Genomic DNA, 115,343 nt, shown 5'->3' with positions numbered 1-115,343 from the left:
GTGAGTGGTGCCGCGCGCCACCAGGTGCCTGAGCAGCCGGGCGCTCTGCACCTCGGCCGACAGTCCGAGCCCGCTCAGCACCCGACGCTCGTTGGTGATCTTGTCGATCAGGCTCGGTCCGGCCTGGTGCGGATGCCAGGGCGTGCCCCACAGGGTCTTGTCGATGTGGGCGTGGGCGTCGACCAGCCCGGGGATCATCAGGCAACCGGTGCCGTCGAACACCTCGGCGCCGTCGGCTGGGAGGCTCGGTCCTATTGCCGCAATGCGACTGCCTTGCACGGCGACGTCGCACGGCGCATCGCCCGCTCCCCAGACACGGGCATTAGTCAGCAACAAATCGGACATCGGACTCCCCGAGATGGACTTTGATCGGCGAACTGCGTGATGCACGTACCGAGGTGATCGGCATGCTCGATGGTCGAGAGTAAACGTTAGTTCAGTGGGGGCGATTGGGCCAACGCGATCGACAGTGCCCGATCGAAAGTGCCCGATCGAAAGTGCGCGGTCGCAGACGTGCGGCGTGCTCGTGATTCGGTCGTCGCCTCGCCGGTACTAGGCAACCGTGGCCGACCCTGGCGCGTTGTTGTCTCCAGGAGCGGGCGTCAGGCCGTCTGGGCTCATCACGCACGGACCGGGAGACGCATCATGAAACGGCTCATGCCACTGACACTTCTTGGATGCATCGGGGTCGCAACTCCAGGCAACGCGCTGGTCGTGCTGCCAGCGGTGCCGACGACCGTCATGGCGACGTCGGGGATCGTCACCGTAGCCTATGACGAGCGGGTGGAACGCGCGCAGGGCTGGCTGAACCGGCTCGGTTTCGATGCCGGCCCGGTCGACGGATACATGGGAAACCGAACCCGGTCGGCGATCAGCGCCTACCAGCGGTCCCGAGGGCAGGTTGTCACGGGCACGCCCGATCGCTCCACCATGCGCAGCCTGCGCGAAGAGTATCTGGCGGCGACCGGGTCGGAGCCTCGCGACAGAAGCTCGCAGACGGCGTCGGCCGAGACGAATACAGCGGTTGCGAACCAATCGTCGCTTCCAACCCCGGGAGCGACCCAACTGGTCGTGGATACCCAGGTCGAACTGCGGCGCCGCGGGTATGACGTGCCGGTGGTAAACGGGGTGATCGACAGCAAGACCCAGGAAGCGATCCGCACCTTCGAACGCGACCAGCGGCTGCTGGTCACTGGCCAGCCGTCCGTCCTCCTGCTCGAGCGGATCCGCTCGACCGATGCCACGCTGTCACGCCGCGAAATGATTCGCTCGATTCAGGCGACGCTGACCGAGCGCGGGTACCAGCCCGGACCGTCCGACGGTGTGATGGGCCAGGCCACAATCAATGCCATCCGGACCTATCAGACCGATGCCGGACTGCCGGTCGATGGTGTGGCCGACGCCGCCTTGCTGGCATCGTTCGACAAGCCGGAGCCGGTCGTGAGCGACGATCGGACCAAGCCGGCCCAGCCGAGTGGCGAGGTCATGTTGATGGACGATCGATTCGCCGACGGCGACTACACCCGAGAAGTGCGCTGGCAGGTTCTGCAAGGCAATTTCGCGGTACGCGACGGGGTGCTGAACAGTCAGGTCCTGACGGCCGAGAGCGCCCAGAAGACATCGCCGGAGGATGTCGTGCTCCGGGTCCTGAAAGGCGTGCTGGGCGAGGGTGTTGAAGCCCCTTCGCAGGCCCAGTCCTCAGCCGCGGTGATCACCACGGCCGTCGCGATGCCGAACGAGTTCCGGATCCGCGTACGCCTGTCGACCAAGGGTGAGACCGGTGCCCGGTTCGCCTTCGGCCCCTATGAGTCTGAGCCAAATACTGGCTATGAACTGGTGCTGGATGACTTTCCGCGGGCGGTGCCGAGCATTCTGGCCATGCGGCAGGGATCCGAGATCCGTGTCGTTCGCCGAGGGACGGTCGGTACCGATTTCGCGGACGGCCGGATGCACGAAATCGACTGGGTTCGTGATGCGAGCGGTAGCATGACGGTGTCGGTCGACGGGAAGGTCGTGCTCCAGACCCAGGACTACGGCTTTTCGCAGCCGTTCGATGGTTTGGTGATGGTCAATGCCCACGGGTCGTGGTCGGTCGATCAGGTCCGGGTCGACGCGCCGGTTCACTGAACTGGTGCAGCGGTGGCGGAGGGTCGGGTCCGCTTCGTCGAGCGCGCTCAGACCTCGGCCGCCGTCACGATGCCGCCGGGTTCCTTGAAGCGGGAGTACCGCAGGGCCGACAGGTCGACGAGGGTCGTCTCGCCCCGCACCATCTGGGCCATGGCGTAGCCGAGGCCCGGGCCGATCCCGAAGCCGTGGCCTGACAGGCCGGTGGCCAGGAACAGTCCGGGCACGGCATCAATCGGCCCGAGCGCCGGGACTTCGTCGGGAGTGACATCGATCATGCCGGCCCAGCTTTCCGCCGGTGCGGTGTCGGCGAGCATCGGATACAGCTTCCGCGCGGTGCGCATGACATCGTCGAGGAGGGCGCCGTCGGGAGCCGGGTCGAGTACCCGCACCGCCTCGAACGGGCTCATCTGGTCCTCGCGCCACCGACGCTGACCCCACGCGTCAAAGAACGGTCGCCCGAAGCGGATTTTCATGATCCGCCACTGCGCGCGCAGGGTCGGCGCGAACGCCCAGAAATGCGTGAAGGCGGCCGGGATGAGGTCGAATTGCGCCGCTCCGCTGCGGGCGACCGTGTATCCGCCGTCCTGACGCGGCCGGATCGAGGCGCCGACCCCGCCGAACGTGCTCTCCGACAGCCTGGGTGCCGGCGTGGTGCGCTGCACCGAGGACCTGACCGCCAGTTGCGGCAGGCCGAGGCCGATATTCTCCAGGAACGGCCGCGACCATACGCCGCCCGCCAGCACGACGGACCGGCAGGCGATCCGGCCGTGCTCGGTGACGACGCCCGACACCCTGCCGGCCTGCCGGTCGATGGTGCGGACCGCGGTGTCGGTCAGAACCGTCGCGCCAAGGCGCTCGGCGGCGCGGGCGATCGCCGGTACGGCCTTCGACGGCTCGGCACGGGCGTCGCTGGCAGTGTGCAGGGCGCCCAGGAAACGCCGGTCGGTGCGGCCGAGCATGGCGTCGGCCTCCGCCGGGCTCAGCATGCGGCTGTCGAGTTGAAAGGACCCGACACTCTCCAGCCAGGCCTCGTGCCGCCGCAGATCCTTCTCGGTTTCGGCAAGATAGGTGACGCCGCCGACCTTGAAGCCGATATCCTCGTCCAACTCCGGCACCAGGGCGTGCCAACAGCGCAGGCTCTCGATCATCAGCGGCAGTTCCCGCGGGTCGCGGCCTTGCTGGCGGATCCAGCCCCAGTTGCGCGACGACTGCTCGCCGGCAATACGGCCCTTCTCGCACAGAGCCACCGTCACCCCGGCACGGGCGAGGTAGTACGCCGTGCAGACTCCGGCGATGCCGCCGCCGATCACCACGACGTCGACGGAAGCGGGGACGGATCGGCTCAACATGGTCATCGGTGCAAGGTCCGTGGAGGTTGCCGGGTAGGGCGGTCGACCGCGCAAGCTACCCAGCGATCCGGGCTTCGGCTATGGCTGTGTACGACTGCCGCCACGTCAAGCATGCAGGGGCACCCGAGCCGGATGCCGGCAGACTGGCGGCGGGCAGCCGATGCCGGCCTCCCGCCGCCCCGGCCTCTAGCCGGCCAGCTTGTCCTGGGTCTTGGTGTCGAAGTCGCTCGCGTCGTGGCGTTCGTGAAGCTGCTCCTCCAACTCTCCGGTCCGCCGGTTGACGATGCGCCCGCGTTTGACGGGATCGCGTGTCGCAATCTGCTTCTGCCAGCGGACGACGTTGGTGTAGGTGTGCGCTTCCAGGAACGTGGCTGAATCGTTGTAGATCGCACCGGGCAGCGTGAGATTGCCGTACCAGGGCCAGATCGCCATGTCGGCGATCGAGTATTCCTCGCCCGCCATGTACTCGTTGTCCGCCAGATGCCGGTCCAGAACGTCCAGCTGGCGCTTCACCTCCATGGCGAAACGGTCGATGGCGTATTCGATCTTGAACGGTGCGTAGGCATAGAAATGGCCGAATCCGCCGCCGAGATAAGGCGCACTGCCCATCTGCCAGAACAGCCAGTTCAGGGCTTCGGTCCGCTTGGCCGGATCCTTGGGCAGGAAGGCGCCGAACTTCTCGGCGAGATAGAGCAGGATGGCGCCGGACTCGAACACCCTGGTCGGCTTCGGTGTGCTGTGGTCCATCAGTGCCGGGATCTTGGAATTCGGGTTGACCCCGACGAAGCCGCTGCCGAACTGATCCCCGTCCCCGATCTTGATCAGCCAGGCATCATATTCCGCCCCACTGTGCCCGGCGGCGAGCAGTTCTTCGAGCATGATCGTGACCTTGACTCCATTCGGCGTCGCCAGGGAATAGAGCTGCAGGGGGTGCTTGCCGACCGGCAGTTCTTTGTCGTGCGTCGGCCCGGCGATCGGACGGTTGATGTTGGCGAACCGTCCGCCGTTCTCCTTGTTCCACTTCCAGACGCTCGGCGGCGTGTAGTCGGATGCGTTGCTCATGTAATCGTTTCCGTTCCTGATAGTGCATGATCGCAAGAGGAGCCTGGGGGCCCGGTTGCGGATGGTCCGACGCGATAGATGGGACGCAGGTTGCCACGCAAACACCCGCTGGAACCAGAATGCAGCAATTCGCCCGGGACGATGATACGGATCTTGGTATCCGGCCTGCGAATGGGTGGACGTCAGGCGCGGACGCCACCGGCGCCGGTTCACCTCACCAGGCCGAGGGCCGCTCAGGGACCGATCGGCACTGCAACGCCTAACGACAGTTCGGGAGCCGCGGTCGCGCCGGCTCCCGAACCTCGTGGCTTATCGATTGGCGCGCCTCAGTAGAGGGCGACGGGATTTCCGGGCGAACCGGTCGCACCCTTCATCTTCAGCGGCGACCAGACGAACAGGAACTCGTAGGCCTTGTCGGCGACCAACTGGGTCAGGTCCATGTTCTCCAGATTCCAGATGCCGCGCCGGGTCTGCATCTGCAGGTGGCATTCGAACGGCTTGTCGGCGTTCTCGCCCGGAACCGCCTCGACCGCCCAGGTATCCGCGCCGGTCAGTATGATCTTGCGCTCGGCAAGGTACTCGCACGCCGAGATCCCGAAGCCCGGCTCGCCGGCGTTGAAACTGGCAACCCGCTTGGACTTCTCGGCGGCGTCAAACTTGTCCCAGTCCTTGGGGTGCCAGATATTGCCGTGCCCGGTATGAAGGAACACGCAGTCGCCTTCACCGATCGGTGCAATTCCCTGGTTCTTCACCATCGCCTCCACATCGGCGTCGGTGATGATCCCTGGATCGCCCTTGCCGGCCGGGATCGGCAACTGACCGCCGCGCAGCGCGACCGCATCCAGCAGCACGCCGCGGCAGACATAGCCCTTCTCGGCGACGTGCTCCACACCCAGCGGTCCCATGCCGTAGGCGTCGGCACCGCTCTGGTTCAGAATGCGGCCGTTGTAGAAGAACATGCCTTCGGACGTGATCGTTCCGATGTGGCCGGGACCGTCGAACTGGGTCCCGATCTGCCCGATCTCGGTTGCCAGATACTCATCGTTGTAGACCAACTGGTGATCGCCGAACGGTCCGCCGGTCGGAAGGCCGGGGATGGTCATCCGCCAGCCGCGGGACCCGAAGGCCGGAGCGTCGCCGGCATAGACTTTTCCAAGGGTTGCAGTCTTGCCTTGTTTGACCAGGCCGACGGCCTTCAAGACCATTTCAGGGGTTGTTCGATTGACCGCGCCCGCCTTGTCGTCCGGGCCCCAAGGACCGGGCGCCCATTTCTCTTTCAACGGATCGTCATTCACGCCCGTCGCACCAACCGGTGCCGACAGCAACAGAGCAGCCGCAACAGCCGTAGCCACACCAATAAACTTGCTTGATCGCATCTCTACCTCCCGTTTCTGATTGATTGAGCGTGGAGTGCTTCGATCGACAGCAAATGCTAGCAACACCCTATGGCCGGAGTCACCCTTTACGCGACTGGGGGTAACCGGGTGTCGGCGGATACGGTCATGCCAAGGGCTGTCCGGCAGCCAGACTCGACGTGATATTTGAACTTCCCTTGGCAGGCGGAAGGTACTGTCGTTCCGGGGTGGGTAGCCCGCCGGAAGCGGACATCGCGGACCCTGAAGTTCAGAGAGCCATCCGGTCCGCCAACTGACCGGCGCGCGTCGTCCCGGTCGAGCGTCCAGGCATGGGCAACTGGCTTGGGCAGGTGCTGATAGACCGGCCGGCATCGTCCCAGACCTTGCCGACACCGATCAGGACCGGCTGTTCCGGGTCGAGGGTGGAGACGCCATCCGGCAGACACCCGACCGTCCCGATCCATCGGCGCTCATCCGGCCGGGAAACCGAGCCCACGACCACTGCCGGGGTGCCGGCTGGCATGCCGGCGTCCAGCAGTTTGTCGCGGATCGCGCCTGCGGTCTGCCCGCCCATGTAGAACACTGTGGTGGTCGCCGGTTCGGCGATCCGGTCCCAGTCGAGGTCGTCGGGCAGCCCGCCCTGACTGGAATGGCCGGTGACGAACCGCACGGCCCTGGCGGAGTCGCGGTGGGTCAGCGAGACGCCGAGCGATGCGGCCATGGCGCTGGCCGCGGTGATGCCGGGAATGACGGTTGCCGGGATGCCGGCGGAGGCAAGCTGCGCCAGCTCCTCGCCGGCCCGGCCGAACACCATCGGGTCGCCGGCCTTCAGGCGAACCACATGCTTGCCCTGGCGAGCCAGCTTGACCATCAGGTCGTTGATCTCCTCCTGACGGCAGGACTGGCGTCCGCCGCGCTTGCCGACCAGCATACGCCGCGCCTCGCGGCGGGCCAGTTCCAGTACCTCGTCGGACACCAGCGCGTCGAACAGGATGACGTCGGCCGACTGCAACGCGCGCACCGCGTTCAGGGTCAGCAGGCCGGAATCACCCGGCCCGGCCCCGACCAGGGTGACCCGTCCGCCGCGGGGGGCACCGTGGGCCAGCAGGGCGTCGAAGCGCTCCTCGTCCTGGTCGGTTGGGGCGGGCCCGAAGGCACGCTCGGCCAGGGCCTCCCAAAACGCCCGGCGCGCCGGGCCGGCCGGGAGACGGACCTGGACCCGGTCGCGCAACCGGGCGGCCAGCGCCGCCCAGTCGGAGAGGGCTGGAGGCAGAAGAGTCTCGATCCGCCGCCGGATCGCCTGGGCCAGGATTGGCGCCGCACCGCTGGTGGCGATGCCGACCACCACGGGGGAGCGATTGACGATCGAGCCGAACTGCACGGTGCCGAAGGCCGGACGGTCGATGACGTTGCAGGGCACGCCGACGGCGCGGGCGGCGTCGGAGAAGGATTGGGCCGAGGTTTCGTCAGCGGCGTCGGCAATCGCGATGGCCATGCCGTTCAGGTCGGCCGGTGTCCAGGCACGGGGCCGGTGGACCAGCCGGCCCGAGGCGGCGCCGTCGGCCAGCAGGATGGCTAGTTCCGGACCGGGATCGGGTGCGGTGACCAGCACGGTCGCACCGGCGGCGGCGAGCAACTCCGCCTTCCAAGCGGCAGCGGCGGAGTTGCCGGCGACCAGCACCGGCTTGCCGTTGAGGTCAACGAACAGCGGCAGCAGAGCGAGGCGCCCGAGCCGCGCGCTGCAGGCGTCAGCTGGCTTTCTCGATCCGCGCATGGTCGATGATCCTCTGGATCTCGGAGCGGCAGGAGCCGCAGTTGGTGCCGGCGGTGGTGGCGGCGCCGACCGCGGTGACCGACGCACAGCCCTGGCCGATGACCGACTCGGTGATCCGATTGACGCCGATCTCGAAGCACGAGCACACGATAGCGCCTGGATCCGGCCGGCCGCCGCCGGCCCGGCCGGCCAGGATGGCGTAGCGTAGCCTCGGTTCGGCGAGGTCCAGACCCAGGCTTTCCGCCGCCCACTGCCTCGAAACGGCCACCGGTTCGCGTGCCGCGAACAGGGCGCCCAGCATCCGCTCGCCGCGGAACGCCGCGAACCGATGGATGCCCGCCTGGGCGTCGCGGTAGGAAAGCACTTCGATGGTCGGGTCGCCTTCCGCCACGCCGATCAGGGTCCGTGCCCACGCTGCCCAGTTCGACACCGGTGCGTGGTCGGCGATCTCCAGTTTCCAGCCGGTCTTGGCCCGGGCCAGCGCCCAGTACGAGGCGTCGACCGCCTTCGGCCTGTCTGCCAGCACCGCGAATCCGTACCAGGCAGCGGCGTAGGGATCGACCCGCACCCGCGCCGACTTCGATGCCGGCTGTCCGGATACCGGATCGATGGCGCCGGGGACCAGCGTGTCGACCCGGGCGGCGGCGGCGAACCGATCGGTCCAGTGCATCGGCACGAACACCGAGCCGGGCTGTTGCCGGTCGGTCACCAGCGCGCGCACCAGGATCGACCGGTGGTCGCTCGCAATCCGCACCAGGCCGGCGTCGCTGACGCCGAGGCGACGGGCATCGGCCGGATTGATCTCGGCGAACGGTTCCGCCAGATGTGCCGACAGGCGGGGCGACAGGCCGGTGCGGGTCAGGGTGTGCCAGTGGTCGCGGATCCGTCCGGTGTTCAGGACGAACATGCCGTCGGCGACCGGCTGCCGGATCGGAGCGGCGACGGCAATGAAGCGGGCGCGGCCGGAGGGGGTGTAGAACCGGCCGTCGGCGAAGAACCGGCGATCAGTTGGTTCCCCTTGGGCGGCATCACGCACCGGCCACTGGATCGGGGCGAGGGTGTCGTAGTCGGCGTCGGACAGGCCGGCGAGACCGCCGATGTCGAAGTCGCGGGCGCCGTCGTTGCCGAGCGCCGACAGGGCGGCGTGCTCGCGGAAGATCTCGGCGGCGTTGCGGTAAGTGAAGGCGTCGCCGAAGCCCATCCGGCGTGCGACCTCGCACAACGCCCACCAGTCCGGCCGGGTCTCACCCGGCGCCGCTCGGAACGCCCGCTGGCGCGAGATCCGGCGCTCGGAATTGGTGACGGTGCCGTCCTTCTCGCCCCAGGCGGTGGCCGGCAGCAGCACGTCGGCAAGACGGGTGGTGTCGGTATCGGCGACCACGTCGGACACCACCACGAACGGGCAGGCCTTCAGCGCGGCGGCGACCTGGTCGGCGTCCGGCAGACTGTCGACCGGGTTGGTGCACAGGATCCAGATTGCCTTGACCCGGCCGTCGGCGACCGCCTGGAACAGCTCGACCGCCTTCAGCCCGCCGGCCGTGGCCATCCGCGGGGCGTTCCAGAATCGCTGGACCCGCTCGCGGTCCGCTTCGCTCTCGATGTCCATGTGGCCGGCAAGTTGGTTGGCGAGCCCGCCGACCTCGCGCCCGCCCATGGCGTTCGGCTGCCCGGTGACCGAGAACGGCCCCATGCCCGGCCTGCCGATCCGGCCGGTCGCCAAGTGGCAGTTCAGGATGGCGTTGACCTTGTCGGTGCCGCCGGCCGACTGGTTCACGCCCTGGCTGAACACGGTAACAACCCGCGGGGTGTTCCGGAACATGCCGTAGAACGCCGCGACCTGCGCCGGGTCGAGGCCGGTGGCGTCGGCGATGGCACCTGGATCGAGCGCTCGGGCGGCGGCCAGCGCCGCGTCGAAATTCTCGGTGCGGGCTTCGACGAACGCCCGGTCGATGGCGTCGGTGTCGGCCAGATGGGCGAGCAGGCCGTTGAACAGCGCGGTATCGCCGTCCGCCTGGATCGCCAGGTGCAGGTCGGCAGCGTCGGCAGTGGCGGTGCGCCGGGGGTCGATCACCACCAGCCGCATCTCCGGACGGGCCGCCCGGGCTGACGCCAGACGCTGGAACAGCACCGGATGGCACCAGGCAAGGTTGGAGCCGACCAGCACCACCAGATCGGCCTGCTCCAGATCGGTGTAGCAGCCGGGAACGGTGTCGCTGCCGAAGGCGCGGCGGTGGCCGGCAACGGTCGACGCCATGCACAGCCGCGAATTGGTGTCGATGTTGGCCGAGCCGATGAACCCCTTCATCAGCTTGTTGGCAACATAGTAGTCCTCGGTCAGAAACTGGCCGGAGACGTAGAACGCCACGGAATCCGGTCCGTGCTCGGCGATGGTCCGGGCAAACCGGCCGGCCACCAAGTCGAGGGCGGTGTCCCAGTCGGCGGCGCGTCCGCCGATCCAGGGCCGCAGCAGCCGGCCGTCGAGGTCCAGCGTCTCTGCCAGGGCGGCTCCCTTGGAACAGAGGCGCCCGAAGTTCGACGGATGGTCCGCGTCTCCGGCGATGACGACCGACCCGGAGGCATCGGTCGTTGCCGTCACGCCGCACCCGACGCCGCAATACGGGCAGGTGGTGCGTACCCGGCACTCGCTCTTGTTTGGACCATCCGTCCCGGTGTCGGCGTTCCTCCCCACCCGGGCCTCCCTACGCGGCCTGTTCGGCGGCAACCGCCAGGCCGAGCAGCACGCGATCCTCCTCAGTCCGGACCGGGCGGGTCCGGGCGCAGCCTTCGTCGGCGCCCTGGGCGGCGCCGGTCTGCAAGTCGATCACCCAGTTGTGCAGGGGACAGGTCACGGCCGATCCGTGGACGATGCCCTGGCTGAGCGGGCCGCCCTTGTGCGGGCAGCGGTCATCGATCGCGAACACCATGTCGTCATGAGTCCGGAACACTGCGATTGGTCCGTTCGGGGTGACGATCTGCCGGGCACCGCGGCGCGGGATGTCGGCAATGGACCCCACGTCGACCCAGCGGAGCTGCAGTGGTGCTGTCATTCGGCGGCCTCCTGAAAGCTGATGGCTGCGATCGGTGCGAATTCGTGAGCGTCCTTGCCGGCCACCCGTTCCGCCCAGGGGTCGGACTGGGCGAAGCGCTGGGAATGGAGGAAGCGTTCGTGCAGGGCGTGCCGGCGCTGCGCATCGCCGACGATCTGCTGGCGCACGGTGTCGAGCCCGACCCGGTCGGCCCATTTGTAGACACGTTCCAGGTAGCGGCCCTGCTCGCGGTACAGCTGGATCAGGGCCATGCAGTACTCGATCGCCTCGTCCTCGGTAGCGACCGTGCACAGCACCTCGGTGCCCTTGACGTGCATCCCGGCGGCCCCGGCGAAATGCAGCTCGTAGCCTGAGTCGACGCACACCACGCCGAAGTCCTTGCAGGTCGCCTCGGCGCAGTTCCTGGGGCAGCCGGACACCGCCATCTTGACCTTGTGCGGGGTCCACGACCCCCACATCAGCTTCTCCAGCTTCACGCCGAGGCCGGTGGAGTCCTGGGTCCCGAACCGGCACCAGTCGGTGCCGACACAGGTCTTCACGGTGCGCAGGCCCTTGGCGTAGGCGTGACCGGACACCAGCCCTGCGGCGTTGAGGTCCGCCCAGACCGGCACCAGGTCTTCCTTCTTCACGCCCAGCAGGTCGATGCGCTGGCCGCCGGTCACCTTGACGGTCGGGATCGCGAACTTGTTAGCGACGTCGGCGATGGCGCGCAGCTCCTGGGGCGTGGTCACCCCGCCCCACATGCGGGGCACGACCGAATACGTGCCGTCGCGCTGGATGTTGGCGTGGACCCGCTCGTTGATGAAGCGCGACTGGCTGTCGTCCTCGTACTCGCCAGGCCAGGTGGCGATCAGGTAATAGTTCAGCGCCGGCCGGCACTTCGCGCAGCCGCACGAGGTCTTCCATTCCAGCTCCTGCATGAGCTGGGGGATCGACTTCAGCGCCTTGGCGACGATCAGCCGCCGCACATCGTCGTGACCGAGGTCGGTGCATCCGCACATTGGCTGGACGGCGTTCGGGTTGTAGGTGTCGCCCAGCGTCAACGTCAGCAACTTTTCGACCAGCCCGGTGCAGGAGCCGCAGGACGACGACGCCTTGGTGTGCGCCCGGACGCCGTCGAGCGAGCTCAGGCCCTTGGCGGTGATGGTGCCGACGATCTTGGATTTGCATACGCCGTTGCAGCCGCAGATCTCTGCGTCATCCGACAAGGCTGCAACGGCCGCCGTAGGGTCCAGGGGGGCGCCCCCGGCATAGCCCTGACCGAAGATCAGGGTGTCGCGCATCTCGGAGATGTCGGTGGCGTCCTTGAGAAGCTGGAAGAACCACGAGCCGTCGCCGGTGTCGCCGTACAGCACCACCCCGATGATCCGGTCGTTCTTCAGGACCAGCCGCTTGTAGACCCCGCGGGCGGCGTCGCGCAGCACGATTTCCTGGCGGTCCTTGGCGTCGGCGAAATCGCCGGCGGAGAACAGGTCGAAACCGGTGACCTTCAGCTTGGTCGAGGTCACCGAGCCGCGGTACTCGGCGTCGCCGCCGAGCAGATTTCGGCCGATGGTGCGGGCCATCTCGTAAAGCGGTGCCACCAGGCCGTAGCACACCCCGCGATGCTCGACGCACTCGCCGACCGCCAGCACGTCCGGATCGGAGGTGCGCATGGCGTCGTCGACCAGGATGCCGCGGTTGGTCTCGATGCCGGCGGTCTTGGCGAGGTCGATGCTGGGCCGGATGCCGACCGCCATCACCACGATGTCGGCCGGGATCTCGGTGCCGTCGTCCAGGCGCACCCCGGTCACCCGGTCCTCGCCGGTGATGGCGTGGGTGTTGGCGCGGGTGACGACCTGGATGCCGCGGGCCTCAATGGCGTTCTGCAGCAGGTAGCCGGCCGCCGGGTCGAGTTGGCGCTCCATCAGGGTCGGCATCAAGTGCAGGACGGTGACGGTCATGCCCTGGCGTTGCAGTCCGGCCGCCGCCTCCAGGCCAAGCAGCCCGCCGCCGATCACCACCGCCCGGTTGCCGGTCTTTGCCGCCGCCAGCATGGCCTCGACGTCGTCCAGATCGCGGTAGGTCAGCACGCCTGGCAGGGTGTGGCCCGGGATCGGGATGACGATCGGACCCGAGCCAGTGGCCAGCAGGAGCGTGTCGTACTCGGCGGTGGTGCCGTCGTCGGCGACCACGCGCTTGGCCTTGCGGTCGATGTGCACGACCTTGCGGCCCTTGTGCAGGGTGACGCCATGCTCGCGATACCAGGCATCGTCGTGGATGACGATGTCCTCGTAGGTCTTCTCGCCGGACAGCACCGGCGACAGCATGATCCGGTCGTAGTTGACCCGCGGTTCGGCGTTGAAGATCGTCACATCGACGTCCGACCCGCCGGCCTCGAACAGCGTTTCCAGCACTCGGCCGGGCGCCATACCGTTCCCGACGACGACAAGTCTTCTGGTCATTTCAGCCTCCGGGATCAGGCGGCTTGCGCCGGCTTGGGCTTGGCTCCGCCTTCGTACTCCTCGAGGAAATCGAGAAGTTCCTGGCGGTAGCGGTAGTAGTCGGGGTGATCGAGCAGGGCGCGCCGGGTGCGGGGCCGCGGCAGGTCGACCGGCATGACGTGGCCGATCCGGGCATTCGGCCCGTTGGTCATCATCACCACCTTGTCGGCCAGCAGGATGGCCTCGTCGACATCGTGCGTGACGCAGATCGCGGTGACCTGGGTGCGCTTCCAGACGTCCATCAGGACTTCCTGGAGTTCCCAGCGGGTCAGGCTGTCGAGCATGCCGAACGGCTCGTCCAGCAGCAGAAGCTTGGGCGACAGGGCGAAGGCGCGGGCGATGCCGACCCGCTGCTTCATACCGTTCGACAGGTCGCTTGCCCGCCGGTCCATGGCGTCGGCCAATCCGACCCGGGCCAGGTAGTAGGAAACGATGTCCCGGCGTTCGGCGGCGCTGGCGTGTGGGAACACCCGGTCAACGCCCAGGGCGACGTTCTCGCGCGCGGTCAGCCACGGCATCAGCGACGGCGCCTGGAACACGACGGCCCGGTCCGGTCCGGCCGACGCGACTTCCTTGCCGTCCAGCACGATGACGCCGGTCGATACTTCGGTCAGCCCGGCGATCATCGACAGCACGATCGACTTGCCGCAACCGGAATGGCCAATCAGCGAGATGAACTCGCCCTTCTCTATCTTCAGGTCGAAGCCGTCGACCACGGTAAGCGGTCCTTTCGGCGTCGGAAACACCTTGCGCACGGCCGAGAACTCGACATAGCCCTTGGTGATGCCGGAGCGAGCGGCATCGCGGTAGGCGGCCGGCAGCTTTGGGTCGGGGCGTTGGGTGATCGGGGTGACGTCGGGCAGGGCCAGCGTGCCGTCATCCTCGCCGCTGCGCTCGATGCCGAGGTCCAGCAGGTACTGGGTAATCCGGGCCCGCAGACGCTTGAAGGCGGGACTGGAGTTCATCGCCGAGCGGTCCCGCGGACGCGGCATCTCGACCTTGAAGGCCGGGCCGAGGGTGGCGTTCGGGCCGGGAGTCAATGGGATGATCCGGTCGGCGAGCAGGATCGCCTCGTCGACGTCGTTGGTGATCAGGATCACCGTCTTCCTGTCCTGCTCCCAGATCTGCTCGATCTCGTCCTGCAGCTTGGCCCGGGTCAGCGCGTCGAGTGCCGACAGCGGCTCGTCCAGCAACAGGATCTGCGGGTTCATGGCGAGCGCGCGGGCGACCGCGACGCGCTGGCGCATGCCGCCCGACAGTTCCGACGGACGGCGGTCGGCGGCGTGACCGAGCCCGACCATGGCAATGTACTTGTCGGTGCGGGCCAGACGTTCCTTGCGGCTTTCCTTGGCGAATACCGTGTCGACTGCCAGCGCCACGTTGCCGCGCACCGTCAGCCACGGCATCAGCGAATAGGACTGGAACACCAGGCCGCGATCCGGGCCGGGTCCGTCGATGGGTTTGCCGTTCAGCAGCGCTTCGCCGGAGTCGGCGGCGATCAGGCCGGCGATGATCGACATCAACGTGGTCTTGCCGGAGCCGGAGAACCCCACGATGGCGACGAATTCGCCGGTTTCCACCGACAGGTCGATATCCTTCAGGACCTCGGTGCGCGCAGCGCCGTCACCGTAGGACTTGGACACCTTGCGCAGTTCCAGGATCGCCATGCTCCGGCCCTCGCTCAGCGGTTGGTCGAGAAGGTGAAGGCGGCCTGCAGCGCGTACATGACACGATCCAGCACAAAGCCGATCAGGCCGATGGTCAGCACCGCGACGATGATCCGGGCCAGCGACGAGGACGAGCCGTTCTGGAACTCGTCCCAGACGAACTTTCCGAGACCGGGGTTCTGCGCCAGCATCTCGGCGGCGATCAGCACCATCCAGCCCACGCCCAGCGACAGCCGCAGGCCGGTGAAGATCAGCGGCATCGCCGATGGCAGCACCAGCTTGGTGACGGTCTTCCAGGTCGGCAGCTTCAGCACCCGTCCGACATTGACCAGGTCCCTGTCGATCGACGCCACCCCGTGGGCGGTGTTGATCAGGGTCGGCCACAGCGAGCACAGGGTGACGGTGATCGCCGAGATCACCAGCGACTTGGGGAACAGATCGGAGGAGTCCACGTACAGCGCGGAGACCACCATGGTGACGATCGGCAACCAGGCCAGCGGCGACACCGGCTTGAAAATCTGGATCAGCGGGTTGAGGGCGCCGCTGACGGTGCGCGACAGGCCCGAGGCGATTCCGATCGGTACCGCCACGATCGTCGCCACCGCGAAGCCGAGGGCGACGGTCTTCAGGCTGGTGAGGATCTGGTCGAGATAGGTCGGCTTGCCGGTGTAGCCGCGAAACTTCACCTGGTCGGCCTTGCCGTCGGCGACCAGCTTGGCGTTCCGGACATCCTGGCGTTCCATGAACGCCGCTTCCTTGGCGCGCTCGCGGCGGTGGTCCTGCCACAGCGACTCGGCCTGCTCCCATACTGCCGCCGGGCCGGGAATGGCGCCGAGCGATGTCTCGACCGTCGGCGCCAGGGCGGCCCAGGCCGCGACGAACGCGGCGATGCCGATCAGCGGGATGATCAGTTGCTGCCACAACTCGCGCATCTGGTGGCGGGGGCTGTCGCCGGCGGCGATCCGCAGAAGCGGTACCAGCCAGCCGAGGCCGAGGACCCGAAGGTAGGCGGCCACCTGGGTGATCCGCATCAGCCACCGTTCCCGGCGTGCCCTGCCTTCCTGGGCCCGGTCGTCGATGGCGGCAAAGTCGGTGGTGGTGGTCATGCCTCGGTCCTCGGCGTGATCGTCGGTATCGGGTGGGTGCGGCTGCCGATCAGCCGCCGACGACGCTGCCGCCGTCCACGACCTGCTGGTTCTTCAGGCCGATCGGAAAGCGCTGCAGGTAGTCGTTGGGCGCGCGGCCGTCGAAGGTGATGCCGTCGATGAATTCACTCTGCGGCGCGCGGTACCCGTCGGTGGTCCAGGGGAAGTCGGCTTTGTCGACTTTGCCTTCGTCGACCAGCAGCTTGGCGGCCTGCAGGTAGAGGTCCGGCCGGTAGACCTTGCGGGCGACCGCGTCGTACCAGGCGTCATCCTTGGTCTCGGGGATCTGCCCCCAGCGGCGCATCTGGGTCAGGTACCAGATCGCGTCGGAGTAGTAGGGATAGGTCGCGAAGTAGCGGTAGAACACGTTGAAGTCGGGGATCGGCCGCTTGTCGCCCTTCTCGTACTCGAAGGTGCCGGTCATCGAGTTGGCAATGACCTCGGCGTCGGCGCCGACGTATTCGGAGCGCGCCAGGATCTTGACGGCTTCGGCGCGGTTGGCGTTGTCGTTCTCGTCCAGCCACTGGGCGGCCCGGATCAGCGCCTTGGTCAGTGCCAGCGTGGTGTTCGGGTACTGCTCGGCGAAGGTGTTGGTGATCCCGAACACCTTCTCGGGGTTGTTCTTCCAGATCTCGTAGTCGGTGATCACCGGGACGCCGATGCCCTTGAACACCGCCTGCTGGTTCCACGGCTCGCCGACGCAGTAGCCATGAATGGTGCCGGCCTCCAGGGTCGACGGCATCTGCGGCGGCGGCGTTACGCTCAACAGCGCATCGGCCTTGATCTGCCCGGAGATGTCGGTGGTCGAATAGAAGCCGGGGTGGATGCCTCCGGCCGCCAGCCAGTAGCGCAGCTCGTAATTGTGGGTCGAGACCGGGAACACCATGCCCATCTTGAAGGGCTTGCCCTCGGACTTGAACTTGTCGACGACCTTTTTCAGCGCGTCGGCCTTGATGGGGTGCTGGATCTTGCCGTCGGCGCCGACCGGCAGATGCGGCTTCATCAGCTCCCACACCTCGTTCGACACGGTGATGCCGTTGCCGTTCAGGTCCATCGAGAACGGCGTGATGATGTGCGCCTCGGTGCCGAAGCCGATGGTGGCGGCCAGCGGCTGGCCGGCCAGCATATGGGCGCCGTCCAGCTCGCCGGTGATCACCCGGTCCAGCAGGACCTTCCAGTTGGCCTGCGGCTCCAGGGTAACGAACAGGCCCTCGTCCTCGAAGTAGCCCTTCTCGTAGGCGATCGCCAACGGGGCCATGTCGGTCAGCTTGATGAAGCCGAACTTCAGCTCGTCCTTCTCAAGTTTCAGGGGCGCGGCGGCTGACGGAGCGGCGGCGAATGCCGCCATGCCGAGGGCCGTGATCGCGCCGGTCAGAAGGGTCTTGATCCGCATTGTCGCCTCGCCATCGTCGCACCCGCCGTCCAGCGCCGGGGCCTGCTGGGGTCGCGCCGATCGCCTTGGCGATCGGGCAAACAAAAAGCCGCTGATCGGACGCTCCGCGTGAAACGCGGAGAACCAGATCGAGCGGCTTTGCTCAGAAGAGATCCCGTCGTCGGGACCCGACCAGGGTTCTCGGCCGCCATTGGCCGGGAACCACTCTGTTGCAACGCAGCGTAACGAACCTCTGGAAGGAATCAAGCAGAAAAGATGAAAAAATGTGCACAAATAATGGAGCCTATAAAATAGGCATGATCGCGGTATCACATAACCGCGTCTGGGTCGAAAACCGCTCCATCGCAGAATCGATCGGGTCCGAGGAACAGGCGTCCGCGCAGCGATGCCGCCGGCATCGGGCTGTCGAGCGCGCCTTCGAGCTTGGAGTTCGCGCCAGGCAGATCGGTCGCCGTGGCGGCGAGCGCTTCGCGGTACAGGCCCGGATCGAAAGTCCGGCAGGCGACGGCTGCAGCCTCCGGGCTGGCCGGGAGGTGCCCCCAACGCACCATCTGCTGGTAGAACCACAGGGCCTGGGACCGCCACGGGAAGGTGGCCGACGCGGTGTGAAACACCATGAAGCGGTCGACGCGCGCCTGCGCGCCCTTGGGGGTCAGGGTCAGGCTGCCGGACAGCGCCCGTTCGATGACCTCGGCCGGGGCATTCAGGTAGCGCTCGGCCGCCAGCAACTCACCCAGGATCGGGCGGTTGCCCGGTTCCGCGACCCAGACCGACGCGCGGTACAGCGCGCGCAGCAGGCGCTTCAGGTCGTCGGCGCGCGCGTCGACCCAGTCGCGGCGCAGCCCCAGTACCTTCTCGGGTGCCGCCGCCCATACCGTGCGGCCGGGCAGCGTGATGGCCGCAAGGTCGGCGTCAACCGCTACCGATCCCCAGGGCTCTCCGACGCAGAAGCCGTCGATCACGCCGGAGCGCACGGCGTCGGCCATCAGCGGTGGCGGGATAACCTCGATCCGCACCTGACGGTCCGGATCGATCCCCGCCGAGGCCAGCCAGTACCGGACCAGATAGTGGTGGGTGGAGAAGAAGAACGGCACGCCGAGCACGACTGGGCGTTCCAGGACGTTGCGCCGGATGGCCTCCAGCATCGCCTCCGCTCCTGTCAGCCCCGGCTCGGTCACCAGATCCAGCAGCCGGTTTGAGGCGCAGATCACGTCGCCGTTCAGGTTCAGGACGTAGGGAGCCACCAGTTCGGCGCGCGGCCCGCCGAGCCCGAGGTTGGTCGCGAGCGCCATCGGGGCCAGCAGGTGGGCGGCGTCGTACAGTCGGACCGCCAGCTTGTCGCGCACGTTCGACCACGAGGTCTCGCGCGACAGGACGATCTCCAGGCCTTCCTCGCGTGCGAAGCCGATCTCGTGGAGGGCGACCAGCGGCGCGCAGTCGACCAGCGGGATGAACCCGATGCGGATCTGGGTGGTCAATTCAGGATCTCCGCCGCGGTGACGACACTGCGGGCAATGTCGCCGATCGTGCGGTTCTGGTTCATCGCGGTGCGCCGCAGGATCTTGTAGGCCTCCTCCTCGTCGATTCCCTTCATCTTCATCAGGATACCCTTGGCGCGATCCACCACCTTGCGCTCGGCCAGTGCCGCCTTGGTGGTCTCCAACTCGGTGTTCAGCCGGGAGAATGCGTTGAACCGGCTGATCGCGAGGTCCAGCACCGGTTTGATGCGCTCCTTGTGCAGGCCGTTGACCACATAGGCGCCGACCCCGGCCTCGACCGCCGCGGTGATCGAGGCGCTGTCGCTCTCGTCGACGAACATGGCGACCGGCCGCTTGATCCGCCGCGACAGCTCGAACATCTGCTCCAGCATGTCACGGCTCGGCGCTTCGAGGTCGATCAGGACCGCGTCAGGGTCGATCCGGGCCAGCCGGTCGATCAGGTTGTCGGTTTCGGCAAGGGCGACGACATCCGGGAACCCGGCTTCGTTCAGGGCGGCGGAGATCATCCGCGCACGCTCGATCCGGAGGTCGATGACGACGATCTTCATCTGCACACGCACCCATCACTTCCCGGCCGCACGGCAGCCGAGCCAGCCCAATCGAGTGCGTTCCATTCCCAGATGACTTTTTTTCAAGGATACACAGGTGACGGAGCGCTGAGTCAACTCGTTGAGGTTTGCAGTTCGACGTTGACCTGGTTCCGGACAGTGCGCAGGGAGTTGGCCGAGGCTAGGCGCGCTCGCGCAGGCGGCCAACGATGCCCGTCGGGAAGAAGTAGACGCTGAGGACGAACAGCACGCCGAGCCAGAGCAGCCAGCGTTCCGGGCTGATCAGGTCGACCAGTAGCGGAACGTCGGCGACCGACGCTGCGGCCGAGGCCATCAGGACCTGCAGGTAGTTCTTGGCCAGCACGAACAAGGTGGCACCGATTACCGCGCCGTAGATCGTGCCCATCCCGCCGATCACCACCATCAGCAGGATGTCGATCATGATCGATAGGCTGAGCGTGGTGTCCGGACCGGTGTACTTCAGCCACAGTGCCATCAGCACGCCGGCCAGGGCGGCCGCACCGGCGGCAAGGCAGGTGGCGGCGGTGCGGTATACGGCCGTACGGTAGCCCAGCGCCTCGGCGCGGAACTCGTTCTCCCGGATCGCCTGCAGGACGCGGCCGAACGGCGAGTTCACGATCCGCAGCATCGCCAGTACCAGGACGAGCGCCGAGGCGAAGATCAGGTAGTAGCTGACAATCCGGCCGTCCAGGCGGACCCCCAGGACCTGCCCGTCGACCATCCTGAACGCCGGGGACAGCAGCCGCGGGACCCGGTAGGTCAACCCGTCCTCGCCGCCGGTCAGGGTGGACAGCTGGGAGGCCAGGATCAGGAATGCGCTGGCGACCGCCAGCGTGACCATCGCGAAGAAGATCGCCTGGACCCGCAGCGCGAACAGCCCAATCAGCAGGGCCAGTCCCATCGCCAGCGCCAGGCCGCAAACCGTGCCGAGCGCCACCGCTCCCCAGGATCCGGGCATGGCGTGCAGCGCGATCGCCACGCCATAGGCACCGATGCCGTAGAACATGGTGTGGGCGAACGACACGATGCCGGTGTAGCCGAGCAGCAGGTCGTAGCTCGCCACCAGCACGATGAAGACGCAGATCGTCGCCGCGGTGTTCAGCGATCGGATTCCCGGAAACACGAACGGTGCCAGGGCCAGGCCGAGCACGACCAGGATCAGCAGACCGGCCAGGACGCGGCTGCGCGGACGATCGTCGGACAGCAGGGTTCTCAGCATCGCCGTCACCCCTTACCGGCCGGGAGCAGGCCACGCGGCCGCCACATCAGGATCACCACCATCAGCAGGATGTTGGAGCCGAGTGCCACCTTCGGTGCCAGGAAGCCGGTGTAGTTGGCCATCAGTCCAACCAGCAGGGCGCCGAGGAAGCAGCCCTCGACCGAGCCGAGGCCGCCGATGATCACCACGATGAAAACCAGCACCAGGATGTTCAGCCCCATCTGGGCGGTGATGATCTCGTCGTACAGCCCCCACATCACCCCGCCGAGTCCGGCCAGCGCCGAGCCAGCCACGAACACCAGGACGAACAGCCGTCGGACCCGGTAGCCAAGCGCCTCTACCATCTCGCCGTTCTCGACCCCGGCGCGGATCAGCAATCCAAGCTTGGTGCGAACCAGGGCGAACCGCAGCCCGACGAAGATCACCGCACCGAGTGCCACCGCCAGCACCCGGTACCGTTCGACCACGACGTCGCCGAACACCCAGGAGCCCTTCAGCATTTCCGGGCGAGGCAGGGGGATCTGGTTGGGTCCCCAGAACAGGTGGATCAGTTCCTCGGCGACGATCAGGCCGCCCATGGTGACAAGGATCTGCTTCAGGTGGGCGCCGTACACCGGCTTGATGATCACCCGTTCGAAGAACCAGCCGATCCCACCGGTCGCCACCATTGCGGCCGTGATCGCCAGACCGACCGCCGCGAGATTGAGTGCCAGGGATTCCGATGCGGTCCAGCCGCCGAGCGCCAGGAGGACGGTAGCGCCGACGAATGCGCCGATCGAGATGAAGGCGCCGTGTCCGAAATTCAGCACGTCCATCAGGCCGAACACCAGGGTCAGCCCGGACGCCATGATGAAGATCAGCATTCCCATCGCCAGGCCGGCCAGGGTCAGGGTGCTCCACGTCGAGACGTCGGCGATCAGCAGCAGGCCGACGACGGCAAGCGCCGGGACCGTCCAGTACGGCATCTGGGCGCGCAGGCGTTCGGCCAGAGGAGCTGCCGGGATCGCTGCGGTCTCGGAGATCTGGTCGGTCATTGGTGGACTCCGAGGCTGAGGCCGAGCAGGCGGGCCTGCAGGGCCGGGTCGGCGGCAAGGTCCGACATCCGGCCGCTGTGGATGACCCGGCCGTCGTCCATCACCGCCACGCTGTCACCGAGCGCCTGGGCCATCCGGAAGTTCTGCTCGACCATCACGATGGTGGTGGCGGTCCGCTTGAGTTCGCGCATCGCCTCGATCAGCGCATCGACGATCGCGGGGGCCAGGCCCTTGGACGGCTCGTCGATCAGGATCAGCCGGCGCGGCTCGATCATCGCGCGGGCGATCGACAACATCTGCTTCTGACCACCGGACAGGTTGCCGGCCGGCAGCGTCCAGAACCGCGTGAGTGCGGGGAAAAGCGAGAAGATCCAGTCCAGCCGGGCCTGGTCGATTGCGCCGTCGCGTGCCGCCAGCACCATGTTCTCCCGCACCGTCAGCCCGGCGAACACCCCCATGTTCTCCGGCACGTAGCCGATGCCGAGACGGGCGATGTCCGGCGTTGCCAGGGCGTTGAGCCCGGTGTCGGCGAAGTGCAGCGTACCGGTGGAAGCCCGCCACAGTCCCATGATCGTGCGCAGCGTGGTCGTCTTGCCGGCGCCGTTGCGGCCCAGCAGCATGGTCAACTCGCCCTGCGGCACGGTCAGATCGACGCCCTGCAGGATGTGGTACTGGCCGATGTGGGTGTGTACGCCGTCCAGGCGCAGCAGCGGTTCAGCCATGCCCGGCTCCCGCCCCTGACGTCCCCAGATAGGCCTGCTGCACGACGTCGGACGCGATGACCGTCTCGGGCGCACCGTCGGCGACCAGGGCGCCGTTGTGCAGCACGTTGATCCGGTCGGCGAGGGAACGCACCACGTCCATCTTGTGCTCCACCAGCAGGACGGTCTTGGCGGTGTCCGCCTTGATCTGGTGGATCAGCTCCAGAACCACCGGCACCTCGTCGACGCTCATACCGGCGGTCGGCTCGTCGAACATCAGTACCTCGCTCTCGAGCGCCAGCAGGACGGCAACCTCCAGTTTTCGCTGGTCGCCGTGCGGCAGCGAGGCGGCAGTCGCGGCCGCCTTGTCGAGCAGGCCGGTGCGCTCAAGGTGGTGTTCGGCCAACTCGATCAACTCGCGCCGTCTGGTCGCCAGAGACCAGATGTCCAGGCCGAGGTCGTGGCTGGCCTGCACGGCGATCCGCACATTCTCCAGAACCGTCAGGTTGGGGAACAGGTTGGTCAGTTGGAATGCCCGGCCGATGCCGGCACGGGTGCGGCGCGGCGCGCTCAGGCCGGTGATGTCGCGGCCGGACAGGACCACCCGTCCGGCGGTGCTGCGCAGCTGTCCCGAGATCAGGTTGAAATAGGTGGTCTTGCCGGCGCCGTTGGGACCGACGATCGCTGTCAGAGTACCGCGATCGAACGCGCAGCTGACGCGATCAACGGCGACATGGCCGCCGAACCGGATGGTCAGCTCGTCGGTACGCAACACGGGCGGTTCGGTTGTGCTCATGGAGTATGCGGTCCCGTTGGAAGGGAGAGCCGGTCCGGCGTGTCGGTGCCGGACCGGCCCGTTGGGTCAGTTGCGGATCGGGATGTCCATGTCGTCGATCTTCAGCTCGCGGACCAGCTCAGGGATACCCCAGGCGACGGCCGGATCGACCTTGATCTTGAAGTGGAACATCGACTGCAGCGCCTGGTGGTCCTCCTTGCGGAACCGCATGGTGCCCTTCGGGGTCATGAACTCCATGCCCTCCATCGCCGCGATCAGCTTCTCTGTCTCGCCCGACGGCGCCTTCTTCAGGGCCTCGACCACGGCGATGCCAGCTGACATCCCGCCGGCGGTGAAGAAGTCCGGCGGCGAGTCGAAGCGCTTGGTGTGCTCGGCAACCAGCCAGTCGTTGACGGGATTCTTGGGGATGTCGTGGTAGTAGTAGGTCGCTCCCTCCATGCCGGGAAGCTCCTTGTAGGCCGCCATCGCCGCCAGGATGTTGCCGCCGGACGCAAGCTCGACGCCGCGGCTCTCCGGGCTCAGGGCCTTCAGCTTGCCCAGCGGGTTGCCCTTGCCGGCCCACACCACCCAGATGATCTTGCGCGGACAATCGGCCTTGCCGAGCGCGTCGAACAGTCGCTGTGCCGGAGCGGTGAAGTCGGCGGTGTCCTGCGGGGCGTATTCCTCGAACACCAGCTTGGCCTTGGTCTTGCCCAGCGCTTCCTTGAAGGCGGCCACGCCGTCACGGCCGAACGCGTAATCCTGGGCCAGGGTAGCGACGCAGTTGCCAGCCTGCCCGAGGGCGACGGCATTCGAGATCGCGTCCTGCGAGGAGTTTCGACCGGTGCGGAACACGTAGCGATTCCATGCCGAGCCGGTGATCGAGTCGGCGACCGCAGGCTCAACCAGCAACACCTTCTCGTACTCCTGGGCCACCGGCAGCATGGCGAGCGCCACGCCGGACGAAACCGGCCCGACCGCCAGGGTCACGTTGTCGTCGCCATAGGCTTCGGCCAGCAGGGTCTTGCCAAGGTCGGGCTTCAGCTGGGTGTCTTTCTCGATCACCTCGATTTTGCGGCCGTTGACCTCCATCGAGCCGCCGGTCGCGTACTCCAGGCCCATCATCAGGCCGACATGGCTCTGCTTGGCATAGGCCTCGAACGGCCCGGTCTTGCCGTAGACATGGGCGATCTTGTAGGGCTCGGCCGCCAGGGCGGTACCGCCCAGGAGGCCGAGCACGGCTGCCGTGGCGGCCGCAAATCCGATGTGGCGTCTCATGTCGCGTCTCTCCCCTGCTGCTTGTTTGAGGCTGGATGTCCGACGTCCTTGACCAGAACCAAGGCACGTCCGTCGCACAGCACCGTGCCGTCGGCGGCGGTGCAGGTGGTTTTCAGATCGACCAGATGCTTGTCGGGTCGGATCCGGGTGATCTCGACTGCGGCGGTGATCGGCTCGCCGAGTCGTGCCGGTTGCCGGAACCGCAGTTCCTGCTTGAGATAGTTGGTGCCGAACCCCGGCAGCTCGCGGCCCAGAAGGTAGGAGAACAACGCCCCGATCAGCGGTTCCGGGACGGTTCCGTCGGGCGCGTCGTCGACACCGGCCAGCGCGGCCAGAGCGGCGACATGCCCGGGCTGGTAAACCCGGGTGACCCGCGCGCGGTCGCCGATCCTCATACGGTGCCTCCCTGAGGCAGGCGGATCCGGGTGCGGCCGTCGAGGGTTACCGCGCCGTCGCGCTCGGCGACCACCCGGACGGCAAGGTCGAGCACACCGTCGGCCGGGCGGTCCAGCACGTCGATCTCCAGCCGCATGGGGTCGCCGGCGTAGGTCGGTGACGGGAACATCAGATCCTGACTGTCCTGCACCGCGCCGGGAAAGCTGCGCCGAATGAGACCCCACAGCGCGCTGTACAGCAGCATGCCGTGGGCCACTGTGCGGCCGAACCGGGTCGCCGCGGAGAAGGCCGGGTCGACGTGGATCGGATTGTCGTCGCCGCTCAGTTCGGCAAAGCGATCGAACTCGGCCTGGGTGAAGGTCCGGCGGACGCGGATCGGGGGGCCGCTCATACCGGCTCCTCCTGACGGGCCGTCGCTTGGGCGAGCCGGCCGCGCAGCACGTGCTTGCGAACCTTGCCGGCCGGGGTGCGCGGCAGATCGCCGACGATCTCGATCGACTTGGGAACTTTGTAGGCGGCCAACCGCTCCCGGCAGTACGCACGCAGTCCGGCGTCATCGATGACCCGGCCGGAGCGGGCAACGAGGTAGGCACGGCCGACTTCGCCCCAACGTTCGTCAGGAACGCCGACCACTGCCGCTTCCAGCACGTCCGGATGGCCAAGGAGGACGCTTTCCACCTCGGCCGGGTACACGTTCTCGCCGCCGGAGATGTACATGTCCTTGATCCGGTCGACGATGAAGACGCAACCATCCGCATCCGCCCGCGCCACGTCTCCGGTGCGCAGCCAGCCGTCATTGTCCAGGGCCTCGGCCGTGGCGTCCGGCCGGTTCCAGTAGCCGGGCGTCACGTTGGCGCCGCGGATCAGCAGTTCGCCTGCTTCGCCCGGAGACATATCGGTTCCGTCAGGTCCGACGATCCGGCTTTGGGTCATCAGCAGCGGCTTGCCGACCCCGCCACGCTTGCGTACTGCTTCCTCGGGCCGCATCAGGAAGGTGGTCGGTCCGGTCTCGGTCATGCCGTAACCTTGGCACAGCGTCACGCCTCGGCCGGCGTACAACTCGATCAAGGCGTTCGGCAGCGGTGCGCCGCCGCTGGTCCAGGATCGCACCTTTGACAGGTCGGCGGCGGCAAAACGCGGATGCAGGCTCAGTGCCTGATAGATCGCCGGTACACCCAGCAGGGCGGTCAGCCCGCCGGTCTCGATGAGTTGAAGTAATCGATCGGCGTCAAAGCCGGGCAGCACCTTGACCGACCCGCCGGCGATCAGCGTCGGCAGGCTGTGCAGGTTGATGCCGGCGGTGTGGAACAGCGGCAGGTAGTTGGGGGTGACGTCATTCGCGGTCAGGTCGATGGCGCTCGACAGGTTGACGAAGTTGGCATGCGCCATGCCGAAGGTCTGCATCACCGCCTTCGGTCGACCTGTGGTCCCGGAGGTGTACAGCATGTACCAGAGCCCGTCCTCCGGCCACACCGGGTCCCAGTCACGGCGCAGTTCCGTGGAATCGCGGAGCGCCTGATAGCTGCCGTTCGAGACGACCTCGCCCTGGCGGTGGACACGGACCAGAGCAATGTCGGGACGGTCGGTCAGGAGGGCAGTTGCGAGGCCTTCGTTTGCGGCGTCATGCAACAGCAGGCGGGGTTCACAGTCGCTCAGCAGGGGCGCCAGTTCCGCCGCGGTCTGCCGCCAGTTCAGCGGTACCAACACCACCCGAGCCTTGCCGCAGGCGAACAGAACTTCGAAGAACGAGGCGGCGTTGTGGGTCAGGATCGCAATGCGGTCGCCCGGTGCAATGCCACGGTCGCGCAGGGCAGCGGCGAACCGGCAGGCACGGTTGTCGAGCTCCCGGTAGGTGAGGGCGGCGCCACCGACGATTTCCTCAAGCGCGACTTTGTCGGGCGACAGCTCGGCTCGTTTGGCAGCGATGTCGACGATGCTGAACATCCGCGCCCCTCAGCGTGCCAAGCGGGGTTTGGACGCAACGCGGATGCCCCCTGCCGCCAACACCAGTCCGCGCTTCGAGATGCCGTCCATCGCCGGTCACTCCGCCGCCGGGGACGGGCGCAGCCCGCGGTCGATCATGTCGGTAATGCTGTCGACCAGTGGATTGATGTCGCGCTCCGGCTCCCAGATGCCGTAGCGCAGACCGGCGAACAGCGAGATGCCCATCAATGCCCAGGACCGACCCTCGGTCTCGCCCGGGCGAACCTCGCCGCTGGCCACGGCACGGTCGAGCCCGGCCTGATAGGCTGTGCCGAACTCCATGAAGTAGAGCCTGAATGCCTCCGGATCGACGAACTGGCTTTCCATTACAATGCGGTACAGGTTGCCGTGCTCGCGCACGAACCCGATGAAGGCCAGCAGCCCCTGACGTTCGGCTTCGGTTCGGTTCGGTGAGTCGGACACCGCCTCATGGAGGTAGGATCGCAGGCGCAGACCGAGGTCGGCGACGAGTTCGCGGAACAGCAATTCCTTGCTGTCGAAGTAGATGTAGAACGTGCCCTGGGCGACGCCGGCATTGGCGGTGATGCTGGCGACCGACGCCTCGTGGAACCCGCGCGCTCCGAACTCAAGCTCGGCCGCATCCAGAATCTTCCGGAGCGTTCTCCTGCCGCGCGCCGTCTTTGGCGTCTTCTCCCCGAGCACGTTCATTTTTTTCTTTTATGAGATGTGAGTCAGGTGTCATGTTTGAATGAAACCAGACGAGTGTCAACGTCAAATCGAGCGAGATGGACGCGGGAATGCCGAGCTTCGAGGCAGGAGACGGTCGAACGCTGTACTACAGGGACACCGATCCGTTGGCCGGGGCCGAGCGGCACTCGGTCGTCCTGCTGCACGGATGGGCCTGCCACGGCGGATACTTCGACCGGCAGGTCGACGGCCTGTCGGATCGACGGCGCCTGATCATCCCGGACCTCCGCGGTCATCGACACTCGCATCGCGCCAGCGACCGGCCGACCTTGGAGGTCCTCGCGGCAGACCTGCAGGCGTTGCTCGATCATCTCCGTCTTCGGCATCCCGTTCTGCTGGGGTGGTCGATGGGCGCTCTGGTCGGGTTCGAGTTCATTCGCCGCTACACGGACGACGCCCTTGCCGGGTTGATCGTAGTCGACATGACGCCGCGCGTGGTGAACGGAGCTGGATGGGATCTCGGCTTGCTGGGCGGCTTCGGCGCGGCGCAGGCCGAGAGGGCGTTCGACCTGATTGGCCAGGACTGGCCAGGCTGGGTCGATGCGTTCCTGCCATCGGTGTTCGCCGGGAGCCGGTCACCGGATGCCGACCTGGCTCAATGGATGGCCACCGAGATGCGGGCAAGCGACCCGGCGGCGATGGCGGCACTTTGGCAAGCCATGACCAATGCAGACCATCGCGCCGTCCTTCCGACAGTTGCGGTTCCGACGCTGGTCGTTCGCGGTGCGGAGAGCCAACTCTACGGACCGGCGACAGCAGACCGGCTTGCTGGCTCCATACCGAACGCGACGCTTGCGACCGTACCGCAAGCCGGGCACGCGCCGCATCTTGAGCAGCCGGAACATACCAACGGACTGTTTGCCGGCTTCGTTGATGGGCTCGAATGAATTCCATCAAACAGCAGTCACCGACCTGTCGCCGGATCCACGGCGAGTCCTCCTGGTACTCGTTGCGAATCGGGCACCGTACCGCCCTGCAGGAGCAGGTATCCGAAGCGCAACGCCAAGCCCGCTTGAACGTCGTCACCGGCGCCGATACCTTCGTCCGACGTTGTGTTGATCGAGGGCTTCGGGACATGAAAGACGGTGGGATCCGGTCGGTTGGCCGGCCGGGGAAGGCGTAGAGATGGCGATCCAGGTCGTTTCGGTCGCCGCCCTGAGCTGCAGCTTCGGCACGGCGCCGGCCATGCTCAACGTGATTCCGACCGCGATGGTCAATGCCGGCGCTCTGCCGGCCGCGACCATCATGGACTACGCACCGCTGGTGAACGTGCCGACCTTTGCGATGTGCTCCAGCCTGGCGAACCCGACCGTCGCTTCGGCCACGGCCGCTGCGCTGGGCGCGCTGACTCCGATGCCATGCATCCCGGCCACCACGGCGCCTTGGACGCCGGGCAGCGCCACCGTGATGATCGGCGGCAAGCCGGCCCTGAACGACGGCTGCAAGCTGATGTGCATGTACGGTGGATCGATCTCGCTGACCACCCCTGGACAGTTCACGGTCAACGTGGCCTGAGGACGTGTCCAACCGGTCGGGAGGCGCGCCGCGCCGATCCCCGAACCCATCCTCGATCGACGAGGCCTCCAGCCATCCGGCGCGCTCCGGGGCCCGTTGAATCGTCTACGCGCGCCGTTCCGAGACTGCTAGGTTCCGCATCATGGATCAGGCCACCCAGAATCAGGCGGACGGCGCGGCGCCCTCGGACAATGGCGATAGTGACGGCCGGCTGCACGGGATCGTGACGCGCGCGAACGATGCCGGCGTGGTTGTCGAGACCGCGACCTTTGCCAACGGTGTGCTGCACGGCCCGTTCTGCCAGTACGACGACGCGGGCCGGTTGATGCGCGAGGCCGAGTACCAGAACGGCGTCCTCCACGGGGTGGCGGTCAACTACGATACGGAGGGCCGGGTTACCGCGAAGGCGCGCTACGCCGACGGCGCGCGCAATGGACCTTGCGTGATCTACGCCAAGGGGCGCCGGGTCCTGCACGCCAGCTACGCGGCCGATCATCTGGACGGCAATGTGTACAACTACAGCGAAGCCGGCGCGATCGCGATGGTTACATCGTATGTCGACGGTCTCAGGCAGGGCGTCACCTCGGTCTTCCGACCCGACGGCTCATACCTGCGCACCGTCGCCTTCCAGGACGACCTGCCGCACGGGCCAACGGAGGATTTCGACGACGAAGGTCACCTGATCCGCCGCACGATGTACGAGTTCGGGATGAAGAACGGTCCGGAGATGGAGTTCAACGACAAAGGCGAAGTCGTGTCGGTCATCCAGTATGTCGACGACAAGCAGGCCGGCCGCGCTGCCCGATAGTCTGCTGCCCGGGTATCAGCATCCTCGAAAGCGCAGCGGGTCATTTCATTTTTAGCGAAGTTGAAACCATCTCGGGCGGATCGTGCAAACGGATGTCCGAGGTCGAGCAAGGGTCTTTTCGGTGATGGCGAACAGTTACATTCAGAAGCTGGAGTTCACCGTCGACGATGAGCCGGCGGACACCTTCGCGGTGTTCCGTATGTCCGGGCGCGAGGCGATCTCGGAGATGTTCCGCTTCGAGATCGATCTGGTGTCCGACGACCCGAACCTGTCGATGGACGACCTGACCGGAAAGGATGCCACGCTCACGATCACCCGGCTCGAGCAGAGCCGCAAGGTGCATGGCATGCTCGAGGGCATCGAGCTGTACGCCGCCACGCCGCGGTCGCAGTACATCTACAAGGCGGTGCTGGTGCCGCGGCTGAAGCGGCTCGAACTGTCCAGGCAAAACCAGATCCACGGGACCGCAGTGCCGGTTTCGGTGCGTGAGGTGCTGACCGACCAGTTGTCGGCGAGCAACCTTAAGGGCGGCCCCGCCTCATCGGTTTCCGGACGGCTCAACACCAACGACTTCGAACTGAGGCTGAGCCAGAGCTACCCGAAGCGCGACTACATCGTGCAGCACGACGAGAGCGATCTCTCGTTCATCTCGCGGCTGTGCGAGCATTACGGCATCTTCTACTACTTCACCCACGACAGCGGACGCGACATCGCGGTTTTCGGTGACTACCGGGTCGCCTTCCCGCAGATCGGCGGGCCGGGCAGCGTCGCCTATCGGCCGGCCAGCGGCTTGGCCAATGCCGGGAACGCAGCCGTCTTCCGGTTTTCGGGCCGTTCGATTCTGCTGCCGTCGCAGATCTGCCTACGCGACTACAACTACCGGACCCCGAGCCTGACGCTGGAGGTAAGCGAGCCGGTCGATCCCAAGGGCCACGGCGTGGTCGTCGAGTTCGGCGCGCATTTTCGGACGCCACAGGAGGGTCGGGACCTTGCCCGGGTGCGGGCGCAGGAACTGCTCTGCCGCAAGCAGGTGTTCCAGGGCGAAAGCGACGACGTCCACATGATTGCCGGTGGCGTCTTCTCCCTGACGGGCCACTTCCGGAGTGGCTTCAACGCCGGCTACCTGCTGACCTGGGTCGAGCACGAGGCGACGCAGGCGCTGCCCGGCATTGCCGAGTTCACCGGGCCGGGACACCAGACTGCCTACCGCAATCGCTTCGAATGCCTGCCGAAATCGGTCGACTTTCGCCCCATTCGCAGGACTCCGAAACCGCGCATGTCCGGGCTGTCGAACGCCGTGGTCGACGCCGCCGGTTCCGGACAGCGCGCGGAACTGGACGCGACCGGCCGCTACAAGGTCCGACAGCAGTTCGACCAGCGCGGCGAGGCTGCCGGCCAGGCCTCCCGCTACATGCGGAAGTCCGAGCCCTATGGCGGGGTCAACTCCGGCATGCACTTCCCGTTGCTCAAGGGCACCGAGGTGATCCTGGCCTGCGTCAACGGTGATCCGGACCGACCGATCATCGTTGGCGCGATGCAAAACGAGCCGTACCCGAGCGTGGTGAATGCCCAGAGCAACACCAAGAACCGAATGCGAACAACCGCCGGAACCCTGTTCGAGATTGACGACGGGCCGGCCAGCGGCGGTGGCGGAAGCGGCGCATCCTCGGGCGGGACCCTGGCACCGCAACGAGCCCTGGAGGGCCCCGCAGCGAAACCGCCGGCCGTCACGCAGTCCCTTGCGCCGCAGCGCGCGGAGTCGAGCACCGACTCCGCCAGTGGCGCGACCTCGTCCTACGCCCGACTTCAGGTTACGGCCGGCACCGACAGCTACTGGCGGATCGGCTCGAAGCCGACCGACAGTACCGAAGACAGCCGCACCGCCGACATGTCGAACATGGACGGGGGCGACGAAGCCGGTGACGCCGGAGTCTTTGAGTACACCGCCGGCGACCGCACCTCGCTTATCGATGGTGCGAGCTACAGCCAGGTCGGCGCCAATCGCCTGGACTACGTCGTCGCCGACCGACGAATGAGCGCGACCAACCACTACACGGTGGCGAAGACGCAGTATCAGGTCATCGCCCAGGGAATCAGCATCGAGGCATCGAAGGCCACCCTGAACGACAACTCGATGCCGGCGGTGGCGTCAAAAGGCAACGTCGACATCGTTGCGGCGGCAGCGGCCAACCTGAAGACCGGCACCGACTACGTCCAGACCGTCGGCGGCAAGCTGACGATCAAGGTGACGGGCGACGTGAGCATCGACACCAGTGGCAACATGACGCTCACGTCCCACGGAGACATGACCCTCAAATCCCACGGAAACATGACGATGGATGCCGACGGGTCGATAACGTTGAACGCCGGCGGGTCGATGACGATGGACGCCGATGGATCGATGACGGCGAAGGCCGGTGGCTCGACCACGGTCAAGGCAGGGTCCAGCATGACGATTTCCAGCGGCACCGGGCTGACCGGCAAGGCCGGAACCGCTCTCGATCTCCAGGGTGGAACCACGATGTCGATCAAGGGCTCCGCCAGCGGCACCGTCGACGGTGGCGGCGCGCTGACCGTGAAGGGGGGCATCATCAACCTGAACTGACGCATCTTCCGGACGCCGGAATTGTCGTCAAACTGTCCGGCTTCGGCCACTGTCCGCCATTGCGTGAATGCCTCGCCCTGACGCCACAGCGGTCAATGCTGCTGTGCCGACGACCTACTCATCACCTGAAGGACCCGTGAGGCGTTGACGCGACAGTGCCCCCCATACCCCTAGGTCAGCGCCAACCTTCAGGGTCGCTGCGACGACCATCGTGCACAGCACCGCTTTCGATACGGTCTCCATGGTGCCCTCAATAGGCAACACGTGGGCCGCGCTGCAGAGAACGGTCACGGCTGCGAGGGAAGTGTGGACAAGCCGCCATGTCCGCGGCCGTAACTTCATTCGCCGACGAAGCGCTGCCGCAAGTGCGGCTGCGAGCACTGTCCACACCGCGATTACGCCCCAGACAGAGAACAGTGTCGGTGCTCTGAAGAGCAGCGCGTCGATCACGTCCGGGGGACTGGTAATCCAAAGGCCCGCGACGTGGAGGGTCACAGCCGCGACCAGGACACCTCCGACTACGCGATGTACCCGCCGACCTCGCGGCGCGGCCAGACCCGGCAGGTAGCCGCCGGCCAGCAAGGGTTGGACGAGCAGCAGGGCCAATGCGAGTATTCCCGCGAAACCAGCCGATATGTAGATCGGGTCGCGCCATGCAAGCAGGGGACTGGCTGCAGCGGCGGCGATTGGAACGACAATGGCGGTACCGAGAATGGCCCAGATCAGGATCACGCGGGCCGGGCTCGTTTCCCTTTCAGGCACTGAGGTCAGGCCGGCTTGAGAACGAAGTGTGCCTCCAGGCTGGTGTCTTGCGCGCTCTTCATCACGGGACGCAGGAAAACCGTCTCGAAGTCACCACTATCGTAGGCAAGGTGCCCGTGCGGCTGACCGAAGGCCGGCACGATCTGCGGCATCTCAAGACGGAAGACGCCGTTCTCGTCAGTCAGTGTGGCCCCATGGCTATGCGGATCCCGCTCATACCCTTCGGTCGTGTGCGCCCAGATCTGGATGCGCTGACCGCCAAGCGGAGCGCCATCCTCTGCGCGGCGCACAGTGCCCGACATCCAGAAACCTCCGCCGCCGATCCGGTCCACGATTGGCGCACCGGGGAGATAGTTGTTGGCGCCACCCCGCATCGATGGTGTTGGAGCCAACCCCTTGGCTTGGGCGGGCACGAGGAACCCGGGCCCTCCCGACACCACGACGGCACCAGCGGCTGTAAGGAGGGTTCGGCGCGTGAGCAGCTTGCTGGTCATAAACAATCCTCCTGGCGGGCACCCTTCGCCCCGACCATCCGGCGTGGCCGACTGCCTAGGGACCAAGACTTAGGAGAGGAAGACCACGCGGTAATCGGGAATCACGGTCTTGTGATACCGGTGCCGGCGTTCTGCCGGTTCCGTGGACACGCAGTCGGGCTTCACCTGCCTCTCGCGATTGGTCCAGGTTGAACACTAGCACATGATCCGATCAGTGCCCTGCCTCAGGCACCGAGCCGCATGATGGCGAGCGCGACGGTCTTGGCGCGCGGAACCATGGTGTCCAGCCGCATGAACTCCTCCGGCGTGTGTGCCCGCCCGCCGACCGGGCCGGTGCCGCAAACGGTCGGCGCTCCGACCTGGGCGGTGAATCCGGAATCGGCGGAACCGCCGGAGAATTCGCCGCCGATGGTGAGGCCGACCTCGGCGCCCGCCTGCGTGTAGAGGTCGAAGATCTCCTTGCTTTCCGGCGACTGGGTCAGGGGCAGGAAGCCTCGGCTCTCGGTGATCTCGGTGGAGGTGCCGGGGACGTAGGCGGTCTCCAGGATCCTGGTGATCCGCTCCCAAACGGCGTTGCGCGCCTCCATCGTCTTGAACCGCACGTCCACCTCCGCCATCGCGTGCGGAGCCACCATGTTGACCGCATTGCCGCCGCTCACGATGCCGACGTTGGCGGTCGTGCCCGCCTCGTAGTCCGTCAGCTTGTGCAACTCCGTTATCTTCGCCGCCAGCTCGCCGATGGCGCTGATGCCCTTTTCGTGCTGCCCCCCTGAGTGGGCCGGCACGCCCTTGACCAGGAACTTGAAGAAGCTTGCGCCCTTGCGCCCGGTCACGACATTGCCGCTTTCCCGCCCCGGCTCCGCATTGAAGACGACGCGGGCGTTCCGTGCCTCGTTCTCGATGACCGGACGGGAAGACGGCGAGGCAATCTCCTCGTCCGAGGTGTAGAGCCCCGTTAACGGGTAGGGCGCACCACCGAAGCGCTTGAACGCCGCCAGCACGAAGGCGTTCATCACCAGGCCCGCCTTCATGTCCGCGACCCCCGGACCATAGGCGATGTCGCCTTTCACCGTGAACGGCCGGCGCCCCGCCTCGCCGTCCGGGAAGACCGTATCGCGGTGTCCCATCAGAACGACCGGCCGGTTGCCCTCGCCGCCCGAGACGTGGGCGCGGATGCAGTCACCGAACTCGCCGTGCGGAACCCGGTCGGTGGAGATTCCCTCGGCTTCGAACCACTCCTCGATGGCCCGCCCGACCGCGTCGACGCCGGCCTTGTTGTACGATCCGGAGTCGATGTTCACGATCTTCTCCAGGAGTTCGGTCATGGCCGGGCGCTGCTGGTCGAGCCAGCCGAGGATCGCGGCCTGCTGTTCGGGGGTGGCGGAGGGCACGGCTGTCATTCTCCGGGATGATGGGACTGGACGGCTAGCGTGGCCTTCCCGCCGTCTGGTTGCAATCCGGTTGTCTCGGCTCGCGGCGGGACGAGAGCGGCTTGTTTGCCCCACCATTCGCCTGGTCGTGTCCAGCGCGTGAAGCATGTTATGTTCAGCCATAGGTCGGCACCGCGTCGCCGTCTCAAGCAATGGATATGACCTTGGCAGACAGGATCAGAGTCGGAATCGTCGGTGCAACCGTCACGCCGGGCGGGAGCGGGTGGGGCGCGAATGCCCATGTGCCGGCACTGCAATCGCTGCCGGATTACGAGCTGAAGGCCGTCTGCACCGCGCACGCGGAGACGGCGAGAGCCTCGGCGGAGAAGTTTGGTGCCGAACTCGCCTTTCACGACATGGAGACGATGGTCACGCATCCCAAGGTCGACCTCATCGCGGTCGTGGTTCGGGTGCCGTTGCACAAGCAACTGGTCATGGCCGCCATCGCGGCCGGAAAGCCGGTTTGCTGCGAGTGGCCGCTCGGGGCGAACCTCGCCGAAGCGACGGAAATGGCCAACCGCGCGAAGGCAGCCGGGCTGCCGACCCTGGTTGGTCTGCAGGCGCGCAGCGACCCTGCCGTGATGCATGCCCGCGACCTCGTCGCCAACGGCGAAATCGGCGACATCGTGACCGTCAACCTCAAGGTGATGGTCGATGCGATTACAGAGCGCGGGGACGGTCGGATCTGGCAGGGGATTCGCACGAACGGCGCCAATCCCATGACCATCCCTGGCGGCCACTCGATCGATGCCCTGTGCAATATCCTCGGAGAGTTCGCCGAGGTCAGCGCCCGGGTCACGACGCGCATCGACATGTGGAAGCACGCGGTAACCGGGGAAGACTTTCCCGTGGATGCGCCGGACACCGTCACCGCCGCCGGCGTACTGAAAAGCGGTGCGGAAGTGTCGTACCAAGTGGCCAGCGTTCCCTTCAACGCGAGCGGAACGCGCCTGGAGATTTACGGCCGCAAGGGAACCCCGGTGCTGACTTCCAAATCCGTCAACATCGGGCCCAGCCAACTGCACCTTGCCATCGGCAACGCGGCAATGGCCGAGATCACCCCGCCAGACAGCTATCGGCTGGTGTCTGCGGATATGGCCGCCGGACCGGGACGAAACGTCGGGCAGGCCTATGCCCGGTTCGCCAGCGCCTTGCGGTCAGGGACCTCGGACGCCCCCGATTTCGGCGACGCGGTGGCCCGACACGCGCTGATCGACGCTATGGAACGCTCCCACCGGGAGGGCAGAGTCATCCGATTGGCGTAAGGCCGGTGTGGGGCTGACGTCAGCTCCGTGACGCGGTCGCGGCGGCGTTCATCGCCATGAAGCCGCGGATGTGGCGCACCGCGAGCTCGATCTTACGGGCGTTCTCCTTCCACGGGTAAAGACTGACCTGGGCGTTCGGCGCCAGCAGGGCCGTCTCCATTGCGGTCGCATAGGGGTGCGCGGGGATGTCGTCCGGCAGGATCAGCACCGGCGTGTGGCAGGCGCGCACGAACTCGCGATCGACGGTGAACACGAAGTCCGCCCGCTTGGTGTACATGTTGTCGAGGTATTCGGCGATCGTCTTCATGGTGATGTCGGGGTGCCGGGCGTGAAACTCCGGCCCCCAGCCCTTGATATTGTTCTGATAGAAGATGTCCGGCACGGCGGAACTGTAGCCGCTCGGATGCACGAGCACCGCGGCCACGACGCGCTCGCCTGCGCGCTTGAGCATGTTCCAGATCATGGGGCCGCCGATGCAGAAGCCCATCACCATGAAGCGGTCGATCCCCAGATGCTCCATCAGCCCGAGTTGGTCGTCGGTGAAACCGTCCCACGTCCGTTCGACCTCGAGCGGACCCTGCGATTGGCCGCCATTGGCGTTGCGCAGATCCAGCGCGATGACGCGGTAGGTGTCGCTGAAGGCCTCCAGCGGATTGAAGGCATGGGTCGCGAGGCCGGCAATCGTCGCGTTCAGACCGCCGCCGGGTATGACCAGCAGCGGAAATCCGGAACCGGCTTCCTCGTAGTGGATCCGCACTGGACCATTCTCGAACATTGGCATGGCGGTTCTCGCTTCCGGGTGAGGTAAACGGCCCGGTACCGGTGCGTTCCAGCCCCATACCAGCCCGCGCCGACGCCCATCAAAAAGCGTTCCGTCCGCGACGGCAACCTTCTCCTGTCGAGCGCTTGGCTGCGTCCACGGTACCTGCAGAGGACCTGCTGCCCCGGCGTGGTCTCGAACTGAGCTACGAAACGATACGGGGCCGGGTCGCCGGGTGCGGATGCCCGGCGACTGCGCGCGATGCGACACCCGGCTCCTCGACCAAGTCTCCTCGGCGGCGGATGTGTTCGAGACGGACGGGCGGGGAGGCCGAGGGTCAGCTTGCAGCGGGCCACAGCTCCAGGAGGCGTTGCCTGACCCGATCCGACAGTTCGTCCATGCTGCAGGGCTTCGGCAGAACGCTGTCCAGCAGAGGGTCGTCGCCGAACGATTTGGCCACCTCAGCGCTGTAGCCGGACGTCAGCTGGACGGGCAGCGCCGGCCATCGGTCCCGAATCTCGCGGCCCAACTCTACCCCGTTCATGCCGCCCGGCATGACGACGTCGCTCAGGACCAGACTGACCGGGGTCATCTCCAGAATGTCGAGCGCACCCTGGCCGCTGGAGGCCGTCAGGGTGCGATATCCAAGGCTGCGCAGCATTTCGGCGACGACATCCAACAGTTCGGATTCGTCGTCGACGACCAGAACCGTCGCCGAGTTGAGACGTGACTCAGGCGATGTCGCCTTGGGCAAGATTGCAGGACGGACCAGCATCTCGGCCACAACGTCCTCCGCCGCCGCATCGCCGGCGATGGCGCTGTCCGTCGCTTGAACAGGCAGCCCGGGGGCAGGGCGTGCGGAGCGGGTTGGTTCGTCGGAAACCGACCGCGGAAGATGGATCTGTATGGTCGTCCCACTACCCGGGTTGGAGTCAATCTGAAGCAAGCCGTCCGAGCGCTTAACAAAGCCATAGACCATGCTCAGGCCGAGGCCGCTGCCCTCTGATTTGGGCTTGGTTGTGAAAAATGGTTCGAGGACGCGACTCTTTACTTCCGGGCTGATCCCGTGACCGGTGTCGCTGATCGACAGCACAACCCAGTCCGTTCGTATGTCGTCCCGCCTTGGCCCGACCTGCAGGCGATCCGATCGCTTGTTCGCGGTTTCGATCACGAGCCGGCCGCCCTCCGGCATGGCGTCGCGGGCGTTCAGGACCATATTGAGTATCGCGTCCTCCAGATCACCGGCGACGATGTCGGTCGGCCAGAGATCGGGAGCGGCGTAGATCTTCAGATCGATGCCGTCGGGCAGCGTGTCGCAAAGCAGCTCGTCCATCGTGCCGAGCACGGCGTTCACGTCAGTCGGCTCGCCGGCGTTTCTTTCCAGATCCGAGAAATTCAACAGCCTGCTAGTCAGGACGCCGCCGCGCCGCGCCGCCTTCTGGAGCACGTTGATCCTTTTCGCGGCGTTCGGTTGATCGCCGACCAAACGCCCCAGCAACTCCAGATTGCCCGAGATGATACCGAGAAGATTGTTGAAATCGTGAGCGATACCGCCGGCCAGGGCACCGACGGTCTGGATTCTCTTTGCATGCTCAAGGGTCTGTTCCACCCGCTTGCGCTCGGTCAGATCCTGGATCATCCCGCTGGCGCCGCGCAGAGCGCCACTTTCGTCATAGAGCGGGTGCGCTACGTAGTGCACATGGCGGTCGCCCGGCTGCACGACATGCTCAAGATCGACCGATGTACCGTCGTCCAGCAAACGCTGGTAGGCCGCAAAATATTCATTGCGACTATCCTCGCTCAGGAAGTCGGCATAGACCATGCGACAAGGTGTAAATGTCGATCTCTTGAGCCCAAGTACGGAGAACATGCCGTCAGACCACGACATCTTGTCGTTGACGAGGTCGTACTGCCAGCTGCCGATACCGGCCATGCGTTCCGCCTTCTGAAGCATGGCTCGCTCGGCCCGTCGGTCCTGTTCCAGCGCTTCGGTTGTCGCCCGCAGCCTGGCGACCTCGACGACCGAGCGGACGGCCCGCTGGAGTGTGTCGGACGACAAAGCGTCCTTCGGCAGGTAGTCGTCTGCACCGCCTTTCAATGCCGATGCGGCCAACAGCTCGTCACCGGCACCCGACATCAGGATCAGGGCCGGAGGACGACCCGGGCGGAGCCTGATCTGTCCCAGCAAATCCAGCCCTGTGGTGTCCGAAAGACGTTGATCGATCAGGGCGCAGTCAAAGTGACTCCGAGCCGTCTCCTCCAACGCAGCCGCACCCGTCTCCACCTCGAGCACGGTGGCGTCCATACCTGACTTGGTGATCGACCGCCGCAGGGCCATGCGATCGACCTGATCGTCGTCGACGATCAGAATGCGAAGGGCCGTGTCGCTCATGGCAGTTCAACGATGCGGCAATAGGTACTGAGCATCCTCATCATGTTCTGCAGCGAGCCGTCGGTACCGGTTTTTATGACGTATCCGGCAACGTTCTGAGCGTATGCGGCGCGGCGATCCTCATCCGCCTGGGAGGTCGACAGGACGAAGACGGTCGTGTCCCGCAGTTCGTCGTCGGCTCGAACGGCCTCCAGGAATTCCAGTCCGGTCATGCGCGGCATGTTGATGTCGGTGACGACGATGTACGGTCGAGCCGGCTTCTTGGCGCCGTTGAGCCCCTTCAGGATCTCGTAGGCCCGTTGGCCGTCCTGCGCTTCCAACAGGTCGGTCGGGATGTTCTCCTGCCGGAACGCGCGTCGGAAGTTCGCCCGGTCGATTTCGTCGTCGTCGACCAGCAGGAAGGTCGCCTGGCGGGTCGAGGGAACGGTTGTCCGTTCAGCGATCTTCTGGTCCATCATGCCGCCTCCACCAACCGTTTCCGCGGCCATGTAAACCTGAATGTCGTGCCTCGTTGTGGTCCGCTGGACTCGATCCAGACCATTCCGCCTTCGCCCTCGACAATCTTCTTGATGATCGAAAGCCCCATCCCAGTGGTGTCCTTGGTATCGCGCGCCGTCAGCGTCTCGAACATCCGGAAGATCCGCTTGTGATACTTCTCGGGAATGCCGGGCCCATCGTCCGAAACTGCGAACACGTGGCGATCGTCCTGGGTTTCGACCGCGATGGTGAGCGTTCCGTTCGGCCGGTCGTGGTGCTTGATCGCGTTGCCGATCAGGTTGGCCACTACCTGTTGAAAGCCAAGCTGTCGGCCGAACAATGTCGGAACGTCGGCCGGCAGTTCGAGGGTGAAACGGGAGTCGACGTTCAGTTCGTCAAACGAGTCGCGGATGATCCGTCCGGCGTCGAACTCTTCGGCGGTACTGTCGCCGTGGCCGATCCGAGAATAGTTCAGGAGATCCGTCAGCATTCGATCCAGGCGGTCGGTGCGGCTCCGGATCAGCATCATCTTCTCACGGGAGTCGGCATCCAGGTCTTCGCCGAGATCCTCCTCCAGCCATCCGATGACGCTCCGGATACCTCGCAGCGGCGCGCGAAGGTCGTGAGACGCGACATAGGCAAATCGCTCCAACTCTTCGTTGGATCGCGCGAGCTCCTTGGCTTGCTCAACCAGACGGACTTCGGCTGCCTCGCGTTCAGCGATCTCGTGGCTCAATCGTTCATTGGCTTCGATCAGCTGCTGCTGGGTCGGCAGTGCCACCAGCTTGGGCACCAGCGTCCAGAGGGCGAAGGCCGTGGCGATCGAAACCGTTGCGGTCGCCACCTTCACCAATCCCTGCAGGCCATAGTCGGGAACCCACAGGACATAGATGTTGGCCGCGTGCGTGATGCCGCAAAGCAGGATGAAGGCCGCAAAGGTGTAGAGCATCCAGCCGTGCCGGATGTCGGTGCGTTGGCGCACCAGCCCCACCAGTGCGAGGGGAATGATGAAGTACGCCGCGGTGATCACCAGATCGGAACCGGCGTGCAGGATCACCAGATCGGGACGCCACGCAAAGCAGATCCCGTGAGGCATTACATCGGCATCGTCGAGCAGGCGAATCAGCGGGTTCAGCATGGTGATTGTCCAGTTTGCCTCGACGCCGTAGCCCGTGCGTCAGTGTCGTCAGTATCGTGAGCGAACCGCCCGGCTTTGGCGGCGTTGACGCTCGGCCTTTGACGCCGGATCCGGATGACTCCGATCAGGCGGGCAGTGCGAAGGTCATTTCGGGGTTTCGCACCAACCAGCTTTCAAAGTCATCGGCACCCGCCGGTCTGGCGACCAGATAGCCCTGCGCCGCGTCGCACTTCATGAGGTGCAGGGCCTCCAGTTGCCGAAACGTCTCGATCCCTTCGGCCACGACGGCCATCTGCAGGCTGTGGGCGAGTTCGATGCTTGACCGCACGATCGCTTCGGTATGCTCGTTCCTGCCGACGCCGTTGATGAACGAACGGTCGATCTTGAGCTCCGAGAACGGGAACGCTTCGAGCTGGCTCATTGTGGAGTGCCCGGTTCCGAAATCGTCGATCGACAACCCGATTCCGCGCATCCGCAGCCGCGTCAGGATCTCCATCGCGTTGGCGACGGTCTCGACCATCTTGGTCTCAGTGACTTCGATAATCAGGCGGTCAGCAGACACGCCATGGACCCGCAGCGCATTCACGATCTGATCCGGGAGACTGAGGTCCCTGAGACTTGCCGCATCGAAGTTCACGGCCAGCGACGGAACCGCGAGTCCTCGCCGGTCCCAATGCCGCAGGTCGTTCAAGCCCTGCTCCAGAACCATCATGGTCAGGTCGCCGATCAGATCAGACTCGACCGCGGTTGCAAGGAATCCAGCGGGCGACAGCAGTCCACGCTGCGGATGTTGCCAACGGACCAGGGCTTCCACGCCCGTTACCTGGCATGAGGTCAGGCTGATCTTCGGCTGGTAGTGGACTCGCAACTCCTTGTTGGCGATCGCGTCCCTGAGTTCACCCTCCGACGGCTGCTCTGCCGTCCGTTGCGGGCGCAGCGGTGCCACGTGGGTCGATTGTCCGAGGAGCCGCTCGAGCACGTCGAGATCGACAGGCTTGCTGATCGCGCCAACGACCCTCAATCCGTGCGCCTCGGCAAGACCCCTGGCGGAGTTCATGACACGAGGATCGCAACCGCTCATCAGAATGACGGATGCACGACTGCTCTGGTCCGCCAGGAATCGGATCAACTCGATTCCGTCGGTTCCCGGCAAAGCGAGATCCAGCACGACCGTATCGATGCTTGGATTGTAGCATCGCTTGAACTCGTCGGAGGAGTCGACCGCGACCGCCGAGTAATCCAATTCGGTCGCGGCGTCGCGCACCAGAGCACCAAGATCGGGTTCGTCGTCGACCACCAGCAGGTTGCGGCTAGACATGCCTCGCACTCCTGTCCAGTTCGACAGCGCGCTTCGCCGTTTCGCACTGTAGTTCCAGGTCGCTGATGCTCGCCGGCTTCCGGATAACACCAATTGTAGTGAGTCCGAGGCCGTCGGCGAGGATTTCGGCCGCCCTGAGATAGCTCGACTGGTAGCCGCTCATGATGATGAGCTTGGAGCGCGATCCAGTTCGTGAGAGCTTCTGGATCAGTTCTAGGCCGTCGATGTCCGGCATGATCAAATCAAGCACGATCACGTCGGGCATGGCGACCTCGAACTTCTTGAACAGGTCCCGCACGCTCGTGACAGCCTCTGCCTTGAAACCCACCATTCCGGCGACGTCACAGACCAGTTCGGCCATCTCCTCTTGATCGTCGACCACCAACATTGTCGGAACCATGGCCACTTCGCCTCCGTGATTGCCTGCTTGCGTCGGCGCTTCAGGCCGTTCTTGACGGATACAATGGCAAGCGGGCGTGCCTGGAGGTTGACTCGCTTATGACTGGGGTATGGCCGTCCGGTTCATCGCGCCGTTTCGGATCACACGGCTAACCGCCCGAGCGAGCGTGTGCTTGTCGTACGGCTTATGGATGATCGCCTGGGACAAGGATGGCCCGTAGTTCTGGTGAGCCATCTGACCGGTGAAGCCTGAGGCAAGCAGCACCTTGGTTGACGGTGAAATTTCCGCGACCTTCTGCGCCAGCTCGAAGCCGTTGACCCCGCCGGGCATGATTACGTCGGAGAACACCAGGTCGAACGTCGGGGAGTTGCGATCGGCGACAATGCCGAGCGCTTCAGCACCAGTGCCGGCCGTGACCGTCCGGTACCCGAGCTCAGTCAGCATCAAGTCCGCGACTTCCAGAAGATCCGGCTCGTCATCGACGAGCAGCACCGTTTCAGTACCTCTCGGGCAGCTCTCGTCGGAGCGCTCGACTGGCGCCGGAGCCACACCCTGCGTTTCTGCCGAGCGCGGCAGGAACAGTCGTACCGTCGTGCCGTGCCCGACTTCGGAGTAGATCCGAACATCGCCCTTCGACCGCTTGGCGAAGCCGTACACCATGCTCAATCCCAGACCAGAGCCCCGATCCGTCGATTTGGTCGTGAAGAACGGCTCGAATGCCTTGTCGAGGACCGCAGGTGCCATGCCGGTTCCGTTATCGCTGACCGACACTACCACGTACTCCCCGGGGGCGGGGCTCGTTCCCCTTGGCTCGACCTCGGACTGCGTTGAACCGATACGGCGGTTGCTGGTTTCGATCACCAGGTGGCCACCTTCGGGCATCGCGTCCCGGGCGTTCAGTGACAGGTTGAGGACCGCATCCTGTAAGCCACCCGGATCGATGTCGGTGAGCCAAAGGTCAGGCTCTGCGTGAAACTTCAACTCGATCTCGCTGGTCAGCGAGCGGGCAAGGATGTCTTCCAGCTCGCCGAGAACCGCGTTGGCATCAGTCGGTGTGCCGGGCATGGCCTCCTGGCTGGAGAAGCCAAGCAGGCGCCGGGTCAGTTGGTTGCCACGAACCGTTGCCTTCAGCGCGGTTTCGATGCGGGCGGCAGCTTTGACATTGTCGCCGATCTGGAGCTGCAGCAACTGGAGGTTACCCAGCACGATGCCGAGCAGATTGTTGAAGTCATGAGCGATGCCACCGGTCAGCTTGCCGATCGCCTCCATGCGCTGCGAGTGGCGCAGCGCGTCCTCCGCCACCTTGCGAGCAGCCTCGGATGCGCGTTGCTCGGTGACGTCGTGCATTGAAATGAAGGCGCCGATTTTCCGGCCATCGGCACCGGTCAAGGCTCGGCCGGATGCCAACAGCTGGATCGGCGCGCACTCGTTGGGCCGGATCGTCATTTCCTCGTTCTGGATGACGTCGCCCTTCAATGCGCGGAACAGCGGGATGTCTTCCATGGCCATCGGTGTGACGCCGTCAGCGCAATAAAGACTGTAGTACGAAGCCCACTGTTCGACCGGGATCGGTTCGGCAGGAAGGCCATGAAACTCCATGGTTTTTCTATTGAAGACCTTGAGCTTGCCCGTCTCGTCGCAGGCAACGATCGCATCCTGGACTGAATCCAGCATCACACGCGTGAACTCGCGGTACTCGTCGAGCGCGATGTTGGCCTGGCGAAGTTCCGCGGTCGACTGCTCAAGAGCGTATTGCTTTTGTTCGTTGAACCTCAGTATCTGAAAGACTATCAACAGCCCGATTGAGCTGATTGCACCAAAGGTTAGAATGGGTTGATAGACGCTATCAAATATAAGATCAGATCTCGGTTTATCGACCAAAATCCAATTTGTACTGAAAATAGCAATATTTGAAATTTTTCGAAACATAGATCCAATTTCACCATTGAATGATGAGTCCATTTTATGAAGATAATTGATGTCAGGGCGATTTTGAGAAAATTGTTTAGATTTATTGTAATATTCGAACTTTGAATCAGACAACTGATAATTAAAATCAGGATGTTTGCTAAATACTTCCGTCAGAATATTGGATATGTTTATTACACCCACAATGTAGCCAGAAGTACGATCGGCATCATTGATGGTCGGGGTGTGTATGTCGTCGATATTGCGTACAGCAATGGCCATCAGCGCATAATCATCGTCCATACCTGGGATCTTGATGTTCGGACCGATTGCGAATTCGCCAATCCAGGTACCCTGTACCGGTCGGTCTCCCAGATACCGCGATACCGGGTCGATACCCCGAAAGTTGTAACCGACCGCGTTGCCAAGCACGTCCGTGATCGGAAAGGCCACCGAGCCCAGGTCGGCGTGTTGGATCTGGCCCTCCGAGGTCAGCACACGCGGGACGAAATCGGCCGACATGGTCTCCGAGTTCCGATGCTCGGACAGGCCGTCGCCGGTGCGATCAAACAGCGGAGCCCATCCCAGGAACGCGAAGCCCTTGTTCGTCGCATCGGTGCCCATGGACACCGTGCGCTCTTCGTTGGCCATATCGACTGGAAACGGCAGATCCTCCGCGAGATCCCTTAAGTACTGGATGCGATCCTTGATGGCTGTTTCGACGGACGATGCTCGAGCCTGTGCCGCATTGCTGTGCCATTTCGAAAGCTCGTTTTTATTGTGTGCAAACAATGAGTACACAAACATCACGATGGTTATTGCCCCGACGGCACCAATGAGTGATGAGATCTGATATTTTCTGTAAAAGTTCGAGATGTTTTTATGAGAGTTCTGATGTCCGTCGATATTGTGATCGGTAACGCTAAACATTTTAGAATCCTCTCGTGAATCAAGTCCGGAGCGCTCTTGCTCTCGTGGGCGCACGAAGACGCACAGACGGTTTGGTCGTCCTGCAATTGCAACCTCAGCCCCCGGCCACCCGACCGTACGATCGTCGCCTAGTGTCGGTTCGACTGAGGTGTGACCCGTGCCCTAGGAGGTTGCGGCCGCGAATGCCCGACGAACGGAGTGTGCGAGCGTCGTCTTGTCGTAGGGCTTGTGGAGCATGGATCGGATCATCGAAGAATCGTGGCTCCTGTCCGTCAGCCTTCCGGTGAAGCCTGACGCGAGCAGCACCTTGATGGACGGATCGGTCTCGATGATCCGGTCGGCCAGTTCGAAACCGTTTATTCCACCCGGCATGATCACGTCGGTGAACACCAGGTCGATTTCGGCCCGCTTCTCGCAATCATCGATGATGCTCAAAGCCTCTCGGCCATTGCGTGCGGTGATAGTTCGATACCCCAGGTCGCGCAGCATGGTGTCGGCGACCTCCAGGAGATCGGGTTCGTCGTCGACCAGGAGGATCGTCTCGGTTCCGGATGGCAATGGGTCCGGGACGCCAATCGGGATGATCGACGGCCCGTCAGTGGCCGCGCATCGAGGCAGGAGCAGGCGGACAGTGGTCCCGTGGCCGGGTTCCGAATAAATCCGTACGTCTCCGCGCGACCGCTTCGCGAAGCCGTACACCATGCTCAGCCCCATTCCCGTGCCACGGTCGGTCGGTTTCGTTGTGAAGAAGGGCTCAAAGGCCCGTTCCAGAACCGCCTGTTCCATTCCCGTCCCGTTGTCGTTGACCGACACGACGACATAGTCTCCCGGATCGAGATCGATGCCGGCGGTCGGGGCCTTCGCCTGGCCGTTGTCGACGCTGCGGTTGACGGTCTCGATCACCAGGCGCCCGCCGTCCGGCATGGCGTCCCTGGCGTTCAAGGTCAGATTCAGCAGGGCGTCTTCCAACTCGCCCGGGTCGATCTCGGTCAACCAGAGCTCCGGATCGGGATGGATCTCCACCTCGATCTTGCGGGTCAGTGACCGGGTCAGAATGTCCTCCAGGCCGCGCACCACGTCGTTGGCGTTCGTCGGCGTCCCGGGCATGGACTCCTGGCTGGAAAAGCCGAGCAGGCGTTGCGTCAGCTGACTGCCGCGCTTGACTGCCTTGAGGGCGGTCGTCACGCGCCCGGCAGCCTTCTCATTGTCCCGGACCATCCGTTCGATGAATTGAAGGTTGCCCATGACGATTCCAAGCAGATTGTTGAAATCATGCGCGATTCCACCGGACAGCTGGCCGATCGATTCCATCCGCTGAGAGCGCAGCAAGGCCCCCTCAGCCTCCTTGCGGAAGCTGGCGTCGATCATGGTGACTTGAGTCGCCGCCTCTCCCTGCCAGTTGACGTCCCGTACCAGCAACTCCAGCCAGAGGGTCGAGCCATCCAGGCGCTTGCACTCGGTTTCGACCGCCACGGGAGCGGAGCGATCGGTGTCATCCGGAGTGTCGGATTGCAGGACGTCGGCTGCGAACAGGTCGCTGATCGACGCCTCCCTCAGAAGGGCGTCCGGCGACTCGTAGCCGAACATCCGTGCCGCCGCCTTGTTCGCAAAGCGCAGCGCGCCGTCGGCGTGAATGATCACGCCCTGCACCGATCCCTCAATAAGATCCCGGAACTCCTTTTCGGAGCGGCCAAGCGCCCTCTCCACCGCCTTCTGCTCGGTGACGTCGAACATGTTCGCGCAGATCGCATGCCGGCCGTTCCAGGGGACCTGAACGACGCGGTTCTGCACGGCGATGTGCTCCCCACTCTTCTTCAAACCGGTGAACTCGTACTTCATCGGAATGTCGGGATTCCGAATGCGTTGAATGCTGTAGTTACGTAGTCGATCTCGGTCTATTTCGGCAAATAGATCAATAATGCTTTCAAGGGAAAGGATCTCATCAATACCGTCATATCCGAACATTTGGGCAAATGCCGGATTGCAATAATACGGTTTCATTTGATAGTGAACGATGATTCCCTGACTGGCCTCGTCGATCAGGGAGCGGAAGCGCTCTTCGCTGTCGCGCAGTTCGGCTTCCATCCGCTTCCGGTCGGTGATGGTGTGCCAGAGCAGGGCGGATCCGCCCTCGCGCGTCGGGAACTCTCGAACCTCCGTCCAGGTCCCGTCCGCGAACTGAATTTCCTGGTGTGATGGCAGATTCCGATGATCTTCCAGTCTCTTCCTGTAGAACGCCTCGGAATCGCCCATTGAAGGATGAAGCGGATTCTGCTCGAGCATCTGCCTGACGATGTCCTCGAAGGTATTCTGGCATTCCTGCAGTACCGCGGTTCCACCTGCTTGCTCGATGTAGCGGTCGTTCGCGAGGACCAGACGGTCGTTCTTGTCGAACATTACGAAACCGGCGGGCAGGCTGTGAATCGCGTCCTTGAGCCGCTCCTGCGCCTGCTCGGCGCGTTGCAGAGCCTCCACCTTGTCGGTCTGGTCGCTTGTCGAACCGCGATACCCGGTAAACCGGCCATCTGCATCGAACACCGGCGTTCCGTGCGCTATCCAGTGTCGCACCCTGCCGTCCGGCAGGCGGATCGAATATTCGAGATCACGGAACGGCTGGCGGGCCTTGAGCAACCGTTTGTGCTCCGCCCATGCCGCTTCGGTGGCGGCATCCACGCCGGCCAGTTCCCAGCGTGTCCTGCCGAGTGCGGTCGCCAGACTGCGGCTGGTCGCCTTTGACCAGCCGTCGGAGAGGTAGGTGAACCGGAGTTCGTCGTCCTGCTCCCAAAGCCAGTCGCTGGAGGCGTTGGCGAACTGCCGGAACCGCTGTTCGCTTTCCTGCATCGCGGCTTCGGCTCGAATCCGCTCGAGTTCCGCCGAGGCGCGGCCGGCCGCAAGCGTCAGGACGTCGACCACCAGCGACTCGCGCGGAAACGGCTTCGAGTGCATCACGGCGAGAACCCCCAGCAATCGGCCCTGCGAGTCCGACAGGGGCACACCGGCATAGGCGCGGCTCCCAGCCAGCCCGAGCCGTTGGGCATCCTCCCGAAACACCTGAATGTCGTTCACGAGGGCGGGCGCCGCCTGCTTGAGGACTCCGTCGCATGCGGTGCCCGCGCTTCGGAAGACAACATTCTCCGCAAGCACTCCGTCGACGATCAGGGCGGTGGTTCGCAGACTGTCGTGGTCGTCGATCTGCGCGATGAAGACATGCTGGACACCGAGGGTCCGTGCCAACGACTGGGCGAGAGAAACATGGAACCGGGTGCCGACCGAATGGGCAAGGCTCGCCCCCAGATCGCGCAGAACCGTCTCGACGACCCGGGCTTGCGTAACTTCGGCCAAGGTCACCTGCAACAGGGTCCTGCCGGCATACACGACGCTGGTCAGCCGGACGTCGTACACAATGTCTTCGCCGGCGCGACCCTTGATCGTCCACTCCGCAGCGGCGGCACCGTTTCTGACGGCAGTGTCAATGTGCGCACGCCAATCGGGGCCCGACGGATGGGCCGGCGTTGCACGTGGACTGAACAGTTCATCCAGGGTGAGCCCGACAAGCTTGCGCTGACCGTGACCGACCGCACTGTTCGCTGCGGCGTTGGATTCGATGATCTCGAAGGTTTCCGGATCAATCAGCAGCACGGCGGTTGGGGCGTCGGTGAGGACCGTGCGGACGCGTTCCTCCGCATCCCGTTGAGACCGAGTGATCTGCTTCTCATAGAGTCGGATCAGGCCGTAGAGCGCCAGGCCGGTTGCGACGACGAACCCGGTTCCTTTAAAGGTTTGCCAGAATGTCACGTCGCTTGCGCTCGATGCCAGCAGGGCGACCAGACTGTCCGAGCCGCTGATCCACGCAAGGGACACCGCGACGTAGAGTACTCCGATCAACCCGGCTCCAAATCTCCGCACGTATTCGGCCATCAGGACCTCCGCATGTCCGCCCACACGCCACGTGAGAGGAGGCGCTTCCGGATATCGGTCTCCGCTCTCGGGCACGAGGTTCAGTTCGCTGTCCGAGCGATTGTTGGGCACCAACGTGACTCGGGCATGCGTCAGATGTGACTGCGGTATGGCTGAGCGCCCCGAGCATCCGCGGCCAGGCCCGCTGATTCGAGTCGGGATGCATTGACAGTGCGGCTACGTTAGAATCATGCCGGGAACGGGAAACTGTACTTGCTCAGGTGATTAGCCGAGGGATGCATTGATGGATCGGCAGGCGCACATCCTGGTCGTGGAAGACGATGAAATCGTCCGTACTCTGCTTGCCGCGACCTTGGAGATGGCCGGATACGATGTCAGCACCGCCGGGTCGGGTGTTGAAATGACCGATATGTCCCGGAACCATGACTACAGTCTGATCCTCATGGACCTTGGCCTGCCCGACGAAGACGGAATCGTGCTGTTGCGTCAGTTGAGGGCGCGAGACGATGTGCCCGTTATCATTCTGACCAGTCGAGACGACATGCCGTCCCGAAGAACCGCGTTGAAGCTGGGGGCCGACGATTACATCAACAAGGACGTACACCCTGAAGAGATCATTCTGCGAATTCGCAACGTCCTCAGGCGCGGATCGGGGCGAGGTGGCACCACCGCCGAACAGCCGGATCATGACGCGATCAAGTTCTCCGGATGGCATTTGGATCCTGTCGGGCGATCGTTGACCAGCCCGTCGGGCGCGGAGATCACCCTGACGGGTGCGGAGTTCGACGTCCTGTGCGTGCTGGCGCGCGCACCCAACCGGGTGTTGTCCCGCGATCAACTGCTCGACGGTCTGATGCGCCTCGACGATGCTCCGACCGACCGGATGATCGACAGCTATATCAGCCGCATTCGCAAGAAGATGAACGACTCCCGATTCATCGTCACCGTGACGGGCGTCGGTTACCGCTTCGTCCCGGAACCCGGTTAGGGTTGCCGGCACGCGCTTCCGGCAACTGGCCGTAAGGCGCGCCGAATTGCACCTTGGATCCATTCGCGCAAAACGGCGGGCGGATCCGTCTTAGCGGCCCTGTGACCGGTGCGCCACAGTGTCCAAGGCGTTGAAACCGCGGAGTTCGCAGGTTTGCTTCGCGAGGCACAATCCGACCGAGACGACCATGAGCCGTGGCCGGCTCTTCTCAACGACCGCATCGACAGCCACACTATGTGGTCTCGGTGTTGAGATCGGGTGCGGGTGAGCTTGTCAAGACGCCCGGCAATGTGTGCTCCCGAGATACCGGAGGTGCTGTGCGATGAGTGAAATGAGGGAAATCTTTCATCTCGTCTATGTTTCCACGGCTCGGGAGGCATATGACCGAAGCGCCCTGGACGAGTTGTTGATCCAGGCGAGGAGTCGCAATGAGCGCCTGAATATTACAGGCCTGTTGATCTACGGGGACGAGACCTTCATCCAAGCCTTGGAGGGGCGCCGTGGACTGGTGTCTGACGTCTACGAATCCATAAAGCGCGATGCACGCCACCATCAAGTGATCACCCTCTTGGAGTTCACCGACACCGAGCGGGATTTTCCCGATTGGACGATGGCTTTTACCCATGAGCCGGATCGCGAAAGAATCAAAAGGTGCATCACCCTCCTCAAGGAACAGCGCGAGGATCTGGCTCAGGGTGTCGAGATCCAGATGATTCGTAGACTTCTTACGAACATCATGAGCTCGGCCATCGAAACCTGATGGTTTTGGTCAGTCGATGGTCCGCCCGAGATTAGAGACCGCGTTGTCAGGAACACGGATCCGGCACGAACGAGTCCGACGGATCCCGTGACAGTGATTATCCGGTTCTCCTGAACCCGATCCACGATCGCTCCCGTGGGTGTATCGGTTGGGCTGCGCGCATGAGCAGTGTCGGAGGAGCGCCAGCAAGCAGTCTCCAGCCCTTTGAGAGGCAAGGAAAACAAGCATTGGGCGGCGGCTTCCAGCTCAACCGCTTAGTCGTCCCGTTCGCCATACGTGCCGTCCACAGTTGAACCTTCTGGCGAGGGTGGTACTGTTCGGCACAAATTATCGAGAAAGCGACACACCGGAACGGCCGTTTGGCCGACTGATCAGCGCGTTCATGTTGAGAGCTGATCCGGTGGTGTTTGGCTTGCTGCAAAATGAAGGAGATCTGGGGATGACGACACGTGACGAACTCTCGCTGCTGCGTTCGATGGGTCAGATTGACCGGCGGGGTTTGATCAAGGGGGCGGCGGCCCTGGGAGCGGTCGGTGCCGCCGAGAAGATGTTCGGCGGATCCGCTTTTGCTGCGACCCCCAAGAAGGGCGGCGCGCTGAAGGTGGCGATCGGAGCGGGGTCGACCTCCGACACCTTCGATCCGGCGACCTTTACCGACAGCTACATGCAGTTCGTCGGTTTCGGCTGCATGCGCAACTGCCTGACGGAGATCGACAACACCGGCAAGCTGGTCGGCGAACTGGCAGAGAGTTGGGCAGCCACGCCGGACGCCAAGACCTGGACGTTCAACATCCGCAAAGGTGTGACGTTCCACAACGGCAAGACGCTGACCACCGAAGATGTCATCGACTCGATCAATCACCACCGCGGCCCGGACTCGAAGTCGCCGGCCAAGCCTTTGCTGGCGCCGATCACGACGCTGAAGGCGGATGGCAACTCGGTGGTGCTGACGCTCGAAACCGGCAATGCCGATCTGCCGTACCTGCTCAGCGACTACCACATCGCGATCATGCCCTCGAAGGGCGACGGCACGGTCGACTGGCAGTCGGGTGTAGGCACCGGTGGTTATGTCGTGAAGAAGTTCGAGCCGGGCGTGCGGACCTATCTGGAGCGCAACGCGAATTACTGGAAGGCCGGACGCGCGCATTTCGACAGCATCGAGGTGCTTTCCATCGTGGATGTCGCGGCGCGGACCAACGCGCTGACCACCGGCGAGATCCATCTGATGGATCGTTGCGACCTGAAGACGGTGCATCTGCTGCAGCGGAACAAGAAGATCAACATCTTCGAGGTCACCGGTTCGCAGCACTACACCTTCCCGATGATCACCACGCAGGCGCCGTTCGACAACAACGACGTCCGCATGGCGTTGAAGCTCGCCGTCGACCGCGAGGAGATGGTCAAGAAGGTCCTGCGCGGCCATGGCATGGTCGGCAACGACACCCCGATCGCTCCGTCGACCAGCTTCTATGTCGAGTTGGAGCAGCGCACCTACGATCCGGAGAAGGCCAAGTTCCATCTGAAGAAGGGTGGCGCCGAAGGTCTGACGATCGATCTGTCGGCGGCGGATGCTGCCTTTGCCGGCGCGGTTGATGCGGCGGTTCTCTACAAGGAGCACGCAGCCAAGGCTGGAATCACCATCAACGTGGTTCGCGAGCCGAATGACGGCTACTGGTCGAACGTCTGGATGAAGAAGCCGTGGGGCGCCTGCTATTGGGGCGGCCGGCCGACGGCCGACTGGATGTTCTCCACCGCCTACGAGGCCGGCGTCGCCTGGAACGACACGTTCTGGGACAACAAGAAGTTCAACCAGCTCTTGGTCGAGGCCCGTGTGGAGCTCGACGAAGCCAAGCGCACCGAACTGTACAAGGAGATGCAGCTCATCGTTCGCGATGAAGGCGGCGTGGTCGTTCCGATGTTCGCAAACTACGTCGGCGCGTCGTCGGACGACCTGGCACACGACAAGATGGCCGGCAACTGGGACCTGGACGGCATGAAGGCGTCCGAGCGCTGGTGGTTCGCTTGAGCTGACGGCGGGAGCGGGGGGCCGTGGGGCCGATCCTGAAGATGGTGGCCCAGCGCTTGGCGCTGGGCCTCCTGACCCTGTTCGCGGTTTCGCTGATCATCTTCCTGTCGGTGGAAATGCTGCCGGGCGATATCACCGAGGCGATTCTCGGCCAGGGTGCGACGCCGGAGACGGTGGCGGCGTTCCGGCGGGAACTCGGGCTCGACGTGCCCGCGCACCTGCGCTACCTGGCGTGGCTCGGTGACATTGCCCAAGGTGACCTCGGTCGGTCGCTGGCCAGCAAGCGCGATATCGCCGAACTGATCGGCGGCAGGCTGATGAACACACTGTTCCTGGCCAGCTTTGCCGCGATCATCGCCGTGCCGCTGGCAGTGACGCTCGGTCTTCTCTCGGCCTTGTACCGCAACAGTTGGTTCGACCGCGGCATCAACCTGGTGACGCTCAGCTCGATTTCGTTTCCCGAGTTCTTCATTGCCTACGCGCTGATCTTTCTGTTCGCTGTTCAGTGGGACTGGTTCCCGTCGATCGTGAACGTGAACTCCGACACCCCGTTCTGGGAGCGGGTGTATCGGTGCATCCTGCCGGCGGTGACTCTGACCCTGGTCACGACCGCCCATATGATGCGGATGACCCGCGCCGCCATCATCAATCTGATGGCCAGCCCCTACATCGAGATGGCGGACCTCAAGGGCCTTACCCGCCTGCGGATCATCGTCCGCCACGCGTTGCCGAATGCGCTGTCGCCGATCATCAACGTGATCGCGATCAACCTCGCTTATCTGGTGGTCGGAGTGGTTCTGGTCGAAGTGGTGTTCGTCTATCCGGGACTCGGCCAGTTGATGATCGACTCGGTATCCAAGCGCGATATTCCGGTGGTCCAGGCGGCCTGCCTGATCTTTGCGGTGACGTACATCCTGTTGAATCTGCTGGCCGACATCCTGTCGATCCTCAGCAACCCACGCCTTCTGCACCCGAGGTGACGTGATGGCGACGGCTGCTCAGAATTCGTTGAAGCTGCTGGGGCGCAGCCCGTGGAGCGCACGGTTCGGGATGCTGGTCATCCTGGTCTACGTGGTGACGGCGATTGGTGCCCCGCTGATCGCTCCCTATGGTGAAACCGAGATCGTCGGCATCGAGTACGAGCCGTGGAACGAGGTCTATCCGCTCGGCACCGACAACCTCGGCCGGGACATGCTGAGCCGGATCATCTACGGCGCCCGCAATACCGTCGGGGTGGCATTCGCTACCACGATGCTGGCTTTTCTGATCGGCAGCATTGCCGGGCTGCTGGCGGCGACCCTGCGCGGCTGGGCCGATCAGCTGCTGAGTCGGCTGGTCGATGTCATGATGGCAATCCCGCCACTGGTGTTCGCCCTGCTGATCCTGACCATCGTCGGCACCAACCTGATAAACATGATCCTGGTGATCGCGGTACTGGACTCCACGCGGGTGTTCCGTCTGACCCGCGCCGTCGCGATGAACGTGGTGGTGATGGATTTCGTCGAAGCGGCCCGGCTGCGCGGCGAGGGGCTGTGGTGGATCATGCGCCGCGAGATCTTGCCGAACATATCGGCCCCACTGGCGGCCGAGTTCGGGTTGAGGTTCTGCTTCGTGTTCCTGACCATCAGCGCGCTCAGCTTCCTTGGCCTCGGCCTGCAGCCCCCCACCGCGGATTGGGGCAGCATGGTGCGCGACAACGCCACGCTGATCTCCTACGGCGACATCACTCCGGTGATCCCCGCGGCAGCGATTGCGTTGCTGACCGTGGCGATCAACTTCGTGGTGGACTGGTTTCTGCACGAGACGAGTGGGTTGAAAGAATGACCGACGAACCCGACACAGGCTTGTTGCTGCGTATTCGCGGCTTGAAGATCGAGGGCCAGACGGAGGAGGGGTGGGCCGAGATCGTCCACGGGGTGGATCTTGACCTTAAGCGCGGCGAGGTGCTCGGATTGATCGGCGAGTCCGGTGCCGGAAAGTCGACCATCGGCCTTGCGGCGATGGGGTTCGCCCGAGATGGCTGTCGGTTGTCCGGCGGCACCATTGAGTTCGATGGCCGTGAGTTGCGCGAGGCGTCGAGTACCACCACGCGCGAATTGCGCGGCAACCGGATCGCCTATGTGGCACAGAGCGCAGCTGCCGCCTTCAATCCGGCGCACCGCCTGATCGACCAGTACAGCGAGACGCCGGTCCATCATGGCGTGATGAGCCGCGTCGACGCCGAGAGCGATGCGATCAGCCTCTTTGAGCGGCTGCAGCTGCCGGATCCGGAAACCATCGGGTTTCGCTACCCTCATCAGGTCTCCGGTGGCCAGCTGCAGAGGGCGATGACGGCGATGGCGATGTCCTGCCGGCCGGACCTGATCATTTTCGACGAGCCGACCACCGCGCTTGACGTGACCACGCAGATCGAAGTGCTGGCGGCGATCCGCGACGCGGTCAAGCAGTTCGGTGCGGCTGCGATCTACATCACCCACGACTTGGCGGTCGTCGCCCAGATGGCTGACCGGATCATGGTGCTGCGCCACGGCCAACTGGTCGAGGAGGGTGAGACCCGAGAACTGCTGGCCGACCCTCAGGAGGAGTACACCCGCGATCTGTTGGAGGTTCGAAGCTTTCAGGTCGAAGAACGCGGGCGTGTCAAAGACGAGACACCGGTGCTCGAGATGCGTGGCGTGACCGCCGGCTACGGCGAGACCATGATCCTGCAGGACGTGTCCTTCCAGATCCACGCCAAGCGCACGGTGGCGGTGGTCGGCGAGTCCGGGTCGGGCAAGTCGACGGCTGCGCGCGTTATCACGGGGCTGCTGCAGATCAGATCTGGCTCGGTGCTGTACAAGGGCGAGGCCCTGCCTGAGCGGTTCAACCGTCGTAGCAAGGATCAGCTTCGCCGCCTCCAGATGATCTACCAGATGGCCGACACCGCCCTGAACCCGAAGCAGCGGGTGCGCGACGTGATCGGTCGACCGCTGGAGTTCTATCTCGGCCTGACCGGGGCCAAGAAGCAGGAGCGGATTCGTGACCTGCTGAACATGATCGAGATGGAGCCGGACACCTTCATCGACCGCCTGCCGGGAGAGCTGTCGGGTGGCCAGAAGCAACGGATATGCATCGCCCGCGCGCTGGCTGCCGAGCCGGAGGTGATCCTGTGCGACGAGGTCACCTCGGCTCTCGATCCGCTGGTGGCCGAAGAGATCCTGAAGCTGCTCGACCGCCTGCAGGACGAGTTCGACCTCAGCTACATGTTCATCACCCACGATCTCGCTACCGTCCGTGCGATCGCCGACGAAGTGGTTGTGATGCATCAGGGCAAGGTGGTGGAGAGCGGTCCGAAGTCGGAGATGTTCAAGCCGCCACACCATGACTACACCGACCTGCTGTTGTCCTCGATCCCGGAGATGGATCCGGACTGGCTCGATAAACTGCTGGCCGAGCGCGCCGAACTGGCGAAGCAGGGTCGGGTGCTGAAGGCGGCCGACAACTAAATGGTTGGCGTTGTCACGAACTCGTGGCGGGTGCCGAGCCCGAACGGTAACCTCGCGTCATGAAGCTGATCTCATACGCCTGCCTGCACTATCGCCGTCGATCGTTCAGTACGCCGTCTGGCTGTATCTGCGCTTCAATCTCAGCCTGCGCGACGTCAAGGATCTGCTGGCCCAGCAGCGCCGCGACAAGCGGGCGACCCCGAAGTTGATGCGCCGACTGCTCCGAAAGCAAGGTTTTGCACCGACGACGATCGCGACTGACAAGCTCCAGTCTTATGGAGCTGCGCTCCGCGAGATCGGTATGAGCGATCGGCACGTGATCGGTGGTCGTTTGAACAATCGCGTCGAGAACTCACACCAGCCTACCCGCAGACGCCAACGATCGTGGACCGGCTTCCAGAGACCGGGATCCACTCAGCGCTTCCTCTCTGCTCACGCCGCCGTCTACAACACCTTCAACGTCCAACGCGATCTGATCGCCCGCCGCATCCTTCGGACCCTCCGCGGCGAAGCATTCGCTCAATGGCAATCCGCGGCCGAGGCGGCGTGATCCCAAATCAGAGCCTGGGCTTCGTGCACCCAGCTTTCGAAGATGTGACAGTGCCCCGCCCGGTCGCTCACGCTGTCCGGATCTGCGGGCTTGCTAGTGACTTTCGCATCTTCACGCACGCGAAGCTGGACATGTCCGGGAACTGCAGAGCAGTGGTCTGCTCCGTGTGATAACCGAACGCCTCGTAGAGCGCGAGCCCGGAGAGCGTGGCCGTGAGGTGAAGCGTGTCGATACCTTGCTCCAATGCGTCTCGTTCCGTGCGCGCCATGATCGCCGTTGCGATACCGCGGCGTGTAAAGGCGGGATCAACAAACATGCTGCGGACAGTCGGCGGGTTGGCGGGTGATTCGATGGCAGCAGCCGGTTTGGCATAGCCTGGGCGCGATCGTGACCAGCCGCCGCTGCCGAGGATTGTGCCGCGATGGTCCTCGGCCACGAAGTAGTGCCCTTCGTCGACTACGATGTCGTCCATCGTGCCGAACAGATTGAGGAAGTTGTTGATCTCATTTGAGGTATAGAACTCGCTACCGAGAACCCGCATGGAGCGCTCCTGCATGGTCCGTATGGCCGGAATGTCGGCCGGACGGGCATGGCGGATGATGTGCGCAGATATGAAAGTGGCTTTCTGCATTGTGTTTCCTTCCGCGGCGCTGAATTGCCGCGTGCGAACTGAGCGAGGGCGGAGACGGATGCGAAGCTCTGCGACTGGCCTGCGCATTGCTCCAAGGTGGTCCCGCCGGGGCGGCTCCGGCGGGTTGGCCGAGGCGTGTGCGGTGGTCGCTGTCGAACCGAGCCTCAATTACCTCAAGTCGATCTCGGGGGCCGCTGAAAGGCGGCACCGCAGCGGCATCTTGGCTCCGACAACAGCTGAAACTGGATAGAGCCGGAGCCATTGATACCGCTCAGGCCACCATTTGCCCTGGGATCGAATTCTCGCGCGCTCGGTTCAGGAATGAACGGTTGACCGGACTGTGCGGCTTCAGTGCGAGACGTTCGTTGGCCAGCGATTCTGCCATCCCTGTCATGCCGCCGCGCACTGCCGCCTCGATCAGGGTCCAGTCGATTATATCGCGCTGGGCGTGGCTGCCACCGAAGGAGTTGGCAACGAAGCGCGCGCCATGCAGACGTTCCACCGTCGTTTCGTAGTCTCCGTGAAAGAACGCCGCGAACCCCTCGACCAGCGGCAAGGCGGTTCGTTTGCCCCAAGTTGTAGCCTCGGATGCAACACTGTCGCTGCGGTAAGCATCAACGATTCGGGCTACTTCCTGGTGCCGGCCGGCCCCCAGATAGGCCATCACCGCGTGCCAGTCGTTGAACGGATAGGTGCGGCCGTCTGCATGGTTGTCCCATGCCACCGCCAGTTCCTGCCAGCGGGCGCCAACGTCACAACCGGACAGATGCAGCCGCCACAGCAGCGCTGAGGCGTCAACCATATCAAGCGCGATCACGCTGCGGTCTTGACGGATCGGCCCGTCATAGAGCGCGAAGACCTGGTCGGTTTGGCCGAGCTCGAGATGGCAGAGTGAACGGTGCCACCAATTGTGGACTCGGAAGAAATTGTCATCGCCCGACCAGTGAGGCTCACGCGCGATCATCCAACCGATGCCATCCTCGGCACGACCCTGCATCTCCATGACATGAGCGACCGCGTGGTGGGCCCAACAGTCGAGCGGCTGAAGGTCGATCGCTCAGCGACCGGTCTCTTCGGCCCGACCATAGTCGCCGGTTTCTTCGAGGCCGAACGCGTGCATGCCAAGTAGGATCGAATAGCCAGGCGTGTCCGCCGACCATCTCGGGAGCACACGGGCGATGCGGTCGCGAAGGCCGCGTGAACTGGCCCGGTAGAAATCCATCAGATGGCCAGACTGTAAGGCGACGATATCATAGGGATAGTCCGCGTTGTGACGGTCGAGAGCCGTCGCTGCAGCGCTCCATTCTCCCTCAAGCAACAAGTCGATTGCTGCGGCATGGGAAGCTTCGCGTTCGCAGAGCGGAAGCGACTTCACCGTGCCGAGGATTGTCTTCGCTTCCCTCATTGACTCTGGTTCGGTGGAGAGGGCGAACAGGTATGCTTTCAGGATATGTGCCATGGCGAAGCCGGGCGCAGCCCCGGTTGCGCGGTCCAGCAAACCAACCGGATCTCCGCGATAGATGTTGAAGGCCTCGACGGCCTTGTCGAAAAGGTCAACGGTCGTTGCAGTTGCGCCTGATAGCGCATTGCCTTGTGCATCGATCATCATGATCGGATTTCCTTCACTAGGACCTCTGGCGTCACCCGGGGTTCAGCAGGACGCGACGGTCCGACCATCCGTGTGCCGGTTTCGACGCCTGGATAGACCACAGCTGCCGTACTGATAATGAGCGATACGCCGGAATTCTTGACCGATACGCCGCCAGTGAAAATGGAATGCCCACAGCACGATTGAGGGCGCTGTCGCGAATTCGTGGTGGAAGCACGGCCAAGCCGGTAGCCTCGCCCAGTACCCACCAGATGCCGTCGGGAGGCGGTTACACCATCAGAGCCGGTTTTGTCAGACGGCTGTCGCCAGAAATGGATGAAGGCCGTTCGGCAATCTATACGCGCCAAATCCAGGCAGCGGCTGTATCTCAAAACCTGCAGTTTCCAACACTCTTGCCACGTCAGATGGCTGATGCGTGCGCAAGCGGTGAATTTCGTTGGATTTTTGCCAAACGCCATCGCGCTTGATGAAGGTAGTGATTTTTCGGGTAATGGTGTCGCCTTGCCTCATGGCTTGCATGGCAACGAAGCTATCTGGGTTTTCAGACCAAACAAACTCGCCCTCGGCGTGGCGCTCGGGGCCAGCACAGTCGAAGAGGAACAAACCGTGCGCCGGGAGGCTCTCGCGGACGCGTAGAGCCAGGCTTTCCAAGGCACCCGGTTCACTGACCGCCGTTGCGTAGTTCACGACCTCCCCGATCGCTGCAATAGCGTCAACTCTGCCGAAATTCGCGGTACGGATATCGCCTTGTTCGAACCGTCCTGAGGGCACCCGCTGGCGCGCGATGGACAACAATGAAGCTGACAGGTCGATCCCCGATATCTGGTGATCTTGCGCTGCGAGCAAAACGGACAACGGCCCCGCGCCGCATCCTAGGTCCAGGACGCGCGCTGCCGTCGGCAAAAGCGGCAACAACTCCCCGGCGGCAGATTGAGCCAGAGTTTCGTAGTGTTTCGCATGGATCGTTGCAAGATCGGGCGCGTAGAATGGTTCAGCAGATGTCATGCGCGTTTGAATAGACACTGGGAAACGGTTTGGTAAGCACGGGGTCGCGAGAGCTGCCATTTGGGCACTGTCACATCGTCGTAGGTCGGGCGCACGAAGCCCAAGTTCGATCACGCCGCCTCGGCCGCGGAATGCCATTGAGCGAATGCTTCGCCGCGGAGGGTCCGATGGGCGCGGCGCGACGTTACCGGCTGCGACCGGCGTCCGCCATGAGTTCGTGTGACAGCGCCGGCAACAGGCCACGTTGTGGACCGCCCGTGTGGACAGTCGGCGGGTAACCCGTCCTTCCGGAGGCTCCGAAGCCGAGAATCTCTAAGTCATTGAACTACTTGATGGAGCGATGGCTGTGCTGGCAGGCGAGTGCGAACCCTGCTCTGGTGTCTGGTCCCTGTTACAGGTGGTAACAGGGAATTTTTGGTAATTATCGCCTCGTATTGTTCTCCAGAAGTGCCGCAAGGCGCTGATTTCGTGACCAATTCCGCGATACTTCCCTGTGGCGATAACAGGGAAGTTCAGTGCAGGATCACGGAACATTGCAGGGCTGAACACGCAAATCGCTGATCTCAGCCAGGAGCGGCCTGCAGGATATCTGGACGACGGGCAATTCGCCCGCAGCCGAGCGCGACCCGGTTCTCGTATAAGCGGCCTCGGTCATCCTCAGGCGCTGGTTCCTGGCACTTTTGCCCTCGATGTCGAAGCCTCAGCGACGAGTCTTGCCGTCTGCGTAGACCCGCAATTCGGGGTCAGAACGGTAATTTTCCGCAGGCTGATCGTCCCAATTGGTCGATCCAGATCCCGGTTGTGGGTCGGATAAATTGATGGATAAACCGGATGATGGTGGGGTGGTACCGGCAATGGGCCAGACGAATTCTTCACATTTCGGGATGGTGATGAGAATATCCCAAATGAGAACTGGATATATTTGCATGATAATTTGAATACACCGGGATTAATTAAGACTATCGGTGTCGTGCTGCGATTCTGTATTTGAAAGATGCTTGTCGCTTCCCACAATAACAGCTTCAGTGATTCGGCGGCGGAGAGCGTTCGGTGCATCGCGTCGCTGATCAACGGCACGGCAACAGCGGTTCTATGGGGTTGGGTCCATGAACGACGCATCATCGAGCGGGAAGGCTCGGATCCGGTCCATCCAGTCGGTGGATGAACGCCTGGTCTCGGAGTTGCGGCCCTATGCCGGCAACGCCCGGACCCATTCAAAGCGTCAGATCCGCCAGATCATGGACAGTATTGCGAGGTTCGGCTTCACCAACCCGGTTCTGATCGGCGACGACGACGGCATCGTCGCCGGCCACGGTCGGGTCATGGCCGCGGAACGTCTTGGCATGACCCATGTACCGACGGTCCGTCTGTCGCATCTGACAGCCGCCGAGCGCCGGGCCTATGTGATCGCCGACAACAAGCTGGCGCTCAACGCCGGGTGGGACCAAGACCTGTTGGCGATCGAACTGCAGGGTCTGATCGACCTCGACTTCGATCTGGAGCTGACCGGGTTCTCGCTTGCCGAGATTGACCTGGTGCTGGACGGCGCGAGTGAGCGGGAGGTGCCTGGCCCGGACGCGTCAGCCGATGCGGTTCCAGCACCTGGTGGACCGGCAATCAGCCGATTGGGGGATCTGTGGCAGTGCGGGCGCCATCGGGTGCTGTGCGGCGATGCGCGTTCGGCTGACGACTACGCCAGGCTGCTGGGTGGTAGCTTGGTCGATCTCATCTTTACCGATCCTCCCTACAACGTGCCGGTCCATGGCCATGTCAGCGGTCTTGGCCGGGTCCGCCACCGTGAGTTCGCCATGGGAGCGGGTGAGATGTCCGATGTCGCCTTCACCGCCTTCCTGGAGGAAACGCTGGGTGCCGCTGCCAAGACCTGCCGGGACGGGGCGATCGCCTTCGTCTGTATGGACTGGCGGCACATGGGTGAGTTGCTGGCGGCGGGCCGGTCGGTGTTCACCGAGCTTAAGAACCTCTGTGTGTGGAACAAGACCAACGGCGGCATGGGCACGTTCTACCGCTCCAAGCATGAGCTGGTTTTCGTGTTCAAGGTCGGCGATGCACCGCACACCAACAGCTTCGGCTTGGGCGACACCGGGCGGTATCGCACCAATGTGTGGGACTACCCCGGGATCAGCAGCCTGGGTGCGGACCGGGATGCTGAGTTGGCAATGCATCCCACGGTCAAGCCGGTCGCGTTGGTGGCGGACGCCATCCGGGACTGCTCCAAGCGCGGGGACATCGTGCTCGATTGTTTTGGAGGGTCGGGTACGACGCTGATCGCGGCTGAGAAGACCGGCCGCAAAGCCCGGCTTCTGGAATACGACCCGGCCTATTGCGACACCATCGTGCGGCGCTGGGAGCGGTTCACCGGCAAGCGGGCAACGCTCGCTGCGACCGGAGAGGCCTTTGAGGATGTCGAGGACCACCGGGGGGGCCGCGCAGAGGCGACGGAGCAGGTGGCATGAGCGACAAGCCCAAGGCTCTTCGATCGAAAGGCGCGCACGATGAGGACGCCGATCGCAAATCGCCCGAACGATCACGGGGCGAGGGGTACGACGTCGGCTATGGCAAGCCGCCCAAGCAGACGCGCTTTGTCAAAGGTCGATCGGGCAATCCGCGCGGGCGGCCGCGCAAGGTCAAACCGCAGCCGATAAAGCTGTCCGACGCGCCGTCCGACACGTTCCTGGAACGGGAAGCCTACCGCGTCGTTACACTGCGCGAGAACGGTCAGGCGATCGAATTGCCTGTCATGCAGGCCGTGCTTCGCTCCATGGCCATGGACGCGATCAAGGGCAAACGGCTGTCACAGAAGTATCTGTTGGAGCATGTCGCGCGGGCGGAAGAGCTTCATCTGCAGGAGAAACTGCAGACCTATCTGCGCCTGGACACCCTGAAACGCGACGGTGAGCGCCTGCTTGCCGACCGTCAGCGCAAAGGCCTTCCGGCTCCTGACCTGCTGCCGCATCCCGATGATATCGTGCTCAACCCGAGGACGGGGCAGGCCTACATCAACGGACCCGCCATGCCGGAGGATGTAGCGTTCTACGATCACAGTGTGCGGTTGCGGGACTACTGCCTGCTGCGCGCGGCGCACGCAAGGAAGGGTCATGGGAGACGCTCAACAGAGGGCAACGACAACGATCGTTGTGCCTACATGATCCTCGCGCACCTCCTCGATCACGCCTTGCCGCTCCGTTTCCGCTGGGGCGAGCACGACGCGCTCCGCCTGATCCTGGAGTATCAGAGCCTATCCCGCCGTGAACTCGAACTGCGTATTGCCGCTGAGCACAGGCAGCTGGAGACCACGAAACCCCGATACGAGATGCTCGCGCCCGCGATGGAGAGCGAGGTTGAGCGGCTGTTCCGCAAAGGCTTCGCGGCGGAACATTCTACTCTGCAGCAATGAGAAGTGCCGGCCGCCGCCCCGCTACTGCCATGAGCGTAGCCAGTCCTGGGCCGAGATGGGTCGTGTGACGACCCGGACTACTGGCCCTGAGGCATGGTAAAATCGGATCTGAAGGCGGGTGACACGGTGAAGTTCTCCCGGCCGTAGCACCGTCACCCGAAAGGGTGGTGGGGGCACTATGCGGGGTTACTGGGAGGCCCCGCTCCGCCTTCGCTCTATGGCCGTCCGACTGCGCGTCATCTTCTCCATCCAATCCTGTCCCTGTCGTCGACGGAAACAGCTCAACCGGCTGTTAGGGCTTCCGGGGCCAGCTCTGCGTGTCAGTGCCCTTGTCAAAGGTTAGTGTACAAAGTCTGAGGCGCACCCAGTACAGTAAGCGGTAGAGCTAACGCCGTTCAGCAATCTCTTGATTGCAACCAATATACGAAGTCTACTCCTCAGCTGACCACAGGCTCAGACGGGGGGCGCTCAATGTGGACCTACCGGCATCCGTTCCGGCCGCTGGAGATGACGGCCGATTCCATCGAGTACCATGGCCGCATCGCGCTCTACCGAGCCCTGAATATCGGCCGCGTGGTAGCATTCACAGGCGCTGGGGTTTCCAGCGCATACGGCCGGCCGACCTGGGACGCACTGGTTGTCGCCGGCGTGATTGCACTCGGGAAGATTCTCGAAGACGTCGCGATGACGGACCTGCCGAATGCTGGTCTGGTGGCGCAGGCGGCCGAATTGCTGGCCACTGTCACGCAGACAGATCCAGACAACCGATCGGACCTGAAAGAGATTGCCGAGGCATTGAGCGCCCTCGCCCCGAACACGACCATCGGCGATGCCGAGCGCAAGACGGTCGTCCTCGCATTAACCATCCATGTCGCAAAAGCGGTCCGCCCGACGAAGAAATACGGGGCTCCCGAGGCCTTCGTGCGTCGGGAGGTGGCGAAAGCCATCTACAAGGACGAGCACAAGCATGCGAGTGACAATGCACCAACGACTAGTGATGATGAAGAGATCACTTACGATCCCGATTTTGACAAGTGGAATGATAGCTACTCTGAGTATAGGATACGCAAAGCGATAACGGGGGAATCTACGACAGAGAGAGCAAGAAAGAAAAAAGAAAACCGAAGAGATGACGGTGTCATTCGAACTCTATCCGCTCTGCTCAATATTCGTCGATTTCTGACGCTGAACTACGACTTGGAGATCGAAAGAGATCTTGTCGACCGATTTTCGCTTTCCTTAAGCGATTCCGGTCGACGCCTCGCCTCGCTGATAGAGAGTCAGTTGGGAGCTTCCCTCCCCCGGGACAGCGAGCAAACACGCGACGGGAGAAGGCAAAGAGCCGAAGAGACTCGGATCATCACCGAGGCCTCTTCGATCGAGACCGTTGCCCGGGTTGCCACGATCGCCGAGGAAACCATCGGCGAGATGATCAACTTCGCCGCACATCCGACGCGTGCCCGGGCGCAGGTATTCCATCTTCACGGCAGAGTAGACGATCCGACGAACATGGTGCTCAGCGAAGACGACTACCTTCGTCAGTACCTGCGCGACGATCTCCGCCGGCGGACCTTCCACGAAGGCCTGAATACCCTGTTCCATGGGAACGACATTCTATTTGTTGGAATTGGTATGTCCGAACAGGACATTCTGAGACCTCTGCGACAGTTCGTAAGCCAGGAGCGCGCGCCAGACTTCGATAGTAGGCACGTCTTTGCACTGATGTTGCGGAGCTGCAATGAGAGGCTTTATGAAGATGATGTTCGGAAAGACGCTGCAAAGACAACTAGTTACATGGTTCAGTACGGGGTTCACGTCATTCGCTTTGGCGACTTAACTTATTGGAAGCGCAGAAAAGTTATAGAGGGAATTATTGAGTACTTTAGTAAAAATAAAATATCTAAGAAAGAACTGCTCGAATTTAGGAAAATTATTACTAAAGACAATTGCCCAAACCGCGACTGGAAGCTATTTCACACTGATGATATGAACGAATTAATTGACGAGTTTTCCGATCGTGCTTGTCAAATATTGACCTTAGGACGGCAAGGAGGTGGGGCGCATCTAGAAGCGCAGGGTATTGTTGAAGCAGCGAACTTGATCCTGGGCCGCCTGATGACAAACGCCCTAAATCAGATCCTCCATGACATAGCCAAGGGTCAGCGCCGTTGGTGGAAAGATTGGCAGAGGATTCCCGCACACAGAAAGGCACAATTTCAGCATAATTTTGATTCAAAACATCAAGTAAATAATATTCCTCTTGTATGGATGCGACATAAGCCGGATTATCTAGACCATAGTTACACAAAATATCAAGATACGGCAGAATGTCCTGCGCGAGTTCTCGGAACAAAGGTTTATGATTATCTGATGTCATTAAAAAAACATGATTATGATTTGTTTTCTACGGGCCGTCGGGTAGCAAGTGTCACTATCCCACGGGGCGGTGGAAAAGGATCGTTGACGCACTATCTTTCAATAAACCACAAGTATGCCGATATATTTCCATTTTCAGAAGATGCAACTTTATCAGAACGCTATATCGGGGCATTTATTGGTCATTTGTCGTTTGTAGTTGAATTTAATTCAGTTATTGAAGCTCTGAATGGCTTTTTTACTGAGCTGTGGGGCCATTTGGTTACAAACAAAACGATCAAAACGACCCCCATTCATTTGAATAGACACTTTGAAACAATTCATCCGCTAGATATTCTGCGCGTTCATTTGCGCGCGGCGGCAAATCTGAAGCAAGGTGGTCAACTAAAAGGTAAACGTGTATTTATCTTGCTCTACGGCGTAGACCGATTGTGCAATGCCGAAGGTGTTGCGATGAACGCGGCTCATCGTGCTTTCTTTAGGACGTTGACAGGATACGGAAAGTATCGCGACGACGAGGACGTGCCGGACGCACCGATCGACATTCTGTTTCTAACTGGCCGCGAAGGGGTGCCCGTCCGTTACACCACTCCCATTCTTCCTCGACATCGGATTGCTCGGCAGGATCGTACCTCCGACGAGTATAGGGTCATCGGCAACACCGGATACTATGAGCGGGTCCCTCCCATCCTTCCTGCCATCCCTTTGGAGAACCGGGACTGGCTCAGAAAATCGCTCGGAGCTGAGCCCTTCGAATGGCTTAGCCGGCGGTTCGCCCGGGAGATTGGGGGGTGGCCGTCAAAGTCTGCCCCGGTGCTTTGTGAGTTGGTTTCGACCGATGTTGCGCTGAGTGCCTGGGTCTTCAAGGCGTTCGCCTCATGGGATCGGTCGGACCGGGAGGCCCGGCTGGAAGAGGCCGAGACGATTGCCTCCAGGGACGGCGTGAAAGGTCTCATTGGGCTGGTATTGGCGACCCACGGCCGCAGGCGCAGCCGGGCAACAGCGATTCGTGCCGATCTCATCCTGAAGCATCTGTCGCTGTTTCCAATTCCGGTCGAGCTTCTCGTCCTCTACGGCTGTCCGGAGATTCGAGATCACCTCCGAGCGGACACTGGCAACGGACAGCCGAAGCGGAACAAGCAGCTTGGCGCTCTGCATGAGGAACTGCAGGAACTCACCAAGCAGCATCTCGTTATTCGCATCAAGCCACGGGGCCATGCAGCGCGGGGCGTGGGCGCTTCTCCAGAAGCAGCAGGTTCGATGCCGCAGTCCACTGGCGAGCACCGAGAGATGCCATGCGCTGACCGCATCCATTACCGCTATACCGTGCACCCGCGGATTCGCGAGTATATGAGCCACCGAATGGACTTCCCGTTCCCCGACCGGGAGGACGCGGGGCTTTTCCGAGTGTCACTCTATCCCTACCAAGGACGCGAGCGTCCCAAGGCTTCCCGGATCCACTACACGCTGGTGCGCGACATTCTGCGCTATCAGATCGAACGCTCCCGCAACACGATCTGGTGCCTCTATCAGTTCGACCGAATTCTGAAGGCGGCCCGGGCGGGCGGAGAGGATCTCTCACCAGAGAAGAAGGCAGAGCTGGGTGCGGACTGGAAGTACCTTGACCAGGGCTTGCGGCGGCGCCTGACAGTCCCGAGCAAGGGTTCCGAATCGAAGAAGGATCACGCTTTTGAGGATCACTTCGCGTCGATCCATGCCGTCACCCAGCGCATCCGTGCCTGCTACAGCCTGCTGCGCGGCGGATTCTCCGTCGGCACGATCAACCAGATTAGCGCGGAGGAGAGCGGTCCGAAGACCGACCAGCCTATGGAGCGGTACCATGGCTGGCTCCGCTCGCTGAACAACCTAGCGGTCTCGCTGTCCGAATTGCAATCGACGATCGACGCGTTGGTTCGCGACACTCCCGGTCCAGGTGGGGATCTCGAATCCCCACTCATCGCAGAAGGTGAAGAGTCGGCGGAATTCCTGACGTATCTCAACAAACATAGAAAGTTGACTGACTGGCGTCGTGGCGCCTCGGAGACCGTCGGCCGATGGCATGAGGTAAACGTCTTGATCCATTGGGCGACCGAGACGTCTCGTCCGGGAAAATTCAAACAACCTCCCATTCCCAGCAGAAAAACCTCGGGTTCGCTTCGCGACCAGCGCGTCGGTCGCGCAGTCCCTTTTCCACTGTACAATGACGAGCTCGGCTGGATGCAGAACGAGCGCGGAGTGCTGGCCTATGCCCAGGGGAATCTGTTCGACGCGCTGCCGCTGTTCGAGGGCGCGCTCCGCATCATGCGACACTACGAACAGCCGGCGCAGCCCAACCCGTCGCGTCACAGTACCGAGCGACGGATTAAGCTGAACCGGGCTCTCGCCCGGATCGACCGCGGCAACCTGAACCAGGCCCGCGCCGATCTGGTGGAACTGCTGGAAGAGCTCAAGGCGCCGTGGAGCTCGCAAAGCATTACCAGTCGGCTTGCGGCGGGCTACATTGGCCTAGTGGATCACCTGTGCGGCTCCCGCGATGCGGCGCTCAAAGCCTATGACCGGATCCTGGAGTTCGCAGAGGGCGAAGAGAATCTGAGGGTGGCGGCGATCTTCCATCGCCACAAGGCCGACCTCCTGCGCTCTGCTGGCGAGCTTGACGCCGCGAAAGTCGAAGCCCTGAAAGCGGAGAGTGCCGCGCGCCAAGCGGGCCAGCAGGGTATGCTGCACCAGGCACGCCTGTCCCACTCCAAGATCCTCATGACGAAGGGCGAATGGGTCCGCGCGCAAGGGCTGATCCAGAGCGCGCACGACTATGCCGAGGACCTCGGTATGCCAAAGGTCATGGCAGAAGCGCTCGAGACCGGTGCCGACCTCATGTACCGGCAGGGCGAGACCACCCTCTCCGGGGAAACAGCCGCCCGTGCGGTGGCGCTCGCGACCGGGAATGGTATGCGGCTGCGCAAGATCTCCTCACTCGAGATCTTGGGCAACGTGATGATCAAGCGAGGTCAGCTCGAGATGGCGCGCGACGTACTACGCGAGGCGAAGCTGGAGGCGGAGCGCTGCCGCTACCAGAGCCGCGTCGGGTCGCTTACCAATATGCTCGCGGACCTGAAGGACGAGTTCGAGCTTTGAGGTTCGATGGTGAGCTACTCCCCGGAAATTGGACGGTGACGGAAGCTACAGTGTGAGGTGTGCTGATCTTCGAGAGAGGAGATCAGAGATGTCGAAACGCAAGCAGTACAAGCCGGATTTCAAGGCCCGCGTCGCCCTTGAGGCGCTGAAGGGCGAGCAGACGATCGCGGAGTTGGCGAGCCGGTTCGGCGTGCATCCGGCGATGATCCATCAATGGAAGCGAGCCTTGCTGGACGGGGCCTCGGACATCTTCGAGCGTGGCGGCGGGTCGAAGACCCCGGAGGTCTCAGAGGAGACGGTCAAGGAGCTGCACGCGAAGATCGGTGAGTTGGCTGTCGCCAACGATTTTTTATCGCGAAAGCTCAAACCCTGGACCGGGAAGTGAGGCGAGCGATGGTGGACCGATCCCATTCCCTCCTCAGCGTGAGTGAGCAGTGCCGTCTGCTGTCGATCCCGCGCTCGACCTTCTACTACACGCCTCGGGGCGAGACGCCCCTGAACCTGGCGCTGATGCGCCGGATAGACGAACAGTTCCTCGAGACGCCGTTCTATGGCGTGCGCCAGATGACCTGGCACCTGCGGGCCGAAGGCCATCCGGTCAACGGGAAGCGGGTCCGTCGGCTGATGCGGCTGATGGGCCTGATGCCGATCTACCAGCGCCCCAGGACCAGCGAGCGGGCCAGGCAACACAAGACGTGGCCGTATCTGCTGCGCGGCCTGCGGATCGAGCGGGCCAACCACGTCTGGTGCGCCGACGTGACTTATGTGCCGATGCAGCGCGGCTTCCTCTACCTGGTCGCCATCATGGACTGGGCGACACGCAGGGTTCTGGCCTGGCGGCTGTCGAACACACTCGACGCCGAGCCCTGCGTCGAGGCCCTAACCGAGGCGATCGCTCGGCACGGACCTCCGGAGTTCATGAACACCGACCAGGGCTGTCAGTTCACCGCCTGGGCCTGGACCACAACACCCTGCGTCAGGCCGGTGTGCGGATCTCCATGGACGGCAAGGGCCGGTTCCTCGACAACATCTTCGTCGAGCGCCTCTGGCGCTCCCTCAAATACGAGTGTGTCTACCTGCACGCCTGGAGCGGCGGCAGTGAGGCCCGCCGCGGCATCGGCGCCTGGATCGACTTCTACAATCGGCGTCGTCCCCATACTGCCCGTGCCGAGCGAACACCCGACGCCGTCTACTGGCAACATCGAACCCTGGAGCAACCCGATCAGCGAACCACGGCTGTAGCTCAAACTACCCCAAAATCTCTCCAACTTCCGGGGAGTAGCTCATGCTGACGGGGAACACTTTACTCAGCCACTTCCATGCACCATCATTTGCCGATGGGGAGCGCAGTATCTCAATCCAATCGTGTGAGACACTATCCACCACTCGAGGTGTCTATGCGGAGAGGCTATTCGGAAGCATTGGGGCAAGCTCTCAAGTTGCTTCCGGAGAGGGGTGTTGCTCCTGGAACGCATCCTCCGCCGATCCGACCGCACCTCTTGAGCAGTGTTGACGGAGATATCCGAGACATTGCAATCGCACTTTCGAAGAATGTCTTCGACAAGCCGTTCCATAGAACCCGATATGTGGAGATTCTGAAGACGCTTCCGGATCGAGCCGTAATCCGGCTAATTGTCGGCAAGGGTCGAGTTCAGGCTGCCGAAAGCTTGGCCCGTGACGCTGGGATTTACGATCGCACTCGGTATGTCGAGTGTGACTCCCGCACAAACCCTCAACCCTGGACGCAGGATCCGTTCCTCGTGGTCACCGACCTCGAGGATGACAGACATTGGCTGCTGGAGCCCACTCGACACGTTCCAACTCTGCTCAACATCTATCTTGAGTACGCCGATATGCTCGCCGCCGATGATGCAGATCTCGAGTGCCGTGAGACGGGTGCTATCTTTCAGGGCGGCAATACACTGGTCTCGTCGCTGACGACGCTGATTGGCGCTGACGACGTGGCCAACAACCTCGCGGTCTTCGACTTTGGCTCAGTCGACGACCAGAGGTCATCTAGAGCGGCGGCTGTCACCAAACATCTCTCGGCCAGTTTGGGCTCCGACCGCCCCATCCGCTTCGTTTCGTCAACGACACTGCCGCGCGTGAACCAGACAGAGACTGTCTGGCGCGACGGCGAGGAACTCGACATCGAGCACCTTGGCCGAAGGGCGACCGACAGCGTTCAGCCCATCTTTCACATTGACTTGATTATTTGCACAGCGGGTCAGGACAAAGAGGGAAGAGAGATCATACTGATCGGCTGCCCTCGCTTGGCAGATGAAATCCTTGGCCTGGAACGGCCGAGGGATTTCGAGGTCTGGTGCGCAGCTCTGGACGAGATTGCGACGGATCTCGAATCCGATGGCTTCATTGTGATCCGTAATCCGCTGCCAATCATCTTTATCGAAAGCGGTCCACGCCGCGGCGAAGGCCGAACCCCGTACCAACGCTGGTACATGGCCACCGCCAACAACGTCCTCGTTCAGAGCGGCGGGAGTGCCAACATCGTCTGGCTCCCCAGCTACGGCCACGGCGCGTGGCCCGAGCTCGCGGCAACAGACGAGAAGAACCGCGAAATCTGGAGGAAGCTCGGGTTCGAGGTCCGCGACGTCGGTGACTTCCACCCGTTCGCGGAGCTTGGCGGGGCGCTCCACTGCATCGCAAAGGTCGTGCACCGCGATAGACTCCCGTCCAGAATCGCACCTGGCAAGAGCGGCGCTAAAGGCTGACGGTTAACGCTTTCTGCTTAATCCTGATCCAGGATGCAGTCTCCGCCATGCGCCAGTCAGACCGGTCACCAGGGCGATCAGGTGCATCGAGCAGCCACTGAAGTGCTAGAAGGGCATCGTCTCGTTTTGGATCGCGTCGATGTACCGTCAGCCAATCCAGCGCACGTTGCCGTACAGGCCCCTCTAGAGTGTCGAGAACTCTCGTGAGACTGCGCTCTCGATAGTGGACCTGCCGAACCTTCGCGATCATACGCGCTGCCTGCTCCTGCTCTAGTATCCCGAAGACGACCATCGCCAGGAGATTGCTTTCGATCGTCACGAGCGGCTCCGAGAGACCGCGGTATCCGAGTTCCGCAGGACCGTAGGCGAGGGCTACCGCATCATCAGCGTCGAGTTCGCCCGAGGCATACCGCGCGTAGATGGTTCCGAGCCCCACCATGCCAAAGCTTGCGCACTCCACTGCTCGAAGTGCGCCCATGCTGGCAGCGCCGACGATCCTTATCCCCAGCGACAACGCATACAACAGTTCCTTATGGTGTACCGACTCGGTCGAGCCGAACTGACCGTCGATGAGCGCGACTGCGACCGCACCTTCCTCCACGGCGCGCAGTATGTCGCCCCCGGTGGCCGGCGGACGGACGGCCAGACCCTCTATCCGGGCACGCCGAACGCCTTCCTGCCCGGCGGCATCCGCCAGACTCGGCCCCACGTATGCAACCTTCACTCGACCTCCGTTGCGCGTCCGGCGCCGACCAGCATCGACTTCAAAGCCCTCGCTCCGATCTGCCGTGCGCCCGCAGTCGGATCGGCTTCAATGCCCCGCACGATGACCCGCACCACGAATACCCCCAGGGATCTAGACGCGGCGGTTTCAAGAGGAACCACAACGACCGGCCCGAGTCCGACATCAGCCAGCCGAGAGACGACCCATGTGGTCCTCTCCTCGATCGAGCCCGATGTACAAAACCCCACGTCAACGCTGCGGGGTGAACGCGTTTCTGGGGCCTCGAGCAACTTGCGCAAAGCCGCGGCCGCCGGGCCTTGCTGCCAGGCGAAACTCTTTCGCGTTAGGTCGTCGCGCGCGCCCGCGATTGTGACGAGACGGGCTTGTGCGGCTTCGGTTATCGCCCTCACCACGGCTCGACGCGGATCCGGATGGCATCCATATCCGCCGAGCGTCAAACCGGCGAATATCGGCGAGCCTCCGCAGCTTGTGGATGCTTCTCCGATTACTGCGAGATAGGCGGGTACAGCGAGATCCGGAGCCGTGACATCGAACAAGCGGAGGACCGCTGCAGCCGCGCGTATCCGCCCCACCAAGTCGTCGACCGTGATGTCACCGAATTCCTCAGGCCGCACTGCCGACAGGCCTCCTTCACCCCCAAGTCGCCAGAGTGCGATGGCATCCTCCTCGACGCACTCGCACAGCGCGTGGAAGATGGCTTCCGCTCTGGAGTTGCCCGAGGCGAGCCCATTGCTGCCGACGTGGAAAGCATCGGCGAACGGCTCCGCCCGTCCGTCCACTCGCTGATCGAGCGTAACCAACCTCCACGGGGCCCAGATCGGGCGCCCGTTTGAGAGGTCAAGGCCTTCGACCCAGTCAATGACAGCTTCTTCGGAGAGCATCCCGAGTGAGCAGCGCTGAAGGCCATCGAACTGCAGCGCAGCCTCGGACGTTCCGAGACTTCGCACTAGATCCGCCCTGCTGGTTCGGACAACCTTGATCTCCGGGCGCTCCGCAACATCATACTCGACCGCTTCCATGACGGCAGAAGCCCTTGCCGCTTCGTGACTTTCTCCCTTGCCGGCCGTTACCGAGAGCGACCGACCATTGGGGCGGCTCGTCGACCATACGGGGATACCGAGCACGTCCAGCCCTGTCAGATCGGCAAGCCTCGTCACGCCAAAACGGTGGATCTCTGGAAGCACCCGGGCGATCGTCGTAGAGGGCGGCTCAATGCGGTCGGCGCCCGCACCGAGTAGTATCGTTCGGCTCATACCGGCCATTCACGTCGGCTCATACCGGCCATTCACGATCGTCTTTGATCAACCGTTATCGAAGACGTTGAGTTCCTGGAGTTTGTCACCCACCGGTCCGGTCTCGAACCCGACGAAGCCGCCACGCATCGTGGCGAGATCCGCGAGCCGATCACCAACGATCGCAAGGGGAGCCTGATGAGAGAGGTCGCTGCCCTCTTGAAGTTGATTCAGGATTTTCTCGGCGAAGGGGCGGCTGTCTTGGTTGAAATCCTGCTCCGTAAGTGGTTCGCCATCTCGGCGGAGATGTAGCGCCAACAAGGATGCCACGGTGCTTTCTGGTACTTCGATAACTTCAGGCGGCTCGCCCGGCTGCATGGTTACGAACCAGCATGGACCACTCCCATCGACGGCTCCGATCAGGGCAAACTTCAGATCCGGCATGTCCTATCTCCTCCTAGTCCGAAACGGGCTGTGTGTTGTCGTTCACCGAAGGCCGGCGAGGCGCAATCCGGCCTCGTGGCGCTCTCGTTGTTCGGCGTGTCGGTTTGGCGCCATCTCGACGGACCAAGCCACCGAGAAGAACGGATTCCACTCCATCACCTTCTCCGAATAGCTTCGGGCAATCCTCTTCTCGCCCAGCATCGCCCAGCTCGCGGCGCGGCAACTCAGAGCGACATTGGGAGTTGCAAGTTTGTCGAACGTCTCGACCGCCAGTTGATAGCGCCCGCCGAAGAAGTACGCGGACGCCAGAATCCAAAGTCGGTTCTCCCGACTGATGCCGCCTTTGTCGTATGCGACTTTCAGTGTCGAAAGAGCCTCGTCGAGACCCATCGTGTGACATTGGGCATCGGCGAAGTCAGCGAGGAGGTCGGGATTGTGCGGATTGAGTTGGATGGCCCGCTCGAACAGTTCCATCGCCTCGTCGAACTGACGGCCATATAGTTTGGCGTGTGCCAAGCGATGGATGCCGCGGAAGTCTCTAGGGTCCAAGTCGACGCATCGCTCAGCCGCCGCAATTCCGTCTTTGAGAAGTGGATTGCTCGGATCGCCCCGCAACAGCCACTCGATGACGTAGCTGCGCGATAGGCCGCTCAATGCCGGGAGGTAGTCGGAATCGATAGAAAGGGCGGCGCGAAATTCACGCCGACCGCGTCGAACGCTCGCGAGATCGGCTTTGTGAACTTCTTCGAGACCGCAGAGATAGTGATGATATGCGGTGGGAGAATCCTCAGAATGTCCACGATCCCGCTGACCTGTCTCGACTTCAGCCAGTACATTCTGTGCGACCCAGCCGACTCTCTCCTCGAACGCCCCCCGATCGATCTCGAACGACCATAGTACAGTTGCGGCATCCGGACGGTCTGCGCGCGGCATGAAGGCTCGTCCCGCAATGCGTCCAATACGAGTCCAAGAGAGATCGACAACGTAATCGACATGCGGGAACGTTGACGCCACTACTCCGAAAGCTACCGGAAGCGGTTCGACCAAAGTCCTGACAGTCCGCTCAGATGCCAGCGCAGCCGCGAGGTGTTCGGCTGCGAATGATAGTTCGGCGGCACGTGTTTCGGACCACTTCAACGGATCTGGATGCTGTCGAACGCGAACAAGAATGATCGGGGCGTTCTTTCGGACGCCTCCTAAAGCACGGCCGACCATCGGCTCCCCGGACGATTGCCGCCGTTCGGCCACCGGCGCAGACAGAAGTGCCTTCGTCTCGGCCGACGGCTCCACTTCCACTTCGCGGGCCAGGATCTCCCGACAGCTCTCGAATGCCCTTCGTGCAGATGCTAGATCGCCGTCATTGAGGTGTGCGGAGATGACCGCCTTCCAGGCATCTTCGTTCGTGGGTTCCAGTCTCAGTGCGAATTCGCCGAACCAACGCCTCACTTCGGGCGACACATGATCGCCGACAATTCGAAGACGTGCTGCGGCCAAACCGCGGGCGACCAGTTGGCGTCGCGTGTCCAATAGCCAGGAGGCAAATGCACTGTCTTCTCGACCACCCCGGTCTTCGCATCCCTGAAGAAGGACGCCGGCCCAACAACCGGCCAACCTCTCGCCCGCGTGTTCCGCGCCAGGCTCCGTCAGTTCGAGGAATTCACCGACGTCGGATTGCACATCGGCGTCTGCTAGCCGACGGTATCCGTCCTCCGACACGATCCAATCCGTGCCCGTCGTACGTGACTTGATCCGCTTGCAAAGCTGCCGAAGGTTCGCGCGCGCTGTTTCCTCCGGTGCACCCTCCCACAACATGTCGCACAGCACCGACACAGACACCATTCGTCGGGGGGCCGTGGTCAACAGTGCAAGGAGACGGTAGGCCTTGTCCGGCACACGACAAGAAATACCCTCCACCGCAATGGAGGGCGGTCCAAAGAGCGACGCATATACCCGCTTTGATGAGGCACTAACGCAAGTCGTGCCAGTCACTGTAACCCCCTCTGCCTATTGTCGCTCGCAGTAGTTTTGCAAACCTCGGCAGATCTCCGCGTTTAATTGTATTACTTTCAGAACAATCGGCAACCCCTATCGTCTGCAGCCAGTCTTCGAACGCGGGAGAACTTCTGTTCTCCCGATGGCAGCGGCACCAGTCACGCCGGAGTCACGCATCCTTTGCTATCGCGTTGGGGTGTACGCGGCTGAGATCGCCGAGCCCCAAGTAGCGGAGGTAAATGATGGAAAAGCGAATGAATTCAACGATGAGATACGCCACTCTGGCGACAGCCATGGCCATCTCTCTGACAATGGCAGCAGAAGCTTCTGCGAGCTGCACGCTCGTGAACGCGGTCGAGATCGCGCGGATCAAACAGAACGGTGGAGCGAGCGCGAACCTCGCCATGGCGGGTGGCAGCACATCTGAACCGAAGGTTGACTTCGTTCCGGGAGAACTGATCGTCCAGTTCCGAAGCACTCGAGCGTCCAAGTCATTCGCGCCGAGCAATCTGAGCGCCCGAGTTCTCGAAAGCAGCCTCGATCTCATGGAGGTCACCGACCGTCCACGACCGCCAGGCATGAAGGTCTTCCGGATTATCTCATTCGGAGCCCTGTCGACCGACTCCCTTCGAGCGGAAACGCTCCGGATCAAATCTGAGCTTGAGCAACGTGAGGATGTCGACTTCGTCGACCTGAACTACATCCTGCACGCCCAGGCGAACGAACCGAACGATCCTTGCTACGCCTTGCAGTGGCACTACTGGAAGAGTGCGACCCACACTCCGAAGTCCGCGCCTGGCGGAATCGATCTGCCGACGGCATGGCAGACGACCATCGGCGGGCGGCGGGTCGTCGTGGCAGTGGTCGACACCGGACAAGTCTACGGTCATTCGGACAACGATCCTGCGAACCTCGTACCTGGCTACGACATGGTCGACCTGGATGCAGATCCGACGGATGCCGGCATCGGCACGGGCTACCACGGCACACACGTCGCCGGGACCGTCGGCACGCTCAGCACCGACAACGCCGGTGGAGCCGCTTCTGCGAACTGGCAGGTCAGCGTCCAGCCGGTTCGTGTGCTCGGACCGACGGGCGGAAAGCTGACTGACATCACCAACGGGATCCTTTGGGCTGCAGGCCTTCCGGTTGAGGGGCTGCCTCGGAACGAGACCCCCGCAAACATCATCAACCTGAGCCTCGGAGGACGGCTGAGCTGCGTCGTTACTCGGTCCCTCCAGAGCGCGATCGACAAGGCCCATGCTAAGGGGGTCCTCGTTGTGGCCGCGGCAGGCAACGATGCCGTCGACGTAGACGGTTACACACCGGCAGGGTGCGACAACGTGCTTACCGTCGCCGCCGGCGATGCGAACGGTGCGCTAACTTGGTACTCAGGGTTTGGTGACAAGGTCGAGATCTTGGCTCCGGGCGGCGACCTCCGGGCCGACGCGAATGGCGATGGCATGCCTGACGGTGTCTTGAGTGCGGTCAAAGGCGGCTTCGCACTCTATCAGGGCACATCGATGGCAGCCCCGCATGTCTCGGGAATGGCGGCGCTCTTGCTCTCAGTCGAACCTGGCCTGAGCCCTGCCAAGATCCTGGAGCGTCTTCAACGGGCCTCATCACCTCGCTCGACTGACCAGTGCCCCAAAGCTTGCGGGTCAGGGCTTCTGAACGGGCGGGTCTTCACGTCCACGAATTAAACGATCGCCGCCGCAGTCGTAGAAGCGGCTGCGGCGGTACTTCAGTCCCAACCGACACCGGGCGGCAAGGGTGCGGATCGAGGTATCTCAGTCCCCGAGTAACGACTGTGATGCCAACGCCCAGAAACCAATGCAAGCGCGTGAGGCAGCGATGAATAACGGATGTTGTATCGACATTCTCGAATGGCGGCCGATGAGAGAGGGCGAAACGCTCGAAGGAGACATGATAGAACTCGAGAAAGCAGCCGAGCTACTCGGCGCGGATTCGAGCTCGGTTTCAGGTCATCTTCTGGCTAGTGGACTTGCGAGTATAGCATATTTCCCCGTCCCGACAACGGCCGCCGACCGCCACGTCTTGGACGTCTTCGAGGCGGAGAACGACGCCATCGGTGGCCAGACAGGGTATGCCCGGGTTCCGTGGCAAACGGGCCGCGTACTCATGCGGATCAGCCTGCCGAGGCGCGGGGTGTGGTACACCCTACGGTACCGATGCAATTGCGATCGGCAGACAAGTCACCATGCAGTCCGGCTTCGCAGCCGCTGATAAACATTGGACTAACGCCCAGACATCGTCTCGACGGGAGCGGTTCCCGGCCTGATCCGCAAGCAAGCGCGCGACCGCCCGGGCGCTCCAGTCCGGAGCGGGCCGGAACTCCCTGCTCTCGGCTCACCACGACTCGCTGGGCAATTCATTAACCGCAGTCAGATGACAAACCAATTCCTCGAGTTTGCACCAACTTCGGGAGCGCGCAGGCCGACCATTGCGCACGTCGCGGACGGGCCGTTCCTCGCGCGTTGCTTTCGTTCTTTCGCCCGATTCTCCCCTTGGTTTGCCAGCGATCCGGCAAAGACCAAAGAGGACCATCAATCTGCATCTAACCTCCGCTGACACCAGTCACGCCAGAGTCACGCCCGACCCTTTAAGACACTCGCACCGTCCTGAAGCCGATAGTTCACCTGTAAGCAGGGCGAAATAGAGGAGAGAACCATGAGAAAATTATCAGCATTTCTTGCCGTTACACTGCTTGTGACGACAGGAGCCTGTGCGCGAGTGTCGGTCGAGCGAATCGCGCATGACGACGAGACCACCGTCGGTATTCGGTACTACGAACCGAAGATCTATCTCCTCGTCACCAAGAAGGTGGACAAGGAAAACAAAGTCGAGTTCGCGCACCAGTTCATCTATCTGCCGGACTACTCGCGACCCTACGTGATGAACATGGAGCCAGGCATCGGAGTCGCCGAGATGAAGCCGCGCCTCGAGAATGGCTGGAACTTGACCGGCGTCGACATAACCCAGGACAGCAAGGCCGCCGAAACGATGACTGCCGTCGGCTCGCTGATCAGCGTGTTCATGCCATCTGCCGCCGGCAACCGGTCTCTCGAAGAAGGCCTCTACATGCTCGAGTTCGACCGGAGAACCGGAAAGCTGACCGGCTTCACGCGCGTGAACGCGATCGTCCAGTAAGGGCTCTCCCTCCTGCATCGAGCAGGCCCGAGCCCACACCAAGATCTTCTAACGCACGCCGGTTGTGTACCGGCAGATCACCCGAAGGACACGTCCCCGAGCGCCGCCGGGATCTCTGAACGAGGAGAATCGATATGGACGACACGACCCTGAACGAATTGACAATGAACTGCGAGTTTCTGCTCGACCGGACCGGAGACGGGATGGTCGAGGAGTTCGAGCCATTCGCCGGTGAGGAGATGCTCTTTCCGGCGAACGGGAACAAGGCGAGCTTCCAGGTGACGCTGCGCTACGGCGATGGTCGACCCGCGCCGGGGCGTCGAGTAACGTGCCGTTCAGAGCCTGCTTCGCTGATCGCTGCACAGTGGCGGGACGTGAACCATCTCGCCCCCCGATTTGAGCGCAGCGAAGCACTGATCCGCGATCGGGTCGCACAAGCGATGGTTCGCCTTGGAGCCAGGGTGACGCCCACGGTCGCGACGACCGACCGATCTGGAGTCGCGACATTCACCGTTGAGGCATTTCACGTGTGCGGCAACGACGCCGCGGCCGCTGCTGATCACATCATCGCCAACTCCGAGGCGGGCGAGAGCCGTGCCCTGATCAAATGCGGAGTCGCAGGTCTCGCTGCACTTAGCGACAGTCCGGGTTCGGGGCTCACGACATCCGGTCTTGTCGGACGTCACATGCATCCTGACGTGATTCGGGTCCTGCAGGCCATCGGCGCTGCGTGGCAACAGGTTGGAGGTAAGCCTGCGGGAATGCCGAATCATATTACGGTAACCGGTGCAACCATGCGCTGGGGCGGCCTCAATCCGCCCCACTTGACGCATCGCTTCGGCGGGACCGCTGACCTCCGTCCCATCGGCACCCGAGACGCGCCGGTAAGTGTCAGCGACCCGCACTATCACCGGAGGGGAACTGAGATCCTAGTAGACTTTCTGCGACAGACCGGAGCGACGGCGATCTACTTCGCGGAAAACCTCCCGGGCGTTACGAAAGTCGACGCGGGCCACCGTGACCACATCCATGCAAGCTGGCTCAGAAACCCTCTCGAGCCGTGGTTGACGCGCCTCAGCGCAGAGTCCCTGCGGCGGATTTTGGCCCTTGACTTGGTGATGCTTGAGAAAGTTTCCTAGATTGAAAGTGGTCAGCTCCCTTTCGTCGGACTCGCTCGATGCAGTTCACCTGCCATCGCCTTGCGCGAACGAGGACTCGAAGAACAATCCTCCCAGCCTGGTTCACGTTCGTCCAGGTACCTTCGGCCGCGTCTCAGGGCGCGGCCGCACTTTTCATTACCCCTACCACAAGATGAAACTTCTCCGGACGGCGTTTTCATGTGTGGACGGCTCCGGCACAGAGAGGTGGTCCCCATCGTTCGGACAGTTTCGCGGGCACTGTCACGAACGCGGAGTCGGCGCGGGCGGGTCCAACGGATGCCCTGACAGTCACGCCGCCGCGACCGCGGTTTGCCATTGAGCGAATGCCTCGCCCCGGAGGGTGCGAAGTGTTTGTCGGGAGATCAGATGGCGCTGGACGTTGAATGTGTTGTAGACGGCGGCGTGAGCGGAAAGGAAGCGCTGGGTCGAGCCCGGTCTCTTGAAGCCAATCCACGATCGCTCCCGTCGCCGAACGGGTTGGTGCGAATTCTCGGCGCGATTATTCAGCCGGCCGCCGGTCACGTGTCGGTCGGCCATGCCGATCTCGCGGAGCGCGGCTCCATACGACCGGAGCTTGTCAGTCACGATCGAGGTCGGAGCGAAGCGCTGCTTACGAAGCAGACCGCGGATCAGCTTCAGAGCGGCCCGCTTGTCGCGCCGCTGCTGCACAAGGATGTCCAGCACTTCGCCCTCGGCGTCGACCGCCCGCCAGAGATACATCATCCAGCCGCCGATCGAGACGAACACCTCATCCAGGTGCCAGATATCGCAAGGCCGCGGCCGGATGGTGCGGAGCCGCCGGGCGTAGGCCGGACCGTACCTGGCGCCCAGCGCCGGACCGTTTCGTAGCTTAGATCGAGGCCTCGCTCGGCCAGGAGATACTCGACGTCGCGCAGGCTGAGGCTGAAGCGCAGGTACAGCCAGACGACATGTTGGACGATCGACGGCGGATAGTGCAGGCGGGCGTATGAGATCGGCTTCATGCGCCGAGGTTACCGTCTGCGACCGGCGTCAGCCATGAGTTCGTGTAACAGTGCCCAAGTCCGGCTTTGCGGCGAGCCCGCGTGAACTACGCAGCAGTCTTCCATTTGAGCGGGGTCATATAGACGATGTGATCACCTACACTAACCATCACATCGCCGTCCTGAATATTGATTTGGAGCCTCATCGCGCGGCTTGCCAGTTTTGCCAGTTCGCCTGTGTCCTTCTCGGGAAAATTTATCACTTGAAGATTCTCAAAACGGGTGGTGTTTTTTCTGATCTTGTCCCACCAGATCTCGGCCGTCCTGCCGCCATAAGGATAGACAATCACCTTGCCGGCCTTGCCACAGGATTGACGCATCACCTTCTCGCTGGGAAGCCCTAGGGCTACCCACACATCAAGCACTCCGTTCAAGCTTTTCTGCCAAATGTCGGGCTCGTCATCTGTTGATATTCCCTTAGTCATTTCCAGATTCTCGTGGGCATTTAGCGCAAAGGCTACAATGCGCACCATCAGCCGCTCATCCGTCTCAGATGGATGCTTTGCCACGGTTAATTTATGGGTCTCATAGTAGTGACGATCCATGTCGGAGACCGAAATCTCAACTTTGTAAATGGTGGCATTCTGCGCCATGATTTGTCCCAAAGCTGCGAAGATTGCGATGCTTACAGGGTCTGGCGACCGTGTGAAAGCAGATAGAGGGGCCGCGACGGCGCTGTCACGCGAACTCATGGCTGACTCCGGTTGCGGGCGATAACCTCGACCCATGAAACCGATCTCATTCGCCTGATTGCACTATCCTCCGTCGATCGTTCAGCAAGCACTGTCAGATCTTCGTGGGCTGGGCACACGAAGCTCAGGTTCCGATCTGGGGTCACGTCGCTTTGGCCGCGGACGCCCATTGAGCAAATGCCTCGCCCCGGAGGGTGCGAATTGTTTGCCGGAAGATCAGATGGCGTTGGACGTTGAACGTATTGTAAACGGCAGGGTGTGGAGAAAGGAAACGCTGGATCGATCCCGGTTTCTTGAAGCCAACCCACGATCGTTCCCGTCAGCGTGTAGGTCGATGCGAGTTCTCGGCGCGATTGTCCAGTCGGCCGCCGGCCACGTGTCGACCGGTCATGCCGATCTCGCAGAGCTCGGCTCCATACGAACGGAGTTTGTCAGTCACGATCGCCGCCGGTGTGAAGCCCTGCTTCCGGAGGAGGCGGCGCATCAATTTCAGTGCAACTCGCTTGTCGCGCCGGTGCTGAACCAGAACGTCCAACACCTCGCCCTCGGCGTTCACTGCTCGCCATAGGTAGATCATTCGGTTGCCGATCGAGACGAACACCTTGTCCAGATGCCAAGTATCGCGGGGTCACGGCCGCATGCTACGGAGCCGACAGGCGTAGGTCGGAGCGAACCTGGCAACCCAACACCGCACCGTTTCGTAGCTCAGATCGAGCCCCCCGCTCGGCCACGAGATCCTCAACGTCGCGCAGGTTGAGGCAAAATCGCAGGTACAGCCAGACGGCAGGCTGGGCGATCGATGGCGGATAGTGCAGGCAGGCGTATGAGATCGGGGTTCACGACGCGAGGTCACTGGCCGCAATCGCCGTCAGCCATGAGTTCCTGTGGCATCACCCCGTCCCGCCTTCGCTCATTGATCGTTCGCCGCCGCAGTAGCCCTGGGTCTGGTCGCCAGATCCTGAGAGAATCATCCCGAGTTTGCATCTGCCACCGCTGTCGTATTGAAGCACCCTATCTCGGTGTCCACGGAACCGGTCGCAGGACACCATGCCTTCCTGCCTACGCCATGCTGGCCGGTTGAAATGAGCCGGTTCAACCGCGCGCCGTGACGTCAACCGATGGCGTCGTGAACAGCCTGAGCGAGTTCGTAGTCCCGATATGGCTTGCGAAGGAACAGCTCAGCAACATCGTCGCTGACTTTTTCGACGATATCGCCGTCGTATCCGGACGTGAAGAGAATGCGCAGATCCGGTCGGCGCTGCTTGGCCTCGCGCGCAAGCTGGTATCCGTTTGATGAACCCGGCATAACGATGTCGGTAAACAAAAGCCGAACGCCGCGTTCTTGCTCCAACGCAGCCAGAGCCGCGTCGGCGCTGTCCGCCTCAATGATCCGATATCCGAGTTCGCGCAGCATCGCGACGGCATTTTGCCGGACGGAACGCTCATCCTCGACAACCAGCACGAGATCGCTGTCCCGTGCCCTGGGCAGTTCGACCTTTCGTGCGAGACTGGCCGGCTGAACGGCTGGTTGAAGTTTGGCGCCTCGGTCGCGCGGCAGATATATGCAGACGGTCGTCCCTTTGCCTAGTTCGCTCTCGATGGCGAGGTCGCCGCCCGACTGTGTGACGAACCCATGAATTGTACTGAGGCCAAGTCCTGTCCCGCGGCCGGTTTCCTTGGTCGTGTAGAAGGCCTCGCACGCGCGCGCCAGGACCTCGGGCGTCATCCCGCTGCCGGTGTCCGATACTTCGAGGATGACATAGTCACCGTTCGGCAAGTCGGGCCGGTTGTTCGATGAGGCTTCGTCGATCCGTGCATTGGCGGTCCGGATTGTGACACGTCCTCCGTCGTGCATGGCGTCGCGCGAGTTGACCAGGAGGTTCAGCAACGACGATTCAATCTGACCGGGGTCGCTGTGGACGGACCACAGGTTGGCTGCGAGCTTTTTGCGGATTTCGACTCGGTCACCGAGCGTACGGGCAACCAGGTCGGAGAGGCTGCCGATCAAAGCATTCAGATCGATCGTCCGAGGCGTGAAACTCTCCCGTCGAGCAAAACCAAGGAGGCGCTGCGTCAGATCGCGGCAATGCAGCGCGCCTTGAAGGGCCTGATCGACTCGCCGTGCCGTCTTCGGATCCAACCCCTTGGTCCGCTGCATACCATCCAGATTGCCGATGACAACAGTGAGCATGTTGTTGAAATCATGGGCGATGCCTCCGGTGAGCTTACCGATGGTCTCGATCTTCTGCGAATGCATCAACTGCTGCTCGAGCATCCGTCGATCATGCACGTCGAACATCGTACCAAAGACCCGCGGGTTGTCCGAATCGCCGGACGAAACCACCACGCCCTGATCGAGGAAGTATCGATACTCATCATCGGCCCGACGCCAGCGATACTCGACTGAATAGCTGTCGCCCGCTTGCAACTCCGTCAGGATCTTGCTCGCATCGGCCCAATCGTCGCTGTGGACGCGTTCGGACCAAAGCGCGGGCTCGGTCGCAAAGTCGAGGGCGCTGTACCCCAGCAGTCGCGCTGTGCTTTCGTCGTGCAGGAAGGTGCGGGTCGCCTGACCGTTGTCGACCTCGGCTTCGTAGACGGCGATCGGCAGGGAGCGTATGACCATAGCTTCGCGCTTCTCGGTCACCCGCAGCCGTCGCTCCGCCGCCATGTGTTCACCGCGGATCCGCAGGTTCTCCTCGTACAACCGTTTTTCCAACTCAGCCTTGCGCCTGATCTCCTCGGCTTGCCGATAGAGATCAATGAATACCGAAACCTTGGCGCGCAGGATCACCGGCTCAACCGGTTTGAACACATAGTCTACTGCGCCCTCCGAGTATCCTCGGAACACCTGCGCCTCGTCCTTGTCGTACGCGGTCAGGAAAATAAGGGGGATATGTCTGGATTTTTCGCGCTGCCGAATGATTGCGGCGGTCTCATACCCGTCCATGTCGGGCATCCGGACGTCCATGAGAATCGTGCAGAAATCGAGCAGCAGGATTTGCCTCAGGGCTTCTCTTCCCGATCGCGCGAAGACGATCTCCGCGCCAAGTCCGGACAGCACCTCGGAGATCGCCATCAGGTTCGCGGGCTCGTCGTCAACCAGCAATACTGCTGGCGGAACTGACCGGTCGGAGCCTCGGCCTATTGCTTCTGTCGCGGTGCTCATTGTCGGCCCCGCTGGTCTGGCGCGACAGGAGTGTCGGCGACTTTTTCCACGCTGTCTTGTGTGCGATAGAGCCAGGTGCGTATCGTTGAGATGAGCTGTTCGGGGTCCACAGGCTTTGAGAGGTAGTCCGACGCGCCGGCATCCAGGCATTTCTTACGGTCGTCGGTCATGGCCTTGGCGGTTACGGCAATCAGCGGAAGGCGTCCGACGGCGCCTCCGAGAGCGCGGATCCGCCGGATGGTCTCATAGCCATCGATCTCCGGCATCATGATGTCGACCAGCACAATGTCGAGGTCCTCGGTTTTGCGCACCAGTTCAATGCCGCTGCGGCCATCTTCGGCATGCAGGACGGAGACCTGGTGCCGTTCAAGGACGCTGGTCAGAGAGAAGATGTTGCGGATGTCATCGTCGATGATCACGACGCGTGCGCCGGCAAGCGCCGCGTCGGCACGGGAAGCACGCTCCACCGCATTTTGGCCTTCGGCCGGGAGCACTGATGTCGGCAGGTGCAACCATACAGCGGCTTCGTCCACCAGGGCATCGTGATCGGTGACGACCCGGCGGGTGACCCAAGGCATCGGCTGACGAAGTGTTGCAGCACTCTTTTCGGACAACTTGTCGGGGACGTAGACGAGGACCGGCAGGTTCTCTGGCAGGTCGGCGTTCTTCAGTTCTCCAAGGAGTTTGATGGCCTGCGCAGGCGCGGTCGTCAGGTCGAGCACCACGCAGTCAAACGCTGCCGCCTCCAGCGCCTGCAAGGCAGATCCTCGCTTTGCGGTCTGGACTGTAACTCCTGGCGGTCCGCCAAGCAGGTCTCCAAGGCCGAGATCTCCACTGCTGCCCACCACCAGGAGCCGCCGATCGGGCCGGGCAACAAAGTCGCGCAGCCGTCGGAACGATGCGGCGAGTATCTCGCGTTCGGCCGGCTTGCTGGTAAATCCGAACGCGGTCATGTCGAGGCCCCGCCGACGGTGTTCGGGTGCGGAAATGATGTGGACTGGGATGTGGCGCGTCGCGTCCTCGTGCTTGAGTCGGTCGAGCAACGCCCACCCATCCATGTCCGGCAGGTCGAGGTCGAACGAGACCGCATCGATCCGCAACTCGCGAGCCATCGCCAACGCGTCACGGCCGCGGCTGGCAACAACACCCTTCATCCCAGCGCTTCGAACGATATCGAGCAGCAGGTTCGCATACTCAACATCCTCTTCGACGATCAGCATGGCGGGTACGGAGCCGTCCAGCTGCCGACGGTCGTCGGTTGCAGAGCGTGGCCTCGCTGTTCCCGGGAGTGCGGACGCTACGATGTTGTCGGACACGGTCTGCCCGGCAGCAATGGCAGGCTTGTCTTGTGGCTCCACCACTTCTGTATCCATCGGAAGATACAGGGTGAAACTGCTGCCTCGCCCAGGGGTGCTGTCGACCTTGATCTCGGCGCCGAGCAGCTTCGCGATTTCCCGGCAGATTGACAGGCCGAGACCGGTACCGCCGTACTTGCGGCTGGTAGAGCCATCCCCCTGTTGAAATGCCTCGAAGATGATCTTCTGGTGGTCCTCGGAGACGCCGATGCCGGTATCGGTGATCGTGAACCCGATTACGTGGTTGGCAACCGTAAGCACAGGATGATCACGGCTCCAGCCTGTGGTCACGATACGAACCTTGATCGCAACTCCGCCGGTTTCGGTAAATTTGAAAGCGTTCGATAGCAGGTTGAACAACACCTGCTGAAGGCGCATTGCGTCAGTGTAGATCTGTGGTGGCAGGGATTTGTGGAAATCGATGACGAAACTGAGCTTCTTCTCTGTCGCAACGGGCGTGAACGTCCGCCTCAGGTGTTCTTCCAGCAGGTCGAACCGCATCTCGCGGATCTCCACACCCATGGCACCGGATTCGATTTTCGACAGATCGAGAATTTCATTGATGAGCGACAGCAGATCGTTGCCTGACGAATAGACAGTGTGGGCGAACTCGACCTGTTTGTCGGACAGGTTGCCGTCGGAGTTGTCGGCAAGAAGCTTGGACAACACCAGCATGCTGTTCAGCGGCGTGCGCAATTCGTGGGACATGTTGGCGAGGAACTCGGACTTGTACCGGGATGTCAGCGCCAACTGCTCGGCTTTCTCCTCCACCGCCTGCTTGGCCCGTTCGACCTCCATGTTGGTCGCTTCGACTTGCCGCTTTTCGACCGCGAGCAGTTGAGCCTTCTCCTGCAACTCGTCGTTCTTGGCGCGCAGTTCCTCGCGTTGGGTCTTCAGCAACTCCTCCGACTGGCGCAGGGTCGTTGCCTGCTGTTCCAACCGGTCGTTGGTGTTTCGCAGTTCCTCCTGCTGGCTCTGCAACTCGGTGGTCAGCCGCTGCGACTGCTTGAGCAGGTCCTCGGTACGCATGTTGGTGGCGATCGTGTTGAGGACGATGCCGATGCTTTCCATCAACTGGTCGAGGAACGACAGGTGCGTTTCGTTGAAGCGATTGAACGATGCGAGTTCCAGCACCGCCTGGACGTCCCCTTCGAACAGCACCGGGAGCACGACGACATTCAGTGGAGTGGCTTCTCCGAGGCCAGAGTTGATCTGAACGTAGTTTGTCGGCACGTCGGTCAGCAGGATGCGTTGCTTCTCGAACGCGCACTGTCCTACCAACCCTTCGCGCAGGTGGTAGCGGTTGGAGAGCGATTTCCGCTCCTTGTAGGCGTAGCTCGCCAGGAGCTCGAGGACCGTTTCCTCCTGCTCGTCCTTCTCTTCCTCAAGACGCGCCATATAGAAGACGCCCTGCTGTGCACCAACCAGCGGCGCGAGTTCGGAGAGCACCAGGTTCGAGACCATCACCAGATCCCGCTCGCCTTGCAGGCGGCGGGTGAACCGGGCCAGATTTGTCTTCAGCCAGTCCTGTTCGGTGTTCTTGAGGGTCGTGTCCTCAAGGTTCCGGATCATCTCGTTGATGTTGTCCTTAAGAGCGGCGACTTCGCCTGACGCTTCGACCGTAATCGACCGTGTCAGGTCGCCGGTCGTGACCGCTGTTGCAACCTCGGCGATCGCGCGCACCTGGGTGGTAAGGTTGGCCGCCAACTGGTTGACGTTGTCGGTGAGATCGCGCCACAAGCCCGCGGCGCCCGGCACCCTTGCCTGACCCCCGAGCTTACCCTCGATACCCACTTCACGGGCCACGTTGGTGACCTGATCGCCGAAGGTCGCCAGCGTCACGATCATGCCGTTGATGGTGCCGGCCAACGCGGCGATCTCGCCCTTGGCGTCGACGGTCAACTTGCCGGTGAGATCGCCCTTGGCGACGGCGGTGACGACGTCCGCGATGCCGCGCACCTGGTTCGTTAGGTTGGTCGCCATCATGTTCACGTTGTCGGTCAGATCCTTCCAGGTCCCGGCGACACCCTTCACCTCGGCCTGGCCGCCCAGCTTGCCCTCGGTACCGACCTCGCGGGCCACACGGGTCACTTCCGAGGCGAACGAGTTGAGCTGATCCACCATGGTGTTGATGGTGTCCTTGAGCTCAAGGATCTCTCCTTGGACGTCGACGGTGATCTTCTTCGACAGGTCGCCGCGGGCGACCGCGGTTGTTACCTCAGCGATGTTTCGGACCTGACTGGTCAGGTTGGTTGCCATCGCGTTCACGTTGTCGGTCAGGTCCTTCCAGGTCCCGGCAACACCCTTCACTTCGGCCTGACCGCCCAGTTCACCCTCGGTGCCGACCTCGCGGGCCACGCGCGACACTTCCGACGCGAAGGAACTGAGCTGATCCACCATGGTGTTGATGGTGTCCTTGAGCTCGAGGATCTCACCCTTCACGTCGACGGTGATCTTCTTCGACAGGTCGCCGTTGGCGACCGCGGTCGTGACCTCGGCGATGTTGCGGACCTGACCGGTCAGGTTGGTCGCCATCGCGTTCACGTTGTCGGTCAAATCCTTCCAGGTGCCGGCGACACCTCCAACGGCGGCCTGGCCGCCGAGCTTGCCGTCGGTTCCGACCTCGCGGGCCACGCGCGACACTTCGGAAGCGAAGGAACTGAGCTGATCCACCATGGTGTTGATGGTGTCCTTGAGCTCAAGGATCTCACCCTTCACGTCGACGGTGATCTTCTTCGACAGGTCGCCGCGGGCGACCGCGGTTGTGACTTCGGCAATGTTTCGGACCTGACTGGTCAGGTTGGTCGCCATCGCGTTCACGTTGTCGGTCAGATCCTTCCAGGTGCCGGCGACACCTCCAACGGCGGCCTGGCCGCCGAGCTTGCCGTCGGTTCCGACCTCGCGGGCCACGCGCGACACTTCCGAGGCGAACGAGCTGAGCTGATCCACCATGGTGTTGATGGTGTCTTTCAGCTCGAGGATCTCGCCCTTCACGTCCACCGTGATCTTTTTCGACAGATCGCCGTTGGCGACAGCGGTTGTGACCTCGGCGATGTTTCGGACCTGACCGGTCAGGTTGGTCGCCATCGCGTTCACGTTGTCGGTCAAATCCTTCCAGGTGCCGGCGACACCCTCGACGGCAGCCTGGCCGCCCAGCTTGCCCTCGGTACCGACCTCGCGGGCCACGCGCGACACTTCCGAGGCGAACGAACTGAGCTGATCCACCATGGTGTTGATGGTGTCCTTGAGCTCAAGGATCTCGCCCTTCACGTCGACGGTGATCTTCTTCGACAGGTCGCCGTTGGCGACGGCGGTCGTGACCTCAGCGATGTTTCGGACCTGACCGGTCAGGTTGGTCGCCATCGCGTTCACGTTGTCGGTCAGGTCCTTCCAGGTGCCGGCGACACCCTTCACCTCGGCCTGGCCGCCCAACTCGCCCTCGGTGCCGACTTCGCGGGCCACGCGCGACACTTCGGAAGCGAAGGAACTGAGCTGATCCACCATGGTGTTGATGGTGTCTTTCAGCTCGAGGATCTCGCCCTTGACGTCGACGGTGATCTTCTTCGACAGGTCGCCGTTGGCGACCGCGGTTGTAACCTCAGCGATGTTGCGGACCTGACTGGTCAGGTTGGTCGCCATCATGTTCACGTTATCGGTCAGATCCTTCCAGGTTCCGGCCACGCCCCCGACGGCGGCCTGGCCACCCAGTTTGCCCTCGGTGCCGACTTCGCGGGCCACACGAGTCACTTCCGAGGCGAACGAGCTGAGCTGGTCCACCATGGTGTTGATGGTGTCTTTCAGCTCGAGGATCTCGCCCTTGACGTCGACGGTGATCTTCTTCGACAGGTCGCCGTTGGCGACCGCGGTTGTAACCTCGGCGATGTTGCGGACCTGACCGGTCAGGTTGGTCGCCATCAGATTGACGTTGTCGGTCAGGTCCTTCCACGTCCCGGCCACGCCCTGCACGTCGGCCTGGCCGCCCAGCTTGCCCTCGGTGCCGACCTCGCGGGCCACCCGCGACACTTCCGAGGCGAATGACCCGAGCTGGCCCACCATGGTGTTGACGATCTTGCCGATGCGCAGGAACTCGCCGCGAAGCGGCCGGCCGTCAATATCGAGGATCATCGCTTGGGAAAGGTCGCCCTTGGCGACAGCGCCAATCACACGCGCGACCTCGGCCGTTGGGTACCCCATGTCGCTGATCAGGCTGTTGACGGCGTCGATGCAGGTTTGCCATCCACCTTTGGCATCCGACAACTTGGCGCGCTGACTGATCTTTCCTTCCTTGCCGACCGAGGTGCTGAGTCGACTGAGCTCCTTCACCAGTTCCTGGTTGAGCTCGACGACGTCATTGAATGCCTCGGCAATGTCGCCGTCCACTCCGGTGAGGTCAGTTGGCAACCGAGCCGTGAAGTCGCCTTTCCGAAATGATCGTAAAGCCTTGAGCAACTGCCGATCGGTGAGAGGCTGGTGGTCGACGACTGCGTCCATAACGGATCTCCGGGTCGGTAGGCGGAGGTTGTTCACGAATGGTTGGGTGCGTCGGCTGGCCCCTTCGACGCCAGGGTCGTGTCCTGTCGTTAGCCGTCCGGTGACGGTTCGGTCGCCGCTGACCGGGTCAGAACAGAATCCAGTGCGCTGGCGATCTCGTGCTCGGTGCAGGGTTTTGACAGAAATCCGTGCGGTCGAGCCGAGGCAGCTCGCTGTCGGGTGGCCTGATCATCCGAGCCGGACAGGAAGACCACAGCGGTGCCGAAGCGATCAGTCAACTCGCGTGCCAGGGAGACCCCGTCGCGTTTCCCGGCCAGCCCGATATCGACGAGCGCTACCGCTGGCCGATAGGTTTCGACCATCGAAACAGCTTGATCCGCTGAACGTGCAATTCCGCAGCATCTGAAACCGAGGGTGTCTAATGCGTCCTCAAGATAGAGCGCGACGAGACTCTCATCCTCGACGATGATGGCCAGAGGGCCATCGCTCCGTTGCAACTGTGGACAGGATGCATCGGACATGGGCCTTCCCTCAAAAAGTGTTCTCGGGTGGCCCGTTCGGGTTGCAAGGCGGCCTCCGCACCGATTGAAACGCGGCCCGACCCGCGTTTTGATGGATATCCCCCTCACGGTCCCGCAGCCTTCGCCGACCGATAGAGCCGACCATGTATCCCACGTGCTTGAAGGTGGGGGCGGCCATCCGCACGACGCGAAACCTCCCAAGGGACTGTCAAGTTCCAAATCTGTGACAAAGGATGCCAAGAAAAGGCGCTATCCCGCAATGCTTGCAGTGGCGTGTAGTGCCAGTTCCGTGCTCACGTCGCCGGCGCGTGTCGTCTGGCTCAGGTAGATCGCCCGGTAGTGTTGCCGCCGGAACGCTGCAGAATCTCCGTGGTCAAGGTGGCGTGAGCAGAGAGGAAGCGTTGGGTGGATTCTGGTCTCCCGCAGCCAATCCACGATCGTTCGCGTCGGCGAGTGCGCTGGTGCGAATTCTCGGCGCGATTGTTCAGTCGACCGCCTGTCACATGTCGGTCTGCTATGCCGATCTCGCGGAGCGCGGCTCCGTATAACCGGAGTTTGTCAGTCACGATCGTCGATGGAGCGAAGCCCTGCTTCCGCAGAAAGCTGCGCATCAGCTTCGCGGCAGCCCGCTTGTCGCGCCGCTGCTGCACAAGGATGTCCAGCCCTTCGCCCTCGGCGTCGACCGCGCGCCAGAGATACATAGTCCGGCCGCTGATCGAGACGAACATCTCGTTCAGGTGCCAGGTGTCGCAGGGCCGTGGTCGCATCGCGCGGAGCCTCCGGGCGTAGGCCGACCCGAAGCGCGCTCGTGTGCGGTGCGGACAGATCAGTCTTGAGCTCCGCCTTGCGGGCCTCCAGCGTGGTCAGGTGGTCCTGGATCTCCGACGAGCGCAGGCCTGCCAGCACCGCATCGACCGCGCGATCGAGGTCCTTCTGGACCCGAGCTAGTTCCTGTTCCCGTGCGGCGCGCCCGGCACCCTTGGCGGTCCACAGCCGGTTGAGCTCGGCGTTGAACTCGGTGACGAACGCCCTGACCGCGTCGGGCTGCATCAGGTTGCGGCGCAAGCCGTCAAGCACGCGCTGTTCGAGAGACGCGTCATGTTAGCTTGACCGCGTATCCACGGAACCGGCAGCAGGCCAAATCGGATGGTCGGCGGTTAAGAACGTTTCAAGTTTAGTTCGGTTGATCTAGATCAGCGATCTTGAAGCGCGAGCAGTCCAAGCTTGGCTTCGGGTTTCGCTATACCGCGTACCAAACTGCCACTTACCTGTCCCCTAAGCTGTGCTGGCGAGTCCGTGAACAATGTCGGCAAGTCTGTCACCGGACAAGGTGAACTCGTGATCGTGTGGAATTTCTCAGGTTGGGGCGTTTTCAGCAATCCGTGGTGCTGATCGGGATGCAACGGGTCCATGACATGGCCGCGCTCGGGTCAATCGTGATTGGCAAGGCTTCAGAGAGACTTATCCGCAACGCGTAGGGAATGCTGCATCGAACACACTTGAGCGCTGTCGAACTCATGCGACGCGGAGACTAGTCATGGCCGATCAGAAGGTTACTGCCATGTCGATGGCTGCTGACACGAGTGTTCAGGCCCGAGCAAACGCTCGTCGGCGCGCATTGCGCTTGTTGCCGGCACCGGAACCGTCGGCGGGGCTGGCGGCCTACCACCGAGAACTTGAGTTGGCGCTGGCTGCGTCTCCGGCCAAGAGAGCCAACTATGATCGCTACCTTGCCGCTGGACGCAGGAACGCCGAGCCAGACTACCTGCCGATCAAGCTGGATGTCGAGAACGTCAGCCGGTGCAACTTCCGCTGCACGATGTGCAGCGTCAGCGCATGGGAGCATGGCCGGCGTGCCGGCGACCTGCCGCTTGCGGCGTTCAAACGGCTGATCGACGATCAGGTCGGACTGGTGGAAATCAAGCTGCAGGGCCTGGGCGAACCGCTGATGCAGCGCGACCCGTATTTCGACATGATTCGCTATGCCCGAGCCCGTCACATCTGGGTCAGGACGACCACCAACGCCTCTCTGCTGCATCTGAAGGATAACTACCGAAAGCTGCTCGACGCCGATCCGAACGAGATCCAGGTTTCCGTGGATGGGGCGACCAAGTCGGTGTTCGAAACGATTCGACGAGGATCGGTGTTTGAACGGGTTGTCGATAATTGCCGGCTGATCAATGCGTATTGCCGGGATCGCGGCGTTACCCGCACCAAGATGTGGACAGTCGTTCAGCGTGCCAATTTTCATCAGGTAACCGACCTCGTGCGTTTGGCGGGGGATCTCGGCTTCAAGCACCTGACTTTCTCGTTGGAGTTGGTGGACTGGGGGCTCACCGAATGGCGTTCCGCAAACGACGCCGTCAGCGTTGAAGACGAACTGGATCCGGTCGCGCTGCGCCAACTGATCACCCTGGGCGATCAGCATGGTGTCGAGGTGCGGTTCTGGAGCGCCACCGAGAAATACTCGATCGACACGCCGGAATCGCTCTGTCCGTGGCCGTTTGAACGCGCCTACGTGTCCTCGGATCTTCGTGTCGTACCGTGCTGTGCAATCGGCAATCCGGACGTACATCAGATCGGTGACGCTCTTGATCCCGCCGACCCGAATGCCTTCACACGGCACTGGAATGGCGCGGACTACGCCGACTTCCGGCGAGCGCATCTGGAAGGCCGTATCCCGGAAATCTGCCAAAGCTGCTATGCAGGATCCGGCAGAGAATTGTAGATGAACATTGTTAAGGATAGCAATTATACATCGAAGTGACGAGCATACTGACTGTTCAACTGCTGAATGACTTCATATCTGCGTCCCCGGCACCGGGTTCTTGAGTCGGCTTGATCTGCTGCGCCGGCAGCTTGGCGACTTGCCCGGGATCACAAGCGTTCCAAGCTGTGGGCCGGCATCAAATAGACAGCCTCGCGGAGCTCGGCCGCCAGGATGAAGGCGGACATCGGCGCCATGATTGCCATCGTCGTCTCTCGGAGCAATTTGAGATCAAGCAAGCCGATTTGACATGGATCATACCTCGTCCGACGCGCCTTCCTGAAACTGGTCCCCAAGGGCATCGCTCCGTGTTGTGCGGGGCGGCAGTTCAGGTGGGGCACAGCAATGCGGGAAGTCGACGCAGTCCAGCCGAATCCGCAGAACCGTATTCTCGGGATGAGTACCCTGGCGTTCACGGTTTGCTTTGCGGTCTGGACGATCTTTTCGATCATCGGAGTGCGGATAAAGCAGGACCTGGGGCTTTCGGATACGGCATTCGGCCTTCTCGTCGGGACGCCGATCCTGACTGGCTCGATCAGCCGGATCTTCCTCGGGATCTGGACAGACCAGTACGGCGGGCGTCTGGTCTACGTAGCAACGATGGTTCTGGCCGCCATTGCGACCTTCCTGCTGTCCTACGCTGAAACCTACGAAATGATGCTCGTCGCCGCGCTCGGCGTCGGGCTCTCCGGTGGTTCGTTCGCGGTCGGCGTTGCGTACGTCTCGAAGTGGTATCCCAAGGACAGGCAGGGCACGGCCCTCGGCATCTTTGGTGCCGGGAATGTCGGTGCTGCGGTCACGAAGTTCGTGGCGCCGTTCGTTCTGGTGGCGTTCGGCTGGCCGATGGTCGCGCAAGTCTGGGCCGCCGCATTGATCGTGATCGCCGTGATCTTCTGGCTCGCGACCGAGGATGACCCAGCGCTGCGCCGCCGGCGTGAGCGTGGCGAAAAGGCGCCCGGGTCGTTGCTGCAACTGGAACCGCTGCGCAATCAGCAGGTCTGGCGGTTCGCCCTCTATTACTTCTTCGTGTTTGGCGCCTTCGTTGCGCTGGCGCTGTGGCTGCCGCGCTATCTGATTGGTGTCTATGGCCTGGATCTGAAGACTGCCGGCATGCTGGCCGCAGCCTACTCGATTCCGGCGAGCCTGTTCCGTGCCTACGGCGGGCACCTCTCGGACCGCTATGGCGCGCGCACCGTCATGTACTGGACGCTTGGCGTCTCACTGGTCGCGCTGTTCATGCTGTCCTACCCGAACACCGACTATGTGATCCACGGCATCGAAGGCCCGATCAGCTTCTCGACACGGATGGGGCTGGTGCCGTTCGTGGTCGTGATCTTCGTGCTTGGGTTTTTCATGTCGCTGGGCAAGGCGGCCGTCTACAAGCACATCCCGGTCTATTACCCGGATCACGTTGGTTCGGTCGGCGGTCTGGTCGGGATGATCGGTGGGCTCGGCGGTTTCGTCCTGCCGATCGCCTTCGGGGTCATGAACGATCTCGTCGGGGTGTGGACCAGCTGCTTCATGCTGCTGTTCGCCATCGTCGCGGTGGCGCTGGCCTGGATGCATTTCTCGATCCGTCAGATGGAACGCACCGCTGCGGGCGATATTCTCGACACGCTCCCTGCTTTCCCGGAACTGGAGGGGGTGCATGACAGCGCGAAGCACGGTCGGGGCAGCAGCGCACTGGTCACCGACTGGCGGCCCGAGGATCCGGCGTTTTGGGACTCTACCGGGCGGCGCATTGCGCAGCGCAATCTGTGGATCTCGATACCGTGCCTGCTGCTGGCCTTCTCGGTCTGGATGGTGTGGAGTGTGGTGGTCGCCAAGCTGCCTGCCATCGGCTTCACGTTCACCACCAACGAACTGTTCTGGCTGGCGGCACTGCCGGGTCTGTCCGGTGCCACCCTGCGCATTTTCTATTCCTTCATGGTTCCCATCCTCGGCGGACGGCTGTGGACGACGCTGTCGACGGCGTCGCTGCTGGTGCCGGCGTTCGGGATCGGTTACGCGGTCCAGGATCCGAACACGCCGTATCTGATCTTCCTCGTGCTGGCCCTGCTGTGCGGCCTCGGCGGCGGCAACTTCGCCTCTTCGATGGCCAACATCAGCTTCTTCTTTCCGAAGGCGCAGAAGGGCAACGCGCTGGCGCTGAACGCCGGGCTCGGCAACGCCGGGGTCAGCGTCATGCAGTTCGCGGTCCCGCTGGTGATCACCGCCGGCGTGTTCGGGGCGATCGGCGGAGAGCCGCAGGTCGCCTCGGCCGGGACCCGGTTCTGGATGCAGAACGCCGGCTTCATCTGGGTGCCGTTTCTGATTGCGGCAACGGTGCTGGCTTGGATCGGCATGAACGACCTGGCCTCGGCCAAGGCGTCGTTCCGCGAGCAGGCGGTGATCTTCCAGCGCCGCCACAACTGGATCATGTGCTGGCTGTACACCGGCACCTTCGGATCCTTCATCGGCTATTCGGCGGGGTTCCCGCTGCTGGCGAAAACCCAGTTCCCGGCAATCGACTCGCTGCAGTACGTCTTCCTCGGGCCGCTGATCGGTGCCTTGAGCCGGGCCGCCACGGGCTGGATCTCCGACAGGTTCGGCGGTGGACGGGTCACCTTCTGGACCTTCCTTCTGATGATCGCGGCGGTCGGCGGAGTGCTCTACTTCCTTGGCATCAAGGACCAGCCGGGAGCGTTCTGGGGCTTCTTCGCGATGTTCATGGTGCTGTTCTTCGCGACGGGGATCGGCAACGCCTCCACCTTCCAGATGATCCCGATCATCATGCGCAGCGAACTCGGCCGGCTGATGCCGGGCGTCCCGCCGGCCGAGCGTCACCGGCACGCCGACAAGGAAGCAGCGGCGATCATCGGTTTCACCTCGGCTATCGCGGCTTATGGCGCCTTCTTCATCCCGAAGGCCTACGGCACCTCGATCACGCTGACCGGTGCGCCGCAAGCAGCACTCTGGGGCTTCCTGGTGTTCTACGTCACCTGCGCGGCGCTGACTTGGTTCGTCTACACGCGGCCCGGGGGGCTGCTCCACGACATCGAGCGCGGCGGCACTTCGACGCCCGCCGCCCCGGCTCCCGCAGAGTAAGGAGGCTTCAATGAGCCATCTCCTCGATCGCCTCAACTTTCTGTCCGCCGCCCCGGTCGAGCCGTTCGCCGAAGGGCACGGGATCACCACGGGCGAGGATCGGCGCTGGGAGGACGGCTACCGCAAGCGCTGGCAGCACGACAAGACCGTGCGATCGACCCATGGCGTGAACTGCACCGGCTCCTGCTCCTGGAAGATCTACGTCAAAGGCGGAATCGTCACCTGGGAAACCCAGCAGACCGACTACCCGAGGACCCGTCCGGACCTCCCGAACCACGAGCCGCGCGGTTGTTCTCGCGGGGCCAGCTACAGCTGGTACATGTACTCGGGGAACCGGGTGAAATACCCGTTGGTACGGTCGGTCCTGCTCAAGCTCTGGCGTGAGGCTCGGATCCTGCGGACGCCGGTGGCTGCCTGGGCATCAATCGTCGAGGATCCGGTCAAGCGCCATTCCTACACGTCGCGCAGGGGGCTCGGTGGCTTCGTCCGGGCGAACTGGGACGAGGTCAACGAGATTATCGCGTCGGCCAACGCGTATACCGCCAAGACCTACGGCCCCGACCGGGTGATCGGGTTCTCGCCAATCCCGGCGATGTCGATGGTCTCCTACGCGGCGGGCTCGCGTTACTTGTCGTTGCTCGGCGGCGTCAGCATGTCGTTCTACGACTGGTACTGCGACCTGCCGCCGGCCAGCCCGCAGACCTGGGGCGAGCAGACCGACGTGCCGGAGAGTGCCGACTGGTATAACTCCGGCTTCCTGATCCTGTGGGGTTCGAACGTCCCGCAGACCCGGACACCAGACGCGCATTTCTACACCGAGGTCCGTTACAAGGGCGCCAAGAGCGTGGTGGTCAGCCCGGACTATTCCGAGGCCGCCAAGTTTTCCGACCTGTGGCTGCACCCCAAGCAGGGCACCGACTCCGCCCTCGCCATGGCGCTGGGCCATGTGGTTCTGCGCGAGTTCCATATCGACCGTAAAGCCAAGTACTTCGAGGACTACTGCCGACGCTATACCGACATGCCCATGCTGGTCCGACTGGTGAAGAAGGACGGCCACTACATCCCGGAGCGGCTGGTCCGCGCCTCGGAGTTCACTGGTGGGCTCGGCCAAGCGAACAACCCGGACTGGAAGCCGGTCGCCGTCGACCGGGTCTCCGGTGATGTTGTGGTGCCGAAGGGTTCCGTGGGCTTCCGCTGGGGCGAGTCCGGCAAGTGGAACCTGGAGCCCAAGGAAGCCGGGGGACGCGACGTCGAGCTCGAGTTGACCTTTATCGACAAGGCCCGGCACGACGACGTGGTCGAGGTCGGCTTCCCGTATTTCGGCAATCTCAAGCACGAGCACTTCGCGTCCACCGAGCATGAGTCCGTGCAGATCCGAAGGGTGCCGGCCAAGAAGGTCGCCCTGGTGGAAGGGGACGCGCTGGTAGCGACCGTGTTCGACCTGTTTGTCGCCAACTACGGTCTCGATCGGGGGCTCGGCGGGGAGAATGTCGCCATGGGGTTCGACGAGGACGTGCCCTACACGCCAGCCTGGGCCGAACGCATCACCGGCGTTCCGGCCGACAGCATCGTGACGGTGGCCCGCGAGTTCGCCCGCAACGCCGAGAAGACCAACGGCAAGTCGATGGTGATCCTCGGTGCCGGGTTGAACCACTGGTACCACATGGACATGAACTACCGGGGGATCATCAACCTCCTGGTCATGTGCGGCTGCGTCGGACAATCCGGTGGCGGGTGGTCGCACTATGTCGGGCAGGAGAAGCTGCGCCCGCAGACCGGTTGGCTGCCGCTCGCCTTCGGCCTCGACTGGGGGCGGCCGCCGCGGCAGATGAACTCGACCTCGTTCTTCTACGCCCACACCGACCAGTGGCGATACGAGACCCTGAAAGTCTCCGAGATCCTGTCGCCGACGGCGCCGGAAGGCCCGTGGGACGGCACGCTGATCGATTACAATATTCGCGCGGAACGCATGGGATGGCTGCCGTCGGCGCCGCAGCTCGAGACCAATCCGTTGACGATCGCCGCGGCTGCCGCGGCTGCCGGCCAGGAGGTCAAGGACTATGTGGTCGAGGGGCTGAAGGACCGCACGCTGCGGATGTCATGCGAGAACCCCGATGGCGAGAAGAACTGGCCGCGCAACATGTTCGTGTGGCGCTCCAACCTGCTGGGCTCGTCCGGCAAGGGTCATGAGTATTTCCTGAAGCACCTGCTGGGAACCGACCACGGCGTCCTCGGCAAGGATCTTGGCGAGGAGGGCGCGCAGGGCGTCCGCGAGGCGCAGTGGCACGACGAGGCACCGAAGGGCAAACTCGACCTGCTGGTCACTCTCGACTTCCGGATGTCGACTACCTGCGTCTACTCCGACATCGTCCTGCCGACCGCCACCTGGTACGAGAAGAACGACCTCAACACCTCGGACATGCACCCGTTCATCCACCCGCTAACGGCGGCGGTAGATCCGGTGTGGGAATCGCGCAGCGATTGGCAGATCTACAAGGGCCTCGCCAAGCGGTTCTCAGAAATCGCGCCCGAGGTCCTGGGGGTCGAAAAGGACGTGGTGCTGACGCCGATCCTGCACGATACGCCCGGCGAGATCGCCCAGGCGATGGACGTGAAGGATTGGCGCAAGGGCGACGCCGACGCGATCCCGGGCCTGACCATGCCGCAGATCAGCGTGGTCGAACGCGACTATCCGAATCTCTACAAACGGTTCACTGCGCTTGGCCCGCTGATGACCTCGATCGGCAATGGCGGCAAGGGTATCGCCTGGAACACCGAGCACGAGGTTGAACTGCTCGGCCAATTGAACGGAACCGTCACCGAAGACGGACCGACCAAGGGGCTGCCGCGGATCGAATCCGATATCGACGCCACCGAGGTGATTCTGAGCCTGGCGCCGGAGACCAACGGTGAGGTGGCCGTCAAGGCCTGGACCGCGTTGGAGAAGTTCACCGGTCGCGAACACACCCATCTGGCAATGCCCAAGGAGGACGAGAAGATCCGGTTCCGCGACGTGGTCGCGCAACCCCGCAAGATCATCAGTTCGCCGACCTGGTCGGGGATCGAGTCCGAGAAGGTCTGCTACAACGCCGGCTACACCAACGTCCACGAGCTGATCCCCTGGCGCACCCTGACCGGGCGACAGCAGCTCTACCAGGATCATCTCTGGATGCGGGCGTTCGGCGAGGGCTTCTGCGTCTACCGTCCGCCGATCGACACCAAGACAGTGACACCGCTGCTAAAGGGCGATAGCGACCGGCCGCAGGTGGTGCTGAACTTCATTACGCCGCACCAGAAGTGGGGCATCCACTCCACCTACACCGACAACCTGCTGATGCTGACGCTAAGCCGCGGCGGGCCGGTGGTGTGGCTGAGCGAGACCGATGCCGCCAAGGCGGGCATTCAGGACAACGATTGGGTCGAGGCCTACAACGCGAACGGCGCCCTGGTCGCCCGCGCGGTGGTGTCCCAACGCATGAAGGAGGGCACTCTCTTCATGTATCACGCCCAGGAAAAGATCGTGAACATGCCGGGCTCGGAGATGACCGGCCGGCGCGGCGGTATCCACAATTCGGTGACCCGCGCGGTGTTGAAGCCGACGCACATGATCGGCGGCTACGCCCAGCTGTCATACGGATTCAACTATTACGGCACCGTCGGCTCCAACCGCGACGAGTTCGTGATCATCCGGAAAATGGACAAGGTCGACTGGCTCGAGGGGCCGGCTGACCAGGCCAAGGAGGCTGCGGAATGAAGATCCGTGCTCAGATCGGCATGGTGTTGAACCTCGACAAATGCATCGGGTGCCACACCTGCTCAGTGACCTGCAAGAACGTCTGGACCAACCGCGAGGGTATGGAATACGCGTGGTTCAACAACGTCGAGTCCAAGCCTGGGATCGGGTACCCCAAGGAATGGGAGAACCAGAAGAAGTGGAACGGCGGCTGGGTCCGCACAAAAGGCGGCAAGCTGCAGCCGAAGATGGGAGCCAAGTGGCGGGTCCTGGCGAAGATCTTCGGCAACCCGGACCTGCCGGAGATCGACGACTACTACGAGCCGTTCACCTTCGACTACGAGCATCTCCAGACCGCGCCGGACTCCAAGGCGACCCCGACGGCGCGTCCCCGCTCGCTGATCACCGGCGAGCGCATGGAGAAGATCGACTGGGGACCGAACTGGGAGGAGATCCTCGGAGGTGAGTTCTCCAAGCGCTCCAAGGACGTGAACTTCGAAGGCGTCGAGAAGGAGATCTACGGCCAGTTCGAGAACACCTTCATGATGTACCTGCCGAGGCTGTGCGAGCACTGCCTCAACCCGACCTGCGTGGCAGCTTGTCCCTCCGGTGCGATTTACAAGCGCGAGGAGGACGGCATCGTCCTGATCGACCAGGAGAAGTGCCGGGGCTGGCGGATGTGCGTGTCGGGCTGTCCGTACAAAAAGATCTACTACAACTGGTCGAGCGGTAAGTCGGAGAAGTGCATCTTCTGCTACCCGCGGATCGAGGCCGGGCAGCCGACGGTGTGCTCGGAGACCTGCGTCGGCCGAATCCGCTATCTTGGGGTGTTGCTGTACGACGCCGACCGGATCGAGGAAGCGGCGTCGGCCCCCGACGAACAGGACCTGTACGAGGCCCAGCTCTCGATCTTCCTGGACCCGAACGACCCGGCGGTGATCGAGCAGGCGCGCAAGGACGAGATTCCGGAGGCGTGGCTCGACGCGGCGAAGAATTCGCCGGTCTACAAGATGGCCATGGACTGGAAGGTGGCGTTCCCGCTGCATCCGGAATACCGGACCCTGCCTATGGTTTGGTACGTGCCGCCGCTGTCGCCGATCCAATCGGCGGCCGAGGCCGGCAAGATTGGCGTGGACGGCGACATGCCGGATGTCCGCAGCCTGCGGATTCCGCTGCGCTACCTCGCCAACCTGCTGACCGCCGGCAAGGAAGAGCCGGTTGCTCTGGCGCTGGAGCGCATGCTGGCGATGCGCGGCTACATGCGGGCCAAGACTATTGACGGCGTGATCGATGCAGCGATCGCTGATCGGGTTGGCCTGACCCCGGCGCAGATCGACGAGATGTACCACGTGATGGCGATCGCGAATTACGAGGACCGCTTCGTGATCCCGAGTTCGCACCGCGAGGAGACCGAAGACGCCTACGACGTCCGCGGTTCATGCGGCTTCAGCTTCGGCAACGGCTGCTCTGGCGGCAGTTCGGCCGGCAACCTGTTCTCCAGTCCCAAGCGCAAGACCGTAAAGACTCCGACGGAGGTGTTCTGATGATCCGGACGTTCAAGGTGCTGTCGCTTCTGCTGTCGTATCCGACCGCCGAGGTTCAGGGAGCGGCGGCGGAGTTCAGGGCGGCGCTGGCTGCCGAAGGCTTGCTGCCGGAACGCAGGCATCCGGAGCTGTACCGGCTGATCGACCAACTCGCAGGGCTCGACCTGTACGACGCCCAGGAGCGCTATGTATTCTTGTTCGACCGCACCCGGTCGCTGTCGCTGCATCTGTTCGAGCATGTGCATGGTGAGAGCCGGGACCGCGGCCAAGCGATGGTCGACCTGCAGACGCTATATGCCGACAACGGGCTGGTGATCTCCGCCCGCGAACTGCCGGACTACCTGCCGTTGTTCCTGGAATTCCTGGCGGTACGCCCGATCAAGGAGGCGTGCGAACTGCTCGGCCAGCCATTGCACGTCGTGGTCGCGCTGAGGGAACGGCTGGTCAAGCGCGGCAGCGATTACGCAGCGGTGTTCGCAGCGTTGGAGGCGCTGGCCGACGGCGTGGTCTCGAACGACCAGCGAGCGGAAGCCCTAGCCGAGCCCGACGACGACCCGAACGATCTGGAGGCGCTCGACCGGGCCTGGGAGGAATCCGCCGTTGCGTTCGGACCCGAAGCAGGACCGGATACGGCGTGCTCCAAGGCGGAGCTGATCCTGCAGCGGATTGTCGCGGATACGGCACCGTCCAGGCCGACTCCCGGAACCGGACCCCTGTGAGGAGGGCAGATCCATGGCAGGTTTTCTCCAGACAGCGCTGTTCGGGATCTACCCCTACATCGCCCTGACGATCCTGGCGGTCGGCAGCATCATCCGCTACGAGCGGGAGCCCTATACCTGGCGCTCCGGGTCGAGCCAACTGCTGCGCCGGCGGCAACTGGTTCTCGGCTCGGTGTTGTTTCACGTCGGAATCCTGATCGTGTTCTTTGGGCACCTAGTCGGCCTGCTGACACCGATCCAGATCTTCGACGTTCTCGGGATCGGCCACGGCTTCAAGCAGGGCCTAGCGATTGCAGTTGGTGGGGCGGCCGGTATCGTGTGCCTGATCGGCGCGACCATGTTGCTGCACCGTCGGCTAGGCGATCCGCGGATCCGCTCGACCTCGTCGTTCGGCGACATTGCGATCCTGATCCTGCTGTATCTGCAACTGATCCTCGGGCTGCTGACGATCCCGGTCTCGCTCGGTCACATGGACGGCCACGAGATGGTCAAGTTCATGTCCTGGGCGCAGGGCATCTTCATCCTCGACCTAGCCGCGGCCGATTACATCAGGGATGTGCATCCGGTCTTCAAGGCTCACCTGTTTCTTGGTCTGACAATCCTTCTGGTGTTCCCATTCACCCGGCTGGTTCACATGCTCAGCGCCCCGGTGCGCTACCTCTGGCGGCCGGGCTATCAGGTGGTGCGCAGCAAGCGCGCGCCGCTGGTTTCGACGAAATGAGGCGACCATGACCCAGCTCAGCGTGAACGGTGTGGCGATCCCGGAGGCGGCAATCGCGGCCGAGATGCAGAACCATCCTGCGTCCTCCGCGGACGATGCCTGGCACGAGGCGGCCCGGGCACTGGCCGTGCGCGAACTCCTACTGCAGGAAGCACGGCGCCAAGGGCTCGAGACCGAAGCTGCGGATGCCGGCGACGGTCGCGAGCGAACCGCCGAAGAGGGGCTGATTGAACGGCTGCTCGAGCGTGAAGTCCGGGTGCCGGAAGCGGACGAGGCGGCTTGCCGCCGCTACTACGAGAGCAACCGGCAGCGGTTCCGGACCCCGGACCTGTTCGAAGCGTCGCACATCCTGCTGGCGGCTTCCGTTGACGACAAGGCAGCCCATGCCGCCGCCTGCGGTGAGGCCGAAGAACTGATCGCCGGCCTGCAGCGACAGCCCGACACTTTTGCCGCACTGGCCAAGGCTCGATCGGCCTGTCCGTCTGCGTCGACCGGCGGGTCCCTCGGGCAGGTGTCCAAGGGCCAGACGGTCCCGGAGTTCGAGACGTTCCTGTTCGCTCTGGAGTCAGGCCAGCTCTGCCCGGTCCCGGTGAAGACCCGATACGGCGCCCATGTGCTGCGCCTGGATCGACGGATCGAGGGCCGGCAATTGCCGTTCGAAATGGTCCACGAACGGATCGCGGAATACCTGGGAGAGGCGGTCTGGCGACGCGCAAACGCCCAGTATCTGAAAATTCTCGCCGGTAGTGCCGACCTGCAGGGTGTCGACCTCGACGCTGGTGCATCGCCGCTGGTCCAGTAGCGCCCGCGCACCGAGATCCGTCTACGGAGATCATCATGACTGCCGATCGACCGCTGTCGATCCTTCCCGCAAAGGCCTCCCCGGCGTTTCTGGAGGTCGGGCTTCGGCCGTTCTTCCTGGCCGGAGCCGCCTGGGCTGCTATTGCACTTGGAATCTGGCTCGCCGCGCTTGCCGGCGCCGTGGCACCCGGCGGGGACACCTACGGACCGCTGATCTGGCATGCCCATGAGATGATCTATGGCTTCGCTGCGGGGATCGGCGGCGGCTTCCTGCTGACTGCAGTGCCCAGTTGGACTGGTCAGCCCAAGCTGCTCGGTTTCGGCCTTGCTGCCCTGGTCGGCGTCTGGTTGCTGGGTCGTATCGCGATGCTGATGCCCGACGTCGTGGGGGTCGCGGTCGTTGCGTCCCTGGACCTCGGCTTCCTGGCGGTACTGACCAGCCGCACGGCTTGGCAGGTTCGGGTAGCCCGGAACTGGCGAAATCTGCCGATGGTCGCCGGCCCTGCGGCGCTGCTGGTGGGAAACGCGATGGTTCATGCTGACGCCGCCGGCCTGCTGGACGGGGGCGGCACCCTCGGCAACCGGGTGGGGTTGGCGGCGATGATCCTGTTGATCACGCTGATCGGCGGACGCGTCATTCCGGCATTTACCCGCAACTGGCTGGTTGGTAACGGATACGGCGTGCCATTGCCGGTCGAACCGGGACGCTTCGACGCAGCCGTCCTGCTCGCAACCGTCGCAACCTTCGCGGCCTGGCTGGCGTGGCCGGAAGCGCTCGTGACTGGCGCGCTGGCAGGTCTCGTTGCCGTCGGGCACATGCTGCGTCTCGCCCGGTGGCGGGGCTGGCGGACCGGGGTGGAACCGCTGGTCTGGGTCATGCATCTTGGTTATCTGTGGGTCGCGATCGGGTTCGCCTTCATGGCGATTCACGCACTGGCCCCCGATACGGTGCCCCAGGCCGCGGTGCAGCATGCTTTCGGTGTCGGCGCCATCGGTACCATGACCTTGGCGATGATGACCCGGGCGACCCTCGGCCACACCGGCCGGGCGCTGACTGCCGATCGCGGGACCGCTGTCATCTATCTGCTTGTCACCGCTGCGAGCGTGTTGCGGGTGACAGCGGCTTTGGTTCCGACGGTCTCCACGCCGATGATCGATTGGTCCGGAGTGGGCTGGGTGTTGGCCTTCGGACTGTATCTCGCCCTCTACGCGCCGAAGCTGTGCGGAGCTGCAATCCGCGGCTGAGACGCGACTGTGCTCACACGGTCAGGCTTTCAGCTCCACCAGTCGGGTCGATGCTCTCCCGGGCAAATGACCGCTCTGTATCAAGATCGACCGTCTGAATGGCAGTTTTGCGATCTCAAATAGGCAGACATGCCAATGTGGATTGGGAGCGTCGGAACACGGGTGAAAGCCCGGTCAGTGCAGCTAGCATCGAGCCCTGGACTACAATCTAAGGTCGATTCGATAGAGGTAGCATCGAGCCCACGATCACAGTCTGAAAACGGTTCGGTAAAGGTGGCATCGAGCCCCCGCAACCACCGACAGTTGACGCCCCGCTGCCAGCGCAGCGGGGTGTTTGCGTATCTGGTTCCCGCCGTCCGACAGCGCCAGGATCTCCGCCAGATCTCCGTGGACCTCGGCGTCCAAGCCGGAGCCGCTCGCGCGCGGCGTCAGCACGATTTGCTGGATCAGGCAGCGGATCGCTTCTGTTGCTTCGGCCCGTACGGTCTGGTCGTTCAGCGACTGCGATAGCTTGGCGACTTTCAGGGCGTAGAGCTTGGCCAGATTGGGGTGCGGCGTGACCGTCGTGTCCGGCAATTGCTCCAGAGCCGTTCGTATGTCGGCCTCGCGTTCACGCAGTTTCTTGACCCGGGTGTTCATGGACGCGTCGTGGAACCCGTCCTCGATTGCGGCGAGGATCTTGGCGATCTTCGACCGGACCTGCGCGAGTTCATGTTCGGCCCGCTGTGTGGCGGCGGACTGCGTCGCCTGCAGTTTGCGGACCTCGTCATGGAATGCCGATATGAAGACCTCGACGAGTTCAGGTGTGATCAACCGCTCCTGGAGCGCCGACAGCACCCGGTTCTCGATTTCTGGGCGCGAGATGGTGACGGCGTTGTCGCAGGTTCCCTTCGAACGGCGTGTCGAGCAGCCGTAGCGGTCCTGCGCCACGATGGTGTACACGCCACCGCACATCCCGCACTTGAGCAGACCGGACAACAGAAAGACGCGCCGGTGCCCGGTGTTCAATGGATTGCCGGAGGCATCGGTACCCATGACCTTGGTCAACTCCGACTGACGCTTACGGGTCCGGTCCCAGAGCTCGTCGTCGATGATGCGCAACTCGGGGACATCGATCATTTCCCAGGTATCGGAGGGGTTGGGCCGGGCAACCCGCTTGCCGGTTCGCGGGTCCTTGACGTAGCTGCATCGGTTCCACTCGATCCGACCGGCATAGAGAGAATTGTTCAGGATCCCGGTGCCGCGCTCCGGCTGGCCCCGCAGCGTCGTATCGGCCCAGGGTCGTCCTCCGGGACCCGGCAGTCGCTCGGCGTTCAACTCCCGGGCAATTCGGCGCGGGCTGTGACCAGCGGCGTAGCGTTCGTATATCCGGGTCACGATCGCTGATTCCGCCGGGTTGATCGAGCGCCCGCCGGCGCCATCGGCGTCCGGCGGCAGCACGTCGTAGCCGTAGGCCTTGCCACCGGGGATCTTGCCCTTCAGGACGCGTCCCAACTGACCGCGTTTGGTCTTGTCCGCCAGATCGCGAACATAGTGCTGCGCCATCATGCCCATGACGGCGGTATGGATCGGCGTGACTTCTCCGATGTTCAGCGCATAGAGCCGTATGCCGCGGAAGATCAATCGGTCGTGGAGGTCGGCGATATCGGCCAACCGGCGGCTCAAGCGATCGAGCGACTCGCAAAGCACAATATCGAAGCGCTTGTCCTCGGCGTCAGCAATCAGCGACTGGTACTCGACTCTCCCGAACTGGGAACCGCCGCTGATGGCTCGGTCGGCGTAGATCCTTGCGACGTCCCAGCCTTCCTGGACGGCACGCCGACGGCACAATTCGACCTGGTCGTCGATAGAGGCATCGCGCTGATTGTCGGAGGAGTACCGTGCGTAGATGGCAACCGTGGTCACAAGGGCTCCTCTTCTCCGCTTCCGCGGGACGAGGCCATAGCCCTCCTTGGCGCCGGCCGGATATCGATCTGATCACCCATACTACGCCCCGACTTTCAGGAGTCTATGTCGTCATTGGCGAGCCGCCGCTTGAGCGCGGCGATGCTGGCGCCGAACCGCCGCGATGCCGACAGGCCGTTGGCCATGTTGTAGTGCTTCTGACTGGTGGCCAGGGTGGTGTGGCCGAGGACGCTCTTGGCGATGCCGATGTGCTCTGGATCCTCGATCGCCACGCTGGTCGAGGCACAGTCCCGGAACAGGTGCGGGTACAGCGCCCGAGCGTACCGTCTGCCGGTCCAGAGCTGAATGACAGCGTACAGTCCGCCTGCATCCAACGTCGTGCCGTCCATACCGATCCACAGCGAGCGCGAGTCCGGACCGATTGCCCGGTCCCGCAGACGGGGCCGGACGGTGGCAAGGTACACGTCGAAGCGCTCGGTCAGGTCTTCGATCAGCGTTTGTTCCAGAACCCGACGGGACTTGGTTGCCGAAGGCTCGAAGCTGAACCGATAGCGGCTCCCGCGGCGAACGATCGTCTGGCCCAGGACCAGGTTCGACAGGTTCCCCCGCCGGATCGGGTGTGCCGCCAGGAAGCTGATGATCAGGCCATTGCGATACTGCAACGCGCCGTGGACCGGCGCATCAACCCGCTTGGCGGCCTGGTCCATCAGTTCCTGACCGTACTGATACAGATCGGCACTCGGGATCACCCGCGCGGCCTTGTTGCGAACCGACGGGGCGTTGTTCGCATAGTGCCGCGCCAGGTGATCGAGCCAACGGAAGTTCGTGGTCTCCTCCATCGCCCGCAGCGTCCGGTGCAAGCCGGCGATCGCGATGCTCACCGTGTTGCCGGCGACATGGCCGCTCAGGCGCTTGGCGAACGCGTCGACCCGCTCGGCCGCAACCCGAACGGCCGGCCGCACAGACCGATCCAGGATTTCGTTCTCGTCCAGCCAGGCCAGCCAGCTTCCGTAGCCCTGCTCCGCGACAACGATTGTCGACGGTCGCCAACTCGAGGCCCATCCCGGCTCGTCCAAGCGTGATGCCGACACCGTCGCGCGCGCCCACAGCTGATGATCGATGCTCGGCCAGTCGGCGACCTTCATCGGGACAACGTTCGATGTCGTCATGCCGTCACACCATGTCCTGGCTGAAGAAGCCGTCGTCCCGGTTCCTGATCCGCAGGACGGTGCTGTCGTGGAACCGTTGAATGGCGGCGTCGGTCTCGGTATCGGCGTAGAAGTTGACGGTTGTATCCAGACGCTTGTGACCGCACAGCCGGCGCAGGGTCTCGTAGTCCCCCGGATGTTCGCGCAGGTGGTTCATGCAGGCGAAGTGCCGGAACAGGTGCGCGTTGAAGTCGATCCCGAGGTGATCCCTCAACCCCACACGAACCAGGCGCCCGAGACTGTTTGGCGTCATGAAACCGTCCACGTCACCGGGGAACAGGGCGTCGGTCGAGGTCTTCATCAGCAACGGGCGGAACCGCTCCACATACAGGCGCACCAACGCCGCCGACTCCGGCGGCAGGAAGTGATGCAGGTCGACCGAGTTCTTGACCTCCGGAGTCGGGATGGTGATCCGGATGTCGCCGTCCGGGCAGGTCGGCCAGACGATGTGTTTGGCGAGATCAAGGTTTGCCAGGTTGAACCGCCGGATCGGGGCCATCAGCAGGATCTCGACGCAGACGGCGAGCCGCATATCGACGGCGTGGCGGTAGTCGATATCGTTCAGCTTCCGCCGGGCGTCGGCGATGCGCGCTGGCAGCGTATACATCGCCAACAGCGCCTGCTCGTCGTCGAAGATCGACAGCCGCTCCCGGTTCTGACGGGTCATGCCGATCTGCGGTCGCCGGCACCGTCGGGAGAACTTGATCAACGTGCCGAGGTGAGCGTCGTCGAACTCAAGGAACCGGGCGATCGACACGAAACCGTGCGAGTACTGGCAGGCGCTCGGCGAGGCGATGTCGGCATCACCCCAAACCATGTCCAAGAGCTTTTTGACATTGTCCGTGGTCAACAGGGCCTTGATCGAGGTGACGCTGTCGGCCGGCAGACCACCGCGGATCAGAAAGCCTGCCGCGCGACGCAGATTGTCGATATGGCCTTTGACCGTGGTGGGCCGCAGAGCCCGGACCATGACATCGTCGAACTTGCCGGGCTTGATGCGTCGGGCTGCGTAGTCGTCCACGTTGGCCGCGAAGGAGGCCGGCAGCGCGTCCCACGGCACGGTCACGATCTTGCGCCGGCACCGGGTCGGCACCGCCGTACCAACCCAGCCTTCGATCTGGACGACGGCGGCGTTCCAGGCCCGGCCCGCCTCGGCTGCCGTGGAACCTGGATTCTTTGCCAGCGAGAACTCGGTGAGTTCGTCCTCGAAGGTGCTGAACGTCGTGTCGTCGACATCGGCGGCATCGATGCCTTCGCGCGAGCACCAACGGGCGAACCGCGACAGATGGGCCTTGGTGTTGAGGGTCTCGGCGCGATCCATCAACTCCTGCCAAACCGGCGACACGGCGCAGCGTTGGCGCGCACGGATGGTCAGCACGCCGATGCCCGCCAGCGCCCGGTCGATCAGGCTGCGGATATTTGCCCAGCGGGGTTTGCTGATCCCGACGAGTTGCGGGCTTGCCTTGGCGACCAGGACCCGCAGAATCTGCGGATCGGCGTGGATCGACGAGGCCGGCTGCCGGGCGGCGGTGGCGAACACCTTGATAGCGGACCGCAACTCGTAGATCTGGTTCTTCTTCCAGGCCGGCAGAAGTTCGCTGGCACGCGCCCGAACGTCCTCCATGGTCAGGTACTCGGTCATGCTGGGGGCTTCTCGTGAAGCCGTGACTTTGCCTGATTTGGACTGGTGATGACTGTGTATGATTGTGGTCATTTCTAGTGAGGACCTCCGGTTAGTTTTATTCGTAAAGAGACCTAGGGGTTATCACTAGGACTGCCGGGGTGTTCGTCTGCAGTAGACTGGCGGTTACTGGAACAGCCCGCCGGACCGGTGGCGGTTGGCGAACGCCTCCAGGTCGGCGAGGCCGATGCGGACCGCCCGGCCGAACCGGTGGTGCGGCAGGTCGCCGGACTCAACGGCCCGGTAGATCGTCTTTGAGGACAACTGGAGAGCCGCTGCCGCTTCGCGGACGGTTAGCAGTTTCTGCGATGGGTTGGTCATGGTCGGCGCTCCGCATGAGGTCGTGAGCGACCGCCCGGCCCAGGCAGCGAGCGAACGCGATCATGGCCGGATGGCTCCGGGTGATCGTAGGTTCCTGCTTGTCGGCGGTTGAGATCGGGCGTCGCTTCATGCGCTCAATTGGCGGGAGCGATGTCGCTATCCGAAATTTTTTAGTCACTTGGTGGCGCGCGCCGTGTACCACCGGGTCCGAAGCGGACCCCCGAGGACCTTCAGGTACCCCGGGGAGCGTCGTTTAGACGGTGTCGGTCGATAGGTCGTTCGCCGGCGGCAGCTTGTGCTCGAACTTGATCTCGACCGAGTGCTGCGGGCCGACCAGATGGCCGTATTGGTCGAGGGCCTGCTTGGCGACCATCACCGCCATCTCCCGGTTGGCGCAGTCGATGAGAGTGCAGGTTGACGTTACCTTTGCTGGCGGCTCGTCGGGTTTGCTGTGCGAGTAGGTCAGTTGGACACGCCAGACGAAGTCGGTCTTCAGTTTATCTTCTTCGATCTGGGCGAGCTTCTTGAGGAATTTAGACATCGTATGCTCCGGGTTGTTTATAAAAAACTATCTAATGAATCGAGTTAATCAATATGTAATACACGCATAGAAGGAATTTGTCCCTGTTATCTCCCCGTTCAGAAGTTAGTTCTGTTCCGGTTTTGGTCCTCGGCTGACCAGTTTCGATATTCCCACGGTGTGAGCCCGTTGAGGCTCGAGTCAACGACGAGTGAAGGCTGGCAGAAGCCGATATAACTCGACACAAGTTGGCGATGGGCAGACCTTGTCAGCACTCTGGTTTTGCTGCCGGAAGGGAGGTTCACTCATGTCCACCGACCTAAAGATGCTCGCATTGACCTCAGCGTTGACGGTAATGCTTTGGCTGCCGTACATCGTCGCTCACATCGTGAAGTACGGCCTGATTCCGGCGCTTACATATTCCGCCGACGGCCGGGAACTGCCCGGCTGGGCCGAACGTGCCCGCAAAGCGCACTACAATGCCATCGAGAACCTGGCACCGTTTGCGGCTCTGGTGTTGGTAGCCCACGCATCCGGTACCGCCAGTGCGGCGACCGCGACGGCAGCGACGGTTTACTTCTGGGCCCGGGTCGCTCACTTTGCCGCATACGTGTCCGGCATCCCATTCGGTCGAACGTTAACCTTTGCGGTCGGCTGGGCAATGATGCTTTGGATCTTCGCAGAGATTGTCGGGTTCGGCGCCGAGGCTGTGGCCCAGGCATTTCCCATGTTGACCGTGCTCGCCTGAACAACGGGTCGGTCCATTGGTTGCACCCAGAACCGGTGGGGTACCCTGCGCCGACCAACTCCGCGGATCGTAGTCAATGCGATCGGACTATGTGCCGTGCTGCCGGCTGAACCCTGGCCGTCACGTGGCCCGCGACAGCGACCGGGCCACGTCGCGGGCCTCTGCGACGATGGTGTCGCCGTATCGACTGCCAGGACAGAAGCGCACCGGATCACCACCCTGCCGTCAATCACCGTGCCAAGGGCCGGCTTCCGGCCGTCCATGACGATCACATCGGCTTTCCGACGCCAAGCGACGTCCTGATCCGCACGCTGAACTCCCGCTGCTTGCAGTGATATCCGATCGGGCGGTTGCGCTCAGTTTGGCGACAGAGACCGGCTGGTCGGCGTCGGGCCGGTGGTCGCCATCGGGGCTCCTTCTTGCAGATGGAATCGCGGACAGCTGCTTTGAGGAAATATCGTACGCTGAACCGATCGATCCATCGACCGCCCCGACGTGGGTACTTGGACTGCCGAGGAGAAACCTCCAATGACAACGCCATCCCCGTATCCACGCGACATGATCGGCTATGGCGGTGAACCGCCTATTGCCGCGTGGCCTGGCCGAGCCCGTATCGCGGTCAACTTCGTGCTCAACGTCGAGGAGGGATCGGAGAACTCGGTCCTTCACGGGGATGCCCGCAACGAGAGTGGTCTGTCAGAGGTCGTCGGCGGTAGGCATCCGGCTGGTGAACGCGATCTCGGGCTGGAATCGCTCTACGAATACGGGTCGCGCACCGGTGTTTGGCGCATCCTCAGGCTGTTCACCGACCGACAGCTGCCGTTCACCGTCTACGCCTGTGCTCAAGCGCTGGAGCGCAATCCGGTCTCGACCAAAGCACTCACGGAAGCAGGCTGCGACTTCGCAGGCCACGGCTGGCGCTGGATCAATCACTTCGAATTGAACGAGGACAAGGAACGCGAGCACATTGCCCGCGCCGTCGAAACTATACAGCGGTTGACCGGCGCCCCACCCGCCGGCTGGTATTGCCGATATGCTCCCAGTCCGCGTACCCGTCGGCTGCTGGTCGAACATGGTGGGTTTCTCTACGATTCCGACTCATACGCCGACGACCTGCCCTATTGGATCTCGGTCGGGGGGCGTCCCCATCTGGTCTTGCCCTACGCGCTTGACACCAACGACGTGAAGTTTGGCGCGCCATCTGCTTATGGCTCCGGCGAGGATTTCTTCCGCCACTTGGTCGACAGCTTCGACCAGCTCTACGAAGAGGGCGCGGAGGCACCGAAGATGATGTCTGTCGGACTGCACCAGCGGCTGGTCGGTCGACCCGGCCGCGCCAGGGCCCTTGCCCGTTTTCTCGATCACGTCCTGGCACACGAGCGGGTCTGGGTGTGCCGGCGTGTCGATATTGCCCGGCACTGGCATGTGACACACCCGCCGATCACCGCCTGATTGCTTTCGTCTTGCCGGTCGGCAGCGGCTCGGTTCGGTGTCGGTGTGTCATCTGCGATCCGCTGGGCGTTGTCACGCCGACGCGTGGCAGCTCGTCGGGTCGGCGAGTAGGCTGTCTCCATGACGCCGATCTCATACGCCAGCCTGCACTATCCGACGTCGATCGTTCCGCACGCTGATTGGCTGTACCTGCGCTTCAGCCTCAGCCTGCTGGACGTCGACGACCTGTTGGCTGGAGATCAGCTACGAGACGGCACGGTGCTGGGTCGCTAGGCTCAGGACCCATAAACGGGATTCCCATGTGGTCGGGAATGTGATTCAAACTTCCTGAATGTGGGGAGTTTGCCATGATCAACCACCATATCTGGCTTTCGGACGCTCAGTTCTCCCGACTTCAACCGCTTCTGCCGAACAAGCCGCGCGGTGTTCCCAGGGTCGATGACCGCCGGGTGATTAGCGGGATCATCCATGTGATCCGCTCCGGTCTGATGTGGCGGGATGCGC

Annotated in this window: 80 protein-coding genes and 6 pseudogenes (1 of these 86 running past the window's edge); 33 read left to right on the top strand and 53 right to left on the bottom strand. The window is 63.1% G+C overall.

The features are described from left to right. Positions 1-345, bottom strand: the 5' portion of a protein-coding gene (locus RIC54_RS10430) for an amidohydrolase family protein (RefSeq protein ID WP_350095893.1). 861 nt of this gene lie to the left of the window's left edge; only the first 345 of its 1,206 coding nucleotides appear in the window; the start codon lies at positions 343-345; its stop codon lies beyond the left edge, outside the window. Between the two features lie 300 nt (positions 346-645). Between RIC54_RS10430 and RIC54_RS10425 the strand changes: the two genes are divergently transcribed. After that, entirely contained in the window at positions 646-2,127 is a 1,482-nt protein-coding gene (locus tag RIC54_RS10425) for a peptidoglycan-binding domain-containing protein (RefSeq protein WP_350095891.1), read from the top strand. Between the two features lie 47 nt (positions 2,128-2,174). On the opposite strand, the gene RIC54_RS10420 is transcribed toward RIC54_RS10425, so the two are convergent. From RIC54_RS10420 to RIC54_RS10320, 21 genes are all read right to left on the bottom strand, one after another. Next, a complete protein-coding gene (locus RIC54_RS10420) occupies positions 2,175-3,482 on the bottom strand; it encodes an NAD(P)/FAD-dependent oxidoreductase (protein ID WP_350095889.1) in 1,308 nt (435 codons plus the stop codon). A 180-nt stretch (positions 3,483-3,662) separates the two neighbouring features. Next, positions 3,663-4,538 carry a glutathione-dependent disulfide-bond oxidoreductase gene (gene yghU / locus RIC54_RS10415; RefSeq protein WP_350095887.1) on the bottom strand — a complete coding sequence of 292 codons (876 nt, stop codon included), beginning with the start codon at positions 4,536-4,538 and terminating at the stop codon, positions 3,663-3,665. Positions 4,539-4,864: 326 nt separating this feature from the next. After that, positions 4,865-5,914 carry a cyclase family protein gene (locus tag RIC54_RS10410; RefSeq protein ID WP_350095885.1) on the bottom strand — a complete coding sequence of 350 codons (1,050 nt, stop codon included), beginning with the start codon at positions 5,912-5,914 and terminating at the stop codon, positions 4,865-4,867. Between the two features lie 247 nt (positions 5,915-6,161). Further along, positions 6,162-7,667, bottom strand: coding sequence for a siroheme synthase CysG (gene cysG, locus RIC54_RS10405; protein WP_350095883.1), 1,506 nt, complete (start codon positions 7,665-7,667; stop codon positions 6,162-6,164). Then, positions 7,642-10,356, bottom strand: a complete 2,715-nt coding sequence (locus RIC54_RS10400; protein WP_350095881.1) for a nitrate reductase — start codon at positions 10,354-10,356, stop codon at positions 7,642-7,644. The genes cysG and RIC54_RS10400 overlap by 26 nt, the downstream gene beginning before the upstream one ends. 10 nt (positions 10,357-10,366) lie before the next feature. Beyond that, the gene (nirD, locus tag RIC54_RS10395; protein WP_350095879.1) at positions 10,367-10,714 is read right to left on the bottom strand and encodes a nitrite reductase small subunit NirD; all 348 of its coding nucleotides are present in this window, start codon (positions 10,712-10,714) and stop codon (positions 10,367-10,369) included. Then, entirely contained in the window at positions 10,711-13,158 is a 2,448-nt protein-coding gene (gene nirB / locus RIC54_RS10390; RefSeq protein ID WP_350151002.1) for a nitrite reductase large subunit NirB, read from the bottom strand. Before nirB ends, nirD begins: the two co-directional genes overlap by 4 nt. 14 nt (positions 13,159-13,172) lie before the next feature. After that, complete coding sequence (locus tag RIC54_RS10385) at positions 13,173-14,864, bottom strand: ABC transporter ATP-binding protein (protein WP_350095875.1); 1,692 nt, start codon at positions 14,862-14,864, stop codon at positions 13,173-13,175. Positions 14,865-14,878: 14 nt separating this feature from the next. Continuing rightward, positions 14,879-15,970, bottom strand: coding sequence for an ABC transporter permease (locus tag RIC54_RS10380; protein WP_350095873.1), 1,092 nt, complete (start codon positions 15,968-15,970; stop codon positions 14,879-14,881). 49 nt (positions 15,971-16,019) lie between these two features. Beyond that, the gene (locus RIC54_RS10375; protein ID WP_350095871.1) at positions 16,020-17,402 is read right to left on the bottom strand and encodes a CmpA/NrtA family ABC transporter substrate-binding protein; all 1,383 of its coding nucleotides are present in this window, start codon (positions 17,400-17,402) and stop codon (positions 16,020-16,022) included. A 308-nt stretch (positions 17,403-17,710) separates the two neighbouring features. Next, positions 17,711-18,880, bottom strand: a complete 1,170-nt coding sequence (locus RIC54_RS10370; protein ID WP_350095869.1) for a CmpA/NrtA family ABC transporter substrate-binding protein — start codon at positions 18,878-18,880, stop codon at positions 17,711-17,713. Then, positions 18,877-19,461, bottom strand: coding sequence for an ANTAR domain-containing response regulator (locus tag RIC54_RS10365; RefSeq protein WP_350095867.1), 585 nt, complete (start codon positions 19,459-19,461; stop codon positions 18,877-18,879). Before RIC54_RS10365 ends, RIC54_RS10370 begins: the two co-directional genes overlap by 4 nt. Before the next feature lie 169 nt (positions 19,462-19,630). Beyond that, positions 19,631-20,689 (bottom strand): branched-chain amino acid ABC transporter permease, encoded by a 1,059-nt coding sequence (locus tag RIC54_RS10360; protein ID WP_350095865.1) that lies wholly within the window; start codon positions 20,687-20,689, stop codon positions 19,631-19,633. Between the two features lie 5 nt (positions 20,690-20,694). Further along, a complete protein-coding gene (locus RIC54_RS10355; RefSeq protein ID WP_350095863.1) occupies positions 20,695-21,723 on the bottom strand; it encodes a branched-chain amino acid ABC transporter permease in 1,029 nt (342 codons plus the stop codon). After that, entirely contained in the window at positions 21,720-22,445 is a 726-nt protein-coding gene (locus tag RIC54_RS10350) for an ABC transporter ATP-binding protein (RefSeq protein ID WP_350095861.1), read from the bottom strand. Before RIC54_RS10350 ends, RIC54_RS10355 begins: the two co-directional genes overlap by 4 nt. After that, a complete protein-coding gene (locus RIC54_RS10345) occupies positions 22,438-23,220 on the bottom strand; it encodes an ABC transporter ATP-binding protein (protein WP_350151000.1) in 783 nt (260 codons plus the stop codon). The genes RIC54_RS10350 and RIC54_RS10345 overlap by 8 nt, the downstream gene beginning before the upstream one ends. A gap of 66 nt (positions 23,221-23,286) precedes the next feature. After that, a complete protein-coding gene (locus tag RIC54_RS10340; protein ID WP_350095857.1) occupies positions 23,287-24,477 on the bottom strand; it encodes a substrate-binding domain-containing protein in 1,191 nt (396 codons plus the stop codon). Then, positions 24,474-24,872, bottom strand: coding sequence for a hotdog family protein (locus RIC54_RS10335; RefSeq protein WP_350095855.1), 399 nt, complete (start codon positions 24,870-24,872; stop codon positions 24,474-24,476). The genes RIC54_RS10340 and RIC54_RS10335 overlap by 4 nt, the downstream gene beginning before the upstream one ends. Beyond that, complete coding sequence (locus RIC54_RS10330) at positions 24,869-25,264, bottom strand: MaoC family dehydratase (protein ID WP_350095853.1); 396 nt, start codon at positions 25,262-25,264, stop codon at positions 24,869-24,871. Before RIC54_RS10330 ends, RIC54_RS10335 begins: the two co-directional genes overlap by 4 nt. After that, a complete protein-coding gene (locus RIC54_RS10325) occupies positions 25,261-26,817 on the bottom strand; it encodes an acyl-CoA synthetase (protein WP_350095851.1) in 1,557 nt (518 codons plus the stop codon). Before RIC54_RS10325 ends, RIC54_RS10330 begins: the two co-directional genes overlap by 4 nt. 96 nt (positions 26,818-26,913) lie before the next feature. Continuing rightward, the gene (locus RIC54_RS10320) at positions 26,914-27,525 is read right to left on the bottom strand and encodes a TetR/AcrR family transcriptional regulator (RefSeq protein WP_350095849.1); all 612 of its coding nucleotides are present in this window, start codon (positions 27,523-27,525) and stop codon (positions 26,914-26,916) included. Between the two features lie 89 nt (positions 27,526-27,614). Between RIC54_RS10320 and RIC54_RS10315 the strand changes: the two genes are divergently transcribed. From RIC54_RS10315 to RIC54_RS10300, 4 genes are all read left to right on the top strand, one after another. Beyond that, entirely contained in the window at positions 27,615-28,451 is an 837-nt protein-coding gene (locus tag RIC54_RS10315) for an alpha/beta fold hydrolase (RefSeq protein WP_350095847.1), read from the top strand. A gap of 238 nt (positions 28,452-28,689) precedes the next feature. Then, on the top strand, positions 28,690-29,079 hold the full coding sequence (locus tag RIC54_RS10310; RefSeq protein ID WP_350095845.1) for a DUF4280 domain-containing protein: 390 nt from the start codon (positions 28,690-28,692) through the stop codon (positions 29,077-29,079). Positions 29,080-29,221: 142 nt separating this feature from the next. Beyond that, entirely contained in the window at positions 29,222-29,887 is a 666-nt protein-coding gene (locus tag RIC54_RS10305; RefSeq protein ID WP_350095843.1) for a toxin-antitoxin system YwqK family antitoxin, read from the top strand. Between the two features lie 124 nt (positions 29,888-30,011). Continuing rightward, the gene (locus RIC54_RS10300; protein ID WP_350095841.1) at positions 30,012-32,492 is read left to right on the top strand and encodes a type VI secretion system Vgr family protein; all 2,481 of its coding nucleotides are present in this window, start codon (positions 30,012-30,014) and stop codon (positions 32,490-32,492) included. A 114-nt stretch (positions 32,493-32,606) separates the two neighbouring features. Here RIC54_RS10300 and RIC54_RS10295 read toward each other — a convergent pair whose 3' ends face one another. The 3 genes from RIC54_RS10295 to RIC54_RS10285 form a co-directional block, all read right to left on the bottom strand. Then, positions 32,607-33,224 carry a ferric reductase-like transmembrane domain-containing protein gene (locus tag RIC54_RS10295; RefSeq protein ID WP_350095839.1) on the bottom strand — a complete coding sequence of 206 codons (618 nt, stop codon included), beginning with the start codon at positions 33,222-33,224 and terminating at the stop codon, positions 32,607-32,609. A 35-nt stretch (positions 33,225-33,259) separates the two neighbouring features. Further along, on the bottom strand, positions 33,260-33,748 hold the full coding sequence (locus tag RIC54_RS10290) for a peptidase associated/transthyretin-like domain-containing protein (RefSeq protein ID WP_350095837.1): 489 nt from the start codon (positions 33,746-33,748) through the stop codon (positions 33,260-33,262). A gap of 224 nt (positions 33,749-33,972) precedes the next feature. Next, positions 33,973-35,139, bottom strand: coding sequence for a M20 family metallopeptidase (locus tag RIC54_RS10285; RefSeq protein WP_350095835.1), 1,167 nt, complete (start codon positions 35,137-35,139; stop codon positions 33,973-33,975). A 203-nt stretch (positions 35,140-35,342) separates the two neighbouring features. On the opposite strand from RIC54_RS10285, the gene RIC54_RS10280 reads away from it, so the two are divergent. After that, the gene (locus RIC54_RS10280) at positions 35,343-36,443 is read left to right on the top strand and encodes a Gfo/Idh/MocA family protein (protein WP_350095833.1); all 1,101 of its coding nucleotides are present in this window, start codon (positions 35,343-35,345) and stop codon (positions 36,441-36,443) included. Positions 36,444-36,462: 19 nt separating this feature from the next. On the opposite strand, the gene RIC54_RS10275 is transcribed toward RIC54_RS10280, so the two are convergent. From RIC54_RS10275 to RIC54_RS10240, 8 genes are all read right to left on the bottom strand, one after another. Then, a complete protein-coding gene (locus RIC54_RS10275; RefSeq protein ID WP_350095831.1) occupies positions 36,463-37,224 on the bottom strand; it encodes an alpha/beta fold hydrolase in 762 nt (253 codons plus the stop codon). Between the two features lie 316 nt (positions 37,225-37,540). Continuing rightward, complete coding sequence (locus tag RIC54_RS10270) at positions 37,541-39,595, bottom strand: response regulator (protein WP_350095829.1); 2,055 nt, start codon at positions 39,593-39,595, stop codon at positions 37,541-37,543. After that, positions 39,592-40,050, bottom strand: a complete 459-nt coding sequence (locus tag RIC54_RS10265) for a response regulator (RefSeq protein ID WP_350095827.1) — start codon at positions 40,048-40,050, stop codon at positions 39,592-39,594. Before RIC54_RS10265 ends, RIC54_RS10270 begins: the two co-directional genes overlap by 4 nt. Further along, positions 40,050-41,210, bottom strand: coding sequence for a sensor histidine kinase (locus RIC54_RS10260; protein WP_350095825.1), 1,161 nt, complete (start codon positions 41,208-41,210; stop codon positions 40,050-40,052). Before RIC54_RS10260 ends, RIC54_RS10265 begins: the two co-directional genes overlap by 1 nt. Before the next feature lie 124 nt (positions 41,211-41,334). After that, entirely contained in the window at positions 41,335-42,528 is a 1,194-nt protein-coding gene (locus tag RIC54_RS10255) for a GGDEF/EAL domain-containing response regulator (protein ID WP_350095823.1), read from the bottom strand. After that, the gene (locus tag RIC54_RS10250; RefSeq protein WP_350097318.1) at positions 42,521-42,928 is read right to left on the bottom strand and encodes a response regulator; all 408 of its coding nucleotides are present in this window, start codon (positions 42,926-42,928) and stop codon (positions 42,521-42,523) included. The genes RIC54_RS10255 and RIC54_RS10250 overlap by 8 nt, the downstream gene beginning before the upstream one ends. Before the next feature lie 96 nt (positions 42,929-43,024). Further along, positions 43,025-45,766, bottom strand: coding sequence for an ATP-binding protein (locus RIC54_RS10245; protein WP_350095821.1), 2,742 nt, complete (start codon positions 45,764-45,766; stop codon positions 43,025-43,027). Positions 45,767-45,928: 162 nt separating this feature from the next. After that, the gene (locus RIC54_RS10240) at positions 45,929-49,684 is read right to left on the bottom strand and encodes a PAS domain S-box protein (protein ID WP_350095819.1); all 3,756 of its coding nucleotides are present in this window, start codon (positions 49,682-49,684) and stop codon (positions 45,929-45,931) included. 283 nt (positions 49,685-49,967) lie between these two features. On the opposite strand from RIC54_RS10240, the gene RIC54_RS10235 reads away from it, so the two are divergent. The 7 genes and pseudogenes from RIC54_RS10235 to RIC54_RS10205 all read left to right on the top strand — a co-directional run bounded on the left by RIC54_RS10235 (position 49,968) and on the right by RIC54_RS10205 (position 57,493). Beyond that, complete coding sequence (locus RIC54_RS10235) at positions 49,968-50,672, top strand: response regulator transcription factor (protein WP_350095817.1); 705 nt, start codon at positions 49,968-49,970, stop codon at positions 50,670-50,672. Between the two features lie 322 nt (positions 50,673-50,994). Continuing rightward, complete coding sequence (locus RIC54_RS10230; protein ID WP_350095815.1) at positions 50,995-51,432, top strand: BLUF domain-containing protein; 438 nt, start codon at positions 50,995-50,997, stop codon at positions 51,430-51,432. Positions 51,433-51,871: 439 nt separating this feature from the next. Beyond that, positions 51,872-53,458 (top strand): ABC transporter substrate-binding protein, encoded by a 1,587-nt coding sequence (locus tag RIC54_RS10225; protein WP_350095813.1) that lies wholly within the window; start codon positions 51,872-51,874, stop codon positions 53,456-53,458. A gap of 23 nt (positions 53,459-53,481) precedes the next feature. Continuing rightward, positions 53,482-54,438 carry an ABC transporter permease gene (locus RIC54_RS10220; protein WP_350150998.1) on the top strand — a complete coding sequence of 319 codons (957 nt, stop codon included), beginning with the start codon at positions 53,482-53,484 and terminating at the stop codon, positions 54,436-54,438. A 4-nt stretch (positions 54,439-54,442) separates the two neighbouring features. Further along, entirely contained in the window at positions 54,443-55,282 is an 840-nt protein-coding gene (locus tag RIC54_RS10215; protein ID WP_350095811.1) for an ABC transporter permease, read from the top strand. Further along, positions 55,279-56,943, top strand: coding sequence for an ABC transporter ATP-binding protein (locus RIC54_RS10210; RefSeq protein ID WP_350095809.1), 1,665 nt, complete (start codon positions 55,279-55,281; stop codon positions 56,941-56,943). Before RIC54_RS10215 ends, RIC54_RS10210 begins: the two co-directional genes overlap by 4 nt. A gap of 59 nt (positions 56,944-57,002) precedes the next feature. Further along, positions 57,003-57,493 (top strand): annotated as a pseudogene (locus RIC54_RS10205) (DDE-type integrase/transposase/recombinase). 67 nt (positions 57,494-57,560) lie between these two features. On the opposite strand, the gene RIC54_RS10200 reads toward RIC54_RS10205, so the two are convergent. The 4 genes from RIC54_RS10200 to RIC54_RS10185 form a co-directional block, all read right to left on the bottom strand. Next, positions 57,561-58,124 (bottom strand): GNAT family N-acetyltransferase, encoded by a 564-nt coding sequence (locus RIC54_RS10200; RefSeq protein WP_350095807.1) that lies wholly within the window; start codon positions 58,122-58,124, stop codon positions 57,561-57,563. Positions 58,125-58,395: 271 nt separating this feature from the next. Next, positions 58,396-59,127, bottom strand: coding sequence for a tetratricopeptide repeat protein (locus RIC54_RS10195; protein ID WP_350095805.1), 732 nt, complete (start codon positions 59,125-59,127; stop codon positions 58,396-58,398). 54 nt (positions 59,128-59,181) lie between these two features. Then, the gene (locus tag RIC54_RS10190) at positions 59,182-59,733 is read right to left on the bottom strand and encodes a tetratricopeptide repeat protein (protein ID WP_350095803.1); all 552 of its coding nucleotides are present in this window, start codon (positions 59,731-59,733) and stop codon (positions 59,182-59,184) included. Between the two features lie 291 nt (positions 59,734-60,024). After that, a complete protein-coding gene (locus RIC54_RS10185; protein ID WP_350095801.1) occupies positions 60,025-60,738 on the bottom strand; it encodes a class I SAM-dependent DNA methyltransferase in 714 nt (237 codons plus the stop codon). 1,106 nt (positions 60,739-61,844) lie between these two features. Between RIC54_RS10185 and RIC54_RS10180 the strand changes: the two genes are divergently transcribed. The 5 genes and pseudogenes from RIC54_RS10180 to RIC54_RS10160 all read left to right on the top strand — a co-directional run bounded on the left by RIC54_RS10180 (position 61,845) and on the right by RIC54_RS10160 (position 72,393). Next, the gene (locus tag RIC54_RS10180) at positions 61,845-63,212 is read left to right on the top strand and encodes a site-specific DNA-methyltransferase (protein ID WP_350095799.1); all 1,368 of its coding nucleotides are present in this window, start codon (positions 61,845-61,847) and stop codon (positions 63,210-63,212) included. Next, positions 63,209-64,153: a DUF5681 domain-containing protein gene (locus tag RIC54_RS10175; protein WP_350095797.1), complete on the top strand. Its 945-nt coding sequence runs from the start codon at positions 63,209-63,211 to the stop codon at positions 64,151-64,153. Before RIC54_RS10180 ends, RIC54_RS10175 begins: the two co-directional genes overlap by 4 nt. Positions 64,154-64,624: 471 nt before the next feature. Beyond that, on the top strand, positions 64,625-69,661 hold the full coding sequence (locus RIC54_RS10170; RefSeq protein WP_350095795.1) for an SIR2 family protein: 5,037 nt from the start codon (positions 64,625-64,627) through the stop codon (positions 69,659-69,661). Positions 69,662-69,749: 88 nt separating this feature from the next. Beyond that, a pseudogene (locus tag RIC54_RS10165) lies at positions 69,750-70,953 on the top strand (IS3 family transposase). Positions 70,954-71,421: 468 nt separating this feature from the next. Further along, positions 71,422-72,393 carry a hypothetical protein gene (locus RIC54_RS10160; RefSeq protein ID WP_350095793.1) on the top strand — a complete coding sequence of 324 codons (972 nt, stop codon included), beginning with the start codon at positions 71,422-71,424 and terminating at the stop codon, positions 72,391-72,393. On the opposite strand, the gene RIC54_RS10155 is transcribed toward RIC54_RS10160, so the two are convergent. From RIC54_RS10155 to RIC54_RS10140, 4 genes are read right to left on the bottom strand one after another with little or no spacing between them, the layout of a single operon-like run. Beyond that, complete coding sequence (locus RIC54_RS10155) at positions 72,383-73,117, bottom strand: TfuA-like protein (RefSeq protein WP_350095791.1); 735 nt, start codon at positions 73,115-73,117, stop codon at positions 72,383-72,385. The genes RIC54_RS10160 and RIC54_RS10155 overlap by 11 nt on opposite strands. Then, positions 73,114-74,400 (bottom strand): YcaO-like family protein, encoded by a 1,287-nt coding sequence (locus RIC54_RS10150; RefSeq protein ID WP_350095789.1) that lies wholly within the window; start codon positions 74,398-74,400, stop codon positions 73,114-73,116. Before RIC54_RS10150 ends, RIC54_RS10155 begins: the two co-directional genes overlap by 4 nt. 39 nt (positions 74,401-74,439) lie before the next feature. Next, positions 74,440-74,814: a hypothetical protein gene (locus tag RIC54_RS10145; protein ID WP_350095787.1), complete on the bottom strand. Its 375-nt coding sequence runs from the start codon at positions 74,812-74,814 to the stop codon at positions 74,440-74,442. A gap of 42 nt (positions 74,815-74,856) precedes the next feature. After that, positions 74,857-76,707: an AfsR/SARP family transcriptional regulator gene (locus RIC54_RS10140; RefSeq protein WP_350095785.1), complete on the bottom strand. Its 1,851-nt coding sequence runs from the start codon at positions 76,705-76,707 to the stop codon at positions 74,857-74,859. Between the two features lie 392 nt (positions 76,708-77,099). Between RIC54_RS10140 and RIC54_RS10135 the strand changes: the two genes are divergently transcribed. The 3 genes from RIC54_RS10135 (at position 77,100) to RIC54_RS10125 (ending at position 81,116) form a co-directional block, all read left to right on the top strand. After that, positions 77,100-78,509 (top strand): S8 family serine peptidase, encoded by a 1,410-nt coding sequence (locus RIC54_RS10135; RefSeq protein WP_350095783.1) that lies wholly within the window; start codon positions 77,100-77,102, stop codon positions 78,507-78,509. Positions 78,510-79,560: 1,051 nt separating this feature from the next. Then, positions 79,561-79,977: a hypothetical protein gene (locus RIC54_RS10130; protein WP_350095781.1), complete on the top strand. Its 417-nt coding sequence runs from the start codon at positions 79,561-79,563 to the stop codon at positions 79,975-79,977. Positions 79,978-80,111: 134 nt separating this feature from the next. Further along, positions 80,112-81,116, top strand: coding sequence for a hypothetical protein (locus RIC54_RS10125; protein ID WP_350095779.1), 1,005 nt, complete (start codon positions 80,112-80,114; stop codon positions 81,114-81,116). 309 nt (positions 81,117-81,425) lie between these two features. On the opposite strand, the pseudogene RIC54_RS10120 reads toward RIC54_RS10125, so the two are convergent. From RIC54_RS10120 to RIC54_RS10090, 7 genes and pseudogenes are all read right to left on the bottom strand, one after another. Continuing rightward, positions 81,426-82,120: pseudogene (locus RIC54_RS10120) on the bottom strand (IS6 family transposase). 86 nt (positions 82,121-82,206) lie between these two features. Continuing rightward, positions 82,207-82,851 (bottom strand): YaeQ family protein, encoded by a 645-nt coding sequence (locus RIC54_RS10115; RefSeq protein WP_350095777.1) that lies wholly within the window; start codon positions 82,849-82,851, stop codon positions 82,207-82,209. Between the two features lie 142 nt (positions 82,852-82,993). Next, positions 82,994-83,681 (bottom strand): annotated as a pseudogene (locus RIC54_RS10110) (IS6 family transposase). 281 nt (positions 83,682-83,962) lie between these two features. Then, positions 83,963-86,020 carry a PAS domain-containing hybrid sensor histidine kinase/response regulator gene (locus tag RIC54_RS10105; protein ID WP_350095775.1) on the bottom strand — a complete coding sequence of 686 codons (2,058 nt, stop codon included), beginning with the start codon at positions 86,018-86,020 and terminating at the stop codon, positions 83,963-83,965. Then, positions 86,017-91,866: a HAMP domain-containing protein gene (locus RIC54_RS10100; RefSeq protein ID WP_350095773.1), complete on the bottom strand. Its 5,850-nt coding sequence runs from the start codon at positions 91,864-91,866 to the stop codon at positions 86,017-86,019. Before RIC54_RS10100 ends, RIC54_RS10105 begins: the two co-directional genes overlap by 4 nt. 89 nt (positions 91,867-91,955) lie before the next feature. After that, entirely contained in the window at positions 91,956-92,387 is a 432-nt protein-coding gene (locus RIC54_RS10095; protein ID WP_350095771.1) for a response regulator, read from the bottom strand. Positions 92,388-92,761: 374 nt separating this feature from the next. Further along, positions 92,762-93,193: pseudogene (locus RIC54_RS10090) on the bottom strand (IS6 family transposase); the annotation flags it as partial. A gap of 731 nt (positions 93,194-93,924) precedes the next feature. Between RIC54_RS10090 and RIC54_RS10085 the strand changes: the two are divergent. The 8 genes from RIC54_RS10085 (at position 93,925) to RIC54_RS10050 (ending at position 107,004) form a co-directional block, all read left to right on the top strand. Beyond that, positions 93,925-95,115: a radical SAM protein gene (locus RIC54_RS10085; protein ID WP_350095769.1), complete on the top strand. Its 1,191-nt coding sequence runs from the start codon at positions 93,925-93,927 to the stop codon at positions 95,113-95,115. Positions 95,116-95,499: 384 nt separating this feature from the next. Beyond that, the gene (locus tag RIC54_RS10080; protein ID WP_350095767.1) at positions 95,500-98,241 is read left to right on the top strand and encodes a nitrate/nitrite transporter; all 2,742 of its coding nucleotides are present in this window, start codon (positions 95,500-95,502) and stop codon (positions 98,239-98,241) included. Positions 98,242-98,251: 10 nt separating this feature from the next. After that, positions 98,252-101,995, top strand: coding sequence for a nitrate reductase subunit alpha (locus RIC54_RS10075; RefSeq protein ID WP_350150996.1), 3,744 nt, complete (start codon positions 98,252-98,254; stop codon positions 101,993-101,995). After that, a complete protein-coding gene (narH, locus tag RIC54_RS10070; protein WP_350095763.1) occupies positions 101,992-103,518 on the top strand; it encodes a nitrate reductase subunit beta in 1,527 nt (508 codons plus the stop codon). Before RIC54_RS10075 ends, narH begins: the two co-directional genes overlap by 4 nt. Beyond that, positions 103,518-104,237: a nitrate reductase molybdenum cofactor assembly chaperone gene (gene narJ / locus RIC54_RS10065; RefSeq protein ID WP_350095761.1), complete on the top strand. Its 720-nt coding sequence runs from the start codon at positions 103,518-103,520 to the stop codon at positions 104,235-104,237. The genes narH and narJ overlap by 1 nt, the downstream gene beginning before the upstream one ends. 13 nt (positions 104,238-104,250) lie before the next feature. Beyond that, a complete protein-coding gene (gene narI, locus RIC54_RS10060; protein WP_350095759.1) occupies positions 104,251-104,958 on the top strand; it encodes a respiratory nitrate reductase subunit gamma in 708 nt (235 codons plus the stop codon). 7 nt (positions 104,959-104,965) lie between these two features. Further along, entirely contained in the window at positions 104,966-105,760 is a 795-nt protein-coding gene (locus RIC54_RS10055) for a peptidylprolyl isomerase (protein WP_350095758.1), read from the top strand. Positions 105,761-105,795: 35 nt separating this feature from the next. Then, on the top strand, positions 105,796-107,004 hold the full coding sequence (locus tag RIC54_RS10050; protein WP_350095757.1) for an NnrS family protein: 1,209 nt from the start codon (positions 105,796-105,798) through the stop codon (positions 107,002-107,004). 246 nt (positions 107,005-107,250) lie between these two features. Here RIC54_RS10050 and RIC54_RS10045 read toward each other — a convergent pair whose 3' ends face one another. From RIC54_RS10045 to RIC54_RS10025, 5 genes are all read right to left on the bottom strand, one after another. Beyond that, a complete protein-coding gene (locus RIC54_RS10045; RefSeq protein ID WP_350095755.1) occupies positions 107,251-108,909 on the bottom strand; it encodes a recombinase family protein in 1,659 nt (552 codons plus the stop codon). 95 nt (positions 108,910-109,004) lie between these two features. Then, a complete protein-coding gene (locus tag RIC54_RS10040; RefSeq protein WP_350095753.1) occupies positions 109,005-110,078 on the bottom strand; it encodes a site-specific integrase in 1,074 nt (357 codons plus the stop codon). A gap of 4 nt (positions 110,079-110,082) precedes the next feature. Next, on the bottom strand, positions 110,083-111,759 hold the full coding sequence (locus RIC54_RS10035) for a tyrosine-type recombinase/integrase (RefSeq protein WP_350095751.1): 1,677 nt from the start codon (positions 111,757-111,759) through the stop codon (positions 110,083-110,085). Between the two features lie 165 nt (positions 111,760-111,924). Beyond that, complete coding sequence (locus RIC54_RS10030; protein ID WP_350095749.1) at positions 111,925-112,119, bottom strand: helix-turn-helix domain-containing protein; 195 nt, start codon at positions 112,117-112,119, stop codon at positions 111,925-111,927. A gap of 253 nt (positions 112,120-112,372) precedes the next feature. Beyond that, complete coding sequence (locus tag RIC54_RS10025; protein WP_350095747.1) at positions 112,373-112,660, bottom strand: hypothetical protein; 288 nt, start codon at positions 112,658-112,660, stop codon at positions 112,373-112,375. A 286-nt stretch (positions 112,661-112,946) separates the two neighbouring features. Here RIC54_RS10025 and RIC54_RS10020 point away from each other — a divergent pair, with 286 nt between their 5' ends. The 4 genes and pseudogenes from RIC54_RS10020 to RIC54_RS10005 all read left to right on the top strand — a co-directional run. Continuing rightward, positions 112,947-113,387 (top strand): MAPEG family protein, encoded by a 441-nt coding sequence (locus RIC54_RS10020; RefSeq protein WP_350095745.1) that lies wholly within the window; start codon positions 112,947-112,949, stop codon positions 113,385-113,387. A 528-nt stretch (positions 113,388-113,915) separates the two neighbouring features. Then, positions 113,916-114,839, top strand: a complete 924-nt coding sequence (gene puuE / locus RIC54_RS10015; RefSeq protein WP_350095743.1) for an allantoinase PuuE — start codon at positions 113,916-113,918, stop codon at positions 114,837-114,839. Between the two features lie 120 nt (positions 114,840-114,959). Next, positions 114,960-115,113, top strand: a pseudogene (locus tag RIC54_RS10010) (IS6 family transposase); the annotation flags it as partial. Positions 115,114-115,186: 73 nt separating this feature from the next. Further along, on the top strand, positions 115,187-115,343 hold a 157-nt coding region (locus RIC54_RS10005), incomplete at its 3' end, for a transposase (protein WP_350151013.1).

The sequence above is a fragment of the Thalassobaculum sp. genome (assembly GCF_040219215.1).
Lineage (GTDB): Bacteria > Pseudomonadota > Alphaproteobacteria > Thalassobaculales > Thalassobaculaceae > Thalassobaculum_A.
Note: the sequence above shows the minus strand (reverse complement) of the source record. Positions and strands in the feature narration are given on the sequence as shown.

What these genes read in the sequence shown, in the direction of transcription:
- puuE (WP_350095743.1), top strand. Translation starts at nt 113,916, where the DNA reads ATGACAACGCCATCCCCGTATCCACGCGACATGATCGGCTATGGCGGT.
- RIC54_RS10040 (WP_350095753.1), bottom strand. Translation starts at nt 110,078, where the DNA reads ATGACGACATCGAACGTTGTCCCGATGAAGGTCGCCGACTGGCCGAGC.
- RIC54_RS10275 (WP_350095831.1), bottom strand. Translation starts at nt 37,224, where the DNA reads ATGCCAATGTTCGAGAATGGTCCAGTGCGGATCCACTACGAGGAAGCC.
- RIC54_RS10190 (WP_350095803.1), bottom strand. Translation starts at nt 59,733, where the DNA reads ATGATGATCGATGCACAAGGCAATGCGCTATCAGGCGCAACTGCAACG.
- RIC54_RS10200 (WP_350095807.1), bottom strand. Translation starts at nt 58,124, where the DNA reads ATGCAGAAAGCCACTTTCATATCTGCGCACATCATCCGCCATGCCCGT.
- RIC54_RS10375 (WP_350095871.1), bottom strand. Translation starts at nt 17,402, where the DNA reads ATGCGGATCAAGACCCTTCTGACCGGCGCGATCACGGCCCTCGGCATG.
- RIC54_RS10320 (WP_350095849.1), bottom strand. Translation starts at nt 27,525, where the DNA reads ATGAACGTGCTCGGGGAGAAGACGCCAAAGACGGCGCGCGGCAGGAGA.
- RIC54_RS10075 (WP_350150996.1), top strand. Translation starts at nt 98,252, where the DNA reads ATGAGCCATCTCCTCGATCGCCTCAACTTTCTGTCCGCCGCCCCGGTC.
- RIC54_RS10355 (WP_350095863.1), bottom strand. Translation starts at nt 21,723, where the DNA reads ATGACCGACCAGATCTCCGAGACCGCAGCGATCCCGGCAGCTCCTCTG.
- RIC54_RS10100 (WP_350095773.1), bottom strand. Translation starts at nt 91,866, where the DNA reads ATGGACGCAGTCGTCGACCACCAGCCTCTCACCGATCGGCAGTTGCTC.
- RIC54_RS10215 (WP_350095811.1), top strand. Translation starts at nt 54,443, where the DNA reads ATGGCGACGGCTGCTCAGAATTCGTTGAAGCTGCTGGGGCGCAGCCCG.
- yghU (WP_350095887.1), bottom strand. Translation starts at nt 4,538, where the DNA reads ATGAGCAACGCATCCGACTACACGCCGCCGAGCGTCTGGAAGTGGAAC.
- RIC54_RS10225 (WP_350095813.1), top strand. Translation starts at nt 51,872, where the DNA reads ATGACGACACGTGACGAACTCTCGCTGCTGCGTTCGATGGGTCAGATT.
- RIC54_RS10245 (WP_350095821.1), bottom strand. Translation starts at nt 45,766, where the DNA reads ATGTTTAGCGTTACCGATCACAATATCGACGGACATCAGAACTCTCAT.
- RIC54_RS10085 (WP_350095769.1), top strand. Translation starts at nt 93,925, where the DNA reads ATGGCCGATCAGAAGGTTACTGCCATGTCGATGGCTGCTGACACGAGT.
- cysG (WP_350095883.1), bottom strand. Translation starts at nt 7,667, where the DNA reads ATGCGCGGATCGAGAAAGCCAGCTGACGCCTGCAGCGCGCGGCTCGGG.
- RIC54_RS10410 (WP_350095885.1), bottom strand. Translation starts at nt 5,914, where the DNA reads ATGCGATCAAGCAAGTTTATTGGTGTGGCTACGGCTGTTGCGGCTGCT.
- RIC54_RS10175 (WP_350095797.1), top strand. Translation starts at nt 63,209, where the DNA reads ATGAGCGACAAGCCCAAGGCTCTTCGATCGAAAGGCGCGCACGATGAG.
- RIC54_RS10035 (WP_350095751.1), bottom strand. Translation starts at nt 111,759, where the DNA reads ATGACCGAGTACCTGACCATGGAGGACGTTCGGGCGCGTGCCAGCGAA.
- RIC54_RS10105 (WP_350095775.1), bottom strand. Translation starts at nt 86,020, where the DNA reads ATGAGCACCGCGACAGAAGCAATAGGCCGAGGCTCCGACCGGTCAGTT.
- RIC54_RS10230 (WP_350095815.1), top strand. Translation starts at nt 50,995, where the DNA reads ATGAGTGAAATGAGGGAAATCTTTCATCTCGTCTATGTTTCCACGGCT.
- nirD (WP_350095879.1), bottom strand. Translation starts at nt 10,714, where the DNA reads ATGACAGCACCACTGCAGCTCCGCTGGGTCGACGTGGGGTCCATTGCC.
- RIC54_RS10265 (WP_350095827.1), bottom strand. Translation starts at nt 40,050, where the DNA reads ATGGACCAGAAGATCGCTGAACGGACAACCGTTCCCTCGACCCGCCAG.
- RIC54_RS10290 (WP_350095837.1), bottom strand. Translation starts at nt 33,748, where the DNA reads ATGACCAGCAAGCTGCTCACGCGCCGAACCCTCCTTACAGCCGCTGGT.
- RIC54_RS10330 (WP_350095853.1), bottom strand. Translation starts at nt 25,264, where the DNA reads ATGAGCGGCCCCCCGATCCGCGTCCGCCGGACCTTCACCCAGGCCGAG.
- RIC54_RS10095 (WP_350095771.1), bottom strand. Translation starts at nt 92,387, where the DNA reads ATGTCCGATGCATCCTGTCCACAGTTGCAACGGAGCGATGGCCCTCTG.
- RIC54_RS10145 (WP_350095787.1), bottom strand. Translation starts at nt 74,814, where the DNA reads ATGCCGGATCTGAAGTTTGCCCTGATCGGAGCCGTCGATGGGAGTGGT.
- RIC54_RS10150 (WP_350095789.1), bottom strand. Translation starts at nt 74,400, where the DNA reads ATGGCCGGTATGAGCCGAACGATACTACTCGGTGCGGGCGCCGACCGC.
- RIC54_RS10350 (WP_350095861.1), bottom strand. Translation starts at nt 22,445, where the DNA reads ATGGCTGAACCGCTGCTGCGCCTGGACGGCGTACACACCCACATCGGC.
- RIC54_RS10235 (WP_350095817.1), top strand. Translation starts at nt 49,968, where the DNA reads ATGGATCGGCAGGCGCACATCCTGGTCGTGGAAGACGATGAAATCGTC.
- RIC54_RS10170 (WP_350095795.1), top strand. Translation starts at nt 64,625, where the DNA reads ATGTGGACCTACCGGCATCCGTTCCGGCCGCTGGAGATGACGGCCGAT.
- RIC54_RS10025 (WP_350095747.1), bottom strand. Translation starts at nt 112,660, where the DNA reads ATGTCTAAATTCCTCAAGAAGCTCGCCCAGATCGAAGAAGATAAACTG.
- RIC54_RS10385 (WP_350095875.1), bottom strand. Translation starts at nt 14,864, where the DNA reads ATGGCGATCCTGGAACTGCGCAAGGTGTCCAAGTCCTACGGTGACGGC.
- narI (WP_350095759.1), top strand. Translation starts at nt 104,251, where the DNA reads ATGGCAGGTTTTCTCCAGACAGCGCTGTTCGGGATCTACCCCTACATC.
- RIC54_RS10080 (WP_350095767.1), top strand. Translation starts at nt 95,500, where the DNA reads ATGCGGGAAGTCGACGCAGTCCAGCCGAATCCGCAGAACCGTATTCTC.
- RIC54_RS10135 (WP_350095783.1), top strand. Translation starts at nt 77,100, where the DNA reads ATGGCCATCTCTCTGACAATGGCAGCAGAAGCTTCTGCGAGCTGCACG.
- RIC54_RS10250 (WP_350097318.1), bottom strand. Translation starts at nt 42,928, where the DNA reads ATGGTTCCGACAATGTTGGTGGTCGACGATCAAGAGGAGATGGCCGAA.
- RIC54_RS10020 (WP_350095745.1), top strand. Translation starts at nt 112,947, where the DNA reads ATGTCCACCGACCTAAAGATGCTCGCATTGACCTCAGCGTTGACGGTA.
- RIC54_RS10305 (WP_350095843.1), top strand. Translation starts at nt 29,222, where the DNA reads ATGGATCAGGCCACCCAGAATCAGGCGGACGGCGCGGCGCCCTCGGAC.
- RIC54_RS10055 (WP_350095758.1), top strand. Translation starts at nt 104,966, where the DNA reads ATGACCCAGCTCAGCGTGAACGGTGTGGCGATCCCGGAGGCGGCAATC.
- RIC54_RS10115 (WP_350095777.1), bottom strand. Translation starts at nt 82,851, where the DNA reads ATGAGTTCGCGTGACAGCGCCGTCGCGGCCCCTCTATCTGCTTTCACA.
- RIC54_RS10420 (WP_350095889.1), bottom strand. Translation starts at nt 3,482, where the DNA reads ATGACCATGTTGAGCCGATCCGTCCCCGCTTCCGTCGACGTCGTGGTG.
- RIC54_RS10345 (WP_350151000.1), bottom strand. Translation starts at nt 23,220, where the DNA reads ATGAGCACAACCGAACCGCCCGTGTTGCGTACCGACGAGCTGACCATC.
- RIC54_RS10125 (WP_350095779.1), top strand. Translation starts at nt 80,112, where the DNA reads ATGGACGACACGACCCTGAACGAATTGACAATGAACTGCGAGTTTCTG.
- nirB (WP_350151002.1), bottom strand. Translation starts at nt 13,158, where the DNA reads ATGACCAGAAGACTTGTCGTCGTCGGGAACGGTATGGCGCCCGGCCGA.
- RIC54_RS10380 (WP_350095873.1), bottom strand. Translation starts at nt 15,970, where the DNA reads ATGACCACCACCACCGACTTTGCCGCCATCGACGACCGGGCCCAGGAA.
- RIC54_RS10195 (WP_350095805.1), bottom strand. Translation starts at nt 59,127, where the DNA reads ATGGAGATGCAGGGTCGTGCCGAGGATGGCATCGGTTGGATGATCGCG.
- RIC54_RS10185 (WP_350095801.1), bottom strand. Translation starts at nt 60,738, where the DNA reads ATGACATCTGCTGAACCATTCTACGCGCCCGATCTTGCAACGATCCAT.
- RIC54_RS10315 (WP_350095847.1), top strand. Translation starts at nt 27,615, where the DNA reads ATGCCGAGCTTCGAGGCAGGAGACGGTCGAACGCTGTACTACAGGGAC.
- narJ (WP_350095761.1), top strand. Translation starts at nt 103,518, where the DNA reads ATGATCCGGACGTTCAAGGTGCTGTCGCTTCTGCTGTCGTATCCGACC.
- RIC54_RS10030 (WP_350095749.1), bottom strand. Translation starts at nt 112,119, where the DNA reads ATGACCAACCCATCGCAGAAACTGCTAACCGTCCGCGAAGCGGCAGCG.
- RIC54_RS10425 (WP_350095891.1), top strand. Translation starts at nt 646, where the DNA reads ATGAAACGGCTCATGCCACTGACACTTCTTGGATGCATCGGGGTCGCA.
- RIC54_RS10360 (WP_350095865.1), bottom strand. Translation starts at nt 20,689, where the DNA reads ATGCTGAGAACCCTGCTGTCCGACGATCGTCCGCGCAGCCGCGTCCTG.
- RIC54_RS10270 (WP_350095829.1), bottom strand. Translation starts at nt 39,595, where the DNA reads ATGAGCGACACGGCCCTTCGCATTCTGATCGTCGACGACGATCAGGTC.
- RIC54_RS10310 (WP_350095845.1), top strand. Translation starts at nt 28,690, where the DNA reads ATGGCGATCCAGGTCGTTTCGGTCGCCGCCCTGAGCTGCAGCTTCGGC.
- RIC54_RS10180 (WP_350095799.1), top strand. Translation starts at nt 61,845, where the DNA reads ATGAACGACGCATCATCGAGCGGGAAGGCTCGGATCCGGTCCATCCAG.
- RIC54_RS10050 (WP_350095757.1), top strand. Translation starts at nt 105,796, where the DNA reads ATGACTGCCGATCGACCGCTGTCGATCCTTCCCGCAAAGGCCTCCCCG.
- RIC54_RS10210 (WP_350095809.1), top strand. Translation starts at nt 55,279, where the DNA reads ATGACCGACGAACCCGACACAGGCTTGTTGCTGCGTATTCGCGGCTTG.
- RIC54_RS10300 (WP_350095841.1), top strand. Translation starts at nt 30,012, where the DNA reads ATGGCGAACAGTTACATTCAGAAGCTGGAGTTCACCGTCGACGATGAG.
- RIC54_RS10340 (WP_350095857.1), bottom strand. Translation starts at nt 24,477, where the DNA reads ATGAGACGCCACATCGGATTTGCGGCCGCCACGGCAGCCGTGCTCGGC.
- RIC54_RS10335 (WP_350095855.1), bottom strand. Translation starts at nt 24,872, where the DNA reads ATGAGGATCGGCGACCGCGCGCGGGTCACCCGGGTTTACCAGCCCGGG.
- RIC54_RS10325 (WP_350095851.1), bottom strand. Translation starts at nt 26,817, where the DNA reads ATGTTCAGCATCGTCGACATCGCTGCCAAACGAGCCGAGCTGTCGCCC.
- RIC54_RS10240 (WP_350095819.1), bottom strand. Translation starts at nt 49,684, where the DNA reads ATGGCCGAATACGTGCGGAGATTTGGAGCCGGGTTGATCGGAGTACTC.
- RIC54_RS10255 (WP_350095823.1), bottom strand. Translation starts at nt 42,528, where the DNA reads ATGTCTAGCCGCAACCTGCTGGTGGTCGACGACGAACCCGATCTTGGT.
- RIC54_RS10260 (WP_350095825.1), bottom strand. Translation starts at nt 41,210, where the DNA reads ATGCTGAACCCGCTGATTCGCCTGCTCGACGATGCCGATGTAATGCCT.
- narH (WP_350095763.1), top strand. Translation starts at nt 101,992, where the DNA reads ATGAAGATCCGTGCTCAGATCGGCATGGTGTTGAACCTCGACAAATGC.